Genomic DNA, 111342 nt, shown 5'->3' with positions numbered 1-111342 from the left:
CGCCATACCGGATTTGGGTGCTGGAGGCTGATCTTCGTGGGCTTGCTGGTAGCTGACCGGGTGGCCTGCCCGGTACCACTCGGTGATCCCGCCGGCCACGTTGACCGCGGTGTACCCGCGGTCGGTGAGGAACCGTGCGGCCTGGCTGCTGCGTTTCCCTGACCCGCACATCAGGTGGATCGTGCTGTTTGGCAGGTCGTTGAGCCGGGAGGCCAGCTCGTCCAGGGGAATGTTCAGGCTGTCCGGGACGTGCGCGGTGGCGTGCTCCTCCCGGCTCCGGACGTCCACCAGCGTGGCCCGGGGCCATACCGCGGCGAGTTCGTCCGCCGTGATGCTGCGGAACGTTCGCTGGTCCGGCATGGACTTAGGCGTGCTGGTGTCCGGCTTCGGCCCGGAGCTGGTCCATGTCCACGTTCTTGACGGCCTGGATGACTTCCTCGAGGCCGGTGGCGTTGAGGGCTCCGGGCTGGGAGAAGATGAGGGTCTTGTCCTTGAAGGCCATCAGTGTGGGGATCGAGGTGATGTTCGCCGCGGCGGCCAGTGCCTGTTCGGCCTCGGTGTCCACCTTGGCGAAGGTGATGTCCGGGTGCCGTTCTGCGGCGGCGCCGTAGGTGGGGGCGAACATGCGGCAGGGGCCGCACCAGGCCGCCCAGAAGTCGACGAAGACAATGTTGTTGTCCTCCAGGGTCTGGGCGAAGGATTGCTGGGTGATGTCGATCGTTGCCATGGTCTGTCGGTGTCCTTTCGGGCGAAGTTGGGTGGTTGCCCTGGGTTTGCTGGTGCCCCGCGAGGGGCGGGGCAGGGCTTAGGTGGTGGGGAGTCCGGCGCGGGTCCAGGCGGTCATGCCGCCGGCCATGGTGTCTGCCTTGTAGCCGACGCCGTTGAGGGCATCGGCCACGGCGGCGCTGCGGTTGCCGCTGCGGCAGACGGCGATCACGGGCACGGCCGGGTCGAGCTCGCCCAGGCGGGCCTGCAGCTGGCCCATCGGGATGTGCAGGGCACCGGGGATCATGCCCTCGGCGACTTCAAAGTCCTCGCGGACATCCAGGATGCGCGCCGTGGAGCGGCGCTGGTCGGTCTCGGTGATGGTGATTTCAGCCATGGGGGTTCTCCTTTGAAATGGGTTGCGGCTGGCGGGGTTGGGTTGGATCAGCGGACGGCTTCGCCGGCTTGGCGCCAGGCGGCCATGCCGCCGCGCACCGAGTAGGCGTCATATCCCTTGGCGGCCAGGAGCCTGGCTGCCGAGGCGGAGCGGACGCCGGAGGCGCAGACGGCAATCACCGGGCGGGCCTTCTGGATGCCGGCAGTGCTGGTCTGCAGCCGGTCCAGGGGAACGTGTTTGGCCTGGGGCGCGCGGCCAGTGCGCCACTCCTGGGCGGACCTCACATCGATCAGCGTGGCGCCGGAGCCCAGGAGTTCTTTGGCCTGCGCCACGGAGATCGTTTTGTAGGGCTTGCTGAAGGCCTTCTTGAATGAGTCGAGAAGTCCCATGGTGTTCTCCTGTTGGTAAGGGTCAGGCGGTGACCGTGCCGGCGGTGACCCACGCCGCGACGGCGAAGATGAGTACCGCGAATGAGATCCGGATGTGCTTGTCGTGCAGGCGGCGGGCCAGCCGGGCGGCGAATACGGAACCGAGGATGGCCGGTACCGCGAATGCCAGGGTGGTGGCCCAGTCGATGGTGTAGCCGGCCGCGTGGGCGCTGAACCCGGCGGCCGAGTTGATGACGATGATCGCCAGGGAGGTTCCCACGGCCTGCTTCATTCGCAGGCCCAGGAAGATGGTGAGCGCGGGGGTGATCAGGAAGCCGCCGCCCACGCCGAGCAGTCCGGTCAGGAACCCGACCAGCAGTCCGACGCCTACGGCCTTCGGGGCGCAGGATCGGAAGGCCCGGTTTGGTCCAACGCTGCAGGATCCCTCGGTTTCCCGGGGCTTCTTGAGCATCCGGATGCCCGCGACCACCATGATCACGGCGAATGCGAGCATCAGGATGTTGGGATCCAGCAGCTTGCCCACGGCCGCCCCGGCCCAGGCCGCCGGGATGCCGGCGGCACCCACCAGGGCGATCACGGGCCAGTTCAGGCCCTCCCGGAGGCGGGGGAGCAGGGCCGCCAGCGAGGAGATGCCCACCACCAGCAGCGAGGTGGGGATGGCCTGGGCGGGGCTCATGCCCACGCCGTACACCAGCGCCGGAACGGCGATGATTGACCCGCCGCCGCCCACTACGCCCAGTACGACGCCGACGACGAGCCCCAGTCCCAGGGCCGCGATCATGCCGCAGCGCCCTTTTCAGCCGTCTGCACGGGAAGCTGCAGGATGGCGCTTTCGCGGGTGGGTTCCTTGGCGGCCTTGTTCCACGGCATCGCGGACAGGGCCTTGCCCATGGCGCAGGTGTTGGTCGCGGCCGAGAAGGTCAGCCCGGTGCCGATGGCACCTGCCAGCATGCGGACCTTGGGGGAGACGAACTTGCCGCCGGCCAGGCCAAGCATCACCAGGGAGCCGGCGGCCAGGCGGACCTGCCGTTCCAGGTCCCAGCGGTCCTTGCCCTTGACCACGTCGCCGCCGGCAGCAGCGAAGCCGGGAACCCCGCCGGTGAGGACGTAGGCGGTGTCCAGGCCAACGCTGGCCATGCGCTGGCGGGCCTGCTCGGCGCGGACGCCGGACTGGCAGACCAGGACAACGCGGCTGCCCAGCCGGGCAGCGAGTTCATCGGTGTGCTCGGAGAGCAGGGGCAGCGGAACGTTGTAGGAGCCGCGGATGTGCATGGACTCGAACTCTGCGGCAGAGCGAACGTCGATCACCACGAGGTCCTGGTGCTCCTTGATCCAGGACTGGAGTGCTTCGGGGGCGAGTGCGGTGACGGCGGTGGCTTTGGAAGGGGAAGTCATAAGTGGCCTCTCGGAAGGGGTCGGGTGGATACCCCACCGAGTATTGCAGATACCCCCGGGGGTAGTCAAAAAACCCGCGGGGGTATACAGTTAAGGCCAAGCCCCTTATCAATGGAGACCCCTAATGGAACTGAACCCCACCGAACTCACGCCCGTGATCAACCGCCTCAAGCGTGCCCAGGGCCAGCTCGCCGCCGTCACCCGGATGCTCGAGGAAGGCCGCGACTGCAAGGATGTCGTCACCCAGCTGGCTGCCGTATCCAAGGCCCTCGACCGGGCCGGCTTCGCCATCATCGCCACCGGGCTGGAGCAGTGCATCGTCCAACAAGACGAAACCATGGACCGGAAGGACCTGGAGAAGCTTTTCCTCTCCCTGGCCTAAGCCCACCTCCCGTCAGTCCACCGGCAACAACCTCAAGGAGCATCATGACCTACACCCTGGCCACCACCGTTTCGCTTCCCTGGGCAGAAGCCGTGGAACGCACCCGCGAAGCCCTTGCCGCGCAGGGGTTCGGAATCCTGACGGAAATCAACGTCCGGTCCACTTTCGAAGCCAAGCTTGGCGCTGAGGCCGCGGACGCCGTCGGGGATTATGTCATCCTTGGTGCCTGCAATCCGGCCCTTGCCAGCCGTGCCCTCGCCGCCGAACCGGAAATGGGTGCCCTGCTGCCCTGCAATGTCGTGGTCCGCCGCAACAGCTCTGCCGAAGCGACCACGGTGGAGGCGATCGACCCGCAGACCATGGTGCAGCTCAGCAGCGCAGCTTCCGTCAAAGAAGTGGCGGATGACGCCGGAACACGCCTGCGCAAGGCCCTTGCCAGCCTGGGCGGGGAACAGTAGCTGATGGCGGTGATCGACGGCCAAGCCGGAAACGGCGGCGAACGCGGCCTGCTCATCCATGCTGCCGGCCCACTTGAGCAGGACGCCCTCGCCGGCATCCTGCGCAGCGCCGCCAACGCCCGCGCCGCCCTCGGCGCTGCCACCGCTATCGAAGTAGTGATCCAGGGCCCCGGCGTCAAGCTCCTCGCGGCAGGCGTCCTCTCCGCCGAAGCCATCAACGACGCGCTGAAGCTGGACCTGCAACTCCTCGCCTGCGGCAACAGCCTCCGGTCAGCAGGCCTGGAAGCTGGTGACCTCGCTGCGGGAGTGGCAACCGTGCCTGCGGCAATCGCCCACCTGGCCCAGCGCCAATGGGACGGCTGGGCCTATGCCCGGCTCTGACGCCATCCCGGCCCCACGTTAGGCTGTTGCGCGTTAATTGCCTTGGCTGCTGTGGATTCCCAACCGCCGGAATACCGGCACTTTGATCGCATCTGCGATGAGGGCTCCGGCCAAGCCGATGACCGCTACCCCGGCCAGCACGTTTGGCGGCACCGGGGGCATCAGGGTGCCGGTGAGTGCGAGGGTGGCGGCGGCCAGGACGCCCAGGGCTGTGGCCGCCAGCAGCCACTTCGACGGCGGATCTCGCCATGCCGGGGCCCCTGTCCGGACAATGTAGATCGTTAGTTGGCTGCTGAAGACGAGGGTCAGGAAAACAACAGTTCGCAGTTCCTCGATGCCCGCGTGCAGCCAGGGGCCGTGGGCCAGGACCAGGACGGCAGTTGACGCGGCGAGCATGGGGATGGCCACGGCAACGGCGCCGGCAATGATCCTTCCCGGCTGCCATTTGTCCGGTCGTGCGGAGGGTTGGGCCCGGTCGCTGGTGGCTGCCATGCTGACCACGTCGTTGGCCAGCAGGAGCAGGGCCATCAGCAGGGGTGTGAAGACGAACGTCTTCCATGCGAAGACTCCCAGCGCCAGCAGCAGCGGGACCTCGATTTTCTTGACGCTGACGTTCAGGGCGTACGTGAGCGACCGCTGGTGGATCCGGCGGCTTTCCTCAACGAGGGCGGCGATGTCGCCAAGACCTCCACGGGCCAGGACGGCCCCGGCGGCGGCCTTAGCCACGTCGGTGGCCCCCTCGACGGCGATGCCCACCTCAGCCTGTTTCAGCGCGGGAGCGTCGTTGACGCCGTCGCCCGTCATCCCGACAATTTTTCCTGCCTGCTGGAGGGCCTTTACGAGGTGGTGCTTGTGTTCGGGGAGGACCTGGGCGACGGCGGCGACCCCGGCGAGGCCGGCGGGAGAAAGTTTCAAATGCCCCGGGGTGATGACGGTGCCCTGCATGCCGATTTTCCGGGCCACAGCAGTGGCGGTTTGGGCGCTGTCGCCGGTGATCATGATGGTGCGGACACCCATGCCGGCGAGTTCCTTGAGGATCTGGGCAGCTTCGGGGCGGGGTGCGTCCGCCAATCCCACCAGCCCGCTATGGGTCCAGGGTCCACCTTCCTTCCGCACTGCCACGGCCAGGACCCGTGCACCTTCGGCAGCCATGCGGGAGATTGCTGCGGGGTCGTCAAACCCGGTCAGTGCGGTTATGACGGCGGGAGCGCCCTTGGTGACTTCAAAGAAGGAGCCTTGGCCATCTGTCCAGGTTGCCTGGGACCGTTTGGTTGCAGGGTCAAAGGGGGTAAACCCGGTCCGTTTCCAGCCCGGGTTTGTCGCCGACTCCGCCTTGGCCAGGATTGCCACATCGATCGGATCCTGGGTGGCGGCGTCGGAGGCAGCGGCGGCCAGCCTCAAGGTTTCGCCGGGATCCGTGCCTGCCGTCCCCGTAACGGATGCGACGGCGAGTTGGTTGAGGGTCAGTGTTCCTGTCTTGTCGACGCACAGCACTTCCATTGCGGCTGCATCCTGCAGTACGGAAAGGCGGGTGGTGAGGATGCCGTCCCGGGCAAGGCGCCGGGCACCAAGCGCGCCCGCCAAGGCAAAAGCGGCAGGCAGGGCCACCGGGACCGACGCCAGCAGCAGGACCACGGCGAGGGACAGTACGGTCTCCACGCCGGCGCCGGCCCACGCCAGGTAGACCGTGCCCGCTACGGCGATGACAAGGTCGACGGCGATAAAGACGCGCACCATGCGCAGCACCAGGCCTCCGAGGTGCTCTTTGGGCGCTGACGTACCTACAAGCTGCGCTGTTTTACCGAAGTAGGTGGCGGTTCCTGTTCTCAGGACCCGGGATGTTGCTTCGCCCCTGACGATGACCGTTCCCGAGTAGAGGGTTGAAGCCGCGGTCCGTTCGACCGGCGCGGACTCCCCAGTCAGGCTTGACTGGTCGGCCAGCACATCGCCGTCGATCACTTCCAGGTCCGCGGGGACGAAATCGCCCAACCGTACGTGGACAACGTCTCCCGGGACCAGGCCCGCCGCGGGAACCAGACGCCACACCCCGTCCCGGAGGACCCGGGCCGTAACCTGCAAACGCGAACGCAGCAGCGCCAGCGCCTCCTGCGCCCTGCCCTCCTGGACCAGTCCGATCATCGCATTCAGCACCAGGACCGCGGCAACCAGGGACGCATCAGCCCACCGTCCAAGGGAGAACTCAAGCAGTGCGGTGGCCTCCAGCATCCACGGCACCGGCGCCCAAAACTTCGCTGCCAGCCGCCTGGCCCATCCTTCCCGCTGCTCCGGGACCTCGTTCGGGCCCGTTTTGGCCAGCAGCCTCGCAGCATCCTCCGATGTCAGTCCCTCCGCCACGGCGGAAATTCTCCCTTCGTATGGGCCGGTCGGCCCTTCCGTCCCTTAACAGTCAACTGCCCTTGGTGCGGAGGGTAAGAGGCAAAAGGCCCGGCGGGCAGCAGGAAACCGCCCGCAAGGACAAGCACCGCGGGCCTTTGGGCAAGCTCGACCGTCCCGGCCCGGAAGCCCCTGCTGCTAGATGCCCAACAGCAACTTGTCGGCCCGGCCATCTCCATGCGGTCTGCGGCTCGGCTGAAACTGGATTAATGAACACCAAGTGGCAATGACGCCCGGAACGTCTGCTAGCGGGTTTCTTGGGCTGGCGATTTCCTGTGGGGCTGGTCCTGGTGGCTCCGGCGCCTGACCGCAATCCATTGGGCGGCAGTGATTGCTGCAGCCACGGCTCCTGTAGTGGCGACAGTGAGCGGGTCGGACTGGACCTTGACGAATACGAAGGCCAGCAGCACGGTGGCGTCGAGAACGATGGCCGTCCAGGGAACCCAGGTTTTGGCCCGGATGCCGTCCGCGAGGTGGAAGATGACACCGGCGTGGACGGCAATGTCCATCGCGAGGTAGAGAATTGCGCCAAGGGAGGCGATTTGGGAGAGGTCAAAGGATGCGGCCAGGATCATGGCCAGCCCGGCTGTGATGTAGAGGGATTGGTGTCCTTCCTTCCCCGGCAGTCCGGGAGCCTGCCCCATGTCCCGGAGCATGTCGTAGAGCTTTGAGACCGAGAACAGGCTGGCAATCAGCCCGGAGAGAGTGGCGACGACGGCGATCACGACGGTGAGGGTTACGCCCCAGGAGCCGAACGTTGGCACCGCGGCCTCGGCCAGCGCGTAGTCCCGGGCTTTTGTTATTTCGCTTACCGAGAGGCTTCCCGTTACCGCTGCGGTGATCAGCAGGTAGAGCAAAGTGCACAGGCCGATGGCGATGATGATGGAACGGCCGATGTTGCGCTTGGGATCGCGGAGGTCAGCGCCTTGGTTGGTGATGGTGGTGAAGCCTTTGTAGGCGAGGATGCACAAGGTAACTCCAGCCAGGAAGCCCACCCATCCCTGCTCGGGGGGAGTGCGTTCCCCGGCGGTGAGCAACCGGCCCAGGGAGCCGGCTCCGGCCGCGATGATGCCGGCCGCCGCCAGGATCGCGATGCCTGCAATCTTGATTCCGGCTGTCACTGTTGCGGAACCCTCCACCCATCGGTTGCCAACGAGGTTGACCAGGGCTGCGCCGGCGATCGCCGCCACGGCCAGCACCGCCACCCAGACTGGGGACCCCTGCAAGCCAAAGGGGCGCAACAGGTATGAAGCGAACGTCCTGCCCAGCAGGGATTCGGCCAGGATCATGGATACATACATGAAAAGCGAGAAGGTTCCCGCCACCACCCCGGGCCCGTAGGCGGCTTTGAGCAGCATGGCGATTCCGCCCGACGACGGGTTGGCGGCAGAGTAGCGAATGTATGAGTAGGAGCTGAAAGCCACCACGACGGCACCGGCAAAAAAGGCCCAGGGCACCCAACTGCCGGCAAGTTGCGCCACTTGGCCTACAAGGGCAAAAATGCCTGCCCCGATCATCACCCCTGTTCCGAGGGCCACTGATCCTGTCAGTGACAACTTCTTCTTGTTCGGAGATTCGGAGTCCGCGGTCATACGAAGGTCCCTTCCTTTGTGCCCAGTGCTTTCCCTTCGCACTCCACGCCGTCGACGGAGTCGGCTTCTTCCAGTTCAGTTACCACGCTGCGGGCGTCGCGAGTGTTTGCTGCGCGAAGTGCTTCAAGGGACTTCTCCTGGCATTCCTTTACATCGGAACGGACTTCGTCGTAGGCGGTCGCCATGCTGTTCTCATTTCTCTTGACCAGGGCTCATCCGCGCGCGTGGTCGCAGGTGAAGCCGCAGCTGCACCGGTAGGTGACAGCCCCTTCTTCCGTTTCTTCCGTGCCGGACCCGTCCCGCGGAGTGCCGTTGCTTTGCACAAGCGGCATCGGCTCACCGCAATGGATATGGCTAACCAGCATCTTCCGAACGGCGGGGTCGTCGACGGATGTATCCTGCGGCTCCCGCCTCGTTTGCCTCATGGCGTCCGGGCGCCTCAGCCCAATGACGCGAGGAGGTCGGCGCAGGCCTGCTCGCAGCGGCGGCAGGATTCGGCGCAGACTCGGCAGTGCTCATGCATGGAGGCGTGCCCGCCGCATTCGTCAGCACACGCCTTGCACGCGGCCCGGCAGGCTTCCAGGACTGCCCGGGTGACGTTGGCGTCGTAGCCGGTGTGGCGGGAAAGGACGTTGCCGGTGGTTGCGCAGATGTCCGCGCAGTCGAGGTTGGTGCGGATGCACTTGGCCAGTTCCGCCACCATGTCCTCACTCAGGCAGGCGTCGGCGCAGGCTGTGCAGGTTTGGGCGCATTCGAAGCAGGCCTGGATGCACGCGGCGAGCTTGTCCTTGTCCAGGTTGCCGAGGTCTTTGGGGTAGGTGTCCAGCATGGACTGTACGTGGGTCATTGGGGTCTCTCATTTCCGGTCGTGGTCAGTAATGTTGGGCAGGCTGGAAGGCCCGTTTACGTCCGGCTGATGGAGAGCTGGTCCAGCGTCAGCGCCTGCCGCCTGGGCGCCGGCTCCTGCGCCACCTGCAGGACGTGCTGCGGCCCGGCAGCCACGGAGGCGGTGGGCGCGTCCGGCGCGGCTGCCTTGGTCGGCGCGGGTTCGCTGCGTGAAGCGGGGTAGCGGTCGCAGCACGCGTGGTGCTGTGGGGAGTCCTCGGGGCAGGAGGCGTCGTGGCCTTCCTTGGCGTGAACGGACGACCCCGGGTGGCGGAGTTCAGTGCCGGCAATGGCGCCGAGGGGTGCAGGGGAGTGGGGAACGGCTTCCTGCTGGACTGCGGAAAGTGCCGGAGCAGACTCAGCAACCAGCGCGTACCGGGTGCCTTGCGAGTAGGAGGCTGCCGCCACCAGCAGCACGGCCAGGAGAAGCCAACCCAAAAGGATCCGCAGTGCTGCAGGCACACGGATCATTCCTTCGGGCATCGCCTTGGGCTTCGTGGAGGTCTCCTTGCTCGGCTCGCGGAAAGGGGTGGATCACGGCGGCCGGCCGTAGTGCGGACAGGCGTCGTGTGATCTACTACTAAGTAGACTGACTATTTTCATTGAATAAATCAAGGAGCTACCGCTGATGTCAACGTTGTCCGCTCTTGCCCTCATCTGTACCCTCACCCCCTCCCCGGCGCCGTCCAGCAGCGAACTCATGGCCCAGCACATCCTCGACGAACTGGAAGGCTATGGGGTGGCCACCGAGTCGCTGCGAATCGTGGACCATGACGTGAAGCGCGGCGTGCAGGTGGACATGGGCAACGGCGACGCGTGGCCCGCAATCCACGAAAAGATCCTGGCCGCGGACATCCTGGTCCTCTCCACCCCCATCTGGATGGGCCATCCCTGCAGCGTTGCCCAGCAGGTCATGGAACGGCTGGACGCCGACCTGTCGGAAACGGACGACGACGGCCGGCCGGTCATGTACGGCAAGGTCGCCACGGTTGCCGTGGTGGGAAACGAGGACGGGGCCCACAAAACCATCGCCGACATGATGCAGGGATTGAACGACGTCGGCTTCAGCCTTCCGGCCCAGGGCGGCACCTACTGGGTGGGGGAGGCGATGCAGACCGTGGACTTCATGGACCTTGAGAAGGTGCCGGACCCTGTGGCTTCCACCAACTCGGGGCTTGCCCGCAATGCCGTGCACCTGGCCAGGCTCCTGCGGTCCAACCAGTACCCGGCCAAGTAACAGGCAACCCAGCTCCGGGGCTGGCTGTCGGAACAGGAAAGGAACATCATGTCCGAACCATTGGTCATCGTTTTTGACGTCAACGAGACCCTCTCCGACATGGCCCCGCTGGGCGAAGCTTTCGCCCAGGTTGGGGCACCACGCGCGTTGGCCAAGCTCTGGTTCGCCACGCTCCTGCGTGACGGGTTCGCGCTCGCGGCCAGCGGGGACCAGGAATCCTTCGCCACCATCGGTGCCGATGCCCTCCGCATCCTGCTGGGCGCCGAAGGAATCTCCGGGAATTTGGACACCGCCGTCGAACGCGTCATGGCTGCCATGCAGAACCTTTCCCTTCACCCGGACGTTCCGGACGGCATCCGCGCCCTCGCCGCAGCCGGCCACCGGCTGGTCACCCTGACCAACGGCGCCGCGGCCAACACCGACAAACTGTTGGTGGCCGGCGGCGTCAGGGACAAATTCGAGCAGCTTCTCTCCGTGGAGGACGCCCCTGCCTGGAAGCCCGCCAGGGCCGCGTACGAGTACGCGGCAACAGCGGCCGGAGCGGCACCTTCAGGGATGCTGCTGGTCGCCGTGCATCCCTGGGACATCCACGGGGCAGCCAAAGCCGGGCTGCGGACCGCGTGGATCAACCGGACCGGTGCCCGCTACCCCTCCTATTTCCAGTCCCCGGACATCACCATCCCGGCCCTCACCGGGCTGCCCGCGGTGCTCGCCGCGTAGGCAGCCTTCTCGGCGCCGTTGAAAAGCCCCGTCCCAACCTCGAAACGGAAACCACCCATGGCCCAGCCCGTTGAACGCCGCACTGTTGACGTGGACGGCGTCCCGCTGTCCTACCTCGCTGCTGGAGATGAGTCCGCCCCGCCGCTGATCCTGCTGCACGGCACTTTCTGGAGCCGTGTGTGGCAGCCAGTCCTGCCGGCGCTGGGCGAACACAGCCGCTGCTACGCGCTGGACTTTCCGGGCTTTGGCCGGAGCGGGGGAGAGCTGGACGTTGAGCAGGCCACCGTCCCGGCCCTGGCGCAGACCGTGCTCAAGGCTGCGGATGCCCTGGGCATAGGCGAGTTCGACGTTGCGGCCCACGACATCGGCGGCGGCGTGGCCCAGCAGCTCGCCGCCACCAGCGGGAGGGTGCGGAAGATGGTGCTGATGAACGCGGTCATGTTCGACTCCTGGCCGGTTCCCGCCGTCGAGCGTTTCCGGGACCCCGACGTCCGGGCAAACACCACCGAAGAGGACCTCCTGGCCGCCCGCCGCAAGTCCACCCAGGGCTGCGCCGTCCGCACGTTGAGCGAGGAGGAACTGGCGGACTACCTTTCGCCGTGGCAGTCTCCGGCCCGGGGGCGTTCCTGGATGGCCATGGCAGCAGCGGCCGATCCGCGCTTCACCCTGGACCTGGTGCCGGCCCTCAAGGAAGCTGCCATCCCCACCCGGCTGGTGTGGGGCCGGGACGACGACTTCCAGAAGATCGGGTTTGCCCGCCGGTACGTGGAAGAGATCCCCAACGCGGACCTGGTGGAGGTGGACGGCAAGCACATCCCCACCGAGGATTCACCGGACGCCGTTGCCAAAGCGATGGCGGAGCACCTGGCAAAGGGACAGTAGACACCTCCGCGCCCGGGCTGCGCGACCCGGGCTGCGCGATGGCTGGCGGTCCCTGCCGGAGTGCCTGTAGTCTCTGTTCACGGTGATGGATCCCGCCGGAACACTTCGCGCTCACGGTGCGCAGTGTTCGAACCGCCTCGTGGCTGATGGTTCCTGCCTTTGCTGATACGAAGGTAGGTGAGCCATGCCCGCATCCCGGCCCGGTTTTCCTGCCCCACGCGACAGGAGCGCATATGAGTGACCCGGAGAAGCCGTCCACGCCTTCGAGCAGAAGCAATGCCTTCCATCCGGGGAAGATGGGCGGGCCGGTGCTGATGGGGGTGGTCCCGGGCCAGCCGCTGGCCGTGGCTCACCGTGCCGCGGAACTGGCGTACAGCCTGGGCGTGAAACTGATTTGCGCCTACGTCGACGTCACCACCTACCTCGCCGAGGAACCCGGTGGGCGGACCGAGGCGCTGCCAATCGACCCCGACGGCATTGACGACGACATCGAAGGCATCAGCGCCGGCATCTCCGGACACCTCGCGGACGCCCTTCACGAAGCAGGTATTGACTGGTCCTTCGTGACCCTGGCCGGGGACCCGGCCAGGGCACTGGGCCGGCTGGCGGAATCCACGGACGCTTCGGTCATTGTCGTCGGCACCCGGGAGCGCGGGTTCGGAGCCCGCTTCGAGGAACTCCTGGTGGGCTCCGTCGCCGTCCACCTCACGCACCGCCAGCACCGGCCCGTCCTGGTGGTCCCGCTCGCCCCCCACGCCAAGCACCACCCGAAGGAGGGCAGATGACGGAACCGCCCATTCCCGGGACCGCAGCATCGTCCCGCACCTCGGGGGCACCAGCAGGAGAGGACCACCTGCGTCCGGCAGGCAGCGACACGGGGGAACAAACCGCTGCAGATATCGACCCCGATGCGGGGACCCTGGGGGACGTCCGAGCCCACCGCCCGGTCCACCTCCACCCCGGATATGTCCTGGTGGTGATCGCCGGGGGCGTGTTTGGCGCCCTGGCCCGCTACGGGCTCAGCATGCTGTTGCCTGCACCGGGCGGATGGCCGCTGCCCACCCTCGTGATCAACCTGGCCGGGGCCCTCCTGCTCGGCGCCCTGCTGGAAGCGCTGGTGCGCCGCGGCCCGGATACCGGAACGCGCAGGATCATCCGCCTGCTCGCCGGGACCGGGTTCATGGGCGCGTTCACCACCTACAGCACGCTCGCCCTGGAAACCAACACCCTCCTGGACGCCGGACGGGTCGCGGACGGGCTGCTCTACCTCGCCGCGACCCTGATCGGCGGTGCCGGGGCAACAGTGGCGGGAATCTGGTTGGCTGCCAGCCACCACTCCCGGGCCAACACCGGGGCCACCAACCGGCAGGGGGCGGGCCGGTGAACCCGCTGGTTATCGTCCTGCTGGGGTTGGCCGGCGGCTTGGGCGCCGGAACCCGCTTCGTTGTGGACGGGCTGGTCCGCTCCAAACTCCGCACCGCCCTGCCGGTCGGCACCATCGCCATCAACATCACCGGATCCTTCCTGCTGGGCCTTGTCGCGGGTGCGGTCATCTTCCATGCCGCACCCGTGGAGCTGCAGGCCATCGCCGGGACCGGATTCCTGGGCGGCTACACCACCTTCAGCACGGCCAGTTTCGAAACCGTCCGGCTCATCCAGTCCGGCCGCACCGGCCTGGCCCTCCTCAACGGAATCGGGACCGCGGCAGCGGCTGTGGGCGCCGCTGCGGCCGGCCTCGCCCTGGCCACTCTGTTGTAGGCAACTGCGGCAGGTCACCCGGCAGCTTTACTGGGCGGCGTCCAACAGCACCGCCCGGTGGTGGCTTTCCAGCTGGACCACGTCCCGGGCAAAGGAAAAGGCGAGCAGGCCGAGGGCCAGGGCCGGCGCGGCAACTGCCGCAGCGGAAGGCATCCCGGGCAGCAGCGCCACCAGCAATGCAAACGGCTGGCACGCCCCGATCGCCTTGCGGGTCAAGCTCGGCGGCAGCGTGGCGCGGAGGTGCGGCCGGAAGAAGCCTGCCACCGTGAACGCGTAGTACATGGCTCCGATGGCCAGCGTCCACGGACCCACGACGGCGGCAGTTGCTACCGACAGGACCAGGACCAGGGCAGCGTCCGTGGCGCCGTCAAAGCGGGCCCCTTCCGCCGACGAGGTGCCGGTGCGCCGGGCCACCGCACCATCGACCCCATCCAGGAGGAACGCGGCACCACCCAGCATGGGCAGGAGCAGATCGGTGCTGGCCCCGGAAAAGAGCTGCGCCGCCGCCAGCGCGGCGCAGAGGGCAATGAGGACGGCGCGCAACAGGGTAACGCGGTCCGCCGGGGTTGAGAAGCGCGGGAGGCGCCGCAGGATGGAGCCGACGGCGGCCCCGACCACCACCGCGCCGGCGCACAACCCGGCCAGCTGGGCCACCAGCCCGGACGGGGTTAAAGCGAGCAGCCACAGTGCCGCCAACCCGTACGCGGTGAGGGTGGCCAGCGCGTCCGGCACTGCCCGTTCAGCTGCGCTCATCGGCACCTCCCCTCGCATGCTAACAACGGCTGCGGTGATCCTCATCGCCGGCGACGCCCGGCCGGAACCCTGGTGCCGTCGTCGTACCTTGCCTTGCGTCGGGTCCGGACCAGGCCGGCGAGCGCCAGCAGGGCCCCGGCGCCTTCGGCCACGGCGCTGAGGGCTTTGGAGAAGAACCAGACGGGGTCGTACATGGCGGGGATGGGCCCGAACGCCGGGATGTCCACATACCGGTAGAGCACGACGGCGGCGAATGCGCTGAGTGCCACCACCAGCGCCAGGGCGTAGGCGGCCCTGCTGCCGCGGATCAGGACGTACAGGCCCACCACCAGCGCAGCCGCCGCTTCGAGCAGGAAAAGGGTGCCTTGGCTGACGGTCCCGGGCTGGGCGTACGGGTAGCCCGGGGCAAGGAAGAAATGGACGCCGGCATCGATGAACAGCGCCAGTCCGGTCAAGAGTCGTAGAGCCACGCTTATGTATACGCCGGAAATTCGCGTCAGGTTCAACCGGCCCTGTTATGCCTGCGGGTTTTGTGGGGAATATTTAGGGGCGTCTGGAATATTGCGCCTTTAGCGGGCACTTGCGCCTGCGCCTACGAGTAAGGAGAACAGCGATGACCCTTCCCAAGGAACTAACGCCGGGAACGTGGACCCTGGACATGGCCCACAGCGAGATCGGCTTCAGCGTCCGCCATGCCGGGATCAGCAAGGTCCGGGGCCGCTTCACCGAGGCGTCGGCGGAGGCTCGCGTGGGTGAATCCCTGGCAGACTCGTCCGTGCACGCCACGGTCTCCACCGCCAGCTTCGACTCCGGCGACGCCAACCGTGACGGACATGTGCGCGGGGCAGACTTCTTCGATGTGGAGCAGTACCCGGAGATGACGTTCCGCGGCACCTCCATCGAAGGCGACGGCGAGGACTACACCCTGACCGGGGACCTCACCATCAAGGGCGTCACCCGGCCCGTCGAACTTGAGGTGGAGTTCACCGGCGTGGCTGTGGATCCCTTCGGTGCCACCCGCGCCGGCTTCTCCGCGGAAACCGAGATCAGCCGCAAGGAATTCGGGCTGACCTGGAACGCGGCCCTGGAGGCCGGCGGCGTGCTGGTCAGCGACAAGGTGAAGATCAACCTCGAGGCGGCGCTGGTCAAGCAGGGCTAGCAGCACCTCCCGACCCTCAACTACATTTTCGACGCGCGGCAGTACTTTCGACGCGTTGGAGTACTTTCGACGCGCAAAAACCATGGCGCTACCGGAATACCGGTAGCGCCATCGTTTTTGCGTCGCGGAAATGAACCTGCGCAGCGCCGAGGCCACTTCGATGGTGGCTCGGTCCGCCCGGATTGTGGGCAAATTCCCAGCCGGCTTTCCATCACTGCCAAGCGGCGATATGCGAGTGTGTAGCCACCCATCGGCGCTGAAGGCCTTGCGGCTGCGGATCTGCAGCTCGCGCCGTCCGGACCGCCCGAGCGACAGGAGGCGCCATGCGCATCAGCGGGGAAAACAGCATCCCGTGTGAGCCGTGCCAGTGATTAGGCTCAGCGGTCCCAAGTGGCGGCCGCTGGCCGCAGTGCTGGTTGGCTTCGGGGGACTTCCGGCGGCCGCGGCCTGGCTCGTGGTGGGGATGCTGCTGACCTACGTCCTGGCCGGGGGCGGTTCCCCGGCCAGCCCGGGCGGTGGCCCGGCGGCCGGAATCGGCAAAATCAAGCACGTGGTGATCATCAGCCAGGAAAACCGCTCCTTCGACACCTACTTCGGCACGTTCCCCGGCGCCGAGGGCATTCCCATGCAAAACGGGAAACCGGCGGTATGCCTTCCGGACCCGGCCAACGGCGGATGCGTCAAGCCCTTCTACAACCCGAAGGACAGCAATGCCGGCGGCCCGCACAGCCACAATGACGAAGTGGCCGACCTCAACAACGGGGCCATGGACGGGTTCGTGGCCCAGGCGGAGAAGGGCCTGGCCGGGTGCGCGGCCACCCAGGCCAACTGCCGCTACAAGACAACCGCAACGGACGTGATGGGCTACCACGACCAGCGGGACCTGCCCAACTACTGGGACTACGCCAAAAACTTCACCCTCCAGGACCACATGTTCGCCTCCGCCTCCGCCTGGAGCCTGCCCGCCCACCTCTACCTGGTCTCCGAATGGTCCGCCAAGTGCACCAAAGCCGGGGACCCGTCGTCGTGCTCCAACGCCCTCCAGAACCCTGACTCCGGCCCGGACCCGGAAATCATCAACAACACCCTGATCGGCAAATGCCAGCAGGCCGCGGACCTAGCCCCCTGCAGGCAGGCACTGGCGAGTGCGGGGGTCAGTGCCGGGCTGGCCGCGGAACTGGACCAGCTCATTAGCACCAGCTGCAAACCTACGGACACCTACCCTGCCTGCCAGGCCGCCGTCGACGCCGCCAACGTTCCGGACGGCCTGAAGCAGCAGCTGTCCGAGGCAGCGAAGCACCTGCAGCAGCCCGACTACGCGTGGACCGACCTGACGTACCTGCTCCACCAGCAGCACGTCCCCTGGGCCTACTACGTGTTCAACGGCACCGAACCGGACTGCCGCAACGACGCCGCCACCTGCGCGCCCGTGAAGCAGGACGCCAAGACCCCGGGCCTGTGGAACCCGCTGCTGTACTTCGACACCGTCAAACAGGACGGCGAACTGGGTAACATCCAGCCCCTGACGAACTTCTACGACGCTGCGCGGCAGGGCACCCTGCCCGCCGTCACGTGGATCGCCCCCACCGACAAGGTCAGTGAACATGCACCGGCAAAAATCAGTGCGGGACAGGCCTACGTGACGGGGCTGATCAACGCCATCATGAGCGGTCCAGACTGGGACAGCACCGCCATCTTCCTCAACTGGGACGACTGGGGCGGCTTTTACGACCACGTGGCACCACCGGCGGCCGATGCCAACGGCTACGGGTTCCGCGTTCCAAGCCTGATCATCAGTCCGTACGCCAAACAGGGCTACATCGACCACCAGACGCTGAGCCAGGACGCCTACCTCAAGTTCATCGAGGACGACTTCCTGCACGGCCAACGACTGGACCCCGCCACCGACGGCCGTCCCGACCCTCGCCCTGACGTGAGGGAAAACAGCCCGCTGCTGGGAGACCTGACGAGGGCTTTCGATTTCAACCAGGCGCCCCTGCCACCGCACATCCTGGCCAACGCCACGACGTACTAGCGCGGCAGCCGTCTCGATGTCTCAGCTGTTCCGCGTCTTAGCCGTCCCCGCGTTTTAGCTGTTCCCGCCCAGGTGGACGGTGACCATGGTGCCTTGGCCGGGCACGGGGCCGATCTCAAGCCACCCGCCGTTCGCGGAGGCGATGCGGGCAGCCGTGGCCAAGCCAAGTCCGGTGCCCGGCGGGTCGTCCTCCCGGTACAGGCGGACCAGCGGGTCCAGGACGCGTTTGCGGTCCCCTTCGCTGATGCCTTTGCCGTTGTCGATCACCCGCAGTGTTGCCCCGTCCTCCGACCGGTGGCCAGTCACACGGATGACCGGCGGGACTCCGGGCCGGCTGTAGGTGATGGCGTTGTGGACCAGATTCTGCAGCAGCACGCGCATCTGGACGGCATCCGCAGTGAAGGCCAGGTCATCGCACTCCACCGAAGCGCCGTAGGCTTCGATGCTGGCGGACAGGTCCTGGCTGATGTCCCGCACCAGGTCCGCCAGGGACACCTCGGCCGGCCGGACGTCCCCGCCGATCGTGGCGTAGGACAGCACGTCCTTCACCATGGACAGCATGCGCTGGCCGGAACTTGCCACCGTGTCCAGGTACCCGGCAATGGCCGGATCATCGAGTTCCCCGGCCTCGTCCCTGGCCAGTTCCACGTAGCCCAGGACGGAGGTGAGGGGGTTGCGGAGGTCATGGCTGATCCGGCCCGCGAACTCGGCCAGGAGTGCGTTGCTGCGGTGTGCCTCGGCCAGGGCATCGGCGAGCTGCCGGGCCCGGTGCTCGAGTTGCAGGGCGTCCACCACCTCGGCGGCCAGGATCTCCAGTCCCTTGAGCTGCCGGTCGCTCAGCTGTCCGGTTTCCCGGGCGCCGGCGCAGAGCGTGCCCAGGACAAAACCGTCCTCGGCCACCAGCGGGATGGACGCGTAGAACCTGATTTCGCCCCGCCTGCCGTCCACGTAGGGATTGGTGTTGTAGCGGGGATCCAGGGAGGCATCCTCCAGCACGGTGGGAGTGCCGCTGAGGAAACCGACGGCGCACATCGAATCCTCCCGCGTGCACAGGTACGGTTCCATGCCGGCAGTTGCCACCTGGTACTGCAAGTCCTCGGTGATGATGTTAATGGCCGTTACCGGCTGCCCGCAGACCGTCCTGGCCAGTTCCACCAGGTTCTGCAGGCGTTTGGAGGGGAGGGGGACTGTGATGTCCAGGTCCGCCCCCGGCACGGGGAGTCCTGCCCTGGCCAGGATCGCGTCCCTGGCCAGCTCGCTTACCATCACAGGCGGGAACCTTGCGCACACATCGCACTATCATGGCAGATCCCGGGAGCCGCTTGGCTGACCCGGGCCGAGGAGCTGTTACAGCGGTTCGGGCCGCAGCTTCACGTTGCCCAGCGAGCCGATCAGCGCCACGGCGGTGATGGACCCCGCAGCCATGATGGACGCCAGCACCACCACCTGGAACCGTCCCGCCTCCAGGGGGGAGGCGCCGCCGAAGATGGCGCCCACGAACGCGCCTGGGAGCGTGACCAGGCCGGTGGTCTTGGTCTGGTCCGTGGACGGGATCAAGGCCGAGTGCACCGCCTGCCGGGCCTGGATCAGGGTGGCCTGCCGGGGCGTTGCGCCCAGTGCCAGCCAGCCCTCCACCTGGTCCCACTGCTCCAGGACGGCTTCGAAGAACCGGCGGCCCGCAAGCGTGGCGATGGTCATGGAGTTGCCGATGACGATCCCGCCCACCGCCAGTGCATACCGGGGCGAGAACTCGATGGCACCTGTTCCAAACACGATGGCCACCGTCACCAGGATGCCTGCGGCCATCGTTGCGGCCACCACTGCAAAGCGCCGCCAGGACCAGGTGAGCCGGCGGGTCGCCGTCACGGACGCCACGCTGAACATGACCAGCAGGGCCGCGCCCACCCACAGCGGGTTGGTGATGACCCCGCCCAGCACCAGGCTGATCACCGCCAGCTGGGCAGCGCCCCGGAGGATGGCCAGGGCAGGGGAGAGGTACGACGGCGTCCGGGCGCCCCACAGGATGCCCACCGTAAGTGCCGCCAGGATGGCGATGGCCACCAGGGTGGGCAGCAGGGTGGCAAGGGCGGGCATGCCGCCAGCTTAGCGAAGCAAGGTGCCGGCCATGGACGGCCGGCCCCAGCAAACGGCCCTAGGAGTTGCTGTCCGAAATCGCGGAGCTGACCGTCGTCGGGCTGTCATACTCCCGGTCGGGGAGTGCCTGAAGGGCCTCCATCACGTTGTTGTCGGCGCCGGATTCCTTGGCGCGGGACAGCAGGTCTGCGCGCTTCGCCGGGTAGTCGATGCCGCTGAGGAACTTCTGGATCTGGATGGGGTTGGGAGTGTCTGCCATGGTGCCGGGTTTCCTTTCGGGGTTCGGCTTTACTTTCCGTGGCCCACCACGTTCAGGCCGCGGTGGGGCCATCCTAGTCCTGCAGCCTGCCATCGCGAACCCGGCGTCAAGGAATCATTAAGAAATCCCGATTTGGCCCTTCAGCCACTTTGGCCGGTGCTAGCTTCGCAGGTGGTCGCGGTGCAAAGGGCAGCGCGGAAAGGCAGACATGACCACGTTAAGCAGGCCCCCGGCGGATCCTTCCGCGCCCCACGTGCGCGGCAGGAAAGCGTTCCAGGGCTGGCTGCTGTTTGGGCTCCAGGACAGCAAGGGCGCCCACCCCGGCCCGGGCGGCGTGCCGACCCAGCACGAGAAGAAGCACTCATGGTGGCAGGTCATGTGCCTGACGGGCGTGGACTACTTCTCCACTTTGGGCTACCAGCCGGCCATCGCCGCGCTGGCTGCAGGGGTCATCTCCCCGCTGGCCACCCTGGTGCTGGTGGCGGTGACCCTGCTGGGTGCCCTGCCGGTGTACCGCAGGGTTGCCGGTGAAAGCCCCCGCGGTGAGGGCTCCATCGCCATGCTCGAGCGGCTGCTGCCGCGCTGGGGCGGCAAACTGCTGGTGCTGGTCCTCCTGGGGTTCGCGGCCACTGACTTCATGATCACCATGACCCTTTCGGCAGCCGATGCCACCGCGCACCTGCTGGGCAACCCGGTGGCTCCCGGGTGGCTCCAGGGCCAGAACGTTCCCGTCACGCTTTTCCTGCTGGCCTTGCTGGCAGCAGTGTTCCTGCGCGGGTTCAAGGAAGCCATCGGCATCGCCGTCGTCCTGGTGGTGTTCTACCTGGGCCTGAACGCCATCGTGGTGGCCGTGACGTTCGCGCAGGTACTCTCGCACCCGGCAGCCGCGGGGGACTGGTGGAGCAACCTGTGGGTGTCGCACGGAAATCCGGTGATGGCCGTCGCCATCGCCCTGCTCGTGTTCCCTAAGCTGGCACTGGGCCTGTCCGGCTTCGAAACCGGCGTCGCCGTGATGCCGCAGGTCCTGGGGTCAGCGGAGGACACGGAGGAAAACCCCGCCGGCCGCATCCGCGGTACCCGCCGCATGCTCACCACCGCCGCGGTGATCATGAGCGCTTTCCTGCTGACCTCCAGCTTCATCACGGTGGTCCTGATCCCGGAACAGGAATTCCAGCCCGGTGGCCAGGCGAACGGCCGGGCCCTGGCCTACCTGGCGCACGAATACCTCGGCGTGGGGTTCGGCAGCGTTTATGACATCAGCACCATCGCCATCCTGTGGTTTGCCGGCGCGTCGGCCATGGCCGGCCTGCTGAACCTGGTGCCCCGCTACCTGCCGCGGTACGGCATGGCCCCGGCCTGGGCCAAGGCCGTCCGGCCGTTGGTGCTCGTCTTCACCCTGGTTGGGTTCCTGATCACCTTTATTTTCAAGGCCGACGTCGACGCCCAGGGCGGTGCCTACGCCACCGGCGTCCTGGTGCTGATGACCTCCGCCGCGGTGGCCGTCACGTTGTCGGCGCGCCGGCGCAGGCAACGGAACCTCACCGTGGGCTTCGGCGCCATTTCCGTGGTGTTCGCCTACACCACGGTGGCCAACATCTTCGAACGGCCGGAGGGCATCCGGATCGCGGCCATCTTCATCCTGGGCATCATCGTCATCTCGCTGCTGTCCAGGGTCCGCCGCTCCTTTGAACTCCACGCCACCCGGGTGCACCTGGACCAGCAGGCACTGGAGTTCATGTCCAGCACCCTGGACGGCCCCATCGCCATCATCGCGCATGAGCCGCTGCGGATGACCGCGGAGGCCTACCGGGACAAGCTCGAGTCGGCCATCGAGGTCAGCCACCTGCCGCTGGCCGGTGACGCCCTGTTTCTCGAGGTTGTGGTGGATGATTCGTCGGACTTCGAAACCGAGCTGCACGTCCGCGGGGTGAACCGGCACGGGTACCACATCCTCGAAGTCCACGGGCCGGTGGTCCCCAACACCATCGCCTCCGTCCTGCTGCACATCCGGGACGTCACCGGGCTCATGCCGCATATCTACTTCCGCTGGACCGAGGGCAACCCGATCACCAACCTGGTGCGGTTCCTGTTCCTCGGTGAGGGTGAGATTGCGCCGGTGACCAGGGAAGTCCTGCGCGAGGCGGTCCCGGACGTTACCCAGCGCCCGTGGGTGCACGTCGGCTGACCGCGGCCGCAACCCGGGCGGCGTCCGCCAGCGTGGACGGGACATTCGCACGGAAGGCCGCCTCGGCGTCGTCCTCCCACACGCCCGTGGCGAGCACCACCACGTGCACCATGTCGCCGTAGGAATCGTTGCAGGCCAGGATGTCGCCGGGTACTTTGTGCCCGGGCGTGCCGGTTGAGGGCAGGGGCTGGAAGATGACCCACCACGGTTCGCCGTTTTGGTCGGGGAAGAGGTAGCCGGCCGGGTGGAGGGCGCGGCCGTTCACCCCGCGGCCGCCGTAGCCCTCCACGGACCCGGCCGCCGCCGCAAACTTGACCCTGCGGCGGTCCTCGGGGGTTTCATCCCACCGCATCTGCGCTCCCTGCCTTCACCAAACGCCTATGACTCCATCAAAGAACCGGGAAGCCGCAACCGGGACAGGCAGGCCGTTTTATTAACGAAACTTTGATGCCCGTCCGATGCGGTCGGGAGGGGCTCGGGCTGGCACCATAATGGGACGCATGGACACTCCCGTCACCATCCGCCCCATGTGCCCCGACGACTGGGACGCGGTCCACGCGATCTACGCCGCCGGCATCGCCACGGGGGAGGCGACCTTTGAGAGCGAGCCGCCCACGTGGGAAGCGTTCGACGGCGTGCGGTTGCCGGGGCACCGGATAGTCGCCGAGGATGCGGGGAGGGTTCTGGGCTGGGCCGCGGTCTCGCGCGTTTCGTCGCGGGAGGTGTACCGGGGCCTGGTGGAGCACTCGATCTATGTTGCGCCGCAGGCACAGGGCCGGGGCGTGGGCCGGCTGCTCCTGAACGCCCTGATTGAGCCGACGGAAGCCGCAGGCATCTGGACCATCCAGTCCAGCATCTTCCCGGAGAACGCGGCGAGCCTGGCCTTGCACCAAAAGCTGGGCTTCCGGGTGGTGGGGACCCGGGAGCGGATTGCCCGGATCAGCCACGGCCCCAAGGCGGGCCACTGGCAGGACACGCTGCTCCTGGAACGACGCAGCCACGTGGCCGGGACCGAGTAGAAGAACCGCCCGGCGCCGGGTCCGCGCCTGCGGCCGGTGCCTAGACTGGACGTATGCGGGTAGTGAAACCCCGGGGGCCCAGGATGAACCTGCAGGCGATGTTCGTGGTCCTGCTCCTGCTGGTGCGGGCGGGTTAGCCCGCTGCCGCAGTGGCCACGGCGGCAGCGGGCTAACCCGCCCGCACCTACCGTGACGGTAGCGTCAGGATCTCGGCGCCGTCGTCGGTAATGGCAATAGTGTGCTCCGTGTGGGCCGTCCGGCAGCCAGTGGCGCTCCGAAGCGTCCACCCGTCGTCGTCCGTCACCAGCTCCGCCGTGTCCGCCATGATCCACGGCTCCAGTGCCAGCAGCAGCCCGGGCCGGAGCTTGAAGCCGCGCCCGGGCCGGCCCATGTTGGGCACATGCGGGTCCTGGTGCATGGTGGAGCCGATGCCGTGGCCGCCGAACTGGGTGTTGATGGGGTACCCCGCATCAGTGAGGACGCGGCCGATGGCGTAGGAGATGTCGCCGATTTTGGCATTCGGCCCGGCGGCGGCTATCCCGGCGGCCAGGGCGCGCTCGGTGGTTTCGATCATCGCCACGCTTTCGGCCGGCTTGGAGTCACCCACGAGGAAGCTGATGGCGGCGTCGGCGGCAACCCCGTTGTTGACGACGGCGAGGTCCAGGGTGAGCAGGTCGCCGTCGGCCAGTTCATAGTTGTGGGGCAGCCCGTGCAGCACGGCATCGTTGACGCCCGTGCAGATGTAGTGGCCGAAGGGCCCGCGGCCGAACGACGGCGCGTAGTCCACGTAACAGGACTCGGCCCCGGCCTCGGTGATCATCTCCTTGGTCCACTGGTCGATGTCCAGCAGGTTGGTGCCCACGGTGGCGCGGTTCTTCATGGCCTGCAGGATGTCAGCCACCAGCGCACCGGTCTCCCGTGCGCGGGCCACTTCAGCGGGGTTCAGGATCTCGATCATTGCGGCGCCCTTCGTCTGCGGCCAAAAGCTCTAGGGGCCATCCTATTTGCCCTTCCTCCGGGCGTTGCAAGGGAGGGGAGGAAGGCGGCGGGATTTGTGTGGATTGCCAAATACATAGATGAATGTAAATATTTACCTGTGTCTATGTCGTTGGAACTGACCCCCGTCCAGGCCGTCGCCTGCTGCGCGCCCCTGGCAAGGGAGCCGTTGTCCGAGCAGGAAGCCGAGGGAATCGCCCCGCTGTTGAAGGCGCTGGCCGATCCGGTCCGGCTGCGGCTGATGTCCATGGTCGCCTCGCATGAAGGCGGCGAAGCGTGCGTCTGCGACCTCAACGACGCCTTTGAGCTGTCCCAGCCCACCATCAGCCACCACCTGAAGATCCTCCACGAGGTGGGTTTGCTGGACCGGGAAAAGCGGGGGGTATGGGTCTACTACCGTGCCCGGACCGAAGCGCTGCAGAACCTGGCCGCGCTGATCGGCGGGCAGGCCAAGTGACCGTCACGGCCCGCCGCGCCGCTGCAGAATTCATCGGCACCGCGTTCCTGGTCATGGCCGTGGTGGGCTCGGGCGTGATGGCGTCCAGGCTGTCCCCGGACGACGCCGGCCTGCAGCTTCTGCAAAACAGCCTCGCCACAGGTGCCGCACTGGTGGCGCTCATCGTGGCACTGCAGCCGGTATCGGCGTCGTTCAATCCCGTGGTGACCCTGGTGGAACGTGCGCTGGGGATGATCGACACCGGGACCTCCGCCGCGGCGTTAATTGCCGCGCAGGTCCTGGGCGGCCTGGCCGGCACCGTCGCCGCGAACCTGATGTTCGGGCTGGACGCGGTTTCCTGGTCCACGCACCAGCGCACCGGGCCCTCTCTCTGGCTGGCCGAAGTCATCGCCACGGTGGGGCTGCTGCTGGTCATCTTCGGTACGGTCCGGTCCGGCCGGGCGGACCGGGTGGCGTTCGCCGTGGGCGGCTACATCACGGCCGCGTACTGGTTCACCAGCTCCACCAGCTTCGCCAACCCCGCGGTGACCATCGCCCGGACCGTCACGGACACCTTCGCCGGCATCGCCCCGCCGTCGGCCCCTGCCTTCATCCTGGCCCAACTGCTCGGCGGTGCGCTGGGGTATTTCCTGGTCCGTTTCCTCTATCCAACCCTCGCAACTTCCGCCGTCACCACGGCCGACCGAAAGGTGCTCTCATGAGCCGCAAGCCCTCCGTCCTGTTCGTCTGTGTCCACAACGCGGGCCGCTCCCAGATGGCCGCCGCGTTCCTCACATCGCTCTCGGACGGCTCCATCGAGGTCCGCTCCGCGGGCTCGCAGCCTGCGGAGAAGGTGAACCCGGCCGCCGTGGAGGCCATGGCCGAGGTGGGGATCGACATGTCCGCCGAGATCCCCAAAGTCCTCACCACCGAGGCTGTCAAGGAATCCGACGTCGTCATCACCATGGGCTGCGGCGACGAGTGCCCCTACTTCCCGGGCAAGCGCTACGAGGACTGGGTGCTGGAGGACCCTGCCGGCAAGGGCGTGGAGTCCGTCCGGCCCATCCGCGACGAAATCAAGGGCCGGGTGGAAGCCCTGATCGCTTCCCTCATCCCCGCGCAGAGCTGAAAGGTTTGACGCCATGACATCACCGGAATCCCTGCCCGTTGCCGTAATCGGCGCCGGACCCGTGGGCCTGGCCGCGGCCGCGCACCTGCTGGAACGCGGGCTGGAGCCGCTGGTCCTCGAAGCCGGCCCCACCGTGGGTGCTGCCATCCGGCAATGGGGGCACGTCCGCGTGTTCTCCACCTGGAAGTACAACCTGGACCCCGCCTCCGTGCGGCTGCTGGAACGCAACGGCTGGGAAGCGCCACGGCCCACCGCACTGCCCTACGGCTCCCAGATCGTCTCCGAGTATCTGGAACCCCTGGCCGCCACGCCGGAGCTCAAGGACCGGATCCGGACCGGCTCCCGCGTTGTCGCCGTCACCCGGCAGGGCATGGACAAGGGCCGCAGCCAGGGCCGAGACCAGGCGCCGTTCCTCCTGCGCATAGAGCACGACGGCGGCCAGGTCACCGAGGTGCTGGCCCGCGCCGTGATCGATACGTCCGGTACCTGGAGCAGCCCGGCGCCGCTGGGATCCTCCGGCCTGGCTGTTCCGGGTGAGGTCGAGGCGCGTGCCGCCGGGCTGGTCACCGGGCCGCTGCCGGACGTTGCCGCTGGTGGTTTCGCCGGCGGCCGTACCCTCGTCATCGGTTCCGGACACTCGGCCGCCAACATGGTCCTCGACCTGGCCCGGGTGTCGCGCGCCAACCCCGGGACGGAAGTCCTGTGGGCCATCCGCGCCGCCACGCCTGCGCGTGCCTACGGCGGCGGCGACGCCGATCAGCTGCCCGCCCGCGGCCAGCTCGGGGCCAGGCTCCGCACCGCCGTCGAAAGCGGGTCAGTCCAGCTTCTGACCAACTTCCACACGGCGTTCCTCGAAGTGCATAGTGACTCCGTCACCGTGCACGCCGCCGACGGCCGCAGCGTTGAGGCGGACCGCGTCATTCCCGCCACTGGTTTCCGGCCGGACCTGGCCATGCTCTCGGAACTGCGCCTGGACCTGGACCCCGCGGTGGACGCCCCCAAAGCCCTCGGCCCGCTGATCGATCCGGACTTCCACAGCTGCGGTACGGTTCCGGCCCACGGTGCCCGGATCCTTGAGCAGCCGGAAAAGGACTTCTACCTGGCGGGGATGAAGTCCTACGGGCGTGCGCCCACGTTCCTGATGGCCACCGGGTATGAGCAGGTCCGCTCCATCGCCGCAGCCCTCGCCGGAGACACCGAGGCCGCGGACGCCGTGGAACTTGAACTGCCGGAGACCGGCGTTTGCTCCACCAGCGTTCCCAACGACTTAGACGATGCCGGGGATGGCTGCTGCACGGCTCCGGCGCCTGTGCCCGTAACCATCGGGTTCGCCACGGGCCTCCAGCACGGCCGCAGCAGCGAAACCATCCCAAGGTAGGGGCGGCCTGTGTCCTGAGGCAGTTCAAACGGAAAATCCCCGCCTCGCGGACTATTCCCCCACGCGTGGAGCGGGGATTTGTCCGGGAAACGGGGACAAGTGGCGTCACTTATGATGCCGAAGGGTCGCCCCAGTTGATGCCGATGGAACGGCCGCGGGTAAAATGAGCGTTCGCGATCTCGTTGACTTCGCGGAGGCTCTTCCCCGGATGGGCCAGGCGGATCCACTCGTAGTCCCATTCCTGCAGGTCCCGTTCGCGGCCGGCCCGTTTCTGGCTGCGCATGTGGGCTGTGAGGTCGTCGCCGCCCATAACCGGGCGGGGCGGGGCCACGATGGGCTGCGGCCGGGGCGGGGGGATCGGGGCCGGGCGTGCCGGGGCCTTCGCAGTGCGGACCAGCACCGCCGTCACTGCGACCAGGCCAAGGCTGATGAGAATGACCCACCAGAAATTGATGATGAGGGCTATGACGATCAGGACCAGGAAGGGTGCACACCCGATGGTGCCGCCACCCTTGCTGCCGGAGCGACGCCTCTTTGCTGCCATGGTGTTTCCTCTTGCGACGCGATGAAGCTGTAGAAACCACTTTCGCACCGGGCATGCGCCGTGTCATGAGTACTGACTACTCATTTTTGGCGCCCATTAGGGTCCCCCGGATGACTGCCCTGCGGTAGGCTGGCCAGAAACTGCCGCGTCATAGCGGGATCTGCGATGCCTCCTCCACCTGAGAGCTGCCCTTCGGATCCTGGACTCTGTCTTCGGCGACAGCCGTCGGCTGCCGTCGGGCATTCGCCAGGGACACCAGCAGAGTGATGGTGGTGCCCAGCCAGGCAAGCCCAGTGAGGATCACCAGGACGATCGCGACCAAGGGGTGCATGGCGACAGCCTACGACCGGGTTGCTGGAAGTTCCGGGAGCAACTCCGCAATGCAGGGACTGGAAAAACGCGAAAGGCGTGCCCCTGTTCGCTGGGCGCGCCTTTCGCGTGGTGCCTCTCAGGTGCTTGACTATGTCCTCGCCGGCCAAGGCGCGTTCCGGGTTAGGGCTTGCGGCCCGGAAGCACTAGGAGTGCGTCGCCCACCGGGCGCTCTCCGGTTGCGTCCGACGGCGAGTTCACAACCTGACCGCCCTGGACCATCGTGGTCGATCCGCCGCCGTCGAGATTGATGGCGTTGACCATTCCCAGCGAACGCGCGACGTCGGCGGCTTCCTTGATGCTCAGGCCCAGCGACGTGGTTTGGCGGCCGTCGGCGGTGACGATCAGGGTCCGGCCCTGCGCGTCGACGCCGGCAATGGTGCGGGGGTTGCGCTTGTGGACCCAGCCGTAGAAGAAGCTGTTGCTGTCGGTGGTGCGGACCATGCCGTCGCGCTTCGCGGTGACGTTCAGCTGGCCGTTTTCAACCAGCGTGGGTCCGCCGTTGACGACGTCCGTGGTGGCATGGGTCTTCAGGGTCTTGCCGCTCCCGTCGAGCAGGTCCGTGTTGACGTTCAGCTTGGTACCCGGGACAGCCAGGGCGGCGAGCTTATCCGCATCTGCTCCGATGGCCTGGAGGGTCTGGCCACCGGCCGGGACGGCGGTACCGCGGGTGTGGTTGACCGCAGTGACAGTGCCGTGGGCATCCAGGAGGACTTCGAGCCCCGGCCCGGACGGTGTGGTGGGGCCGAACTCCGGTGTGAAAGCAACGATCTCGTCCGCATCCGTGCAGGTGAAGTCGTGCAGCGGCAGGTTGGTGGGGGTGTCGTCGGTGCCGCCGCAGTTGCGGATGAGCCCGGGGACCCGATTGATTCCGTCCAAAGGAAGCTCTCCGGCCAGGCCCGTGCCGGTGACCGTGCCGTGCCAGTGCAGGCGCTGGACGGAGGCCTTGTTCTTGTCGATGACCAGGGAGGGCCGGTCGCCGACGGGTTCGCTGAGCACCTTGCCGTCGTGGACTGCGGCACCGGCAGGATCGCCCGGCGCGCCGGCGGCAGGGTCCATGACGAAGTAGCCGCCGTTCGTCGCGGCCAGGGCGCCTGCGGCGGCAGCGAGTGAGCTGGTGGTCTCGCGGTCCTCGAGGTTCGGGCCGAACGAGGAGGCCAGGTCGCCCCGGAATTCCTTTGGATCGATGGTGAGCACCTGCAGGTTCCAGGGGCCCCGGTCATCCTCGCTGGAGCCGGCGTCGCCGTCCCAGCCGGTGTAGATCACGGAGGATTTGTAGCCGGCCGCCTTGATCCGGTCCACAGTAGCGGTTCCGTCGGCCTTGGTGGTGAAGTTCCCGGCCCGTACCCGATAGCCGAGGTCGCCGCCGGCGTCGGCCAGCTGGGGTGACTGGACGTGCTCCACCCGTGCAGGAACGCCGGCCGCGTTGAGCTTGTCGGCAACCAGTTGGGCCTGTGCCTGGGTGGAGAGGGCGGATGCGGGAGCGTCCGGGTCCGGTGACGTGGACGGGACGGCCACTTCGGCGGTCCAGAAGAAGTCCTGGTTGGGGGTGCCGCGGGTGATGGCGGTACGGGTCAAGCCAGGGGCGAGGGTGGTCACGGTCCGGGTCTCGGGCTGATCCGCTGCGCCGAGGTCAAGGTGGGCGGACGGTGATGGTGCGGCAGTCTGCTGGTCCGGGGCCGGAGCGGTGGGCGCCGCGGTGGAGGCGCCTGCCGGGGCCAGGAAGGCGAAGGGGAGAGACACGGCCAGCGCGGTGATAACCGCGCGATGGTGACGATGACTGGGGTTGATCATGGTTACCCACGCTAGGGCGGTCCGGGGCTGGCGAGGGCACCCACACGCCGCTGTTCAGCCCGCCTTCGGGAACTGTTCACCCCACGTTGTCGGGGTCATCCCCGCAGGTTCCGAAAGCAGAAATGCAGGATAGGTCTGACAGCAGGTGGTTGCCTGGAATAACCAAATGGTTGCCTGAAATAACCAAATCCGTCACGTGCATTTAAGCTCGGGTCCCTAAGTTTTTCAGTGTGAAAAGACCCCCAAAAATCGTCCGTACATCAGCCGCCGAACACACAGGAAGCCCCTCGCGGCTGGGAAACGTCTCCGCCTTTGTGCGTCGCCAGAAGCCGCTGGCAATAGTTGCCGCTAGCTGCACTCTTGTCGTTTTGGGCGGTGCCGGCATCGCGGCCGCCTCAACTATCCCCTTCGGCCAGCAGCAGGTGGGCTCCCAGACCGACAAGGGCGAGCAGGTCGCCTCGAACCAGATGATCAAACCCATCGGGGACCGCCTGATGACCCCATTCGGCAAAATCATGGGCTCGACCGTTAGCCCGGATGGCCGATACCTGGTTGGCACCAGTGCTGACCGCTCGGTCGATCTGCAGGTCTTCGACTTGACGATGTACAAGCCGGTTGCCGCGGCAGGTACCCAGGCGGCCACGGCTTTTGCAACAGCGGCAGGCAATGCCGGCTTCGCGAACATGGCGTACCAGCACATCACGGACGGATCGGTGGGCCAGGACGGCCCCGTCTTCTCGCCCGACGGCAAGTTCCTGTTTGAGCCGGTCGCAACCGGCATCGTCCGCTACCCCTTCAACCCGGACGGCTCCCTGGGGGCGGGCACAAAAATCAGCATCCCGACCGCGGGCGACAAGCAGGCCCTGACCGCCGGCATGGCGTTCTCTCCCGACGGCTCCACGCTGTACGCGGCCGTGAACGGCCAGAACAGCGTGGTCGCGATCGACCCGGCCGCCGGGACCATCAAGCAGACGTTCGGCACCGGTATCGCCCCGCGCCAGCTGAAGTTCGTCGGCACCCGGCTGTACGTCTCCAACGAGGGAGGCCGGCCGGCGCTCTCGGGCGAGCCGACCATGAACTCCTACGGCACCGACGTCCCGGCCGACACCAACCTCGGCACCTCCACCACCGGCACCCTCAGCATCATCGACACCGCCAACGCCGCCGCGCCGGTTTCTTCCCTCGACGTCCAGCTGCACCCGACTGCGATGTTCCTGGACGGGCCCACGCTGTACGTGGCCAATACCAACAGCGACACCGTCTCCGTCGTGGACACCGCCAGCAACAAGGTTCTCCAAACCATCGCCACCCAGCCCTGGGCCTCGTCCCGGGTGGGCTACGAACCCACCGCCATCACCATGCAGGGCGACCACCTCCTGGTCTCGCTCGGCCGCGCCAACGCGATCGCGGTCTACAAGGTCAACAAGCAGGACCCGAAGGACCCGGCCAGCTACATCGGCCTGCTCCCGACCGACTACTACCCGGGCAACGTCACAGCCGTGAACGGCCAGATCGTGGTCACCAACATCCGCGGCATCGATGCGCGCGGACCGGAAGTGACCATCAACGAGGGCCCGAACACTACGGCTGCAACCGGCCACGGCACGCACTCCACCACAGCCTCGCTCACCAAATTCACGCTGCCCAGCGACGAGCAGATCCAGCAGTCCACCGAGACTGTGTTCGAGCAGAACGGCTGGGATGGCAGCTCGGTCAAGGAGGCAACGGAAGCCCAGGCAGGCAACGTTCCCGCCGTCGCGGTCCCCAAGCGGATCGGGGAGCCGTCGACCATCAAGCACGTATTCCTGATCGTGAAGGAAAACCGCACGTACGACCAGGTGTACGGGGACATGAAGCAGGGCAACGGCGACGCATCCCTTGCCCAGTTCGGCGCGAAAGTCACGCCCAACCAGCACGCCCTGGCCAGCAAGTTCGGCCTGTATGACAACACCTATGACATCGGCACCAACTCGGCCGAGGGCCACAACTGGATGATGCAGGGCGATGACCCGGCATACACGGAGACCAGCGCCGGTGAATACAAACGCTCGTACGACACCGAGGACGATGTCCTTGGCCATCAGCGTTCCGGCTTCCTTTGGACTGCGATCAAGGACGCGGGCAAGACCGCCAGGAACTATGGCGAATTCGACTCCGAGGAGGGCAAGCCCGCAGGGGCCACCTGGCAGCAGTACTACTGTGCCGCCACGGGCACCATGGCCGGCGGCGACCCGGCCCAGCTCTTCACCCCGGCCCTTCAAATGCACGCCAGCTCAGCCATCCCGTCACTCAATGACATCACGGATCCGAACGCGGCCCCGTTCGACACTGCGGTACCGGACATCTACCGCTATGAGACCTGGAAGCAGGACTTTGAGAAGAACGGCCCGAAAAATTTTCAGATGACATGGCTCTCAAGCGACCACACCGGGGGCACCGCCGACCCCGAGGCCCAGGTTGCCGACAACGACCTCGCCGTGGGCAAGATCGTTGATGAGATCTCGCACTCCGACTACTGGAAGGACTCTGCGATCTTCATCGCCGAGGACGACAGCCAGAACGGCACCGACCACATCGACGGTCACCGCGCCCCCGTCCAGGTCCTCAGCCCATACGCGGTGCATGGTAAAACCGTCAGCACCTACTACTCCCAGATCAATATGGTCCGTACCATCGAGCAGATCCTCGGTGCACAGCCGCTGAACCAGAAGGTGGCGGCGGCCACCCCCATGTTCGACGCCTTCACCAACAAGGCCGACTTCGCACCGTACTCCGCGGTCCCGAACCAGGTCCCGCTCACCGAGGGCGTCAAGACCGCCCCCGCCTGCGGCACGGACACCCTGGGCCAGACCGGAGCGGCGGCCGCGGCAGTCAATGACGCAGCAGCCAAGGCCACCGCCGTCCCTGCCCCAATGAAGGAAACCGCCGAAAAGTGGGACGACTGGTCCGAGAAGCAGCACCTGGCAGGCAACGGTGCGAAGGAAGACTATGCGGACCCCAACCTGTTCAACCGCTGGACCTGGTACCAGACGCACAAATGGGAGAGCCCCTACCCGGGCGACGAGAAGATCTACGGCCCCGACGAGGTGCCCGGTATCCCCGCCGGTTCAACGAACCACGAGGACGACTGATATTTCGTTGACCGGGACGTCGGGCGCCAGCCGCTGACATCCACAAGAGCGGGCTGGGCGGAAATCGCCCAGCCCGCTCTTGTGTCGCACAAGCGCTCAGTCCGTGATGTCGGTGCCGGTGCTCAGCTCCTGCCACTGGTCCAGTTCCGCCCGCTGGGCCTCCGCCACCTTGCCGAAGGCGCCGAACGCGTCAGTGCCCAGGACCAGGAGTCCCGGCGGGTTGGGGGATTCGACGACGGCGATGATCGCCCTGGCTGCCTTGTCCGGGTCGCCGGGCTGCTTGCCGTGGGCCGTGTCGTGTTCCTTGCGGCGCTTGCCGGCCGTATCCGCGTAGTCGTCGATCGCCGAAGCGGACTGCGTGAGCGAGCGGCCGGCGAAGTCGGTGCGGAAGCCGCCGGGCTCGATGGCGGTGACGTTGATGCCCAGCGGCTGCAACTCCTGGCGCAGCGATCCGGACATGCCCTCCAGGGCGGCCTTGGTGGCGGCGTAGTAGCCGGAGCCGGGCGGTGTGATCCGCGCGCCGATGGAGGAGATATTGAGGATGGAGCCGGCCTTGTTGGTGCGCATGCCCGGCAAAACCGCCTTGACCATGTCCACCGCGCCGAAAAAGTTCGTGTCGAACAAACGCCGGATGTCGCCGTCGTCCGCTTCCTCCACGGCGGCCCGGTAGCCGTAGCCGGCGTTGTTCACCAGCACGTTGATCGCCCCGAACTTCTCCTCGGCCTGCTTCACCGCTGCGGCGATCTGCGCCTTGTCCGTGACGTCCAGGGCCAGGGGGAGCGCGGTGTCCGGGAAGCCGGCGGTGATGTCCTGCACCGCGTCAACGTTCCGGGCGGTGACGACGGCGTTGTGTCCGGATGCGAGCACGGCTTCGGCGAGTGCCCGGCCAAGTCCGGTGGAGCAGCCTGTGATGAGCCATGTTGCCATTGGTGTTTCCTTTCGTAGGGTGACGTCCGGGCGCTTAAGCCCGGTGCCGCCATCGTGCGTTTGCAGTCAGTTCGTGGGCGCCGTAGCTGTTGTCGTCGGGGTTGACGGTGACGCCGGGGGCGACGAGCTGGTCGATGCGGTCCAGCACCTCGGGGGCCAGGACGGTATCCGCGGCCGGGAGGTAGGACTCCAGCTGCTCCATGGTCCGCGGGCCCACGATGGCCGAGGTGACGCCGGGGTGGTTGATCACGAACGCGATGGCCATCTCAATGAGCGTGACCCCGGCCCACTCGGCCACCTGCGCCAGCTCCTCCACGATGTCCAGCTTGCGCTGGTTGGCGGGCTGGCTCATGTCGAAGCGGGCACTCGGCCGAGCCGAGGAGGTGGGCCGGGACGCGGAGTCCTTCCGCCACCGGCCGGAGAGCCAGCCGCCGGCAAGCGGGCTGTACGTGAGGGTGCCCATCCCATGCCGCTGCACCGTGGGAAGGACGTCCTCCTCGATGCCGCGGACCAGGATGGAGTAGGGCGGCTGCTCGGTGACGAACCGCTCCAGGTTGCGCTCGCGGGATGCCCACTGGGCCTCCACGATCTGCGAGCCGGAGTAGGACGAGGAGCCGATGTAGCGCACCTTGCCCTGGCGGACCAGGTCGGTGAGCGCGCCCAGGGTCTCCTCCACGTCCGTGTCCGGGCTGGGCCGGTGCACCTGGTAGAGGTCGATGTGATCGGTGTTGAGCCGGCGCAGCGAGTTCTCCACCTCCCGCATGATCCAGCGCCGCGAACCGCCGCGCTGGTTGGGGTCCTTCTCATCCATGGGCATGAAGAACTTGGTGGCGAGGAAGACGTCGTCGCGCCTGCCTGCGAGGGCTTCACCGACGATCTCCTCGGAGGCTCCGCCGGAGTACACGTCCGCGGTGTCGATGAAGTTGATGCCGGCGTCCAGGGCGCGGTGGATGATGCGGGTGGCATCGGCACGATCGTTGTTGCCCCAGGGGCCGAACATCATCGCGCCGAGGCAGAGGGGGCTGACCTGCACGCCGGTGCGGCCAAGCGGGCGGTATTCCATTGCTTCTCCTTAGGCTTCCGGGATGACCATGGCGAACCGCTCCGGGCGGGCCACGTCCGGGTCCGGGCCGCTGCGGACGCCGGAGTCCAGGGCATTGATGGCTTCGATCTCCGCCGTGGAAAGCTCGAAGTCGAACACGTCGAAGTTCTCGGCAATCCGGCTCGGGTTGGTGGACTTGGGGATGGCGGACCGGCCCTGCTGCAGGTGCCAGCGCAGCATCACCTGGGCGGGGGTCTTGCCGTGGGCCTGCGCGACGCCGGCAATCGCCGGGTCCCGCATGACGTTCTTCCGGTTTTCGCCCCAGCCGGGGTAGAAGGTGATGCCGCCAATGGGCGACCAGGCCTGGGTGAGGATGCGGTGGTCCTCGTCGATCGTCTGGACGGCCGGCTGCTGGAAGTACGGGTGGAGCTCGATCTGGTTGACGGCGGGGACCACGTCGGTTTCCGCCAGCAGCTGCTGCAGGTGGTGCGGCATGAAGTTGCTGACGCCGATGGCCCGCACCCGTCCGTCCTTGAGCAGGGTTTCCAGGGCTTTGTAGGCGGCGATGGTTTTGTCGAACCGGTCCGGGGCTGGCTGGTGCAGGATGAGCAGGTCCAGCTGTTCCACGCCCAGCTTGCCCACGGCCTTGTCCCAGGCGTGCAGTGCCTGCTCGTAGCCGTAGTCGCTGACCCACACCTTCGTTTCGATGAAGACGTCTCCGCGCGGCAGGGCGGAGCGGCGGATCCCTTCGCCCACCTCCCGCTCGTTGCCGTACGCCGCGGCGGTGTCGATGTGCCGGTAGCCCACCTCGAGCGCGGTCTGGACGGCCGCCGTCGTCTCTTCCGGGGGACTCTGGAAGACGCCCAGGCCGAGCGCTGGCATGGTGACGCCGTTGTTGAGTTTGAGTTCCATGCCTTCACGCTATGTGGGTGGCCGCGATTGTGGGAGGGCTTGTCAGTCCCTCCTTCAGAGGTTGGGGCACGCGTACCGTGGAGGCATGACCAACAGCGATGACGTGCGGAAATTCCTGACCTCCCGCCGCACCCGGCTCACCCCGGAGGAGGCCGGGCTGCCCGCGTACGGCGGTACCCGTCGCGTGGCTGGGCTCCGCCGCGAGGAAGTGGCCATGCTGGCCGGGTTGAGCGTCGACTACTACATCCGGCTGGAGCGCGGGAACCTGTCCGGTGCCTCGGACAGCGTGCTGGAGGCCCTGGCACGCGCCCTGCAGCTGGACGACGCCGAGACGGCCCACCTTTTCGACCTTGCCCGCGCTGCCACTTCGGTGCCGCGGGTACGGCGTAGGCGGAGCCCTTTGACGGTGCGTCCCAGCGTGCAGCGGGTCATCGATGCGATTACGACGGCGCCCGCCTGGGTTAGGAACGACCGCGGCGATGTGCTGGCCTCCAATGAGCTGGGCCGGGCCCTGTATATGGAGATGATGGCGGAGCCGGTGACGCCGCCGAACAGTGCGCGGTTCACGTTCCTGAATCCGAAGGCGCGGGAGTTCTTCCGGGACTGGGAGCGCAGCGCGGACGACATCGTTGCGGTACTGCGGTCCACCGCCGGCAGGAACCCGTACGACCAGGACCTTTCGGACCTGATCGGCGAGCTTTCCACCCGCAGCGAGGAGTTCCGCGTCCGCTGGGCCCGGCACGACGTGAAGTACCACCGCACCGGGCGGAAACGGCTGCATCACCCGGTGGTGGGGGACCTGGATCTGACCTACGAGGCGATGGAACTCCCTGCGGACCCGGGGCTGCGGATCAACATCTACACCGCCGAACCGGGCACGCCGTCCGAGGATGCGCTGAAGGTCCTGGCCAGCTGGGCCGCCACGCAGCGGACCGATGCCGGGGTGCCGGTGCAGGAGGGCACCTAGGCCGCGCTGCGGGCCGTCGCCGCGGCGTTCGTTTTCGAGGCGCATATTCCGTTTCGCTACGCATATTCCTTTGCGCAGCGTAAATGCGGGCCGCGAAAAGGAATTTGCGCGTCACGGGCGGCTTTGCGAGTCGAACATATGCGCACGCCCTACGGCTGCGCCGGGTCCTCCGCCAGCCACGCCATCGCCTCATCCATGGACGTGAAGTAACGGGTGGGGTGCACCGGTTTGTGCCGGCCAGTGTAAAAGCCGGCGAGAGTCTGGTCCACGGGGGAGGTGCCCACCACTGCCGCGCGCGTCAGGGGCCAGGTCCCGGCAAAGGCCTTCAGGGCACCCTGATCAATCCACTCCACACCCGTTATTTCCACCAGCATCGGAAGAGCGCGGCCGCCGCTGAGTTCCCTGGCACGCTTCATGAGCGCCACAGCGTCGCGTTCCGTGACCACATCCCCGTGCCCCCACTTCAGGTGCAGCAGGTCCCCGGAGAGCTCGATGGTCCCGGTGATGTCTTTCATGCCTACTACTTTGCTGCTCATCCACGGCGTACAGCAACACAGCAGCGCAAACCGCACGGCCGGAAGCGGATGGGGAAGGGACGGCCTTGGCCCCTCCCCATCCACTCGGCACTAGGAACCCCCCAATATCGGGGAGCGTTGCTCCGGGCTTCCTGGTGCCTTCCCCCGGCCGGTTGGTCGGATGATGAATTGACAGATAGACGTTTTCGTCAACTCTGCTAGAAGTGTGGCCCGTGCTCCGTAGAAAGGTCAAGGGACGTTGGTACGGGTGGGCCAGGTTGCCTTGACTGAATCAGGCTCGCGGCCCGTGCTGCTGGTCCTGCAGCTCGCGTGCGGCAGCGGCCCGAAGGGTGAGATTGGACTTGTGTGCCGTCATGATGAGCAGCTTTGCAGCCTCGTCCAGGGTGCATCCGCATCGCGCAGCTATTGATTCGCACGCGTCGGCAATCACCGCGCGCGAGGCCAGGGTGTGTTCCAGCTCGGCAAACTGCTCGTCGGAAAAGGTTGCCGGGCCCGTAACAGCGGCAGCGCGCGGGGCAGCTTGCGGCGCGACTGTTCCATAAGTCCGACGCGGCGTGTAACGCGTCCGCGCCACAGCAGCCTCCACCTGCGCCTGCAGCACGGATCGCGCGGCCGCAAGCAGGTTCGCCACCTCGGGGCAGGCCAGCCGGTACATCAGCCTCCCCTCGGAACGCTGGCATTCGATCAGCCGCTGGCTCCGCATTTGGGTCAGGTGGCGGGACAGGTGCGAGGCCTTCTGCCCGGTACCCTCACACAGTTCCGGTATGGACGACTCGCCGCCGGACAGCAGGTCCAGGACCTGCGCCCTGACCGGATGCGCCGCGGCCTTGAAAACCTCCGCGAGAGCCAGCATCGACGGCCGCGCCCGGTCTGCATCAGGCACTTGATTCGTCACGGTTTCCCACCCCTGCCTTGTCCGGCCTCACCAGGGAGACACGCCAATGTGTTGACGCCTAAGATCGTCCCCCGCAACCGGCCGTTAGTGCAACGGCTCCGATCGTTCAAAACGGCGAAGCGCACGACGGCGGCCCGCACCTAAAGGAGCAGGCCGCCGGTCAGGAGGATGAGGCTAAGCGGTGGTCAGCACCGTCTTCAGCCAGCCTTCCTCGCGCCGGTCGAAGTTCAGGTAGGCGTCCACCACGTCGCTGATCGGTTCGTGCTGGGTGATGAACGTGGTGGGGTCGAAGACGCCGGACGCCACCAGGTCCACCAGCGGCGGCGTGACCGAGCGGTGGTCGCAGTTGCCCATCCGGATGGTCAGGTTCTTGTTCATCGCCTGGCCAATGGGATAGGTCATCATCGCCGGGCTGTACACACCGATAATCCCGATCCGGCCGTACTTCCGCACCGTCTCGATGCTCCACTGCGAAACCTGCGAGGGCGCATTCCCTGGTACCCAGTTATCGCCCTGCACATTGGTGGACGGGGCAACTTCAGCCACTTCCTGCGCGAACTGCTCCGCCTGCTCCTCGCCCTTGGCAGCTGCCGGCCCGGCCCAGGGCCGCTGCGCATCGATGCCCACGGCGTCGATCACCGCGTCCACGCCGATTCCCTGCGTTGCCTCCTGCAGGGCCTCAACGGGGTCTTCGCTGTTGAAGTTGATGACGTCTGCGTTCTGGTCGAGCGCCTGGACCAGCCGGGTCTCTATCCCGTCCACCGCGAACACGCGCGACGCACCCTGCCGGAACGCCGATGCAATCGCCAGCTGCCCAACGATGCCGGCGCCGTACACGGCCACCGTGTCGCCCCGCTGGATGCCCGCCAGCTGCGCACCGAACCAGGCCGTGGGGAAGATGTCCGAGAGCAGGATGGCCTGCTCGTCGCTGACGTTGTCCGGCAGCCTGGTAAGGGTGTTGGAGGCCCAGGGAATCCGCGCGTACTCCGCCTGCAGCCCGTTGATCGGTCCCGTGGTCTCGGGGCCGCCGAAGAAGCAGGTGCCCGCTTGCGGGCCGTTCGGGTTGGCAACGTCGCACTGCGCCGTGTGCCCGGCGCGGCACTGCCAGCACACGCCACAGGACATCGTGGAGGACACAATGACGCGGTCCCCGGGCGCGAACCGCCGCACCGCCTTGCCTACGGCCGTCACCTCGCCCACGGCTTCATGGCCCAGGATGGTGCCTTCCTTCATGCCGGACATGGTGCCGCGGATGAAGTGCAGGTCCGTGCCGCAGATCGCGCTGCGGGTGATGCGCACAATAGCGTCGTTCGGGTCGAGGATGGTGGGATCGTCCACGTTGTCCAGGCGGATATCGCCTTCGCCGTGCCATACAAGAGCTTTCATGATGGGACTCCTTTTACGCGCTCAAACCGTCGAATAGGGTTCTGGTCATCAGGCACTGCATGCGCCCAGCTGCAAGATAGTAAGCCTACTGCCTATTTTCCTGTAGGGCGAGGCCGCCCGTCCAACCCAGCGCCGCGCATCCCCGTTTCCGCTGCGCAGGTTCCGGCCGGACGCGCGGGTTCCTGAGCGCCACCCACATAAGTGCCGCGCCGTGGAGCGGGTGTGTCACAGGCGGTCCTGCGCGTCGAAAACAGCGGAACGCGTACGACGGCGGCCCACGCCTGCCGCCGCCAGCTTCCGTTCCAGCGTTCCGGCCACGGTGAGGTCTGCCCAGTCCCACCGCTCCACCCGGAATCCCAAGGAACGGAGCCGGTTTTCGCGCTTCTTCTCGTCCACAACTGACTCGGATGTAGTCCGGCCCTTGAGGAACCCGGGCTTGACGTACTTCTCCTCGCCGTCGAACTCGCCAACGATCCCCGACTCCTTCCAGTAGAAATCCGAGTACCCCACCAGCCCGCCCGCGTCCGTAAAGCGATGCTGGAGGACCGGGGGTTCGAAGCCGGCCACGTGGATCAGGGCGCGGCTCCAGGACTCGCCCGCTGAAGCAGATGCGGGATCGGCAAAGGCGATAGCGGTGCGGATCCGCCGCGCCGCCGCCGCGGAGTAGATCTGACCGATGCCCGCCTCCAGTTCGGCCTTGGTCAGGGCAGGCAATTGGCGGGCCGGGTCCGGCCGCAGCACGTGGTCCAGCGGTGCGATGGCTTCGGTGAAGGGGCTGAATGCCGCCAGGTCCAGGACAGTCCGGACGCGGTCGGTGACCAGGAGCCCCTCCAGCTTCACCGCCCTCAGGCCCGCGCGTGATGCGAAGTGGCGGCTGACTCCGGCACGTGACCTCCCGCCGTCGTTCTTCAGCGTGAGGGCCTGTACCGGGTGGTTCTGTCCGATGAACGGAATGTCCCACACACTGGCCGAGGAGTGCCGGGCGAAAATTGTGGGCTTTTCAAACGTTTCCCCTGCGGCCTGGACCCGGACGCGGTACTGCTGCCACGGCTTCATGGCCCGCCACCTGGGTCCGTCGACATACACGCCGTGCCGGACCCGCACCAACGCGCCGGAGCGTACACGCTTGGCCAGGTCGTTGGCGCTGAGCCCGTGCAGAATGCGGTCCCGGGAGAGCAGGAACGGCGGGAGATCGGTCATGTACCCACGATGCCGGGCGGCCGCCGTTGCCCGGAAGCGACGTCCGCGGCTATGTGGAAAAGCGCCGGCGCGGGACGTTCCGGGAGCCTCAGCCGCCTGGCGACACGCATCCTCATTTTCGCTGCGCACGTTTCTTTTCGCACCCCGGATGTGGGCCGCGTTAAGGAGCCTCCGCGTCGAAATTACACACGCGCGTCGAGAAAGGCAGCCAAGCGCCGGCGCGGGTTCAGGCAGAAAAGTACGACGCCGGCGCGCACCAAAGCGGCCCGCCACCTTCTGCAGGCGGGCAGGCCGCTTTGGCCGGGTCGGGGGCTACCGCTCCGCACGTGCGTCCGGTGTATCACCCGGCTTGCGCGTGGGCTCCACGCTGCCGCCCTTCCCGTAGTCACCTTTGGGGTACCGGCCGGTTTCGGATGCCGCGGACCTGCCGGGTACTGGTCCGGCCTCGCCGTAGTCGGCCTTCACGTAGCGGCCGGCCCCCACGGTCCTGTCGCCCAGGGGTTCGGGCAGTCCGCCTTCAGCGCCTGCGCCGCCGTAGTCCCCTTCGACGTACTGGCCCTCTTCGTCCTCCGCATGGCGGCCCCGCTGTGCTCCGGCCTTGCCAAAGTCGCCCTTGACGTAGCGTCCGCGCAGCTCCCGTTCCTCCGGTGCCAAGTCCGCGGTTGGGGTGTTTTCGATGTTGCTGCTGTCGTTCATGGTCTTGCCTTTCCGAACGAACTCCACGTCCCTGTGTCGGCAACCTGGTCCTGTCCGGTGTCTCTTCGCTGGCGGAATCCGGCTCCCGGCCAGCTCAAACGCGGTGGCAGGTGCCGGTTGTCAGAAGTGCCGTCCGGTGGGGCCGGCTGTCGGTCTGTTGCCTAGGGACACTTTCGGCGTAGCATAAAAGAACCCAGATTGTCAATTGGTCCTGAGGTGAGGCCAAAAACCAAGAAAATCGCAAAGAAGGTACTGCGATGAGTGATGTCACTCCACTGAGAAATGCGGTCCGCAATGGCAGCGGGCTCAAGCGATTGGGTGGAACCTGGGGCGAACTGCTTGCGGAGTTCCTGGGCACGTTCGTGCTGATCGCGTTCGGCGACGGCGTGGTGGCCATGGCTGTGGCCGCGTTGCCAGGATCGGGCCGTGCCCAAACATCAACCACCATCTTCATGGCCGCGGGCGACTGGTTGCTCATTGCCTGGGGATGGGCCCTGGCCGTGGCGTTGGCTGTGTATGTGGCCGGCGGCGTCAGCGGCGCCCACATCAACCCGGCCGTGACGATTGCTTTCGCGGTCCGCCGCAAGTTCCCGTGGCGCAAAGTGGGCCCGTACATCGTGGCCCAGGTGGTGGGGGCTTTCGCCGGGGCGGCGCTGGTGTACCTGCTGTACTACAACGCCATCGACGCCTACAACAAGGCCGTAGGCACCGGCCGTGGCGACGCGAAGGGGCTGGCCACCTACTCCATCTTCGCCACGTTCCCGGCGCCCTACTTCAACGGAAACGCCGTCGGCCCGCTGGTTGACCAGATCGTGGGCACGGCATTCCTGGTGATGTTCGTCGTGGCCATCATCGACATGCGCAACACTGCCGTCCAGGCGAACCTGGGCCCGTTCATGATCGGGCTCGCGGTGGCCGCCATCGGCATCTCCCTCGGTGCCAACGCAGGCTACGCCATCAACCCGGCCCGTGATTTCGGCCCCCGGCTCTTCGCATGGATGGCCGGATGGGGCCAAACGGCGCTGCCTGGCACAGTGGACGGCGCCTTCAGTTGGTACTTCTGGGTGCCCATCGTCGGCCCGGTCGTCGGCGGCGTAATCGGCGTGCTGATCTACGACTGGTTCATCGGCGACGTCCTCGACGCCCGCGCACGGACGCAGGAATCCACGCCTCCGGGCCGCGCCGGCGGCGAAACTCCTCCCGCCACCGAGGCTGCGACGTCAGTTCCGGAGACCCGGACCACCCCGAAGCGCAGGGCCGCCTGAAGCGCAGCCAGCCACAGGCAGGGAAAGCACGACGGCGGCGCCTCCTGAGTGCCCGCGCTGGGGACGCGCATGTTCCCCGCCGAGGCGCACGTTCCCTTTCGCGGCCCAAATGTGGGCCGCGAAAGGGAACATCCGCGTCGATAGCGCGTTTCCGCGTCGAAAACAAAATCGCGGGTCAAGGCAACGGCGATCAGCCAGAAGCCAGGGGCAGCGCCAGTTCCATCGTGGTCCCGTCCGGGCCGGTGCGGGCCACCTTCACGGTGCCGCCGGCCGCGGAGGCGATCTCGCGGACCAGGGCCAGCCCGATCCCGAAGCTGCGCCGCCCCGTAGAAGCGCCAGTCCCACCGGCTCGGACAAAGCGGTCGAAGATCCGGTCCGGGTCCACCCCGCTGATCCCGGATCCCGTATCCGCCACCCGGACCAGCGCCCAGGAACCCTCCACCGAGGCGGAGATGGTGATGCTCCCACCCGTCGGGGTATGCGCCAGCGCGTTGTCCGCCAGGGCCAGCACCGCCCGCCGGAACGAACTGGGATCGATCCGCACCAAAGCCGGCCCGCCGCCGTCGAACGTTAACTGGACGCCCTGTTGCCGCGCAAGGTCCTGAAGGCTGCCCGCAACGGACTCGGCAGCCGAAGCCACGTCCACCGGCGCCACCTCCGGCCCGGAAGCGGAACCGGTCGCGGCCAGGAGCAGCTCGTTCACGATCCCAGTCAAAGTGGACGCGTCCTCCCGGATCTTGGCCAGGGCGAGCGCAGGCTCGGACCCGGGTTCGGCTTTCCGCTGGGCCAGTTGGATGCGGGTGTCCAGGATGGCCAGCGGGGTGCGAAGTTCGTGGCTTGCGTCCTGGACGAACCGCCGTTGCCGGGCCAGCGCCTCGCCCAGCGGCCGGATGGCGCTGCGCGCGCTGAGCCAGCCCACAAAGCCCGCCAACACCACGCCGGCCAGGCCCGCCAGGATCATGCCCTCGATCAGGTCCCCGGAGTCGAGGTAGGTGTACGGCCTTCCAGGTTCGGAAGCAGGCTGCACCGGATGCGCGAGCTTGTACATCAGAAAGGCGGTGGCGGCGGCCAGGAGGATCAGCACCAGCGCGGCAACACCGGCGCTGATGCGCAGTGCCACCTTCAGGGACGCGCGGCGCAGGATCTCCCGGTCCGGGTCGCCGGCTGCAGCAGGGGTGGAGCGTGAAACGGAACCAGTCATGACGGCTCGCCAATCTGGTAGCCCACGCCGTGGACGGTCCGGATCACGGTCCTGTCGATCTTGCGGCGCAGGTGGTGGACATAGGTGTCGATCACGCCGGGCTGGTCCGTCTCCTGGAAGTGCGCGGCAAGCAGTTCGTCCCGGGTAAACACCCGCTCCGGCTCCGCGGCCAGCGCGGCCAGCACCTCGGCCTCCTTTGCCGTCAGCGTCACCAGGTCGCCGTACAGGGAACGGACAGCGCGCGACGCCGGGTGGAATTCCCAGCTGCCAATGCTCACTGGACCCGCGGCCGGACCCACCGGCGGACCGTACGTGCGCGTCAGTGCGCGCAGGCGCGCAGCCAGCTCGCCGCCGTCGAACGGTTTTGTCAGGTAGTCGTTGGCACCGGCGTCCAGGCCGCGGACTTTCTCGTCGGTGTCGCCCAGCGCGGTGAGGATCAGGATGGGGGTGCCGATGCCCTTGGCCCGCAGGGCGGCGATGAGGCTGAGGCCGTCCATGACGGGCAGGCCGCGGTCGATCACCATCGCGTCCCACGGCTGCGTCAGCCCCAGGTGCAGGCCCTCCTGCCCGTTCGCGGCCAACCGCACCGTGAAGTCCGGCTCCAGCAGCTCGGCAATCAGCGGACCCAGGACGGGATCGTCCTCCACCAGCAGCAGGGCCGGCCCCTCACCTGTCGTCATGCCGCCTATTCTTCCGCAGCCGCCTCAACACCGCCGTCAACAGGGTCCGCAGCCGCCAGCTTTGCCTTCCGCCGGCGCTTCACGTACTCCACGATCCACGGCACCACGGAGACCAGGACCATCACCACGGCAATGACGTCGATGTTGTTGGCGATGATCGCGTAGTGTCCCAGCCACGTGCCCAGGAGGGTCACCGACGTCGCCCACGCCAGGGCGCCCGCCATGTTCCAGAGCGTGAACGCCTTGTACTCGTAGCGGGCAATTCCGGCGGTGACCGGCGCGAAGGTGCGCACCATGGGCACAAAACGGGCCAGTACGACGGCGGCGCCTCCATGGCGGCGGAAGAACTCTTCCGTGACGGTCAGGTGGGAGGTTTTGAGGATGCGGGCATCGTCCTTGAACCAGCGGCGGCCGAACTTGCGCCCCAGCAGGTACCCCACCTGGTCGCCGCCGATCGCGGCCGCGGTAATCACGCCGATCAGCAGAGGCAGTGCCAGGTTCAGCTGCTGGTGCAGGAGGCCCGCGGTGAAGAGGAGGGAATCGCCGGGCAGGAAGGGGAACAGCACGCCGGATTCGATGAACACCATTGCGGCGATGACGCCCAGTGCGGCCGGGCCAAAGCCCTCAAGCAGCCCGGCGGGGTCCAGCAGCGACGGCGAGCCCGTGGCCGCCGCCAGCGGTATCAGGAGGGTGTGCATGATTCTTACGCCCGGCCGAAGGGGCGGACGATCGTGGCGGGAAGCCGTTCCACCAGGGCGGGGGCATAGCGGTTCCAGAGCCCGGCGAGCAGGATGGCTGCGGCGCTGGCGGCAAAGAAGGAGGCCGCGACGTCGGTGGGGTAGTGGACCCCCACGTACAGCCGGGACCAGGCGACGATCAGCGCCATCGCGGCTCCCGCCACCGCGACCGGCTTTGCCCAGCGGGTCCGGCGGGCCAGGAAGTACAGCGCGAAGGCCAGGGCCACGGCGAAGCTGACGTGGCCGCTGGGGAAGCTGTTGGATCCGGTCTCCGGCGCCAGGGGGTCGAACAGCAGCGCGGGGTTGGGCCGCTGCCGGGCGAGCAGGAGCTTGAAGGCCTCGCTCGCCACCCAGCCCGAGCACGCGGTGAGCCCGAAGGCCACGGCAGTCACCAGGTCGCGCCGGAACAGCCAGATGCCCAGGGCAGCGACCGCGATGAGGGCCAGGCCCGCCACCGGGCCGAACAGCAGGTTGATCCCCATCGCCACGGCGGTCAGCACGGCAACGTGGTGCAGGCTGAGATTTTGGTCAACGCCCAGTTCTGCGATTGTGTCGCCTGGAACCAACTGCACGGTAAGGCGCAGCACCACGACGGCGGCGCACAGCAGGATGCCCAACGGCAGCCAGTACCGGGGCTGGGGGAGTGCCCTGAACTGGGTGCCGACGGCCGGGGGTGCCGTGGGCGTGCTGTGCTGTTGCGGTCGGTCGTCGCGGGCTGATCCGTGCATTTCTTCCTTGGGGCGGGGCGTGGGGGCCGCTGTTCGGCCCGTCATCCCACTCTCCCCCCTGGGCTTTAAGAAAGGCTTAAGAAGTGCTGGTTCCCGGCTGTGGGCAGGGGTGTACGACGGCGGCGCGCGCCTTTCGCCCGCTCGGTTTAGGGGTGTACGACGGCGGTCCGCGGCTTTCGCGCGCGGCGTGCCGGGTGGCGGGGTGCCGGGGTGGCGGCATGCCGGCGACGAGCAAACCCGCGACGAGCAAACCCGTTTCCGCTGCGCAGATTCCTTTTCGCGCCGCATATTTGGGCCGCGCAGGGGAGCATCCGCCCCGGCACTGAGTATCCGCGTCCTAAGCGCATCGGGAGCTGATCCGATTCAGGGCTTTCAGCCCTAAGCTGCCGTGGCTGCCCGCCGCACACTGTTTCCAGGGGCCCGATCAGTAAGGATCGGACCAGGTGCGGGAGGAAATCTCATGGACGTTCGGGTCGTGGAGTCGCTGGTCATGGCGGAGATCGGGGACGGCGTACTCACCGCCCTGTACCCGGTGGAGCATTGCGCACGGTGGGAGTTCGGGCCCTGGGCTCCGCTCATGGCCTGGTTCAAGCAACGCCCGGGCCTGACCCGGATCCTTGGGGTGGCGCAGGTGGCCGGTGCCCTGGCTGTGGCCGCCACCTTGTCCAAGACCCCGGGGCGGGCCTGGAAGAAATAACCCCGGCGCATGGCTTTCGCGCAGTCCCGCGGTTGAGGGCCTGACGCGTCCACCCCGGAAACGGGATTACGTTGAAGTGCGGGGTCCGGTGCGGGATTCACCTGTCCCGGCCGTGCACCGGCCTGGCGTTCGCCGGAGGTTCTCCCACCTCGTCGATGGTGTGGCCGCTGCAAGGCGTCTTGGTCACGCTGGCCCGCTCGATGCGCGACACCGTGAACCAGCGTATGTCTCTGCGCAGCTGGCACCACCCAACCAGGTACCACTGGCCGTTCGTGGAGGCGAACAGCACTGGCTCCACGTCGCGGGTGGTGGTGGCAGCCGCTCCCGATGTGTAGCGGATGCGGACTACCCGCTGTTCGGCCATCGCCTCCTCCAGCGCGGAGCGGATGGCGCGCGAGGAGGAGGCAGGCGTGTTGACCCAGACGCGATGGGCCAGTTCGTCGGCTCGTGCACGGGTCTTGGGATCGAGGACGTCCAGGATCTTCCTAATCCCTGCTGCAGCCAGATCGGCGTAGGGGGCATCGGGGGCAGCGGAGACGGCCGCCATTAGCGCCACTGCCTGCGCCGGGGACAAGGTCACCGGCGGCAAGGACGAGCCGACAGCCAATCCGTAGCCCCCGCCGGGACCCGGGCGGGACCAAATTGGCGCGCCGCTGTTCTCCAGCGCATCGAGGTCCCGCTTGACGGTGCGCACGGATACCTCAAACTCTCCCGCCAACCGTTCGGCCGAAACGCCACGCGTGCCGCTGCGGCGCAACATATCGGACAGGGCATGGAGCCGTTCCACCCGTTTCACTGTTCGTACCCCGAGGAATTCATGACATAAACAGTGACATACCCTTGTCCACGGCGCCTGCGAGGGTAGGGGCATGACAACCACTGCAAGCAGTCCGATTATTCTTATCGCCGGCCACTGGCTGGGCGCGTGGGCGTGGGATGAGGTGCTTGAACACCTGCCAACCGACTACTCCCGTGCCATCGCCATGACGCTGCCCGGCCTCGACGGGGCCGATCCCCTGCGTGCGGTGAAAACTCTCGACGATCAAGCCGCTGCGGTCCTCGACCGAATGGCTCAACTCGGAGTCTCCGAGCACCAGCCCGCAACCCTCGTCGCCCACAGCGGGGCGAACGCCCCCGTCAGCCTCGTCCTCGACCGGCACCCTGGGCTTGTCCGCCGGGTGGTGTGGATCGACTCCGGCCCTGTCGCGGCCGGAAGCGCCTTCGCCCCCGACTTTCCGGAGGAGTTGAAGGAGTTTCCACTGCCGCCCCTCGAAGCCCTTGCAGAGCAGGCGAGCCTCGAAGGGCTGAGCACAGAGGTCCTTGAGCGTTTCCAGGCCCGGGCCGTCCCTGAGCCGGGACCCGTGCTTCGTCAGCCCGTCGAGCTCACGAACGAGGCCCGCCGCAAGGTCCCCACCACCCTGGTCTGCTGCTCCATCCCGAGCGCGCAGGTGCTGGAGCTGACCCGCGCCGGCCATCCAATGTTTGCCGAAGTGGCGAACATTGAGCACCTTGACGTTGTCGATCTCCCCACGGGGCATTGGCCCATGTGGAGCCGTCCCCGCGACCTCGCCCAGGTCATACAGTCAGCGGCTTCCCGAGCCAACTGAAGGGTATGTGCCACGGCAAGGGGTCAGTCGGGTCCGACTGGCCCCTTTCCGTCTTCCCGGGTGCAGGTCCGTTTACAGGCCTGGCGATGCGCGAACCAGTTTTCGCTGCGCAGATTCCTTTTCACGGCCCGCATTCGGGGTGCGCAGGGGAGCATCCGCCGCGGCAATGAACATCCGCGTCGAAAGTGCCAGGGCTGCAGCTGGGTCAGGAAACGTACGACGGCGGCCCGCGCCTCGGTGCCAAACGTGAGCGCGCGTTGGGGGAAAGGCTGCCAAACGTGAGCGCGCGTTGGGGGAAAGACTGCCAAACGTGAGCGCGCGTTGGGGGAAAGGTTGCCAAACGTGAGCGGGCGTTGGAGGAAAAGGTGCAGGACGTGAGCGGGCGTGGAAAGGAGAGCGCGCACGCTTGACGAGTTCCCGCGCGCCAACATATCCTGAACGAACGGTCGGTAAATAATTCCGAGCCGCCCATCAGGTCTTTGCATAGGAGCAACCATGGCAGCGCAGAACTTGCAGTCAGTGCCGGTCGAGCTAACGGCTGGAACCAGCGAAACAGCAGATGCGGCAGGCCAGGCCCACTTCGACCGGATCATCGCCGAGGACTCGCGCATCGAGCCCCGCGACTGGATGCCCGCCGCCTACCGCAAGACCCTGCTGCGCCAGGTGAGCCAGCACGCGCACTCGGAGATCATCGGCATGCAGCCGGAGGCCAACTGGATCTCCCGCGCACCGAGCCTGAAGCGCAAGGCCATCCTCATGGCCAAGGTCCAGGACGAGGCCGGCCACGGGCTCTACCTCTACAGCGCCGCCGAAACCCTGGGCCAGTCCCGCGACAAGATGATGGACGACCTCATCGCCGGCAAGGCCCGCTACTCCAGCATCTTCAACTACCCGGCCCTCACCTGGGCGGACATGGGTGCCATCGGCTGGCTGGTAGACGGCGCAGCCATCTGCAACCAGGTCCCGCTGTGCCGCGCATCCTACGGTCCCTACGGCCGCGCCATGGTCCGCATCTGCAAGGAGGAGTCCTTCCACCAGCGCCAGGGCTTCGAGATCCTCCTCGAGCTCTCCAATGGCACCCCGGAGCAGAAGCAGATGGCCCAGGACGCCGTGAACCGCTGGTACGCCCCGGCCCTGATGATGTTCGGCCCGCCGGATGACGATTCACCCAACTCCAAGCAGTCCATGGCCTGGAACATCAAGCGGTTCAGCAATGACGAGCTCCGCAGCCGGTTCGTCGGCATGATGGTGGAGCAGGTCCGGGTCCTGGGCCTCACCCTCCCCGATGACCAGGTCCGCTTCAACGAGGACACCAAAAAGTGGGAGCACGGCCCCCTGGACTGGCACGAGTTCCAGGAAGTCCTGGCCGGCCGCGGTCCCTGCAACGCCCAGCGCCTTGAGCGCCGGAGGGCAGCGCACGACGACGGCGCCTGGGTCAGGGAAGCAGCCGCGGCTTACGCAGCAAAACAGTCAGCAAAGATGCAGAAGGAACACGCAGCATGAGCCCGCACGGCAACCCCGAAACCCCGGCCAGCTCGGCCACCCAGATCAACCGCGAAGCCCCGAAGGCCAGCCCCAAGGTTGAGGCAGCCCCGGCGGCGGACCACCACGACCGCTCCACCTGGGGTCTCTGGGAGGTCTTCGTCCGGTCCAGCCGCGGCCTGAGCCACGTCCACGCTGGCTCCCTGCACGCCCCGGACGCCGCCATGGCCCTCCGCAACGCCCGCGACCTCTACACCCGCCGCAACGAGGGCGTCTCCATCTGGGTGGTCCCGGCCGACGCCATCGCCGCCAGTGACCCCGACTCCAAGGGCTCCTTCTTCGAGTCCCCGCAGGGCAAGGACTACCGGCACGCCACGTACTACACCAAGAGCGAGGGAGTGAAGCACCTGTGAGCCCCCAAGCACCCGAAGCAACAGAGACCACTGGCCACGGCGACATCTCGACCGGTGTGGCCGGCGGCGACTCGAACGCGTCCGCAACCCGCATCACCCCCGGCAACGCCCTCCGCCCGGAGGACATTGCCCTGGAGGTCAAGACCGGCCTCGCAAAGCCATCCGCGGACGCAGCCGAGTACGCGCTGCGGCTCGGCGATGACGCCCTGATCCTCGCGCAGCGCCTGGGCCACTGGATCTCCCGCGCCCCGGAGCTGGAGGAGGACATCGCCCTGGGCAACATCGCCCTGGACCAGCTGGGCCACGCCCGCAGTTTCCTCACCTACGCCGGCGCCGGCATGCCCAAGGAGGACGGCACCCCCAAGTCCGAGGATGACCTGGCCTACTTCCGCCGCGAGCACGAGTTCCGCAGTGTCCAGCTGTTCGAGCAGCCCAACGGCGACTTCGCGGCCACCATCGCCCGCCAGTTCGCGGTGAGCTACTACCAGTACGAGCTGTACCGCCGCCTCACCGAATCCACTGACGCCACCCTGGCCGCCATCGCCGCCAAGGCCGTGAAGGAAGTGGACTACCACCGCGACCACAGCACCCAGTGGGTCCTGCGCCTCGCCGGCGGCACCGAGGAGTCCCGCACCAGGATGATCCACGGCCTGCGGACCATGTGGCCGTACGTCAATGAACTGTTCCAGGACGACGAACTGACCGAAAGGCTCGCCCAGGCGGGCGCCGCCGTCGCGCCTTCCAGCCTGAGGGAGGACTTTGACCGCCTGGTCGCCGACGTCCTCAAAGAGGCCGAGCTGGAAGTCCCGGACGTGCCGCCAGCCCCGGGCGGCGGCCGGCAGGGCAAGCACTCGGAGTACCTGGGCTACATCCTCGCGGAGATGCAGGTGCTGGCCCGCGAGCATCCCGGAGCGAGCTGGTGACCGTGTACATCTCGGACTTCGAATCCCGGACCCGCACTCCGCAGCAGGATGCGTGGGACATCGCGGCCACCGTGGTGGACCCGGAGATTCCGGTGCTCACCATCGCGGACCTGGGCATCCTGCGGGACGTGCAGGTCACGGACAACAAAGTCACCGTCACCATCACGCCCACGTACTCGGGCTGCCCGGCCATGGACGCCATCCGGGACGACCTCTACAAAGCCTTCGAGAAAGAGGGCTACGGGGACGTGCACGTGGACCTGGTCCTGGCCCCGGCGTGGACCACGGACTGGATGACCGAGGCCGGCAAGGCCAAGCTGCAGGAGTACGGCATCGCCCCGCCCAGCGGCAACTCCCGGGCAGGCGGCCACAGCGGCCCCATCCGGCTGAGCCTGGCCGTCAAGTGCCCGCAGTGCAACAGCCTCAACACCAGGGAACTCACCCGCTTTGGTTCCACGTCCTGCAAGGCGCTGTACGTCTGCCAGGACTGCAAGGAACCGTTCGACTACTTCAAAGTCCTGTAAGGAACCACCATGACTGTTGTCCGCCAGACCGCCGCCGAAGAGGCTGAGGCGACCGGCCGCCGTCGTCCGTCCTTCCACACCCTTGAGGTGAAGGAGGTGCGCCGGCTCACCGACGATGCCATCGAGGTCAGCTTCCATGTGCCGGCCGAGCTCGCCGGCAAGTTCGACTACCTGCCCGGCCAGTACGTGGCCCTGCGCACCACGCTGCCGGACGAGACCGGCGAGCGGAAGGAAATCCGCCGCAGCTACTCCATCTGCGCCGAGCCGCGCAGCTTCGCGGACGGCACCAGCGAGATCCGCGTGGCCATCAAGAAAGACCTGGGCGGGCTGTTCTCCACGTGGGCCAACGCCGAGCTGAAGGCGGGGGACACCCTGGACGTGATGAGCCCCATGGGCGCGTTCGTGTCCAAGCACGGCCGGGACGGGCAGGCCGTGGAGCAGAACGTCATGAACTCCATGAACCATCCTGAAGAACTCGCGGGGGAGCCGGGGAACTTCGTGGCCATCGCCGCCGGCTCCGGCATCACCCCGGTGATCGCCATCGCCCGGACGCTGCTGGCCGCCAACCCGGACACCCGGTTCGACCTGATCTATGCCAACAAGGCGGCCATGGACGTGATGTTCCTGGAGGAGCTGGCGGACCTGAAGGACAAGTACCCGCAGCGGCTGGCCATCCACCACGTGCTGAGCCGTGAGCAGCGGATTGCGCCGCTGCTGTCCGGCCGGATCGATGCGGAGAAGCTGCAGCAGCTGCTGGGCACCGCCCTGCACGCGGACGATGTGGACGAGTGGTTCCTGTGCGGGCCGTTCGAGCTGGTGCAGCTGTGCCGGGACATCCTGGCCGAGCGCGGGGTGAAGCCGGAGAACGTCCGGTTCGAGCTGTTCACGTCCGGCAAGCCGGACCGCCCGGAGGGTCAGGCCGGCCGTCCCGTGATCGTTGACGAGTCCAAGGAGACGTACAAAATCACGTTCAAGCTGGACGGCCTGCAGGGCGAGGTGGCCAGCCCTACCCATGCCCGCGAGTCGATCCTGAACGCGGCGCTGCGGGTGCGCCCGGACGTGCCGTTCGCGTGCGCCGGGGGAGTGTGCGGCACCTGCCGGGCCAAGGTGGTCACCGGCAGCGTGACCATGGACGAGAACTACGCGCTGGAGCAGGATGAGCTGGACAAGGGCTACGTCCTGACCTGCCAGAGCCACCCCACCAGCAAGGAAGTCACGGTCGACTTCGACGTCTAAGTCTTTTTCGTTTTGAACAGAGGAGTTCCATGATTTCCCTTTCCATCAGCAATGGCATCGCCGAGGTAGTGCTGGATGCGCCGCAGAAGCTGAACTCGCTGGATGAGCAGGCGCTGCGGGATTTGGCACAGGCGTACGACGACGCTGCTGCCGCCGCCTCACGTGGTGAGGTGCGGGCGCTGCTGCTGAGGGGAGAGGGCCGGGCCTTCTGCGCGGGCCGGGACATTGCGGGGGTCACCCCAGAGAACGACGACGCGGCGGCGTACCTGGGCGGGCTGGTGGAGCCGCTGCTGAAGAAGATGGCGCCTTTCCCGGCCCCGACCTTTGCCGCGGCCCAGGGCGCCTGCCTGGGCGTAGGGCTGGGGCTGCTGCTGGCCACGGACGTGGTGTACGTGGCGGAGAACGCGAAGTTCGGGTCGCCGTTCGCCAAGCTGGGGGCCACGCTGGATTCGGGCGGGCACTGGTACTTCACCGAGCGGCTGGGAATGCACCGGACGCTGGACCTGATCTACACGGCGGACCTGATCTCGGGCGCCGAGGCGGTGGCGCAGGGCATGTTCAGCCGGGCGATGCCTGCTGATTCGTTGCTGGAGTCCACTCGGGCCATTGTTGGGCGCGTTGCTGCCGGTGCTACCGGCGCTTTTGTTGCCTCGAAGGAGCTGGTGGCGCACATCCGCGACCAGCGCCTGGGCCTGTGGCAGGCCATGCAGGAGGAAAACGAGGAGCAGGCGCGCCTCTGCAAGACCGATGACTACGCGGAGGGCTTCCGGGCTTTCCAGGAGAAGCGCGAGCCGAAATTCACGGGAATTACGATCGTGTAATTACCCTTTGGCAACCCTTGCAGAATTCTTGAGTGAACCTTGCAAGGCCTTTTCAAAAATCTTTATTTGCGTTCGTAAGAGTAGGCGAAGCCGGGCAAACCGGCCGATGCGCCCTGCCGGTCTCAACGGGCAGCCGCATCCGGAACCTACTCTGGGGGCACAGTTGTCTGAGGTTTTGAACGAGGAAATCGGTCAGGAAGAAAAGGGCGGCATAAGCCGGCGCCGGGTTGCTGCTGGTGTCGCGTGGTCCCTTCCGGTCATTGCGACTGCCATCGCGGCCCCTGCGGCTGCAGCGTCCGGGCCAACGCCCACGCCTACCGCAACTCCGGCAACTGGCTCGTTTACTTCCGGTACCCAGAACATGACGTCGACGGTAAGTACTGCCCATGACCGGACAGGAATGGTAGTACCGGCTCTTCTGAGCCTCAAGAACCTCAGCGGCGTCACCGGCCAGGTCAGGGTCGTACTTACCATCACACCGCCATCGTCAGCTGCACCTGCAATTTCTTTCTCGACAGTCAGCGTGGGGACTTCCACTCTGGCCATCACGCGGCCGCAGAGCAACGCAGCGGAGTTCAGCGCTACGCTGCCCGCGGGTGCCACCACTCTCGATTTTGCTTTCAGCGGTTACAGCTACACGGGCAAGAAACAAGATTCAGGCACTTACACGGTCACCACCGTAATTACCTACGTCCAAAACGGAATTTCCACCCAAATGCCATCGGCCCCGAGCACTACGATCGTTCTGCCGAAGGCTGGGTGACCACAAGCATGGTCTGGAAACGTGGCGGCTTGGTCGCAGAAGTATGCACCAAGCCCCGATCCCGTGTTGCCCTGCTGCACCTCGACGCGACCCAGCCTGTGGTCCTGGAGGGTACCGCTGCGGTCATCTGGGACCTGATCGATGGACAGCGCAGCGAGAAGGAGATCTTCTCCGAGCTTGAGGCCACCTTCGAGGATCAGTCAGGACAGATGCAGGCCCAGGTGGAAGGCTTCCTGGCAGGCCTCCAAGAGCAGCGCCTGATCGAGTCTGCCAACGACGTCTCCCACTAACGGCATGACGGTAGCGGAAAGCGCAGGGCTGGCCTGGAAGCAGCGCCTACTCGAGGAGTTGGCAAGGGGCAGCGATCTACTGTGCCTCGACGTCTTAGGGCAGCAGTTTGTGGTCCGTTGGGGTAGTACGGTCACGCGGCAGCAGAGGGTCAGCATGAGCTCGGCGTGGGCTCGATGCGCCAGCAGCCACGAGCCTTTGCTGCCCCCCGTGCCAGTGGAACCGCTGCCCGGCAGGCCGTTCACGGCATCGGTCACCTGCACGTCCACGAAACACAGGGACGGCACGTTCCAGCTCGCAGCAGCCTCCTTCGAGGAACTGGCTGAGAACCTCACGTCCCGGCTAACGGTTGCCGCCATCCTGGCCAACGCTGGTGAGCTGACCATGCTCCACGCGTCTGGGGTGGCGGATCCAACTACCGGGGCAGTGGTCGCCCTGGTGGCAAAGTCCGGAACGGGAAAGACTACCGCCGCCTCCGTGCTTGCCAGGACCTATGGCTATGTCACTGATGAGACGGTGGCGATCGCGTGGGACGGCTCTGTGGTTCCTTATCCCAAGCCGCTGTCCGTGAAACAAGGGGCCGGGGCTCCGAAACGGCAGGCCTCCCCGGACGAGTTTGGTCTGCAGGTAGCGCCGGCGTCGCCCTTCATCCAGTCGATCGTGCTCCTAAACCGCATTGAGGGAGCGCGGCACACAGCTCCGGTGCTGGAGCGGGTATCGCTGGCGGATGCTGTGCTGGCGCTGGTCCCCGAGTCGTCCTCGCAGGCAGAAGTCGTGGATCCGCTGCAGTCACTCTGCCGCCTCATCGAGAGCGTTGGGGGAGTGTGGCAGGTGACCTATTCCGAAGCCGCAGACCTCCCGTCCGCGGTGGAACCTCTGTTCCGTTTGCAGCCGACTACCCAGACAGAGTGGGCGCCTGCAGCAGAAAAAAGTGTCCGACAAGCGCAGATCCCGGCCGGCTGCATCCAGCGCACCTCCATAAAGGATGCAGTCTCAATCGCCGGGGACCTTCTGATCATGTTGGACAACCATATTGTGCGCCTCAGCGGCATCGGCCCCGCAGTCTGGGCAGCCTGCGCTAATCCCGTGAGCCTGGAAGGCATAACGACATATATCGGTACCGTGCATGGCAAACCCGAGGGTTATCGGGAGGCCGTCGCCGGAGCCGCAGAGCAGCTCGTCGCCAAGTCGATTTTGGAACGCGCCAGCAACTGAACTTGCCCGAATGCGGGCATACAAGAACTTGAGCTTAAGGAACCATCGTGAGTACAGCAGCAGCCCCGGCGGAGGCACCCGCTGGCTTGGACCTGGCAGACTACCTGAACGTCCTCAGGACATATTGGAAGGCAATCGTCGCCCTCACTTTGCTGGCCACCATGGCCGCCGCCGGTTGGACCGTTCTGCAGCCAAAGATCTATTCCTCCGATTCCCGCGGCATCATGGTCACGCCGGGATCGGACAATGTGAGCCTTGCACTGGCCGGCGACAGCCTGGCCAAGGCGAAGGTCAAGAACTACGAGTCCGTGGCTAAGTCGCGGCTTGTCGCGGACCGGGTCATCCAAGCGCTGGACCTGAAAACTACCGCGGACGCCCTGCTTGGCAGCATCAGCGTTACCGTCCCGTTGAATACGGCCGAAATCAGGGTAACCGCCCAATCCACAGATCCCGCAACTGCCCAGCGAGTGGCCGATGCCTGGGTCAACGGCCTTGCTGCCCAGGTGGAAGCCATCGAGACGGCACCCTCCAACGGCACGGCGTCCAGCCCGGTAACTACCGACGCCGGCTCATCGGCGAACGCAGCCACGGCGGTACGTGTTCTCCCGCTGGGTAAGGCTGTCCTTCCCAGCAGCCCCACCTCACCCAATACGAAGCTCAACCTCGCCTTGGGTGCTCTCGTCGGGCTGGCTCTCGGCGTGGCCTACGCCCTCATCCGCCGTCACCTGGACCGCCGCGTCCGCCGGGCTGCAGATATCGAACGGCTGTTCGGCGTGCCCGTCATCGGTACACTCCCAGTAGACCACCGGCTGGATGGGAAGAGCACCATTGTGGATGCCGGCACCGCCGAACAGCTCCACGATGCCGACGGCGCCATGGCCGAAGCTCTTCGCGAGCTGCGCACCAACCTAAGCTTCCTGGACGTGGACCAGCCACCCCGGGTCATCGTGGTCACCAGTTCGCTTCAGGCAGAGGGCAAGTCGACCGTCACAGCCAATCTTGCGGTCACTATGGCGGCGGCAGGTGAAAATGTGGTGGTGGTCGACGGCGACCTCCGCCGGCCTACGCTCGTGGACGTCTTCAATCTTGTTCCGGGTGTCGGGGTCACCGATGTGCTCACCGGCACGGCGGATTTGGCTGATGTCCTTCAGCCTTGGGGTGCCCTGCCAAACCTTTCAGTCCTGGGCTCGGGGCGTATCCCGCCCAACCCCAGTGAGCTGCTCGGGTCCCAGGCCATGAAGAACATGCTGGCAGCCTTGGCGAAGGATGCAGTGGTCCTCATCGACGCGCCACCGCTTCTCCCTGTCACGGACGCTGCTGTCCTCTCCCGGGCGGCGGATGGCGCGATCATCGTCATCCGGACCGGCAAGACCACCCAGGAGCAGCTGGACCAGTCCTTGGGAAACCTCGAGAAGGTCAAGGGGCGGGTTCTGGGCGCCGTCCTTAACTATGTTCCCAGTAAGGGACGGGATGCCTATTCCTACTACGGAACGTACACAGCCGCGTCCGCCCCGCCCGCGGAGACGGCTTCCGCTCACGGCCGGGATGAGAAGGACCCTCTGGGAGCGCTGGAAGCAGCGGCGGGTGGCCGCCGATCCAGGGTCTAGAGTGCTGTGACCCGCACTTCCCGTACAACGCAGCTCGAGATACCGGAGGGTGTGCTCCTCGGGCACGCCCTCGTGGCGCGTCTGGCAAATAACTTGGGCATCAGAGTCTTCTTCGTCAAGGGGCCAGCCAGCGTCCTTCAGGGACTCCGCGGACCCAAGGTGTCGGCAGACGTTGACGTCTTTGTTGAACCCGCAATGCTTGGGGACTTGCTGGGGGGACTCCGTGAACGGGGTTGGCAGGAACGGCCGGTGGACCCGGACAGCAGGACTTTCCCGAAGCACTCAGTTACCGTTCACCATCCTGAATGGCCTTGCTGCATTGACGTTCACTACAGGTTCCCCGGAATGGAAAAAGCTGCCGACGACTGCTTCGAGAGCCTATGGGCAAACACCGAAACAATTGCGCTTGCAGGTCAGCAACTGACTGTTCCTGCCAAGGAGCTGGGGGTCCTGTTCTTGGCCTTGCACGCTTTGCGCTCTCCCGCGATGCCTGCCTGCGTGCAAGACCTTGGGTATCTTGCTGACCTTACAGTCAGGGAGGCCCTGTCGGAGGAACTTCTGGAGCTCGCCGGGGCCACAGACTCCCTTGCGGCTGTTCGACCCTTCTTGGAAGGGCTCCTTCCCCGGACGATCAAAGTTGTATGGCCGGAGCCCTCCAGGGAGTGGCGAAACAGGATCTCAGCGCAACACCCTGGTAGCGCGCATCTCATCGCCATCTTACAAGCCCCTTGGATGAACAAACCAAGGATGTTGTGGAGTGCACTCTTTCCGCCACCGGAGGCCTTCATCGGTCGGAACGTCTATGCAGACATGTCGCTGTTCGGACAACTCAGCCAGCATCGTGCCCGGTGGACCCGGGTTCTATCTGCCCTGCCTAGCCTGCTTCGGGGCCTCCGCAAGCACATAGGCAGCGACGACTGAGCCCGTTTATATCCGTATCCGATTGCCGCTTATCCCATCAAATTTGTTAAGGTTCAGCTATGACTAAGGGGAAAGCTATTACCAAAGCCGTCATTCCTGCTGCCGGATTGGGAACACGCTTCCTGCCCGCCACCAAGGCAATGCCGAAGGAAATGCTGCCGGTGGTTGACCGCCCGGCCATTCAGTATGTTGTGGAGGAAGCCATCGACGCGGGTCTCTCCGACCTGCTGATGATCACGGGCCGTAACAAGCGAGCTTTGGAGGACCACTTCGACCGCGAGCCGGGCTTGGAAGCTGCCCTAGAGGCCAAGGGGGATAAGGACAAGCTGGGCCTGGTGGAGTATGCCTCCAACCTTGGCCCCATTCACTATGTCCGCCAAGGCGAGGCCAAGGGCCTAGGCCACGCAGTGCTTTGTGCGCAGCAGCACGTGGGTGACGAGCCGTTCGCCGTGCTCCTGGGGGACGACCTCATCGACGAGGCAGAGAACCTGCTGGGCACCATGATGGAGGTGCAGCAAAAGACCGGCGGTTCCGTGATCGCACTGATCGAGGTTGACCCGTCACAGATCAGCGCCTACGGCTGCGCGGACGTAACCGCCGTGGAAGGCGAGGACTACGTCCGCGTCAACAGCCTCGTGGAGAAGCCCGCTGCTGCTGACGCACCGTCCAACCTGGCGGTCATAGGCCGCTACGTGCTGCACCACAACGTGTTCAGCGTCTTGGAGAACACCGAGCCGGGTCGTGGAAACGAGATCCAGCTTACCGACGCTCTGCAGACCCTTGCCGCCGCCGAGGGCGAAGGCTCCGGCGTGTACGGCGTGGTTTTCAAGGGCCGCCGCTACGACACAGGCGACAAGCTGAGCTACCTCAAGGCCGTCATTACCCTCGCGTCCGAGCGAGTGGAGTTCGGTGAGGACCTGAAGACTTGGATGAAGAGCTTCGTAGGCTGAATCAGTTTCTAGCGCTTCTGGGAGGCCTGCTGCCGTAAGGTGGTAGGCCTCCCTTTTTTCGTGGCCCAGGCGGCCAGCAGCGCTCCGATGACAGCACCTGATGTGTTGGTCATGATATCTGACGGGCTTGCAAAGCGATCGTGGAGAAACATGAGCTGGCCCAGCTCGATACAGCCGGAAACCAGCATGCCGAATCCGCCAATCTGCCACCAGCGTTTCGACGAAAATGCCAGTGCGGCCACAAATCCGACGGGCATAAAAAGGACGACGTTGGCGGATGCTTCGACGAAACTGTAGTTGAACCAGCGGGGAATCCCGTGGCGGTGGAGGAAGGAGAGGACCGCTGCGAGCTGCTTGGAAAGCGGTTTGTCTACCGGCGATGGCCAGAAAGCGATTAAGGCCAGGGGAATCGCTAAGGCCGCAAGGACCAGTTGCCAGAGCCGCTGATGGTGAAGGAATCTCACGCCAGCCTCAGGCGGTACATAGGAGGGCGAATGCTGCGGTTCCGAATGCATATAGGGCCAGGAGAGCAAGGAGTGTGTAGCGCATCACCTGTGGCCGGGGGAGCAGGGCCGAAAGGTCGTACTCCCGTGGTCGTTTGCGCCAATGTCTCCCCATAAATCAAATTGATACCACATAAAGCCAAAGGTGGGTGCTTCTCCGTTTCCGGAGAAGCACCCACCTTCGTTGGTGCTTGGAGCGTTGATGCTATGCAGCAGCTTCCGTCTTGGCGCGGCGGCGAACCACTACAACGGAGGTTGCGCCGGCGGCCAGTGCGCCTGCGCCAACCAGGGTCCAGAGGACGAGGCCGGAGTCAGCACCGGTGTTGGCCAGGCCGCCGGTGTTGGCCAGTGGAGCGCCACCCGTGGTGCCGGCGACCGAGCCGCCGGTGTTGGCCAGAGTAGCGGCAACCGTGACTGTGACGGGACCAACGGTAACACCGGACTGGGTGCCAGTAGCGGTGATGGAGTAGGTCCCGGCTTCGTTGATAGCAATCGGGAGTGCGACAGCGCCTTGGGCGTCTGCGGTAGCGGACAGGGTCTGAGCCTCAGTGACAACGGCAATACGGGCGGCGACCGCACGGTTTCCAACACCAGCGCCATTGGAGGCCGGAGCCTGGCCCGGCGTAACGCGAATGATCAGCGGTTCCCCCGCGCGGAAGCCCTGGCCGCGGAAGACGAAAGTTTCACCCGGACCAACCGTGCCGTCGGAGACAGCCGCCTGCGGCGGAAGCGCCGGGTACGTTGCGGCCATGGCGGGCGCGGAACCGATAAGTGCGATGGAACCTGCAAGTGCGAGTGCAGCGAAAGTCTTCTTCATGTGTGTCCCCCCGGAGACGTTTAAGTTGTGATACCCGATTTTTGGGGAAATGTCCCCTCTGCACGAGACCGTGTGCAGAACTCCGGATAAATATCCCAGATAGAAAATACCATCCTGAGTCCGTTGGGACCAAGTTCTATCCAGACGGTTTACATAGTGTTAACGCCAGCGCCACTGTCTCTAACCACATGATGCGTTCTCGGTAGGGAGGATAACGTCCTTTACAGGCTGGACAGTGGGTGTGACAACCACGTTAGGTTCGTTGTGTTGAACGATCTTCCCGAAGGTGAAGTCGACCGTTTTGCTTTCACCCGGAGCAAGTTGTTGGGCCACAACACCAACGGGCCTAGTGGCGTGGAGGTAAGGGGCGAAGGCAGTCTTCTGGCCATCAACGGCCGCAGACTCCACGTTTGCTTGCGCGGGTCCGTAGGCGACGATATTCGTTTGTACTGTGCCTGGAGCGACTCCAAAGGTGCCGCCTCCGGTGACGTACTTAGGCAGTGAAATGGCAGCATCCGCGGGCGCAGTGTTTGTACTGGTGATACGTACTATGGTCTGCTCGTATCCCTCAGCGGGACACTCTTTGACCAGCTGCACCGTGCGCTTCACGTAGTAGTCCATCTTTGCGCCCGTTCCGTCGTTGAAGTAGACCCCAAATTGCGCCGGTGAGACGCTCGGTCCGGAGATGGACCCGCTAAGGCGGTACTTTGCGATTACCGATTGATATTCGGTAGTCCCCGACCAGATAAGAACCCGTCCTTCTTCTGTTCCCCTGGTTAGGCCGCTGATGATCGCCTTACCTTCGCCTTTGCCAGAAGAAAGGGCGGTGAAGACTTCCTTGGCAACGCCAGCAAAGTAGGCATCTTGTAGTTTGGGCTGGGGTATTTTCCCGTACACGTCGGAAAGAAGAGTTGGTACAACGTTGCTACCAGTCAATTCCGTGGGTAGGCCTGCCGCCTTCACGGCTGCCAGTTCCGGACCATTGATTGCGACCGGACCCGTCGCCTTGAGAATATAGCTCAACACGACAGGATCAATAGAGACCACGCCATCAACCTTTTGCCCAGTCTTTTTTTCCCACATCGCTTGCGCGAGACTCGCTGCGGTCGGAAAAGCAGGCGTGAGATTGATGTCCTGCATGTACTTCCCGAGACGAGTCGAGTAGATCTGCTGCTGTTCGTTATCAACGGCCAAGGTTGGTGACATCACCCCAACATCCACCGCGCTGCTCTGAGCACCTAACGACAGTTTTCCCTGGTCGAGGGTGAGCACAGCAAGAGCGCCAGGGATCCCTCCTGATGCACGGGCCTCAGCATTATTTTGAATTATCAGTAAGTAGGTCTTAGGTGTGTCGGAACCCAACATGGCCGGTGCGATTCTGGCCGCATCCGCTGCTGAGTCAAGGGCCCCAACTGTCTCTTGGAGTTCCCGGGAAGCCTCACGTAGGGGCCCAGCCACTTCGGGCAACAACTGCGTTTGGTCGATTGCAGCGAGCCGTTCCATAGATGAACGAACAATGTAAGAGGACGAAATGACGCTCGGCGCTGCAGCTTTGATCGTTTCAAGGTTGCTGCCAGAATTACTCGGCACCAGAGTGTCCCAGTTGAGCGACTGGTAGACGTCCACTAGGGGGCTCAAAGCAAGGGTCGCAACGTCGTCCGCTGACCTTGCGACCTCGGAGACCGCACTGAGATTCGGTCCAAGCCAGGGCAAGTTTGAAGATAAAGCCCAAATAGGATCTCCAGCAGCATCGCGGGCGGCTGAGGTGTACTTGCGGATATCACCAAGAGTACTCTTGGCTGCCCCCTGATCAGAGGTCACGATCTCCTGCTTCAGCGTTGCTACTGAGCTAGCGGCCGCCTCTAGTTGGCCTTTAATCTTGGTTGCCGTCATACCTAACCAAAGAGCCGAACACCCGAGGATCGCGATAAGCAAAAAGACTGGAATGCCTATTCTCAGAAATCCGTAGTGACTCTTTCGAGGTCTCGGAGCCTGTGACTGAAATCGAGCCGCAGAAGGTGCACGGAATCTACGCGACATCTTCAGGGACGGCCCAGTCCACGGTACGTCCAGCCGGCAGTACGCCACTTACCTGCATCCAAGACGTTCCGGCCGTCCAAGATTCGGGGTGCGGCGACGGATTCAGCCAGCTCATAGGGGTCAAGCTCCCTAAATTCTTGCCACTCTGTGAGCAGTAACAGACCGTCGGCCTTGGCAATAGCCCTGTTCAATTCTGGTTCGTACTGCAATTCAGGGAATCGCAGTGCAGCGTTCGGAAGGGCCTTCGGATCAGTGACGGTCACAACCGCGCCTTGCAGTTGCAGCTGGGCGGCGATGCTGAGGGCAGGAGAATCACGCACGTCGTCACTCTCTGGTTTGAACGCGGCGCCTAAAACGGTGATTCGCTTGCCGAGCAGCATACCGCCCATAAGCTCTCTTGTGAGTTCCACAACTCGTGTCCGCCGACGCATGTTGATAGCGTCAACTTCTCGCAAGAAGGTTAGAGCTTGGTCAGCACCCAGTTCACCTGCGCGGGCCATGAAGGCCCGGATGTCCTTCGGCAAGCAACCTCCTCCGAAACCGATGCCTGCATGGAGAAACTTTCGTCCAATTCGGTCGTCGAGACCTATGGCGTCGGCCAGTTGTGTAACATCGGCACCCGAAGCCTCGCAGACTTCTGCCATTGCATTGATGAAGGAAATCTTCGTGGCGAGAAATGAATTGGCTGCAGCCTTGACCAGTTCGGCCGTTGCATGGTCAGTGACGAGGCGAGGGGTACCATCGGCGATCGGCCCCTGGTAAACGGCATCCAACAGAGCCACAGCACCGTGGTCTTCGGAGCCGCCGCTAACTCCGTAGACGAGGCGGTCTGGATGAAGAGTGTCCTGGACTGCGTGTCCTTCACGAAGAAATTCAGGATTCCAGACTAGGTGAGCATCTGGTTCGTGATTCTTGAGCAGTCGCTCGAGCCGAGCAGCAGTTCCTACAGGAACAGTAGACTTGCCGACGACGAGATCCCCAGCTGTAACATGCGGCAAAAGGGCCGTTACTGCCGCATCAACGAAGCTCATGTCGGCGGCGTTTTCACCTTTTTTCTGAGGGGTACCAACGCAGATGAAGTGGACGTCGCTACCCGCTGCGGCCGACATGTCTGTCGTAAATGAAAGCCTGCCAGTGTCCTGCACATCTCTGAGCAACGCTTCCAAGCCGGGCTCGTAGAAGGGAGCTGCAGCTTTTGCAAGTTCCGCGATCTTGCGCTCATCTACATCGATACCCACGACTTGATGGCCAAGCTTCGCCATGCATGCTGCATGTACTGCACCTAAGTATCCGCAACCTATAACGGAAATACGCATTTCAACTACCTTCCCCAAATGAAAAATTCATACGCAACGGATCAAGAAAAAAATTCACCACTAAACAGCGCCGTCGCTAGCAAAAACTGCTCGAAACGTTTTGAACAGGATGACAATGTCACCCATGAGAGACCAGTTCTCCACGTAATAAAGGTCAAGCCGAATGCTTTCCTCCCAGGAAAGATTCGACCTACCGCTGACCTGCCACAGTCCGCTCATGCCTGGACTGACATACAGGCGGCGGTGCGCCGCGTCATCGTATAGGGCGACCTCTCCAGCTCGCTGCGGTCTCGGTCCTACAAGGCTCATGCTGCCACCCAAAACGTTCAGGAGTTGGGGAAGCTCATCTAGCGAATATTTCCGTAGCACGCGACCAAGAGGCGTTATTCTTGGGTCATTTTCAACCTTAAATAGGGGCTTGTCCGCTGTACCCTGAGCATCAAGCAAGCTTTGGAGTTGTACATCAGCATCGACCTTCATCGATCGAAACTTGAGCATGTGGAAAGTTGTACCGCGCAAGCCAATTCTTTCTTGGCGGTAAAAGACTGGGCCGGAATCGGTCATCCGAACGAGAATTGCAAGGGTAAGGAATATTGGCGACAGGGCAGCCACTAAAAGTCCCGCGACAGCAATATCGAATGTCCGTTTGGCTACTTTTTTGCCTCCGGTTAGCTTGGGCGTGGAAACGTGAATTAGAGGGAGACCTGCAACGGGCTGCGTATGGATCCGCGGGCCGGCAATGTCTGTTAGCGCAGGAGCGAGGATCATTCCGATATCCCGTGCTGCTAGCTCCCACCCCAATCGCCTCAGATCCTTTGGATGCATATTTACGCCAGCCGATACAGCCACTGCATCCACGTCACTTTTAAGGATCACATCCAGAATGCAGTCGAAGTCTGCTTCAGTCCCAGTGACGGGAATCGAGAGCTCGGCCTCCGTGTCGTGGCCGGTTTCGGCTCCGGGAAGATGTGCGGCGACCGGTAAGTAGCCAGCCGAAGGCGCACTCTTTAGCGACCGGGCTAAATGCGCGGCAGAGTGTGGCCCACCAATGATCAGGACGCGCGAAATGCTTCTGCCACGATTTCTCTCAAGACTGAGGTGTTGACGAACCAGCCATCGGCCGGCCAACAATCCAAGCACACCTGCGGGAAAAGCGAGTCCAACGAAGCCTCTGGCAGTATCAATCCGAAGTGCATAGGAAATAATCGCAACAAAACCGAACAGCCACATGGAGGCGGCTAAAACCCGTTTATATTCTTCCGTACCCGAGCCGAGGACCTTCGCTTCTCTAGAGCCCCATATCTTCAACATGACCCACCACGCAAGCGCCAATGCTGCCGCGAGGACTAGGTAATCTGCGTCCCGAACGCCTCCGCCGTTGATGTCAGAGAAACCAAATCGAACGCCGAATGCCCCCGCGACGGCCCAAAGGACAACAAGGGCGTCCACAATTCGGAGCCTAAGAGTGTACTTCGTTCGCCAGTTCTGCTCGGACTTAGGCTCGGTTACGTCCGACGCACTCGTACCGAGTCGTTGAGTGCCCCTCACAACATGTCCCCCCCCATGGAATTGCAAACCAACCTAAATTTTTTAGTCTTTGACAAAGGATGTTCCCGCCCCATCGACTGGGCATTACCACGCATGCTGCCTACTTTGCCTAGGCCGGAGTGGGATGCTGTCAAACTCTTAGAAACACCATTGGTTCAGGTATGGCGGACTTGATTATAGCCGTCCCGGAGACCAGTCGGAAGCGCACGCGGTGGCTCTGACCGATGGAAGCGTACCGCGCCACAGTCGAGTAACTAAAGTTGACCAAATGTTGCAACACAGGAGAACGGCAGTATCGTTCGTTCCGTTGCAGCTGAGGCAGAAAACGGCACTGGGCGCCGTTTCTGATCCAGCGCGATGGCTGGAGAACACGCCGGGACGATTTGTTCTTACCCTGGAAAAATTTGTGCTGCTACCAGAAGCCTGTTTACGTGTGTGACGTCGAAGCCATACGAGGCCGAGTACTTGTGCGGGGTATGCCTAGTGCACGTCTCGGATACCCATGTCGTAAGACGCGACGTAGTCACTCCATGGCGGTGGGTACACTTATTGGGCAGCATGAGCGTTCACTGGGGGACGTATATCTGTCGTTGTAGCTGCTGACGACCAGACCCCAAACTTAGTAGCGATCCTCGTCGCCACGATCAAGAAGGTATAGGGGTTATCAGGTTGGTCAAAGATCAGGACCAGGACATTCGTTGGTCTGTTATAACTGTCTCGTATAACAGTGCCGAAGTTCTAAAAGAACACTGGACGGGAGGCGTTCCCGCGGGCGTTGAATGGATTGTTGTTGATAACTCCTCTACGGATTCAAGCGTGGCGACTGCCAGGGCGCTAGGTGCTCGCGTCATAGGGCTGGAAACGAATGTCGGCTTCTCGGCAGCGAATAATCGAGGTCTGCAAGAATCAGTGGGGAACTATGTAGCGTTCGTCAACCCTGATGTCGTCGTAGCTTGGGCAGATCTGCGCCAGCTCGAGCTCTTGATCGATGAATCGGGCGGCCTGGTTTCCCCGCAGCTGCTCAACCCAGATGGCACTAAACAGCCTAATGGACGTGGAGCGCCCAGCCTGCTGAGCAAGGTACGAAATCGTCTGAAGTCAGGCCGCGGTTCTACTTACCAAATCTATGCAGAGGAGGGTGAGGTCAAATACGTTGCCTGGCTCATTGGGGCTGTGGTTGCTGGTTCTTCGGCTTCCTTCAAAAAACTTGGGGGTTGGGATGAAAGCTACTTCCTCTACTACGAAGATAAGGATCTCTCGCTAAGAGCTTGGCGTGAGGATATACCAGTCTTGCTTTGCGGAAACGTCAAGTGGACGCACTCATGGGCGCGGGCGACCAAGCACCTTTCAATTGGCCCCTGGAAACGCGAATTTGCCGCCGCTTCGACTTTTTATAAGAGAGAACCTCGACTGCTTTACACGACAACTCCCGGGAAGCGAAATTTCAACAGCTTCACTTTGAGCGGTACGCCCTACGTGCATAGCTCAGCGACGGCGAGTACGGAGGCGTCGAAGTGAGAGTTGTATTCGCTCTTCGAGCTGATGCGCACACCAAGCCTGGGGGCGACAGCAAGAAGGTCGCCCGATATGAACAGGGCCTTCGTGAAGAGGGTTGGGAAACAGAAATCGTGACGTCGCCACGTGAACTCGCGGCGACGCAGTCTGACCTAGTACATCTGATGAATCTCGATACGCCGAGAGAGAATGTCCGCTATGCCCAGGTGGCCAAGAGAAGCGGGCGCCCTTATGTGATCTCAACTATCAGACATCCTTTCGGCGGCATGGAGTCGATGTACAACCTGGGCGATGACCGGTTTTACAGTCGGTTGCGAAGCCTAGGAATTGAAGCTGAGACAGGAATTGGCATCAGGGAGCAAGTCAAGCTTTTGAAGCAACGCAACTTCCGTGCCGCTGGAATCTCAGGAAGGTACCTGTCTCTTCAACGGGACCTAGTAGATGGAGCAGCCGCCATCTACCCGATGGCTGCAGGAGAATCGGATGCCATTGCCAGAGATTTCCCAACCCAGACTCCCCACAAAATAGTTCGAAATGGATTCTCTTTTTCGCCTTCCGTTGTGACTAAACCGACGGCATCTGCCGACTATGACCTAGTTAGTGTTGGAAGAATTGAACCTCGAAAAAACTCGCTGCTTTTAGCTAAAGTAGCTAGTCAGACCGAGCTGAAGACCGTATTTGTCGGCGCCCTCAATGATAACCATCCGGGCTACGCGCAGGAATTCTTAAGCGTCGTAGAACAGCACCAGAATCTGGAGTATCTGGGTCAACTGGACCATGGTTCCATTCTGACGACCCTGCAGAGGTCCGATGCGTATATCAACCCGGCTTGGTTTGAGGTCGTATCCCAAGCGGACGTTGAGGCGGCATGTGCTGGGCTTCGGATCATTTCCACCCAACACAGCTATCTTGAGGACGCGTTGGGTGATAACGTCAAGCGTTTCGACCCAGCCGACCTTCTAGGGGACAACGCTCCGGGCAGGCTAGTCGAACTCTACAAGTCTGCCGACTCGGTGGACGGGGCGAAAAATCGGTCGTGGCGTGCATGCTCAGTTGAGCTCGCAGCGTCTTACAGGGAAGTCCTCGGTGCTACCCGATGAATTTCTTCTCATCTCTCATTGAGTATTGGGTCAAAGATAGGGACTTGCACTATGCGAACTCGGGCCGGAGGAGACCTGGAGCCTTGCGAAGCGCCTCCGCGCTGCTTAATCCATCGCTAATTGCGGCAACGCTGTTTCGTCTTAGCGCCGGCACCTCAGGTCTTACGCATCTACTTTTGCGCTGGATGACTTTATCGCTTTTTGCAAGTGATGTTTCTTCAGGGGCTCGGTTTCTCGGCGCAATGGAGCTTCCTCATCCCACGGGCATTGTTATAGGGCGAGGTGCCGTCGTTGGGGACGGGTCAAGAATCTTCCAGAACGTTACAATTGGGTCTTCGCGTAGGGGAAGCTATCCAATTATTGGCAAAAATGTAACTATTTATAGTGGAGCAGTTGTTGCCGGCGGCCTGACCATTGGTGATCATGCCACTATCGGTGCAAACTGCGTTGTGACACAATCGGTGGCAAGTTCTGATGTTGTTCGGTCTGGGTAAACTTGCAGGAAGAATGAAGGGACTTGTATTCGCTGGCATCACATTTGCCGGAATGTCCCTCGTGCTAGTGGCGCCGGCAGTGTTGGGGGCGGGCCCGCAACTTCTTCTACACGTCGCTGCTCTTGTCGTGGGGATGCAGGCAGCCCAGTCTAGCGTGGTGCAGGTCGGACGCAGCCTGGCAACGTCCTACTTGGGCAAAGTTTGGCTACTGACATCATCGGCTGCTTTCGTCACGCTAATTGAACAGGTGACGGAGTTCGGTACAGTCTTCGATGCTGTTCTAGCGACGATTTCCGGATCACTGTTAGGTCTTGCTTTGGGTCAGTCGTCCCTTGTTGTCTTGACTGGTAAAGGTGGGGCTGCTTTTCAGCTGTTCCAGGCTCTTCGATCCTTGGGCCTAGTGCTGGCAGCAGTTTTGGCTGCACAGTGGGAGAAGGCGTTTGTTGTCTCGTCTCCCTTGGTGATGACTCTTCTGGTTGCCGGGATGGCTTATTACACACCAAGGGTCGGACGGCGTCGCGTTGGCTACGAGCAGCCTAACTTGCTGAGCAAAGGCACCACAGCATCTATCGCTCTCGGTTTAGTTGCGTCGCTTTATTACAGAAACGACGTTAACTGGATCCGTACTGCTGTGTCGACCACTTCGGATTTTTTGATCTGGCACTATGCTCTTGTGATATATGGCGCTGTTCAAGGGTTTGTGGGTTTTCTGCTGATTCAGGTAGTGTTTGCGCACCGCGAGAAGTGGAGATTGAGAACGGCGCTTCTTGTGCAGCGATTCTCCTTTGTAACTGTATTCGGTTGGGTGGTCATCGTAGCCGCTGCCCTTTTGACGCTCCCGGCACTTCCTATCTTGCCTTCTGTCCTAGGATGTTCTTTCCTGGCTGCCTTGGTTGGCACCATTTCTGGCTTTGCCCACGTCTTGAGTTTGAGTTGGGCGCCGTACATAGCCGGTGTGCTTGGTGCTACAACTTTATCGACTCTTCTAATCACAGGCTCTGACCCAAGGCTCGCGATGGTTCTTGAAAGTACTGCAATAGGTTCAATCACGATCTTCCTGATTTTCATGCAACGGAGACGCGGATGCAATTCCTTCAAATAGTTCTTGGGATCGTCATTATCCTAGCTCTGGTACAGTGTGTCAGCTGGCTCAGGAAGTCTATGTATGCCACTGCCTTGTTTGGCATGGCCTACATACTTATATATATGGTAGACGTTTTGAACGTCTCCATTTCTGGCTCGACATATATCGCCGCTTCAATTGGTCAAAGGGCCGCCAGTGATAGTTCCGTGGCAACGACTGTAGGTTTGGTCGTTGGAACCTGGATACTGTTTGCAATGGGAGCTGAACTCGCTTCTCAAAGTTATGTTCAAAATAGGCAGATATTAGAACCTTCGCCTAGACGGCAGCTCAAGTTGTTGCCCTACATAATTTTGGCTGCCACTTTTGGCGGAGTCGTTTTCTCAAAGATCCTCAGTGTGGGCATTGCCGCCACACTAGAACTTCGTCAATCAGTTTTTTCCGACAACTTCTTGATCTTGTTGGGCTACTTCGTTTTGCCTGTCCTCGTCGCGCTCGGCGTGGCGAGTGCCTCTTCGATGCGCCGTTTACGCGCGTACGTAGTATGGCTGATCGCCGCCGGCCTGCTAGTCATTACTGCGCTCATGGGAAGTCGTTCAGGGCTTTTCCTCGGTGCCGTGATACCTGTGCTGGCCTTCTTTTGGAAGAAGGTTGTAGCCTCGCGAAGATCTATCAAGCGAGACTTGCAGCGGTTCGCAGTGATAGTTACCGTGATCGCCATTCCAGTACTTGGAGGAAGCGCGTATTTGGCGAGTACTAGGGGTCTCGTTGAGACGAGTTCTGTGCTTGACGGTACTGATGTTAGCCAAGCAGATGTCCTCATTGATCTCGTGGAGTCCCAGGCCGCGGGAGTGGCGACGGGTTCAACTTACCTGGCGTCGGTAACATCCTTCGTGCCGAGAAATTTATGGCCAGCAAAGCCACTGCCAGGGAACGTTGTAAGCAGCGAAGTGTTGACACCAGAGCGTTATAACCTCACTGGTGCTGAGACGACTGCTGGCCTGCTGGGTGAGGCGTATCTAAACGTCGGTCTGGCCGCTCCCTTTGTTGCGGCTGCACTGATGCTGCTCTTACTCCGCTTATGTTCCATGTTCCTTCGATCGGGAGATGACATTGTCTGGATGGTCGGAGTCATACTGGTCATTCGTGGACTCAACCTCCTACGCGGTGACCTAACAAATGTGGTTGTGCCAGCTGTATCCGCGGTGGTGGTTTGGTGGATTGCATGTAGGCGAGTCAGACAAAGCCCAACTAACGCGGGCTTTACTGTCAACGGAAATGCCGATCGAGCAAAGTTTCCCACGGTCTCCATGAGGAAGACATTCCCTCAACCCCGTAAATTGTAAGTGAACAGCACGATTCCGTACGAATGAAAGTCCGACAGGAATCATCCTCAATGCTCTGAAGGCTTTACTGCGTCAGATGCCAATGTAAAGGATTGAAGCGGGAAACAAATTGTCTCAGGGCTTTTTGGCAGCAGGGCGAGTGCAGGCTTTGGGGGTTGGCTGGTAAGTCTCCGTCCTACTACGCCATCTAATCTTGAGGGGCCCGCAATCCTTCCGGGGTTACTTTCCCGCTCGCTGATATGCAAATATCGGGCTACACTTCATGCGGGCGCCCGGTGGGCGGTGGAGGAGCGTGGAGACAAACCACAAAAAAGTGGCTTTGAGGACGCTTTCGGTCCTCAAAGCCACTGGCGTTTTGTCGGCGCATTTGATGCACTTGGACGACCAAATCCTCTCGAAGCAGATAGTCAAGCGACTGCTCCTCATTTGGCCTGTCGAAGGTAAGGGCTGGCTGGCCTAACGAAGGGTTTCCTGCACCCACGCCAACTGCGCGGCTATTCCGTCTGAAATACCAATTTTAGGTGCCCATGAAAGTTCCGAAGCGATCTTTTCTGTTGAACCTCCCGTCCGCCATACGTCACCAGCTACAGCCGCCGAGCGCTTGACCTGGAGCGGCTGATCGATGAGCGAATCGATAATGTCTAGGACGTCATTCATGGAGACATTGCTTCCCCCAGCGACGTTATAGACGCTCCCAGCGGGAGACGCGGTTTTTGCAGCGCGTACGTTGGCCTCCACAACGTCGTCAATGAAGGTGAAATCACGAATTTGCTCACCCGTGCCGTATAACGGCAGCTCCTGTCCTTGGACTGCAGCCCTCAAGAACCGTGTGAAGGCCATATCGGGCCGCTGGCCCGGGCCATACACCGTGAAGTACCGAAGAGAGGTCGTCGGGACCCCGAAGTTGCTGGCATAGAGGGAGCACAGGTGCTCCGCGGCGAGCTTGGTTACGCCGTAGGGACTGACAGGCTGGGGACGATCAGTCTCTTCTGTTGGGTATCGCTCGGCATTCCCGTAGACGGACGATGAAGAGGCATAGACCAAACGCTGGAGCGAAGTGGAGTTCTTTGCGGCTTCCAGCAGTCTTTGAGTCGCTTGTATGTTTTCACGAGTGTATATGTCGAAGTCGGATCCCCATGACTTACGGACCCCTGGCTGCCCCGCTTCGTGAAAGACGTAATCCACACCCTGAAGAAGTGCGGGAAGGTCAACGTTGTTTAGATCGTTCTCCATGAAATCGAAGCTCGAGTTTTGGTTGCGCTTTACATTAAGGACCTTCAGATCTCGGTCGTAATAGTCGGTTATGGAGTCAATACCAACAACTGAATGGCCCTCGGCCAAAAGCCGCTTAACAATGGAGCTGCCGATGAAGCCGGCAGCTCCGGTAACGAGACTCTTCATTAGTGTCCTTTTGAGGTGGTGTCTTTGAGTGGGTTTTGCTGCTTGACCCTAGTCCAGGTCCAAGCGGGATGAAGGAAACGACCTTGCGGGCCGACCAAGAGAATCAGACTGATCGTGCGGAGAACCATCCCTCGGATCATGTTCGTAGGCGCGCTCTACTTGCGTTCCGAGATCACTCGTGCGGCGAGGAGTCCTTTGTGAAATCGACGGTTCGACTTGCCCCTCGTGGCTGTAATAGCTGTAGGAATATGCGTCGGGACCTTTGGTGGGCAATCGGTTGAGAACAATGCCCAGAATGTTTGAACCAACCAGCGCGAGAGCACTTATGGATTTTTCCAGATCGTGTTGTCGTAGCTTGCTCGAGCCCACGACCAAGACAACGCCTCCGACATGCTGCGAAAGTACGGCGGCATCGGTCACCGGGAGCAGCGGTGGGGCATCTATAACTAGGGTGTCGAAGGTTTGCTCCAAGCGTGATATCAAACGGCCCATTTCTTGGGAGCCTAGAAGTTCACTGGGGTTCGGCGGAATCTGGCCGGACGTTAGCACGAAGAGGTTGTCCTCACCCCAGGGCTGCAATAGGTCCGTAACGTCGGCGGCACCCACCAGGGCGGTTGTTAGGCCGGCATTGCGTTCGAGTCCCAGGTACTCATTCACCATCGGCCGCCTGAGATCAGCATCGATTAGGCAAACACTTTGTCCCGCCTGCGCCAATGCTATAGCCAAGTTAGTGGCCGAAGTGCTCTTGCCTTCCCCGGGGAGGGAAGAGGTTACAAGCACTGTCTTCGCTTGCCCAGAAATGTTGGCGAATTGCAGGTTTGTCCTAAGCTGTCGGAAGGATTCCGCTCGCGGACTTTGCGGAGCAGCCTGGGTCAGGAGAGGTTTCTTCACCGCATCAGGGTCAAAGGCGATTCCACCTAGGAGGGGAGCGTCGGTGACGTGACGTAGATCTGCTTCGCCCCTAATCCGGCTGTCAAGGGTAGACCTCAGTATGCTCGCGGAAACGCCCACGCCCATACCCAGCAGCAGGCCCAACAGTAGATACAGTTTGGTATTTGGGGCGGAGGGTTCGGACGGAGCAACTGCGGGGGTTATTACCGAAAGGGCGACAGGACTGCTTCCTCCATTTTTCGGTTTTTCGAGTGTATCGACTGCTTTAATTAGGCTGTTCGCCGTGGCTTGTGCTATCGCTGCCGCCTGCACTGCGGACTGGTCCGACACTGAAATATTTATCAGGACGGTATTCAAGTCAGTGGAAGCCTTGATTCGTTGTGCTAACTCCTCAGGAGTGGTAGCTAAACCAAGCGCGTCAATGGCAGGTTGGAGCACAACTGGGGACCCCACGGTCTTTACGTACGACTGCACTCGGGCTTGGCTGAAAGTGTTGCCTTGCTGGAGCTCCTGAACGGAGCCTGAGCTCTGTATTGCAACAAACAGCTGGGTGTTGGCCGTGTATGTAGGTTTCGTGAAGACGGCAGCGGCACCAGCGATTAGAAGGCCAACTAGTGTGGTCGTAGTGATAAGAATCCAGCTACGGCGCAGGATGCGCAAGTAGTCGCGTAAATCCAAACTGGGGTCCCCCTGGTCGAATACTGGAGCCACCCGCGAAGGATGCCACCCAGAACGGCATTAATTCGTGCGGTCGAACCAATAGTACCCGTCGGAAGATTTCGAGCGTTCCTCGGATTACTCCGTCTGCACTCCTCGAATCTGTCTCTTCGGAGCCGGAGAGTCGTAATGACGGGCCCTCTATCCCTGATTGCTGATTGGGCCTGCGCTGGCCCATAAGTCCTCGTGCTTCTTCCGCGGGCCCATCAATAGCCCGGGCTAAGAACTAAGCTGCGTGGGTACAATCGGGGGACCAAAGGGAAACACGATTGCTTGGCCTGGCCGGAGGTACGGAAAACTATGTCGGAATGGCTCGAAGTCGGCAAGGACAACTTTGTACTTGCCACTCAAGGATCCCTGCTGAACACGGGCCTGATAGTCGGCTCAAACCGCGCCATGGTCATAGATACTGGGTGCGGCCCCCGACAGGGGCGCGAGATCCTAGATTCTGTCCGGCAGAAGACACGCCTTCCCCTCGTAGTCGTTAATACGCATGCCCACTACGACCATTTCTTCGGGAACGCAGTTTTCGCTGACGCGGGCGTGAGCGAGTTCTGGGCGCACCAGAACTGTGCCAACGAGATTGACCAGCGCGGTGATGTTCAGCGCAGGTACGTCGGAACCTTGGAACCTGAGATGGCAGCCGGTGAAGGTGAATGCGTAGAACTCGTGGTGCCCAACGCCATCGTCAAGGACCAGCCCGTCCTGGTGGACCTTGGCGGCCTCACAGCCGCCCTGTTCTACCTTGGCCGCGGCCACACTGACGGTGATCTCCTGGTGGGAACGTCCACCACTTTGTACGTGGGAGACCTTGTGGAACAGGGCGCCCACCCCTCGTTCGAGGACTCGTATCCGGAAGAGTGGGCCGACGTGCTCCGGCACATCTCGGCGCTGCGGCACCGCTACGAGTTTCTGATCCCGGGGCATGGGACGCCATGCAGCGACCCGTTCGTCAAAACCATGGCCAACACCATGAGCACGGCAGTCAGACAGGCGCGACAATCCATCCGCGACACGCCCAACGACGCCACGAAAGCCATCCCTGTCCTCCCCTACGGCCCGGAGCAGTCCCGCTGGTTCATCAAGCGTCTCCAGGAGAACTGGCGCGGCAGCCTAAGTTCGTCGTAGTCCACCCCCCGTTGACGAAAGGTTTGGGATTTCTTCCTCAGTCCTCACCCGCGGCAAACAGGGGAAACTTTCGACGTGCGTAGACGCCGCAGAAATACGCAGACGGAGGCGCAGGGTTCTATCGTACGTGGCCCTGGCCGTGCTTGCCGCAGACACCGCCATCGTGGTTCGGACGGCGCTACAAGGGCTGAATTAAGGTTCCGCAGCGGCCAGGCAAGGGCATGACCAGAACGAACGCGAGTTTGAGCCAAGCTGAGGCGACTCCCTTCCATCTCACCTAAAACCCATTTACTAAAGCTTTAGGATTCAAGCTTCTTGACGTGACTTGTCAATCGTTCTGTCACATGCTTAGGTCATAAGCAGTAAGGATGCTTATGACCGATGGAGATTGTTGTGGCCTTGACTGACTATGCCCTTGCGCTGAGCGCCCTGTTGGGCACCCTGCTGATCCCCTTCGCCGTTCTGTATCAGATGCTGCGGCTCAAGCGCCGCACAGTCCGGATACCTGTGCAGCCGGCGTCGGAACCCATCCACAGAGGTAACCGACGCTGATCATGCCGTACGTCGACATCAACCCCCACAAGGCCCGTCCCAAGTGGGTGGGCTACAGCGTCCTTGCTGTCCTCCTGCTACTCACAGCAGCCGTTGTTTCCGCCGCGCTAATCCACCACTGAACTGCGCCTTTGGTCTGATGGCCGCTGGGCAGGGCCTCCTGCCGGACCCCCTAGACTTACTGATTGAACCAGTGCCGCAGAACCGTTTGCCGAAACGTCCGGGGGGACAGACATGCCAGATCCGGCCGATCAGACTGCAGGCGCCCCAGCAGAAGATGCAGGGCAGCCGCAGCTGCGCCGACGCCGCGACCTTCGTCGTGCCGACGGCTCAGTTCAGGATGCCTGGACAGGAACCATGCCCGCTGTAACGCCCCCTTCCAACCCGAACGACGCCGGAAAGCCGGTCACGCGCCGCAGCTCCTGGGCGGAGGCAGCCGCGGCAGCGGACGCCACCAAGCCGTCACGCGCACCTTCGGCTGCAGCTGTGCCGGTGTCTCCTTCCTCTTCTGCAACCTCTGCTCCGGTAATGCCTCCTGCCGCGCCAATCACCTCGGTTCTTCCTGCTGGTTCCGCCTCGGGTGACGTGACTTCTGAAGCTGCCGTGCTGCCGTCGGACGCTCCTGCCGAAACGCCCTCCTTCCGCCGTAGCCGGCCCACCGTGGCCGACACGATCGCGGACGCACCCATGCCGGACTTCATCAGCTCGCCCGGCCTGTTCGTTAAGGAACAGAAGCCACGGCCGGTTGGAGGTTTCCGCGGGGCTCTCTACAACCTGACCGGTGGCGCCTGGAATTTGGGCCCCGGGCCCAAACAGCGCCAGGAAGACGAACTGGCCCGCCGCATATCCCGCCAGCTCCAAGGCAGCTACAACACAGCGGTCTTGAGCCTCAAGGGCGGTATTGGCAAGACCTCCACCACCGTTGGTGTGGGACTGACTTTGGCTGAATACCGCGGCGACGCACCGTGTGCCATCGACGCCAACCCGGACTCCGGGGATCTGGTGGAACGCGCGCTGGGTGAAGGCATTTACCAGCAGTCCACGCCGCGGACCATTTCTGACCTTTTGGAGAACATCGACTCCATTGATTCCTTGACCTCGCTGGCCCGGTATATGCATCACGCCGGCCGGTTGCACCTGATCGCGGGGGAGCAGGACCCGGAGGTCTCGGACTCGCTGACGGCCGAGGAGTACCGCCGCATCCGCAAACTTATCTCCAGCTATTACTCAGTGGTGCTGACCGACTGCGGCACCGGGGTGACCCACAATGCGATGAGTGGGATCCTGCAGTCGGCCGACAACCTGGTGATAGCTGCGGGCTACGCGGTGTCCGGCGCCAAGCGGGCGCGGAGTACCCTGCACTGGCTGGCTAGCCACGGGTACGAGGACCTGGCGCGCAACGCCATTGTGGTTATCACAGATAAGGACGAGGTGTCCTCCCGCGTGGACAAGGACGCCATCGAGGAACACCTTTCGGGGATCTGCCGCGAGCTTATCGCGGTGCCACACGATCGTGGGGTTGCCGACGGCGATCTGGTGACGCTGGACGTTCTGAAGCCGGAGACGCGGCGAGCCTACAAGGAGATCGCCGCAGCGATTGTGGACGGGTACCGCTAAGCGTTCGACCTCCACGTACGGTGCATAACCGGATTTTTCTACCGGGTAGAATTTGCGCAGGTCTCAAACATCAAACGGGGGAATCGTGGGTCTATCCGCGCTTGGCGTTCGCCATGCCAGTCAGCCGAAAGTAAGCCAGAAGAAGAAATCTTCTTCTTTCCGTCCCGATATTCAGGGTCTTCGAGCTGTTGCCGTCCTGGCAGTGATTGCCGATCACTTCTTCAGCTGGCCATCCGGCGGGTTTGTTGGTGTAGATATCTTCTTCGTCATATCCGGCTTCCTTATCACCGGGCTCCTGCTAAAGGAGCATGCCAGACAGGGAAGGATCTCGTTCGCCGACTTCTACCGCCGTCGGGTTCGGCGCATCATGCCCTTGGCGGTGCTTGTTCTGCTAGTGACGGTAGGTGCGGCTTGGGCCCTCTATAACGCTGGTCGCGCCCGCGTCATAACTGACGATGCAGTCTGGGCGGCCCTGTTCTCCGCCAACTGGCACTTTGCTTTGATCGGCACCGACTACATGAATGCCGGCGCGGCAATTTCCCCGCTACAGCACTTCTGGTCGTTGGCGGTGGAGGAACAGTTCTACGTTCTCTGGCCGTGGCTCATCGTTTTGGTTCTAGGCGGATGGGCTGCCCGGGCGAACTGGTCAGAGGTCCGAGCCAAGCGAGTTCTTGGGCTAGCCATGATCGTCCTCATCCTGGCCTCCTTTGCTTGGGCAATGTGGGAAACCTCGTCCAGTCCGACCGTTGCCTACTTTTCAACCTTCTCCCGTGCTTGGGAGCTTGGTATTGGTGCCCTTATTGCCGTCGCGGCCGGTGCTCTCGAAAAGATTCCAGCATGGTCCCGGCCGTTGCTTGCTTACGTTGGGCTTGCTGGAATTGGCTTCTCGCTGTTCGCCATTACCCCTCAAAGCGCGTTTCCTGGCCCGTGGGCTTTCTTGCCTGTGCTTTCGTCGGCCCTAGTGATCGCGGCCGGGTGCGGCGGAGACCAGAAGTTCCTCTACCCGCTGACCAACCGAATGTCGCGGTACCTTGGTGACATCTCGTACTCGCTCTACCTATGGCACTTCCCCTTCGCCATTCTTGTTGCCGAACTACTCCCGAATGGACCGTTGACCAGCGTGGCGCTCCTGGTCGCGGTGTTCGCGTTCTCGGCAGTTTCGTTCCATCTCGTTGAAGATCCCATTCGCAGGTCAGCGTGGCTGGAACCGAAGTCGGTGAAGAAGAATAAGCAACCGCTGAAATTGAACCCATTGCCATACCTTGGAGTCCTGGCCGCTGTGACTCTCGCGGTAGTCGGCGGAGCGCTCTGGAATGACGCATCTGTGGCCAACCGCCCTGCCTCCGCTGCACCCGTCCCAGCACCCGCAGTCCCTGGGAGTGGAACGGCAGCGACGGCGATCAGCGCACACTCAGCAAAGCTTCAGGCCGCGGCAGCGGCATCCGAATGGCCAGAGTTGAATCCGAAGCCGGAAGACCTCGGTCCTTCTGCTAAGGCTCCAGAGTGGGTGCAGGATGGTTGCCTAGCTATGGAGCGCAACTCCCAGTCGGATCCAGTTTCGAACGCACAGCGCTGCTCTTTCGGCCAGCCGGGGGCATCTAAGACAGCGATAATCCTCGGCGACTCGATGGCCATCAGTTACGCTCCAGGCATTCGGGCCGCGCTCGAACCTTTGGGTTATAAAGTCCTCATCTACACCATGCAACAGTGCCCCGCAGCAACGTTGACCATGCTTCAGGACGACGGATCAGCGCATCCATCCTGCAACCCCTTCCGCAGTTGGGCCATCGGGAAAGTGAAGGAGATTCATCCGGACATTGTGTTCCTGACCAGTTCTCGCGGAGCCAGTGGGACACTCGCGAGCAAAGCAACGGGCCGTGCGGCGATTGACGAATGGCAAAAAGGTACGGAGGCCACTTTCACCGCACTCGAAGGTGCTGCCGGACGCATTGTGGTGCTGGATTCGCCTCCAGGTGGCAAGAACCTCCAGGAGTGCGTAACGCGTATCAGCAGGCCTGCCGACTGCTCCGGTTCGGCCGATTCACGCTACGACGATCTTGCAAAAGCCACTCAAAGCGCCGGCATGGCCGTCAATGTAAAACCTGCGCCAGAAATCATTCCCACAAAGAGCTGGTTCTGCACTACGGCCAATGTCTGCCCGTCATTCATCGGGACGACACCCGTGTATGCAGATACTGGGCACCTCACCGCGATCATGTCCAAGGCTCTCGGCCCGGTCATCGCGGAGTCCCTGAAGCTGGGCCCAGCGAGAAGCTAGGCCCAGCGTCCGTCAGTAGCTATCCAAGGTTCCCGGCGCCGCTGTCGGGGTGCTGCGATGGCCAGGAGTTGCGCTTTTGGATCGCAGACCCGACCACCGACGCCACGTAGGAGAACCCCTGGCGGGCATCGTGACCTTCGTTCGATCGCACCAATAGACCGCGGTGTCATCCACTCGGGAGGCGGTTGGAGGCGCGATGCCGCCGAAGGCAACGTCCCCTAGGTCGTTCTCCACCCACGTTCCTAGCAGCCAGGACTTCGAACTGTTGATGCATCCGACGCTGCCGCCGGGGTTACCGGAGTAGTGCCCTGCCACGTCCACGGCAACGACGGACGCGCAGCAACATCGCCCCCCAGGAACGGCGCCTTGGAGGCAGCCGTCGTCGGCAGCGTGAGCCACTTTCTGCTTCACTGGATTCGGCGATCGAGGAGAAAAGAAAGCTGGTGGAAGCTCGATGGTGTCCTACGTTCCTAACGACCTGCTGTCGCGGCTCGTAGACCAGCGGTTGTACTCCGTGGAGTTTGTCCTCAATGACTACGTGCAGTTCCGGTTCGACGGCGAGCAAAATCCCGGTCATGTGAAGCTCAACAGCTACGTGTGGCCCGTTGTCCGGCAGGATGGCCGCCAGTGGCGCGAGCGGGAGCTGGGGTATGCCGATGCACTGCGCCGGCTGGCTCCCGGTGCGGTGGTCTCGACGAGTGAAGAGACGGGTTCCGGCATCCGCATCGAGCTCGACAAGGGCACCATCGTGATCCACCCTGCCAAGGAAGAGGTCTTCGTGGAGATTGCCGAACTCAGCGGCTTCCCGGACGGACGGTGGATGGCCTGGCGCCCGGGCGAGGACAGCTTCGAAGATCTGGCGTAGTGCAGCATTCCCCGATACCGCAAAAGGCAGGGCCCAGCGCGGGCCCTGCCTTCAAGGTTTTGGTCTACCCCCCGTGCACCGGAACCTGGACAAACCGCGACAGGTATTCCATCAGGTCGCGGATCCCAAAGCTCCACGCCGGGAGGTCCTCGGCGGTGCCCGTGGTGTTGATCAGCGACCCCAGCTGGGCGCTGTGGATCGTTACCCGGTCTCCCTCCTTGTGCGTGAACCCCAGGCCCGGCGCATCCCGGTCCTGGCTGGGGGCAAAGAGCGTCCCCGTGAACAGGGCAAAGCCGTCCGGGTACTGGTGGTGCCTGCCGTAGGCGGCCCCCACCAGCTCTTCGAAGGGCCGGCTGATCCGGGACAGGCTGTTTTTCCCGTCAAGACGGTAACCGTCGGTCCCCTCCACGGTCATGGTGATGTCCTCGCTCCGCAGCGACTCCAGGCTGAACCGGTCGTCGAAGAGACGGATGAACGGGCCGATGGCGCAGGACGCGTTGTTGTCCTTGGCCATGCCCAGCAGGAGTGCGCTGCGGCCCTCCACATCGCGCAGGTTCACGTCGTTGCCCACGGTTGCCCCACGTACCCGGCCGCTGGAGTCCACGATCAGGACCAGTTCCGGTTCCGGGTTGTTCCAGCTCGAGAACGACGGGATGCCGATTCGAGCCCCAAACCCCACGCTTGAGAGCACCGGGGCCTTGGTGAAGACTTCCGGGTCCGCACCGAGCCCCACCTCCAGGTACTGGGACCACATCCCCTTGGCCGTCAACACCTCCTTGACCTGCCGGGCCTCCTCGGAACCGGGACGCACACTGGCAAGGTCGGAGCCAAGAACAGCCAGGACGGACTCACGGACGGCCGCGGCCTGGTGGAAATCCCCGCCGCACCGCTCCTCAATGACCCGCTCGATCATGCTGTCCACGAACGTCACGCCGCAGGCTTTGACCACCTGCAGGTCCACCGGGGCCAGGAGGTACGGGCGTTCCGTGTCCTGCGCCAGGGAAGCATCGATCAGCGCCGCCAGGTTCCAGCTGGGCGACTCACGGGTGGCAGCGATGAGACCCGCCGGGTCGTCCAGGTCCATAAGTTCCGCAACGGTGCGGACGTGCGGGGTGTGGTCGAAGACGTCCTGTCCGCTGATGGAGACCACGCGCGGCCCGCCCGTCTCCGGGTCCCAGACGCGCCCCACCAAAAGGGCCCTGTCCGCATCCGCGGGCAGGACCTGGCCTGCAGTAACAGTTGTCATCGTGCTTCAGCTTTCTGTCCGGCAGGCTGGTGGATTCCGTCCACCCGCCGCGTGATGTTCCAGGGGTTGTCATCCCGGAGGGCAGGCGGAAGCTGCTCCGGGGCGAAGGAGTCGTAGGCAACCGGGCGCATGAACCGCCCGATGGCGCCGGTGCCCACGGAGGTGGTGGAGGCTGCGGTGGTGGCAGGATAGGGCCCGCCGTGCTGCTGCGCGTAGGTGACACTGACTCCCGTCGGCCAGGCGTTCCACACCAGCCGGCCGCTCCGTTCCCGCAGCACCGTCAGCAGGTCATCGAGCTTTTCCTCCGGCTCACCCTGGACAGTGGCGGTCAGCTGGCCCTCCAGCAGGCCGGCCAGCTCGGTGAGGTCGGTTCCGGGACGGTACCGGATGATCAGGGTGGCGGGGCCGAACATCTCCTGCTCCAGCAGCTCCGGCTGTGCCAGCACTGCCTCGGCGGTGGTGGCCAGCACAGTGGGCCGGGGAGCTTCGGCGTCGTCGCCCTTCACCAGGACGTCCACGCCCTCGGCAGACCGCACCTTGTCCAGGGCAGCGTCGAAGCCCTCACGGAGCTTCGGGCTCAGGAGCGGTGCCAGGCTCTTGGACTCAAGCTCCTGCTGCAGCAGGGCGGCTACCTCGTCGGTATCCTCCACCGGCGCGAAGAGCAGCCCCGGCTTGGTGCAGAACTGCCCCATCCCGGCGGTGAACGATGCGGCGTAGCCGGAAAGGATCGCGTCCCGGCGCTCGGACCAGGCCTGCTCCGTGACGAACACGGGGTTGATGCTGCCCAGCTCGCCGTAGAAGGGGATGGGCGTGGGGCGGCGGCAGGCCCGGTCAAAAAGTGCCCGGCCGCCCGCGGTGGAGCCGGTGAAGCCAATCGCCTTGGTCAGCGGATGGTCAACGAGGGCTTCGGCCGCCTGGCGGCCCACCACGGCAGAAAACAGTCCCTGGGGCGCACCTGCCGAAGCAAGCGCCTCCTCGACGAGGGCCGCCGTGCGCAGCGCCAGCTGCAGGTGCCCTTCATGAATCTTGTGCACCACGGCGCAGCCGGCCGCCAGGGCGGAGGCGGTGTCCCCGCCCATCACGCTGAAGGCAAAGGGGAAGTTGGAGGCACCGAAGACGCCCACGACCCCGAGGGGCACGTTGACCCTGCGCAGGTCCGGACGGGGGCCCATTCCCCAGCTCTGGTCGGCGTGGTCAATGATGGCGCCCAGGTGCTCACCGGCAAGGATTTCGCTGCGGAAGAGGCGCAGCTGGAAGACCGAGCGCTTCAGTTCGAAACGCAGCCGGCCCTGGTCCAGGTGGGTTTCCTGCTCTCCGAGGCCCACGAGTTCGTCCGCGTTGGCTTCGAGGGCGGCGGCGATGGCCTCCAGCCAGGACCCGCGGACCTGCGGTTCCACGTCCCGGGCCTGCTCGTAGGCCGCGTGCGCGGCCACTATTTGGTTCTCGACCTGCTCTGGTTTGGTGTGCATGTTGTTTCCTCCTGGAATCATCTTTAGTTCCAAATTCTTCCCTTGTCGAACAATGTGCGATATTTCGAACGGTGCGCGTAGACTGGAAGCCGCGCTAAGCCAACGCGCCCCCAACGAAAGGACTCCACGTGCCCCGCTTGACCCCCGCCGTCGTCAGGAGCCTCGATGTCCTGGAGCTTTTCATGGACGCCCGCCACGGTCTCTCCGCACCCGAGGTGGTGCAACGGACCGGCCTTCCGCGGACCACTGTCCACGAACTGCTCACCACCCTTACGGAGCGCAAATACCTCCGCCGGGACGATGCCACCGCCACCTACCACCTGGGGCTGAGCGTCTTCCGGCTGGGCAACGCGTTCGCCGAACGGCTGGACCTGCACGCCGTCGGGCTGCGCATCGCCCAGTCCGTGGGCAGGGAGTGCGACGAGACCGTGAATGTGGGAATCCTGGACGGCGCGGACGTGGTGTACATCTGCAAGGTGGACAGCACCCAGTCCGTGCGCATGGTCTCGCGCATGGGCGGCCGGCTTCCGGCGAGCTGCACCGCCGTGGGCAAGGCCCTCCTGGCGTACCTGCCGGACGCCGAACGCAAGCGCATCTTCACCAAGGGCCTTGCCAAACTGACCCCCAAAAGCATCACTGAACCCCACACGCTCGCCAATGTCCTGGACGAGATCCGTGCCTCCGGGCTGGCCTTCGAGTCCGGGGAGTCCACCCCGGACGTTTCCTGTGTGGCTGCGCCGGTCCGGGACCACACCGGCGCAGTGGTGGCGGCCCTGAGCATCTCCGTTCCGGACATGCGCTGGAACCAGCGCCCGGTGGAGGAATGGTCGGCGATGGCGGCCGACGGCGCTGCCCGCTTGAGTGCCGAGCTCGGCTACCGCTGACGGCTGGGGGAGCGGGACGCACCCTTGGCGGTCAGCCGGCCAGCGCCACATGGTCGCCCGAAATGCCGACCGTGGACTTGACGCCCAGCAGCTGCATGGATCGTACGTACTGGGAGCGCAGGATCTTTACGGCATGGGCGGCGCCGCGCTCGCCGCCGGCCATCAGGCCGTAGAGGTAGGCCCGGCCCACCATCGCCGCATCGGCACCCAAGCCGACGGCGGCCAGGATGTCACTGCCGGACATGATGCCGCTGTCGATCAGCACCGTAGCGTCCGGGCCCAGGGCCTCGCGGACCTTCGGGAGGATCTTCAGGATGGTGGGGGAGCGGTCCAGCTGCCGGCCGCCGTGGTTGGACAGCACAACACCGTCACAGCCCAGCCCCACAACCCGTTCGGCATCCTTGACGGTCTGGATGCCCTTGACCAGCAGCTTGTGCGGCCACACTTTACGCAGCCACGCGATGTCCTCGAACGTCAGGGCGGGATCGAACACCTGGTCCGCCACCTCCGCCGAATTTCCGCCGAAGCCCCGGAGGGACGCGAACTCGATGGGTGGGGTGGTGAGTTTGTCGAACCACCAGGACGGGTGCAACGCCATGTCGGCAAAGGTCTTCGGCGACAACGTGGGCGGGATGGTCAGCCCGTCACGCAGCTCCCTGACGCGGGCGCCGCCCACCTGGGTGTCCACGGTGACCATCAGGACGTCGTAGCCGCTGGTCAGCACCCGCTCCAGCAGGCCCTCCGTCTTGCTCCGGTCCTTGGCGATGTAGAGCTGGAACCAGTTGTTCCCTTCAGGCACCGCCTTGGCGAGGTCCTCCACGGTGGTGGTGCCCACCGTGGAGAGGGTGTACGGGATGTTGTTCCGGGCCGCGACCCGCGCCACCGCCTTCTCGCCGTCGTTGTGCATCATCCGCGTGTAGCCGGTGGGAGCCAGGACCAGGGGGAAGTCGATGGTGCGGCCAAAAAGCTTCGTGGACGGATCGGGATCCGAGACATCGCGGAGGACCGCCGGGGAGAACTCCACGTCACGGTAGGCCTGCCGGCACCGCGCGATGGTGATCTCTTCTTCGGCGGCGCCGTCCGTGTAGTTGAAGACAGCTTTCGGCGTGGTCTTCCGGGCCATTGCGCGAAGGTCCGCGATGGTGAACGCCCGGGCAAGCCTTCGCTGCACGGGATCCAGCTCGAAGCTCCGGAACTGGACAAGTTCGCGGATCTCGGACCACTTGGGCAGTTGACGGTCCTCCATAGGGAGCAACCCCTTTCACGTTCGAAATTTAGTACAAAGGTCGGCAAGCTGGCGCTGGTGAGTCTGGCAGTTTGGTGGTTGGGCCCCGCGGCCGCTGGCGGCTGCATTGCCGCTGGCGCAGGCATTTCCGTCCAAATTCCGCTTCATCGCTTGACGGTCCGGGGTGGTATCCCTAGACTCCTTTGTGTTCCCGATCACCCTACCCCAGCGAATGCTTGATCGCCACATCGACCAACGTTCGAAATATCGAACAATGAACTTGCCAAGTTGCGAGACCCACAAAGCTGTGGGCTTTCGAAAGGACCCCCAATGTCAGCAGTCCCCAACGCCGCTGCCTCCAGCGGCGGACGGATCGTCCTGCGCTCCGCCCAGGACGTCACCGACCTCATCAACAGCGGTACCCTCAGGACGGGTAAATCCTTCGCCATTACCCTCATCGCCCTGGGCGGCATCTTCTTGGACGCCTACGACTTCACCTCGGTGGCGTTTGGCCTGCCCTACATCTCCAAGGACTTCCACTTGACTCCCGAGATGCTGTCCGTGGTGTCCGCCTCGATCATGGTGGGCGCCCTGGTGGGATCGGTCTTCGGCGGGTACTTCGTGGACAAGCTGGGCCGGTTCAAGGTGTTCATGGCGGACATGGTCTTCTTCGTTGTCGCAGCGATCGCCTGCGCCGTCGCCCCGGACGTCTGGACCCTCATCATTGCCCGCTTCATCATGGGCGTGGGCATCGGCGTCGACTTCCCCGTCGCCTTCAGCTTCCTGGCCGAATACGCCTCACGGAAGAAGAAAGGCGGCACCGTCTCGCTCTGGCAGCCCATGTGGTACGCCGCCGTCGCCTCCACTTTCGCGCTGCTGATCCCCGTGTACTTCCTCTTCCAGGGCATGCAGTGGCCGGAAAACCAGATGTGGCGCATCGTTGTGGGCTTCGGTGCCGTCCCTGCCATCCTGATCATGATCTTCCGCCAGAAGTACATGGCTGAGTCCCCGTCCTGGGCGGCACAGAACCTGGGCCTGCATGAAGCCGCCAAGATCCTCAAGCGGACCTACAACGTGGACGCCGAAGTTGCGGAAGACGCCGTGGACCCCCGCGCCGAGCGCAAGCAGTTCCAGATGACCCTGACCCAGGCCTGGGGCAAGCTCGTGGGCAAGAAGTACCGCGGCCGTACCGGCCTGGCCCTCGTCATCAACGCCAGCCAGTCCATGGAGTACTACGCCGTGGGCTTCTTCGTCGGGCAGATAGTGCTCGCCATGCTGCACACCCAGAACGTCATGACCAACATCGTGTCCTCGCTGATCCTCAACCTGGCCTTCGGCGTCACCGGCGGCTTCATCGGTGCCCGCCTCTCCGGCAAGATCGGCCCGCGCAAGCTGTCACTCCTCGGGTTCTGCGGCACCTTCACCTGCATGGTCATCGCCGGCAGCCTCAGCAACGTCGAAGGTGCCTGGTCCTTCATCGGCGCCCTGGTGATCGGCCTCCTGATCTTCTGCCACGCAGCAGGTCCCGGCGCCCAGGGCATGACCATGGCCACCATGTCCTACCCCACGTCCCTGCGCGGCGCCGGCACCGGCTTCACCCAGATCGGCATCCGCCTCGGCGCGATCGCCGGCCTGGTGTTCTGGCCCCTGGCCACGGCAGCCTGGGGAACCAGGGCGCTGCTGGTACTCGCCGTTGTGCCCGCCATCGCCATCGTGGTGATCCTGGTCAACAAGTGGGACCCGCACGGCCGCGACATCGACGCCGAAGACTACGAGGACGCGTCAGTGGCCGCCGTCAGCGCAAACCGCTGATCCAAGCGCCCGCAACCCCTACAACCCCTGAAGGACAACCATGAGTGCCATCACTGGCGTAATGCCGGTAGCGCCCACCATTTTCGCCGACAACGAGGAACTGGACCTTGACGGCCAGCGCAGGGTCCTGGATTACCTGGTGGACGGACAGTCCGACGCCGTCTGCATCCTGGCCAACTACTCGGAGCAGTTTTCGCTGACCGACGGGGAACGCGAGCAGGTGCTCCGGACCACCATGGAGCACCTGGACGGACGGCTGCCGGTCTGCGTTACCACCAGCCACTTCAGCACGCGGATCGCCCGGGAACGCAGCCTGCGGGCCCAGGAGCTCGGCGCGGAAATGGTGATGCTCATGCCGCCGTTCTTCGGGGCCACCATGAAGGTGGACGACGACGCCGTGGTGGAGTACTTCAAGCGCGTGGCTGATGGCCTGGACATCGACATCATGATCCAGGACGCGCCGATGAGTACCACACCACTGTCCGTCGGCCTCCTGGCCCGGATCGCCAGGGAGGTGCCCCAGGTGAACTACGCCAAGATCGAAATGCCCCAGGCGGCGGACAAGCTGCGCGCCCTCGGCGCCGCGGCCGGGCCGTCGCTGCCCGGGCTTTTCGACGGCGAGGAAGCCATCACGCTCATCCCGGACCTGGAAGCCGGGGCCCTGGGCACGATGAGCAGCTGCATGGTTCCGGACCAGCTGGGCCAGATCGTGCGGGATTTCCACGCGGGCGAACGGGACAAGGCGATCCACGCCTGGGAAGACCTGCTTCCGTTCATCCACTTCGAGAACCGGCAGTGCGGCCTGCGCGCCACTAAAGTCCTGATGAAGGAAGGCAACATCATTGCCAGCGACAGGACGCGCCATCCGGTAGGGGAGCTGAACCCGCACACCCGTGCGCAGCTGGTGGAGATGGCCAAGCGCAAGGACCCCCTGGTCCTCCGCTGGGCGTGAGGATCAGGGGATGCAGGAAGAGGAAGGGACGGGCATGCCGCGCATACTAATCACCGACTACGAATTCGAGTCGATCAGCCAGGAGCAGGCCGTGGCGGACGCCAACGGTGTTGAACTGGTACGGGCCAACTGCAGGACCGAGGATGACGTCCTGGCCGCTGCGGCCGATGTGGACGGACTTATCGTCCAGTACGCGCCCATTACCGAACGCGTCCTCAAGGGCCTGCCGCGCCTGAAAGCCGTCAGCCGGTACGGGGTAGGCGTGGACACCGTTGATGTCCCAGCCGCAACGGAATTCGGTGTGGTGGTGTCCAACGTGCCCGACTACGGTGTGGAGGACGTCAGCGACCACGCCATTGCGCTGACCCTGACGCTGGCGCGCGGCATCCCGGACCTGGACAGGGGAGTGCGGGCCGGGGAAACCCGGCTCGACTCGGTCAAGCCGATCCGCCGCTTCTCCTCGCAGACCTTCGGCGTGATCGGACTGGGCCTGATCGGGGCGGCCACCGCAGCCAAGGCCAAGGCTCTGGGCTACCGTGCCCTGGGCTACGATCCCCTCCACACCCCGGGGACCACCACCAAGGAGGGCATCGAGGTGGTGACCTTGGAGGAACTGCTGGCCGCGTCCGACGTCGTATCTTTGCACGTGCCGTTGAACAAGCACACGCACCATCTGATCAACGCACGCACGCTGGGGCAGTTCAAGAAGGGGGCCACCATCATCAACACCTGCCGCGGCGGGGTAGTTGACACCGCGGCCCTTGTTGACGCGCTGAAGAACGGAAAGCTCCACGCGGCAGGCCTGGACGTCTTTGAGGAAGAGCCCCTTCCCCTTAACAGTGCGTTGCTGGACCTTGAGCGCGTTGTGCTGACACCGCACACCGCCTGGTACACGGAGGAGTCCAGTGACGAGTTGAAACGGCGCACCGCGGAGAACGTGGTGGATGCCGTCCTGGGCCGCCGGCCGCGCAACATCGTCAACCCTGAGGTCCTCAACTAGCCATCCCCGGTGCCCGCCGGTGCGGGGGCCAACAGCAAAGGCAGAAACATGAATACACCGATTGAACTGATCGCCAACCCGCGGCTTGCCGCGGACATGGGACTGCTGGTCCTGCATCCGGAGGACAACGTTGGCACCGCGCTGGGGACGGTTACCGCCGGCACTTCCCTTTCCGTTACCGGCGGTGAGTTGCTGTGCGCGGATGAGATTCCCGGCGGACACAAGGTGGCTTTGCGGACCATCGAGGCCGATGAACCGGTCCGGAAATACGGCCAGATCATTGGCTTCGCGGGGCTCCTGATCAGCAAGGGCGAACATGTGCACGTCCACAACGTGGCATACCGGGAGTTCGACCGGGCCGGCCAGGCGGGCACCGCGCTGCGGGAAACCGAGTTCGTGCCCGAGGATCAGCGGGCAACTTTCCAGGGGTACCGGCGGAGCAACGGCTCCGTCGGTACCCGGAACTACATCGGCATCCTGACGTCGGTCAACTGTTCCGCGACGGCGGCAAAACTCATCGCCTCCCGGATCGAAAACAGCGGTGTCCTGGACCAGTACCCCAACGTGGACGGCGTGGTGGCGCTGACCCATTCCTCCGGATGCGGCACCGGAGGGGACGGCAACTACGGCTTCGAGGTGCTGCGCCGGACCCTCCACGGGTACGCGAACCACCCCAACTTCGCCAGCATCCTGGTGCTGGGGCTGGGCTGCGAAGTCAACCAGATTGCCGGCCTCACCACCGGGTGGTCGCTGAGCCCTGACAAGTCGATTTCCAGCATGACTATCCAGGCGCAGGGCGGCACCAAGGCCACGGTGGCCGAAGGCGTGCGGCGCATCGAGGAACTCCTGCCCGAGATCAACAAGTCCCAGAGGACCACCGTGCCCGCCTCGGAACTCGTCCTCGCCATGGAGTGTGGCGGCTCGGACGCCTTCTCCGGCGTGACTGCGAATCCGGCCCTGGGCGCAGCCGCGGACCTGCTCATCAGGCACGGCGGCACCGCAGTGTTCGGTGAAACCACCGAAATCTACGGCGCCGAGCACCTGCTCACGTCCCGTGCCGAGTCCCAGCGCACGGCGGACAAGCTGATGGAACGCATCCGCTGGTGGGAACAGCACGTTACCCAGGACGGATCGTCGATCAACAACAACCCGTCCCCCGGGAACAAGGCCGGCGGACTCACCACCATCCTGGAAAAGTCCCTGGGAGCCGTGGCGAAGGGCGGCACCACCAACCTGGTGGATGTGGTGGAGTATGCCGAACCCGTCACCGCCCACGGCCTGGTCTTCATGGATACCCCGGGCTACGACCCCGTCAACGCCACCGGCATGGTTGCCGGCGGCGCCCAGGTCCTGGCATTCACCACCGGCCGGGGCTCCGCCTTCGGCTGCAAGCCCACGCCCAGCATCAAGCTGGCCACCAACACCGCGCTGTATGAACGCATGCGGGACGACATGGACGTGAACTGCGGGGCGGTGGCGGACGGACAGCTGACTATCGAGGAGATGGGACAGCAGATCTTCGACCTCATCCTGGCGGTGGCTTCGGGCCAGGAAACCAAGAGCGAGGAACTGGGCTACGGGGACAACGAGTTTGTCCCGTGGCAGCTGTCCACCGTTCTCTAGGTTTCCCTACCGGCCCCTGTCTGTCATCGGACCGCGGCGTACCAGATCAGCAGCATGGTCACGAAGAATCCGGTGACGTAGTTCAGCCACAGGAACCGCTCCCAGCCGCGGTGGGCCCGCTCCGAATCCGCGTCCGTCACGGACGCGAAGGGGAGGATGCTCACCGCGTAGGGGAGTGCCAGCAGGGCCGCCAGCGGTCCCGGCCATGGCGTGAACAGCAGCAGCGCGCCGGCCAGCAGGTAGGCGGCAATCGCAAAGCGCACCGTGGCCTTGGCGCCGATCACGGTTGCAACCGACCCGATGCCGCCGGCCCGGTCCGCCACCACATCCTGCACCGCGCCGAACGCGTGGCTGGCCACGCCCCACAGGAAGAACGCCCCCAGCAGCGCCCACAGCGCCGGGGTGAACTGCGCCTGTGCCAGGACCAGCCCGTAAATGGCCGGGCTCACGAAGTGCGTGCTGGACGTGGCCGAATCCAGGAACGGCCGCTCCTTGAACCGCAGCCCGGGCGCGCTGTACGCCACCACCGCGAAGATGCTGACCGCCAGGACCAGCCAGGACAGCGGATTGCCCAGCAGGACCAGCACCGCCAGGAACGGCGCGTTGGTGCCGATCGCCGCCCGCAGCGTGACGGCGTGCATGGTGCGGTCCAGCACCGCGCCCTCCACCCCGCCTTTGCGCGGGTTCCGGAGGTCCGATTCGTAGTCGAACACGTCATTGATGCCGTACATCGCCAGGTTGTACGGGATGAGGAAGTACAGGGTCCCCACCACCCAGGCCAGGTCGATCTCGCGCGCCGTGAGCAGGTACGCCGCGGCAAACGGGTAGGCCGTGTTCACCCAGGACAGCGGCCGGGAGGACAGCAGGAGCATCCGCAGGGTCTTCATGGCCGCCTCCCCGCCTTAGGTGTGACGGACCGGCGGTCCAGCAGGATCCACAGCCCCGGCAGCAGGAGCACCGCGGCCACCGGATACGCGAAATCCTCCAGCGGGGCCAGCCCCACCTTCGCCCCGGAGATCATCTCCGGCGCGTACGTGAACAGCCCGAAGGCGATCATCAGGTTGTCGAACACGGCTGTCAGGACCAGGACGACGGCGGCCGCACCAGCGGCCGCTGCCAGCGCGACCTTGCGTGAGCGGTGCTTGAGCCGGATGGCGGCGGCGGTCCCTACGGCCAGGGCGGCGATGAGGAATACCGCGTTCAGTGCCCAGTAGCTCATGACCGTTCCTCCGCTTTCTCGGTGTGCGGCAGCCGGGTCGCGAGGAACCGCCGGAACAGCTGGAACAAGTTCATCACCAGGTAGCACAGGAACACCAGGAAGATCGGCTCCTCCAGCGGCAGCTCCGGGGCCAGCTCGATCCCGATCGTCTCGTTGTGTCCGCGGAAGAAGATGCCCAGCCCGATCCCGGACAGGTCCCACGCCAGGAAGAACACCAGCCCCGCCGCCAGCACCACGGCCGCGCGCCGCGCGTCCTGCCAGAAGAAAAGCCGCAGCCGCTGGTCCAGCAGCACCATGCAGCCCAGCGACACCAAAAGAAACGCCAGGTACGCAACGGCCGTCACGCCGTCGTACCCTTTGAAACTGTTCCTTCCGCAACGCCTGCCTGGCGCAGCGGCGCCGGCAGCGGACCGGTGCTGGTGTCGCCGCGCAGCCGCTTGACCACCAGCTCGGCGCTGATCAAACACATGGGAATGCCGATCCCCGGAATGGTGGACGCCCCCGCGTAGTACAGCCCCTCCACCTTGCGGCTGACGTTGCCGGCCCGGAAGAACGCGCTCTGCTTCAGCGTGTGCGCCGGCCCCAGCGACGTGCCCTTCCACGAGTGGTAGTCCCGCTCGAAATCGGCGGGCCCGTACATCCGCCGCACCACGATGCGCTCGGCCAGGTCCGGGATGCCGGCCCACTCACTGAGCTGCCCGATCACGGCGTCGGCCGCGCGTTCCAGCCGTTCGTCGCCGCTGCCGCCCAGCCCCGGGTCCGGGGGGATGGGCACCAGCACGAATACGTTCTCGTGCCCGTCCGGCGCCACGTCCGGATCGGTGGCGCTGGGCTTGCATACATACATCGACGCCGGCGACGGGATGAACGTGTCCTTGCCAAAGATCGCCTTGAAGTTCTCCTCCCAGTCCTTGGTGAAGAGGAGGGTGTGGTGCTCCAGCTGCGGCAGCCCGCCGCGGACGCCCAGGTACAGCAGCAGGGCGCTGGGCCCGGCGGTGTGCCGCTGCCAGTACCGTTCGGGGTAGGTCTGCAGGTTCCGGGGGAGCAGCGCGGTTTCGGAGTGGTGCAGGTCGGCCGCGGAGATGACGACGTCGGCCGGCAGGGTTTCCTGCGTTCCGTCGCCATTGCGGAAGCGCACCCCGCGCACGGCCGCCGGGCGGCGCCGGGAGATGATGGGCGCGGTCTCGATTTCCAGGACCTCGGCGTTGGTTCTTATCTCCACGCCGGCGTCGCGGGCCTGCTTTTCGAGCGCCTCCACCAGCCGGGCGAAGCCGCCCATCGGGTAGTAGACGCCCACGTCCAGATCCAGGTGGCTCATCAGGTGGTACATGCTGGGCGCGGTGAACGGCGAGGCGCCCAGAAACACCGCGGGGTACTCCAGGATCTGCTGCAGGCTGGGGTTGCTGACGTACCGGCGGGCGTAGCTGTGCAGCGGCTCCAGCAGCAGGCGGGCCAGCCGGGGGAGCCGGGTGAGGATGTCCGGCACCAGCAGCGGGGCAAACGACTGGAAGGTGGGGTACAGGAAGCTCCGCTTGGCCATGGTGTACGTCTCGGCAGCGGAGTCCAGGTACTTCTCCAGCCGAGCGCCGGCGCCGGGCTCCAGCCGGTCAAACAGCTCCACCACCCGCTGCCTGCCCGCCGGGACGTCCACGGGTTCGGCTGCTCCTTCGGAGATGAGCCGGTAGCCGGGGTCCAGCTTCACCAGGTCCAGCTGCTCGGCGGCGGAGGTGCCCAGGAGCTGGAAGTAGTGGTCGATGACCTCGGGCATCAGGTACCAGGAGGGCCCGGCGTCGAACCTGAAACCCTCTTCACTGAACGCGTACGCCCTGCCGCCCAGGACCTCCTGCTTCTCCAGGATGGTGACGCGGTGCCCCTCGGTGGCGAGCAGGGCCGCCGTCGCCAGTCCGCTGATGCCGCCGCCGATCACCACCACCCTCTGCCCGGACGGCACCGGTTTCCTGCCGGTGCCGCTCACTGCGCCGCCACCCGGGCCGGGCGTGCGGCAGCTGGTTCCAGTCCCCGCCTGCCAGTGAGCACGGCGGCGGCGATCTTCAGCTTCACGGGGGTGGGCACGCTGATCCGTGCCCTGATCAGGTCCGGCGCCGGGGTGACGCGGATCCGTTCGGCGAGCTCGGCGAAGAGCTCCTGGGCCAGGGTTACCGCCAGGCGGCAGGACGTGGGCAGGCTGCGCAGGACCGCGCGGGATTCCTGCAGGTCGTGGTCGATGTCCGCCAGCAGCCGGATCTTCTGCGCCTCATCGAAGTTGGCGGGGCTGACGCCGGGGAAGTAGCTGCGGCCCAGGGAGGTGAAGTCCTCGGCCAGGTCGCGCAGGAAGTTGATCTTCTGGAAGGCCGCGCCCAGGTGCCGGGCGCCGCGCTCCAGCCGGGCCCGTTCCTCTTCGCTGACCGGGTGCCGGTGCAGGAAGCACTTCAGGCACATCAGGCCCACCACTTCCGCGGACCCGTAGACGTACTCCTCGAAGGACTCTTGCGTGTGCTCCGACTGCTCCAGATCGGCACGCATGGAGGCGAAGAAGGGGCGGGTGAGGTCGGTGCCGATGCCGGTCCGGCGGGCTGTGTCCGCGAACGCGTGGATCACCAGGTTGGTGCTGTAGCCGGTGGCCATGGCCTGTTCGGTTTCCTGCTCGAACGCGTCCAGCTGCCGCCGGCTCTCCTCCGGTGACAGGCCCGCAGCGGAGGTGACGCCGTCGACAATTTCATCCGCCACCCGCACCAGCGCGTACACGGAATCCACCTGGCGGCGCACGGCGTCGTCGAACAACCGGCACGCCAGCCCGAAGGAACTCGAATAGGAGCGGAGCACCACGCCGGAGGACTTGAGGGCGGTGGCGGTGTAATCGGCCAGCGCGTCGCGGTCCCGCTTCATGCGCCCATCCGATCGGTGACCAGGCGGGACAGGGGGGAGAGTCCGTCCCGCAGCGCCTGCGGCACGAACGGCTGGACCAGGACGTCCAGGGCCCGCTCCGTGAGGTCCGCGGCGAGCTTCAGGGTCTTGTCCCGTGCCCCGGACGCCACCAGGAGTTCACGGATCTCGGCGGCATCGGTGGCCGTGAGGTCATTGGACAGCAGCTCTTTGATCCGGGCCCATTGGGGCTGCTCTGCCGCGTAGGAGATCAGCGCGGTGCGCTTGCCCTCGCGCAGGTCGCCCCAGCCTGTCTTGCCGGTCCGTGATTCGTCACCGAACGCGCCCACCAGGTCGTCCGCCACCTGGTACGCGGTGCCGATGATGCGGCCGAACTCGCCGAGTGCCTCCACCAGCTCCTGGTCAGCGCCGGCCAGGACGGCTCCGGCGCGCAGCGGGGTGTCGAACGAGTAGACGGCGGTTTTCAGTTTGGACATCTCCAGGACCTGGTCCACGGTCTGCGGCATGGGGTCCAGGGGCGCCAGCACGTCCAGGAGTTCCCCGGCCGCGGAGGCCACGACGGCTTCGTCCAGCAGGTCGTGAAGCCGGTGCCGCGTTGCCGGGTCCGCGTCGGCTTCCGCCAGGAACCGGTAGGCGTTGGCCAAGGCCAGGTCCCCGGCGATCACGGCGGCGGACGCGCCGGTGTGCTCCGCGCGCTCCGGGCTGCTGCCCCGGTCCGCCGCAAGGCTGCGGTAGGCACCGGCGAGGTTGGGAACCCCGCGGCGGGTGAAATCCTGGTCCACCACGTCGTCGTGGATGATCAGGGCGGTGTGCAGCAGCTCGTAGGACGCGGCCACCGTGGCTGCGGCAGGCATGTCGGTGCCGCCCAGCAGGGAGTAGGTGGTCATCACCAGCCGGGGACGGAACCGCTTGCCGCCTACGGTGCAGGCCTCCAGGTGTTCCCACAGCTCGAGGTACTGCGGGTGCATGGCACCGGCCCTCGCCTTGGCGCGGGCGAAGAACCCATCCAGAACTTCATTGACCAGTTGGCCGTCATCTGTCTGCGCCAGCGTGGTCCCCATATCCATATGTAAAGTAAACACGGGCACCCATGGGAGGGCAATTGAAGGCGAATGCAGAGCAGGTGGTCCTGGCCGCCGACGACGGAACACCGGTCGGCGTCGAGGACAAGGCCACCGTCCACTCTTCCTCCACACCCCTGCACCTGGCCTTCTCGGCCCACGTGTACGACTCCGACGGCCGCATCCTCCTCACCCGCCGCGCCCTGTCCAAGCTGACCTGGCCCGGCGTCTGGACCAATTCCTTCTGCGGTCATCCTGCGCCCGGCGAGGAGCTTGAGGACGCCGTGCGGCGCCGCGGGGAGTACGAACTTGGGCTGACGCTTACGGACATCGAACTGCGGGTTCCGGACTTCCGGTACCGGGCGGTGGATGCCTCCGGCGTGGTGGAAAACGAGATCTGCCCGGTGTTCACGGCACGCGCTGCGTCACCGCTTTCTCCCCGGGCCGACGAGGTCATGGAGTGGCAGTGGACCGATCCCGCGCTGATCACCGCCGCCGTGGCCGCGACCCCCTGGGCCTTCAGCCCGTGGGTAACCCTTCAGCTTCCGCTGCTGTACCCGGAGCGGTTCGGCGCCTAGGTTCCTTTTGTCACCGGGTGGATGACGGACGACGGCGGCGCTCCCGCCGGGCCTTCAACGTCACCTTCCAGCGTTCCCACGGCGGCACGGGAGTGGTTCTGTCAATGCAGCTAGGGCGGCTGCCCTCACGCTAACACCGACCCATCCCCGTCAATCTATCCCTGTCGAACACGGAAGGGTTGTCCGCACCACGGAGCCCGGACGCTTTAGTTCGGCGTGTGATCCGAAGGGGCTGCAAATCTTTTAGGTTCCTCTGCCGGGGGCTCTAATGTTGCTGTGTCCTCGGCAGCTTCAGAACGTCTGCGCCTTCTGCCAGCCAGGATCAGCGCGGCGGCCCCGATCAGCATGGCTGCGGCCACTGTGCCGACAATGACCGGAAGGTTGAACATGACGCCGGACCCCGTCTTGTCCGAGGTGGCCTGACCCGAGGGATCTGTTGCTTTTGTCTGAGCCTGCACTGCTTGTGCTTTGACGGCCGCTACTGCCGGAATGTTCAGGTCTTGGGCCGGAAAGATCGACACCGATTTATCGGCGGTGTTGGTCACCAGGACGGACCCGTTTGGCGCCAGCGCGAGATGCCCGGGGTTCCGGAGCGTGGGCTGGCCGCGGCGGACGCTTGTTTCACCTGGTGCGATGACGGAGAGGCTGCTCGCTTCGGAAAGAACATAGACAGTGCTGTCCGGGCCGACGGCGATTTCCTTTGGCCCGCCTGGAACCGGCACCCGGTAGGAGACAACTGACTCTCCAGGCTTGATTACCGCGACGTCGTTTGAGGTGATGTTGGTGACGTAGACCGCGTCGTCCGGGCCTACCGCGATCCCGTGCGGAGCACCGGCGCTGTCAGGGGCCTTCCGGACGTCGATGGTGCGTGAAACCGTCTCGGCACCCGGGGCGATGACCGAGACAGTCCCGCTGTCCTGGTTGGTCACGTAGGCGGTGCCGTCCTGAGCTACGGCTACTTCCTTGGGAGTCGCGCCGACGGCGACCTCCCGGGCCGGGGCATCCGCTCCCGGCGGGATGACCGAGACTGTGCCCAGGAACGGGTTGGGAACAAAGACAGTCCCGTCAGCTCCTGCGGCTATGAGGTGGGCGGCGAAACTGAGCGGAACCCTGCGTACCACCACAGAGGAGCCCTTCGGCATCACCGCGAGCTCTTCCTGCTGATTGTCGAGGGCCGACCCCTCGACAAACAGGGTGCCGTCCGCAGATAATGCCATACCCCACGGGTTGAGACCTGTCATGAGCGTCTTGGTTGGTTTGCTCGCCCCTGTGGGAAGAACAGATACACCGCCACCTCCGCCAGCGCCTATGTAGGCCGTGCCCTCGGCATCGATGACGACGCCGAGGGGTCCTTGGCCAACATCAACGACATCCCCCGACGCCACCGACGGGCCAGCACCAACCAACAAGATGCTGCCAGCGACAGCAACAGCTATGCCCGCGGTAAACCGCATGCACCTACCCCCAAACCTTGCAACAAGAAGCCCTTCGATGAGCGTACAGATGGCAAACCATGCCCGAAGCCCAAAGATTGGCGCTCTGTACTCCCCCCAAACAAACAGAGCCTATATTGCATCGTGCCAGCTTGGTTCACCAGAGACATGCGGCCGCCTAAACACTGGCGTGGGCGGAAGCCAGAGGGCGGATTGTTACGGAAAATCTGGGGCTTTACTGAAACAGCCCCGGGAAAAGCCGTTGGGCGTCATTCCTGCGGTGAGGTACGACGGCGGCGCTCTCGCCGGGCGTTCAGCGTGACCTTCCAGCGTTCCCACGGCGGCAGCTGCCGCCAGTGGATGGCCAGGGTGTGGAAGGCGCGCTGGAACCGCAGTCTTGCGTCGGCCCCGCCCACCAAAGCGCGGGCCGAAATGCCCACCTTCAACGAGCTGTCGTAGGCCGTGCGGCGGGTGGGGTCGAGCGCAAAGCCGAGGTCGACGTCGTCGTGCACTCCTGTGTCCAGCCGGTTCACTCTGGTGCGGGCCTGCTCCCAGTCCTGGCGGCGGAAGGCGCAGTTGGAGCCGAAGGGCGGCCAGTGCCCCATGGCCGCGCCCATGAGGACGAAGTAGGCCTGGATGTACGTAATGTCGGCGAGGCGGCTGCGGATGCGGCCGGTGCCGTAGAAGACGCCCGGCCCCGTGAGAAGGGCCAAGTCCGGGTCCTGCTCGAAGCGCCGGCTTATGCGTTCCAGCCAGTCGGCCGGGGGAATGCTGTCCGCATCGCAGCGTACGATGACGTCTCCGCGGGCGGCGTCGTATCCAGCGGACGCGGCAGCGGCAATCCCCGGCACATGTTCGGGCAGAACCCGGGCGCCGTGCTTTGTTGCGATCTTGGCAGTGTCGTCGCTGGAGCCGTTGTCCACCACGATGATTTCCAGCGGAGCCACGGTCTGGGATTGCAGGGCCTGGAGGCAGTGTTCCAGGAACGGGCCGTCATCCTTGCACGGGATGACCACGGAGAGGGACGGCATCCCCCGATGCTAGCCGGTTTGCCGCTTACCGCGTTGTACGGCCGGACGTAAGCTGATGTGGTCAGGAGCCAGGCGAAGCCGCAGAGGAGTTCCGGCATGCTGAATGGGTCAAATTTCGGGGTCAACATCGGGGCCTTGGTGGCAGTGGGCGTTGCCCTGTACATCGTGCTGGTGGTTCGCCGCCGGAAGTGACAGCCCCGTGCGAGGGTCTCCCGGTTCCGCCACCTAGGATTGTCCCCATGAAGGCTGCCCGAGACGCGGACTCCGTTGCCCTGGTGATCAATGCCGGTGCCCGCCTCGCCGCGGCGGGGCCGGAGCCGGTGGTCGGCAAGCTGCAGAAAGCCGGCCTGCCGATCTCCGCCGTGCACCTTGTCCGCTCGGGCGCCGACCTGGCTTCCACACTCGACAGTGTTGCCGCCGACGGCCATGACCTGGTGGTTGTCGGTGGCGGCGACGGCACCGTGTCCTTCGCCGCCGGCTTTTTCGCTGGGACCGGCACCGTGCTCGGCGTCCTTCCGCTGGGGACGGCCAACGATCTTGCCCGCACGCTGGAGATTCCCGCCAACCTTGACGCGGCGTGCGTCGCGCTCGCGGACGGGAAGGTGGTAGACATCGATCTTGGCCGGGCCAACGGCGAGCCCTTCCTTAATGTGGCCTCCGTCGGCCTGTCCGTGGGGGTGACCGAGAGCCTGAGCCCGCGGCTGAAGCGGCGGCTGGGTCCCTTGGCGTACGGCGTTGCCGCGATCCGCGCGTATGCACGGCACAAACCCTTCCGCGCCCGGCTCGAATTCCCGGAAGGTGACCATGAACCGCTGGAGCTGGAGAACATGTTGCAGGTGGCGGTGGGCAACGGCCGGCATTACGGCGGCGGCAACGCGGTCTCGCCCACCGCGGGAATCGACGACCACACCCTGGACATCTACGCCATCCCGGGTGCGCCGCTCCGGGAGCATGTGCGGATCGCCCGCCTGCTCAAGGACGGCAGCTTCGTCGAACGCGAGGGTGTGTACCACCTGACCACGCAACGCGTCCGGCTGGTGACAGAGCCGCCAATGCCGGTGAACCTCGACGGCGAGATCGCCACGGCCACGCCCGTGGACTTCACCATCGACCGCAACGCCGTGCACGTCGTGGTGCCGCAGTACAGCACCGCCGCGCGCCTCGACGGGTAGCTGGAGCCTCCGCGGCCGATGCGTGCCGCCGTCGTACTTCTTCGATGGATGTGGGGGCCGACGGCTTTTTTCGGATCGACGCTGACCCGTTGCCTCCGCCGTCGGCCCCTGGCCTGTGTGGAATGGGGATTGGTTGCCTGGCGGCGCCGCTTCTTAGCGCCGCCAGGCTCTGAGGCCATCGGTGTTATCCGATGCAGGCGCGGGTTGACTGGGCCCCAGTACCCAGGTGCATCAAGGTTGCTTCCCCGTCCTTCACGCATCACTTTGGAGGGAGGACCTCAAGGACCTGCAGAGATTCGGTCAAGATTGCATCAAGGTCGGCGCAAATTTCACAGGGGACTGTACGGGTCCCGAATGCAGGACTGCCCGCCTCCGGTTCAGGAGGCGGGCAGTTTGTGGTTTTGTCCGCGAGGCCTTCCGGACCTAGACCAGCAGGCTCTCCGGCACGGGCGCGGCGGTGGTTCCCGCGAAGATGGTCTTGTCGATGCCGGAAACCGACGACTTCCCGACAAACCCCATAGCGCCCTTGAACTCCTCCTGCAGGATGCCGAACACGCGGTCCACGGCAGGCTCCCCGCCGGCAGCAAGGGCGTAGGCGAAGGGACGCCCGGCGAGGGCGGCCTTGGCGCCCAGGGCCACTGCCTTGACGATGTCGTGGCCGCGGCGGATGCCGCCGTCGAGGTAGATCTCCGCCCGTCCACCCACGGCGTCGACGATGGACGGCAGGACGTCGATGGTGGCGGGCTGGGCGTCGAACTGCCGGCCGCCGTGGTTGGAAACGAAGATGCCGTCCGCCCCTTCGTCCACTGCCCGGGCTGCGTCTTCGGCGTCCATGATGCCCTTGATCACTAGGTTTCCCTTCCATTCGGAACGGAGCCTGGCGAAGTCCTCCCAGTTGGCACCGGGGTTCTTGTTGGACGCCATCCAGTTGTTCATCTCATTCATGCGCAGTGGGCGGCCGTTGATCTGGTAGTTGCCGTAGGTCATCTTCCGGCCCGTGAGCCACCGCCACACCCAGGCGGGGCGGGTGGCGGCGTTGAAGTAATCCGCCACCGGAGGGCGCGGCGGCATGGACAGCCCGTGGTGCAGGTCCCGCTCACGTTTGCTGGACGATCCGACGTCGCCCGCCACCACCAGCGTCTCGACACCGACAGCCCGGGCCCGCCTGATGTAGCTGGCCGTCTCTTCCGGGTCCTTCCAGAACGCGATCTGCGCCCACAGGTTGTTGGGGGCCACCTTGGCCACCTCCTCGAGGGAGCAGCCGGCCCAGGCGCTGTGGATGAAGATCGACCCCGCCCGGACCGCGGCCCGTGCAACGGCAGGATCCGAGCCGGGGTGGAAGATGGTGAGCATGCCCATCGGGGCCACCATCAGCGGCATCGCCAGGGAATGGCCCAGCACGGTTGTGGATGTGTTGAGTCCCCGGAGGTCCACCATTGACCGTTGGCGAAGCATGAGGGCATCAAAGCGGTCCTCGTTGGCGCGCATGGTGGTTTCGTCCAGGGCGCCGCCTTCCAGGTAGTCCGAAATCATCTTCGGCAGCTGCTTCCGGGACGCTTTCCGGTAGTCCTCGATGCTGACAATCCATTTGTTTCTCAAGGTCCTGCTCCAATGTGAAGGTCTAAATTACTTTCGCCAAGAACTGTTTGGTGCGCTCATGCTTTGGCTCGCGCAGGACGGTGTGCGGATCACCCTGCTCCACGATGCCACCGCCGTCCATGAAGATCAGGTGATCGCCCACTTCCCGGGCGAAGCCGATCTCGTGTGTGACCACGATCATGGTCATTCCGCCGTCCGCCAGGTTGCGCATCACGTCGAGGACCTCGCCCACGAGTTCCGGGTCCAGGGCAGACGTGGGCTCGTCGAAGAGCATCAGGCGCGGTTCCATGGCCAAGGCCCTGGCGATGGCCACGCGCTGCTGCTGGCCACCGGAAAGGGAAGCAGGGTATGAGTGGGCTTTTTCGGCCAGCCCGACCCGCTCCAGAAGGACCCGCGCCCTGTCCTGGACGGCCTTACGGTTCTCCTTTTTCACCCGCACCGGCGCTTCGCAGATGTTCTCGAGGACCGTCATGTGCGGGAAGAGGTTGAAGCTCTGGAAGACCATCCCGATGTTCTCGCGCATCTTTGCCGCCTCCGCGTTGTTCTGCGCGTGCAGCCGGCCTTTTCTGATCTTCACGCCAACCGGCTGTCCCTCCACGAGGATGTACCCGCCGTCGAGCGTTTCCAATTGGTTGATGCACCGGAGGAACGTCGACTTTCCGGAACCGGACGGCCCGATGATGCAGGTGACGCTGCCCCTGGGGATGGTGAGGTCGATGCCCTTGAGGACTTCAAGGTCGCCGAAGCTCTTGGTGACTGCCTGTGCCTCGATCATCACGTCAGTCACGGCTGGACCTCCTGTGCTGTGGTGCGGGGGTTCGGTGCTTTGGGCTTGCGGGGCCGCTGGTTCCGGCGCCCCGTTCTGATGCCGCCCCGGTTGAAGTGCCGCTCAATGAAGTACTGGCCCAGGCTCAGGATGCTGGTGACCAGCAGGTACCACATGCTGGCGGCGATGAGCAGCGGAATCGTCTTGAAGTTGGCGCTGTAGACCAGCTGGGCAGAGTACAGGAGTTCGGGGAACGCCAGGACACTGACCAGCGAGGTGGTTTTCAGCATGGAAATGGTCTGGTTACCGGTGGGCGGGATGATGATCTTCATCGCCTGCGGCAACACAACCCGGGAAAGAATCGCAAACCTGCGCATGCCAAGAGCCGTGGCAGCCTCCGTCTGGCCGCGGTTGACGCTCAACAGCCCGGCCCGCACGATCTCCGACATGTAGGCGCCCTCGTTCAGGCCCAACCCCAGGATCGCCGCCATGAACGGGGTGATCAGCACGTTGGCATCCACCGAGAAGAACTCCGGACCGAAGGGCACCCCCACCGCAATCCGCGGATAGATGGCCGCGATAAAGCCCCAGAAGAGGAGCTGAACGAACACCGGTACACCGCGGAACAGCCAGACCAGGAACGCGGCGGTTCCGGCAACAATGGCGTTCGGGGCAAGCCTGGCCAGCGCCAGCAGGACACCGACGACGATGCCGACCACCATGGAGATGGCGGTCAGTCCCAGCGTGCGCAGGAGTCCCGTGAACAGCCGCTCCGAGGTGAACCAGCCGAAGACCACGTTCCACTCGAAGCGCGGATTGGTGACCAGGGAGTACGCGACGAGGAAGACGGCGAACAGGACGATTGCCGCCGTGAGCCACAATCCTCCGTGGCGCTGGTGGGGGCGTCCCAGGAGAAGCTGCCGGTCCAGCCCGTCATGGACCGTGGCGCTCCGCTCCGTGGCTGTGTTGGCCATGTGGCTACTGCGCTTTGTTGAAGGCGAAGTCAGAGATTGCACCGCTGCCTACCCCCCACTTGTCGAGGATCTCCTTGTACTTGCCGCTCTTGGCAAGGGACTCCATGCCGAGCTGGATGGCCTTCTCCAAACCGGCGCCCTTCTTGAATCCGATGCTGACGGGGGAGACGTCCTTCTCGCCCAGCAGTTCAATCTGCCCGCCCTGCTTGATGGCGTATCCCAGGGTGGGGCCGTCGATGTAGACGGCGTCGATGCGGCCTGCCGTCAATGCGAGGTTCGGGGCCTGCATATCCGGGTAGGTCATGGCTTCAATGGCTGGATTGCCGGCGGCCGTACACGCCTGGGACAGGGCGGGAAGCCGTTTGAGGTCCTGGAATGAACCCTTCAGCACACCCACCTTCTTGCCGCAGAGCGTGTCCACCGTGAGGTGCTGGGGGTTGCCCGGAGCCACCCCGATGCCGCTACCGGACTGGTAGTAGTCGACAAAATCAAGCACCTTCATGCGTTCGGTGGAGGGCGACATCTGGGAGACAGCCATGTCGAACTTGCCGGCGGCAATGCCGGGGATGATGCCGTCAAAGGGGCCGCTCTTGATCTCTGTTTTCAGGCCCAGTGTCTGACCGAGGGCCATGGCAATTTCCGGGTCCACGCCCTGGATGGTTGTCCCGTCCGGGGCCATGAAGTGCAGCGGCGGAGAGCTCTGGCTCATGGTCACCGTGAGGGTGCCCTTGTCCCGTGCTTCTTGGGGGAGGGCTGCCGCGGCTGCGTCGTCGACTTTGACGGCCTCCGCTGAGCTTGAGGATTTTGGAGCGACGGACTGCGCTGAAGAGGCCATGTCCGGGTTGGAACATCCGGAGAGGAGCGCGCTTGCCATTGAAACTGCGGCGACGGTTACCAACATCGATCGGAACTGAATCATTTAGACGCCTTCGGAGTTTGGGGGAGGAGTTGAAGTGGGGAAAGGATCCAACCTTCGCGGTCAGCACCGTGTGTGTTCTGGATCACGGGCTATCCGGTATCATGTACCGTACATCATGCACGATTTCCTGCAAACCCTTTTTGGGCCCCACTGCTTTATGACGCGGGAGAGAACAAACTGATGTGCACGCCAGCATCCCCGGCCGCCCAATTCACATAGGATTCCGAAATGAACGCCGCTTCGCCCGAAGAAGAAGTACTCATCCCCGGCCGGCCAATGTTGGTGGATCAGGTTTTCGAGGCCATCCTGTCCCTGTTGCTGGATGACAAGATTTCCACCGGATCGCCGTTGAGTATCGACGGACTCGCCAAGCGCTTCAAGGTTTCCTCTACTCCCGTCAGGGAAGCGCTGGCCCGACTGGAGGCAACGGGAATGGTCCGCAGGGAAGCGCTCCGCGGGTACAAGGTGGCCCCTGAGCCCACCGCCAGCGACGTGGCGGCACTCCTCACCTCGCGCCAGATCCTGGAGCCCGCCTGCACCGGGATCGCGTCCGCCAATACCTCCGAGGCGTTAGTGGCAGACCTGGAACGGTTCCATCACGACCTTGAGGCGTCCCGGCAGGGCGGCGACACCTTCGCTGGATACCGTGCCTACTGGAAGGCTGACGAGGGTTTCCACCGGCGCATTGTTGAAGCAACGGACAATGAATTCCTGCTCCGGGCATACACCTCCATTGAGGGCAGCATCCAGCGGTTCAGGCTCATGGTGCACAACGACATGAGCGGAGACCACACCGTCCAGGAGCACGAAGCAATTATTGACGCCATCAAGGCCGGTAACCCCGAAGCGGCCACTGCTGCTATGGCCCGGCATATCGAAGGCATCAGGTCGCGCTCGGAAACTTTGACGAAGTTCGGGCACCAGTAGCAACCTCCGCGACTCGCTTCCCCATCTTCGCGGTGCGCCTTCCTTTTCGCACCCCAGATTCGGGCCGCGAAAAGGAACCTGCGCAGCGGAACCGCATCGGCGCGTCGAAAACAAGGTGCGGGCCGGCACCTTGCCGCGTTCCGCCGTCGTACTTCCGCTCGGCACATGCCCGAGAAATCTGGTGCCGTTTGCGCCGGGGACATGAATAATACGGAGTGCTGGGAACAGCGGAAGTACAGCGGCGTGCGCGTGGCTGCAACGACGGCGGCCGAAGGAACTGGACATGACGAGGTCACACCGGAGCGTACGGCACCAGCCCGAAACGAGCGTGGAGCTGAACCCGCTGTTCAGCCGACCCGGGGAAGCCACCATCTTTCCGCGGTTCACTATCCCGGACGGGGAATCCCTGCCCGCCACCGCCTACCAGGTGGTTCACGACGAGGTGATGCTGGACGGCAACTCGCGCCTGAACCTGGCCACGTTCGTGGGCACGTGGATGGAGAAGGAAGCCTCGCAGCTGTACGCCGAAACGTTCGACAAGAACATGATCGACAAGGACGAATACCCGCAGACGGCGCTGATCGAGACCCGGTGCTGGCGGATGCTCGCGGACCTGTGGAATGCACCGGATCCTGCCGCGGCCATCGGCACCTCCACTGTTGGGTCCTCCGAAGCATGCATGCTGGGCGGACTGGCGCTCAAACGCCGGTGGCAGCACCGCCGTCGCGCCGAGAAGAAGCCCACGGAGGCGCCCAACATTGTCCTCAGCTCCGCCGTGCAGGTGTGCTGGGAGAAGTTCTGCAACTACTGGGACGTGGAAGCCCGCTACGTGCCCGTCTCCGCCGAACATCCCACGCTGGACGGTCACGACCTGGAACGGTACGTGGACGAAAACACCATCGGCGTGGTGGCCATCATGGGCGTCACCTACACCGGCGCCTACGAACCCGTGGAGCAGATCAGCGCCGCACTTGACCGCATCCAGGCTGACACCGGCCTGGACATCCCCATCCACGTGGACGGCGCATCCGGGGCCATGGTGGCGCCCTTCCTGAACCCGGAGCTGGTGTGGGACTTCCGGCTCCCCAGGGTGGCCTCCATCAACACGTCCGGGCACAAGTACGGGCTGGTCTATCCGGGCCTGGGCTGGGTGGTGTGGCGGGACGAACAGTCCCTGCCCGAAGACCTGGTGTTCCACGTCAGCTACCTGGGCGGCGACATGCCCACCTTCGCCCTGAACTTCTCCCGGCCCGGCGCGCAGGTTCTGCTGCAGTACTACCTCTTCCTCCGGCTGGGCTTCGCCGGCTACAAGTCCGTCCAGGCAAGCTCCCGCGACGTTGCGCTGTACCTCTCGCACGAGATCGGGGCCATGGACGCCTTCACCCTGTGGAGCGACGGGTCCGACATCCCGGTCTTCGCCTGGCAGCTCACCGACGGCCACACCAAGAACTGGAACCTGCACCACCTCTCCGAACGCCTGCGCATGAACGGCTGGCTGGTCCCGGCCTACCCGCTGCCGGAAGGGCTCGCCGACATCACGGTGCAGCGGATCGTGGTCCGCAACGGCTTCACCCGCGACCTGGCGGCAAGCTTCCTGACCGACTTCAAGAAGGAAGTGGCTTACCTGGATTCCCTGACGGCGCCCATGCCCGACGGGCAACAGAAGGAAGCGTTCCACCACTAGCCCTTATTCAAAGGAGTGCCACGTGTGCCGACTGTTCGGGCTGCACGCCGGGTCCCGGCCCGTCCGCGCCACCTTCTGGCTGCTGGACGCCCCGGACAGCCTGTCCGAGCAGAGCAGGAGGGAGCCCGACGGCGCGGGGATCGGAAGCTTTGATCCCGACGGCGGCGCGCGGGTCAGCAAACGGCCGCTCGCCGCGTGGGAGGACCACGCCTTTGCCCGCGAAGCGCGGCAGCTGCTGAGCACCACCTTCCTGGCCCACGTCCGGTACGCCAGCACGGGCGCGCACACCATGGTGAACACGCACCCGTTCGAGCAGGACGGCCGGCTGTTCGCCCACAACGGCGCTTTCCACGGCCTGGACCGGCTGGATGCGCGTCTTGGTGGGCTTGGCGTGGCGGGTCTGGTGCAGGGCCAGACCGACAGTGAACGCCTCTTCGCCCTGATTACGGCCGAGACCCGCAGGGCCGGCGGGGATGTGGCGGAAGGCATTGCCAGGGCGGTGGGTTGGATTGCCGCCGAGCTGCCCGTCCTGGCCCTGAACATCATTATCACGACGGCGACGGACCTTTGGGCGCTCCGCTACCCGGCAACCCACCCGTTGTACATCCTGGAAAGGGACCCGGCAGCCGAGCCCGCTCCGGCGGCACCGCTGGACGCGCGAAGCCACCGGATCCGTTCACGAAGCACGGAGCTCTCGGCGGTGCGCTCGGTTCTCTTTGCCACCGAACCGATGAACCACAACCCCGGCTGGCGTCCCCTGTCTCCGGGGGAGCTGGTGCACGTTGGCCCGGACCTGGCGGTGGCCTGCACCTTTCCGTTCCCGGACCAACCTGCGTACCCGCTCACGCTCGCCGACCTGGAACCGTCCGCGGCCGCGTCGCAAATGTCCTGACGGGGTTGGTTTCCCGTCGGTGTTTAGGTGTTGGGGGTTGCAGCCTTCTTCGCCAGCGCTTCCGCCATCTTCTGGACCTTGGTGCCGTAACCGCCGTTGACAGCGGTGTCCTTGATCTTGTTCGCCTGGGCGTCGAGGTCAGCCGGGGCGGCGTTCTTGAGCGTCGTCAGGTCCGCCTGCAGGTTTGCGGGGAGCTTGGCGAACAGCTTCGGGTGGCTGATGAGCTGGCTGGCCACCTGCTGGAGCCCGGCGCCGGGGTTGCCCGAGCTGAACGCGGTGCGCAGCTCCTGGCGCAGGCCGGCCAGGCTGGTGGCAGCCTTCTCCGCTGCGTCGGCACGCTTCTGGATCTCGGCGCCGTACCCGCCGGACAGGGCCGTGGTCTTGATCTTGTAGGCGTCCTTCACCCGATCGGCCGCGGAGGCGTCCTTGAGGGTGGTCACATCCGCCTGCAGCGCAGCGGGGAGCTTTGCGAAAAGCTGGGGGTGGTTCACAAGGGCGGCAGCTGCCTTTGCCGCGCGGTCCCCGGCTGCCTGCGGGCTGTCCGCCTTCAGGCTCAGGAACGCCTCCAGGCCTCCCGAGCCCTTTGGCGTGTGGGCCTTGGCGCCCGCAGCGGGGGAAGCTGTTGAAGCGGGGGTTGACGTGGGGGATGCGGACGCGGCACCGACGCCCGCCACGGCCATGGCACCGGCAGCCAGGACGGCTGCCGCTCCAACTCCGATGCGGGTTTTGATTGACGGAATTGACGGCTTCACCACGTTGTGTCCTTCCAAACTTGCGCGTGCACGCCGGACCCAGTGACCGGCACGGGTTCACTGTAGGAGCGAAGACTGGGGAAAAGCTGAAAAACGCCTTGGTCTTTGTCCGGTTCCTTACCTCTGTCCGGGGTGCGGATTATGCTCGGACCATGGCGCATGTTTTTCTGACGAAGCCCCTTACCGGTGGCAAGCAAGGGGTTTGGCAGCGGCGCGTGTGGATGTGGATCGCTGCTGCCGGACTGGACGTGTACATTCTTGGTTTCGTCATCGGGCTGCAGCCGTCCGGTCCGCTCTGCGGCAGCCCCCTGGTTCCCAACAGCCGGGCAGCTGAACTGATGGACCAGCAGCGGGGCGGCGGCGGGGCGGCGGCCGCCTGCTACCGCAGCATTGATGCCGATTCTGTCCCTGTGTGGGCCCTGCTTGCGCTGGGAATCGCTCTTGTCATCGCCGGGGTGGCGGCGCGAATAGTCACCATCCGGCGGTCCGCCGCCTGAACCGGCGCTGAATGGGGCAGGGGCGGGACCTGCTGCAGTGCCCGGGCATCTGTAAGGATGGGTTGGTGGCTCACCCGGGCGCGCTGATCCTGCCGAAAGGTCCATCATGGACATCGTTGAAGTGATTTTGAATGACCACCACGAGCAGCGGCGGCGGTTCGCCCTGCTCGACGAAATGCATGGGTGCGAACCCTCCGACCTGGAACCTGTGTGGAAACAGCTCCGCATCCTGCTGGAAGTACATGCCAAAGCAGAAGAGGAACTGTTCTATCCCGAACTGATGGAATTGGGGACCGGAGCAGGCGGAAAGGATTCCGCCGGTGATGAAACCGAGGACGCGATCCACGACCACAATGAGATCCGGGACGCCATCGGTGAAGTTTCCCGCCACCCGGCCGGCGCACCGCAGTGGTGGGACGCGATGGCAAAGCTCAATGAAGCCAACGGCGACCACATGGCAGAGGAGGAGCGTGAAGGCCTGACCGATTTCCGGCAGCACGCGTCCCTGGAACTGCGCCACCGGCTTGGACTGTCCTTCAGCATCTTCGAGTCCGCCCACGCCGACGGCATCGAATCCCACGACATCGACCCCGATGAGTATGTCCACGAGCACGAGTAGGGGCGGCTGCATCCAGTCGCACTGCGGTTAAAGCCGGCCACCCTGCAGCTGAACAGCTGCAGGGTGACCGGCTTTGTCCGTCCGGGCGTCGAACCAGCCTTGGTTCGGCTTACTGTTCGGCGTCGGAACTTTGGAGCCGGCGCCTGACGAAGATGGCCGTCACCACCAGCGCGAGGACCAGGACCGCGGCAATGCCGCCCACCAGGGCCCACGGCACCTGGCCGGGTTGTGTGGATGCCTGGGCGGGCGCCGCCGTCGTGGGCGCCGCACTGCTTGCGCCGGCACCGACTGCACTGCCCCCGGCGTTCGCACTGTTCGCGGTGAAGGTGAAGGTTCCCTCGATGGGGTGCCCGTCCGAGGAGACCACCCGCCACACCACGGTGTACTTGCCGGCCGGCGCTCCTGCCTTGACCGCCTGGGAGACGTGGTTGTCCACGATCTCCACCGCACCGTCCGCCTGGTCAGTGCCTGCGGAGTCTTCCACCCGCACGATCGAATTGATGGCAATCGGGGTGCGGTCGAAGGTCAGGCCGATCTTGGCCGGAACGCTTTGGACCGTGGCGCCGTCGGCAGGATCACTGGATTCGAGGGCATCGTGGGCCTGGGCCGCAGCCGCCGGAAGCACCAGGAACGCTGCCGTGGCGAGCGTGAGCAGGAGCCGTGCGGGCCAGCTCCGCCGGTTGTTATTTTCCGTTGTCACGGCCAGCTCCTTTCACGCGCCGCCCGGCGAGGACAAGCCCCAGGGCAGTGGCACCGAGGACCAGTCCGGCTGCACCCAGCACGATTCCCCAGACGGAAGCGGCGTTGCTGGACGCAGGGGAGACCTGCGCCGCTGGTTCCGCAGCCGGCGCTCCCGGTGCGGCAGCCGCCGTCGTACTGTCCTCGGCGGTGGTGGTGAAGGACGGGGCCGGATGTTTAGGCTCGGGCTGTCCCTCGCTCTTTTCCTGGTCCCAGTTCACTACGGAGCCGTCCGAGTAGGACTGCGCCGCCTTCAACGTCACGGTGGTCCCCTCCGCCGGGAGCCTACCCACGGACAGGGAGAACGACTGGTACTGGTTCTGGCCCAACTGGTGCGCCTCATCGGCAGTCCACACCACGGAACTCGGCGCCTTGGTCACCGTGGCACCGGCCACTGTTACGGGCTTGGGCAGCTCGCTGGTGATCACCTGGGCGCTCCAGCCCTCCACCGGCTTGACGGAAACGGAGGTGAAGGGGGTGTCCGCCGGCAACTTCACCTCGAGCTTGGTGGTCTTCGCGGTGGGGGATTCGTTGGGCACATTGAACGTCAGGTGCGAGTAGCCGTTGGCGCCGGTATCGTCCGGGTCCACGCTGACGTGGGCGGACGCGGCGGTGGCCCCCGCGGCGATGATTCCCGCGGCTGCGGTGGCGGCGCCAAGGGATTTCAGGGTACGGCGAAGTGTTGTTTTCATTGCATGCTTTC

114 protein-coding genes, 1 pseudogene and 1 riboswitch (1 of these 116 cut by a window edge) are annotated in these 111342 nt (G+C 64.6%); of the genes and pseudogenes, 56 read left to right on the top strand and 59 right to left on the bottom strand.

Going from position 1 to position 111342, the window contains the following annotated elements; translation table 11 throughout:
- The 6 genes from ACIGJD_RS15925 to ACIGJD_RS15900 all read right to left on the bottom strand — a co-directional run.
- Positions 1-360: the 5' portion of a rhodanese-like domain-containing protein gene (locus ACIGJD_RS15925; RefSeq protein ID WP_483687009.1), read on the bottom strand. Its footprint begins 51 nt before the window's first position; the window shows 360 of its 411 coding nt (coding positions 1-360); it begins with the start codon at positions 358-360; its stop codon lies beyond the left edge, outside the window.
- 4 nt (positions 361-364) lie between these two features.
- Positions 365-727 carry a thioredoxin gene (gene trxA / locus ACIGJD_RS15920; RefSeq protein ID WP_483687008.1) on the bottom strand — a complete coding sequence of 121 codons (363 nt, stop codon included), beginning with the start codon at positions 725-727 and terminating at the stop codon, positions 365-367.
- Positions 728-805: 78 nt separating this feature from the next.
- Positions 806-1102: a rhodanese-like domain-containing protein gene (locus ACIGJD_RS15915; RefSeq protein WP_286398729.1), complete on the bottom strand. Its 297-nt coding sequence runs from the start codon at positions 1100-1102 to the stop codon at positions 806-808.
- A gap of 47 nt (positions 1103-1149) precedes the next feature.
- Positions 1150-1491, bottom strand: a complete 342-nt coding sequence (locus ACIGJD_RS15910; protein WP_286398726.1) for a rhodanese-like domain-containing protein — start codon at positions 1489-1491, stop codon at positions 1150-1152.
- A 22-nt stretch (positions 1492-1513) separates the two neighbouring features.
- Entirely contained in the window at positions 1514-2272 is a 759-nt protein-coding gene (locus tag ACIGJD_RS15905; RefSeq protein WP_286398723.1) for a sulfite exporter TauE/SafE family protein, read from the bottom strand.
- Positions 2269-2886, bottom strand: coding sequence for a rhodanese-like domain-containing protein (locus tag ACIGJD_RS15900; protein ID WP_483687007.1), 618 nt, complete (start codon positions 2884-2886; stop codon positions 2269-2271). Before ACIGJD_RS15900 ends, ACIGJD_RS15905 begins: the two co-directional genes overlap by 4 nt.
- Before the next feature lie 124 nt (positions 2887-3010).
- Here ACIGJD_RS15900 and ACIGJD_RS15895 point away from each other — a divergent pair, with 124 nt between their 5' ends.
- From ACIGJD_RS15895 to ACIGJD_RS15885, 3 genes are read left to right on the top strand one after another with little or no spacing between them, the layout of a single operon-like run.
- Positions 3011-3268, top strand: coding sequence for a metal-sensitive transcriptional regulator (locus ACIGJD_RS15895; protein WP_483687006.1), 258 nt, complete (start codon positions 3011-3013; stop codon positions 3266-3268).
- 44 nt (positions 3269-3312) lie between these two features.
- Complete coding sequence (locus ACIGJD_RS15890) at positions 3313-3726, top strand: DUF302 domain-containing protein (RefSeq protein ID WP_483687005.1); 414 nt, start codon at positions 3313-3315, stop codon at positions 3724-3726.
- Between the two features lie 3 nt (positions 3727-3729).
- Complete coding sequence (locus ACIGJD_RS15885; RefSeq protein WP_483687004.1) at positions 3730-4107, top strand: DsrE family protein; 378 nt, start codon at positions 3730-3732, stop codon at positions 4105-4107.
- Between the two features lie 33 nt (positions 4108-4140).
- Here ACIGJD_RS15885 and ACIGJD_RS15880 read toward each other — a convergent pair whose 3' ends face one another.
- From ACIGJD_RS15880 to ACIGJD_RS15860, 5 genes and pseudogenes are all read right to left on the bottom strand, one after another.
- Complete coding sequence (locus ACIGJD_RS15880; RefSeq protein ID WP_483687003.1) at positions 4141-6462, bottom strand: HAD-IC family P-type ATPase; 2322 nt, start codon at positions 6460-6462, stop codon at positions 4141-4143.
- Positions 6463-6746: 284 nt separating this feature from the next.
- Positions 6747-8093, bottom strand: a complete 1347-nt coding sequence (locus ACIGJD_RS15875) for an APC family permease (protein ID WP_483687002.1) — start codon at positions 8091-8093, stop codon at positions 6747-6749.
- A 50-nt stretch (positions 8094-8143) separates the two neighbouring features.
- A pseudogene (locus ACIGJD_RS15870) lies at positions 8144-8278 on the bottom strand (DUF4193 family protein); the annotation flags it as partial.
- 254 nt (positions 8279-8532) lie between these two features.
- The gene (locus ACIGJD_RS15865; protein ID WP_483687001.1) at positions 8533-8940 is read right to left on the bottom strand and encodes a four-helix bundle copper-binding protein; all 408 of its coding nucleotides are present in this window, start codon (positions 8938-8940) and stop codon (positions 8533-8535) included.
- Between the two features lie 56 nt (positions 8941-8996).
- Positions 8997-9440 (bottom strand): hypothetical protein, encoded by a 444-nt coding sequence (locus tag ACIGJD_RS15860; protein ID WP_483687000.1) that lies wholly within the window; start codon positions 9438-9440, stop codon positions 8997-8999.
- A 166-nt stretch (positions 9441-9606) separates the two neighbouring features.
- Between ACIGJD_RS15860 and ACIGJD_RS15855 the strand changes: the two genes are divergently transcribed.
- The 6 genes from ACIGJD_RS15855 to ACIGJD_RS15830 all read left to right on the top strand — a co-directional run bounded on the left by ACIGJD_RS15855 (position 9607) and on the right by ACIGJD_RS15830 (position 13575).
- Complete coding sequence (locus ACIGJD_RS15855; RefSeq protein WP_483686999.1) at positions 9607-10215, top strand: flavodoxin family protein; 609 nt, start codon at positions 9607-9609, stop codon at positions 10213-10215.
- Between the two features lie 48 nt (positions 10216-10263).
- Complete coding sequence (locus tag ACIGJD_RS15850) at positions 10264-10935, top strand: haloacid dehalogenase type II (RefSeq protein ID WP_483686998.1); 672 nt, start codon at positions 10264-10266, stop codon at positions 10933-10935.
- A 57-nt stretch (positions 10936-10992) separates the two neighbouring features.
- The gene (locus ACIGJD_RS15845; RefSeq protein ID WP_483686997.1) at positions 10993-11817 is read left to right on the top strand and encodes an alpha/beta fold hydrolase; all 825 of its coding nucleotides are present in this window, start codon (positions 10993-10995) and stop codon (positions 11815-11817) included.
- Between the two features lie 72 nt (positions 11818-11889).
- Positions 11890-11980, top strand: a riboswitch (Fluoride riboswitch).
- A gap of 70 nt (positions 11981-12050) precedes the next feature.
- Complete coding sequence (locus tag ACIGJD_RS15840; RefSeq protein WP_483686996.1) at positions 12051-12602, top strand: universal stress protein; 552 nt, start codon at positions 12051-12053, stop codon at positions 12600-12602.
- The gene (locus ACIGJD_RS15835) at positions 12599-13201 is read left to right on the top strand and encodes a fluoride efflux transporter FluC (protein WP_483686995.1); all 603 of its coding nucleotides are present in this window, start codon (positions 12599-12601) and stop codon (positions 13199-13201) included. Before ACIGJD_RS15840 ends, ACIGJD_RS15835 begins: the two co-directional genes overlap by 4 nt.
- Before the next feature lie 5 nt (positions 13202-13206).
- On the top strand, positions 13207-13575 hold the full coding sequence (locus ACIGJD_RS15830; protein ID WP_376976665.1) for a fluoride efflux transporter FluC: 369 nt from the start codon (positions 13207-13209) through the stop codon (positions 13573-13575).
- Positions 13576-13602: 27 nt separating this feature from the next.
- Here ACIGJD_RS15830 and ACIGJD_RS15825 read toward each other — a convergent pair whose 3' ends face one another.
- Both ACIGJD_RS15825 and ACIGJD_RS15820 read right to left on the bottom strand, forming a co-directional pair.
- Positions 13603-14328 (bottom strand): CDP-alcohol phosphatidyltransferase family protein, encoded by a 726-nt coding sequence (locus tag ACIGJD_RS15825; protein WP_483686994.1) that lies wholly within the window; start codon positions 14326-14328, stop codon positions 13603-13605.
- Between the two features lie 41 nt (positions 14329-14369).
- Positions 14370-14798, bottom strand: coding sequence for a hypothetical protein (locus ACIGJD_RS15820; protein ID WP_483686993.1), 429 nt, complete (start codon positions 14796-14798; stop codon positions 14370-14372).
- A 143-nt stretch (positions 14799-14941) separates the two neighbouring features.
- On the opposite strand from ACIGJD_RS15820, the gene ACIGJD_RS15815 reads away from it, so the two are divergent.
- Both ACIGJD_RS15815 and ACIGJD_RS15810 read left to right on the top strand, forming a co-directional pair.
- Positions 14942-15487, top strand: a complete 546-nt coding sequence (locus tag ACIGJD_RS15815) for a YceI family protein (RefSeq protein WP_286398699.1) — start codon at positions 14942-14944, stop codon at positions 15485-15487.
- A 361-nt stretch (positions 15488-15848) separates the two neighbouring features.
- A complete protein-coding gene (locus tag ACIGJD_RS15810) occupies positions 15849-17522 on the top strand; it encodes an alkaline phosphatase family protein (protein ID WP_483686992.1) in 1674 nt (557 codons plus the stop codon).
- A 54-nt stretch (positions 17523-17576) separates the two neighbouring features.
- Here ACIGJD_RS15810 and ACIGJD_RS15805 read toward each other — a convergent pair whose 3' ends face one another.
- From ACIGJD_RS15805 to ACIGJD_RS15795, 3 genes are all read right to left on the bottom strand, one after another.
- Positions 17577-18788: a sensor histidine kinase gene (locus tag ACIGJD_RS15805; protein ID WP_483689519.1), complete on the bottom strand. Its 1212-nt coding sequence runs from the start codon at positions 18786-18788 to the stop codon at positions 17577-17579.
- A gap of 81 nt (positions 18789-18869) precedes the next feature.
- The gene (locus tag ACIGJD_RS15800) at positions 18870-19616 is read right to left on the bottom strand and encodes an ABC transporter permease (RefSeq protein ID WP_483686991.1); all 747 of its coding nucleotides are present in this window, start codon (positions 19614-19616) and stop codon (positions 18870-18872) included.
- A gap of 58 nt (positions 19617-19674) precedes the next feature.
- Positions 19675-19875 (bottom strand): DUF2795 domain-containing protein, encoded by a 201-nt coding sequence (locus tag ACIGJD_RS15795; RefSeq protein ID WP_483686990.1) that lies wholly within the window; start codon positions 19873-19875, stop codon positions 19675-19677.
- Between the two features lie 208 nt (positions 19876-20083).
- On the opposite strand from ACIGJD_RS15795, the gene ACIGJD_RS15790 reads away from it, so the two are divergent.
- Positions 20084-22060 (top strand): APC family permease, encoded by a 1977-nt coding sequence (locus ACIGJD_RS15790; RefSeq protein WP_483686989.1) that lies wholly within the window; start codon positions 20084-20086, stop codon positions 22058-22060.
- Here ACIGJD_RS15790 and ACIGJD_RS15785 read toward each other — a convergent pair.
- A complete protein-coding gene (locus ACIGJD_RS15785; protein WP_483686988.1) occupies positions 22029-22412 on the bottom strand; it encodes a hypothetical protein in 384 nt (127 codons plus the stop codon). The genes ACIGJD_RS15790 and ACIGJD_RS15785 overlap by 32 nt on opposite strands.
- Positions 22413-22560: 148 nt before the next feature.
- Here ACIGJD_RS15785 and ACIGJD_RS15780 point away from each other — a divergent pair, with 148 nt between their 5' ends.
- Positions 22561-23079, top strand: a complete 519-nt coding sequence (locus ACIGJD_RS15780) for an N-acetyltransferase family protein (protein ID WP_483686987.1) — start codon at positions 22561-22563, stop codon at positions 23077-23079.
- A 184-nt stretch (positions 23080-23263) separates the two neighbouring features.
- On the opposite strand, the gene map is transcribed toward ACIGJD_RS15780, so the two are convergent.
- Entirely contained in the window at positions 23264-24037 is a 774-nt protein-coding gene (map, locus tag ACIGJD_RS15775) for a type I methionyl aminopeptidase (protein ID WP_483686986.1), read from the bottom strand.
- A 144-nt stretch (positions 24038-24181) separates the two neighbouring features.
- Between map and ACIGJD_RS15770 the strand changes: the two genes are divergently transcribed.
- From ACIGJD_RS15770 to ACIGJD_RS15755, 4 genes are read left to right on the top strand one after another with little or no spacing between them, the layout of a single operon-like run.
- Positions 24182-24532, top strand: a complete 351-nt coding sequence (locus ACIGJD_RS15770; RefSeq protein ID WP_142135147.1) for an ArsR/SmtB family transcription factor — start codon at positions 24182-24184, stop codon at positions 24530-24532.
- A complete protein-coding gene (locus ACIGJD_RS15765; RefSeq protein ID WP_483686985.1) occupies positions 24529-25233 on the top strand; it encodes an aquaporin in 705 nt (234 codons plus the stop codon). The genes ACIGJD_RS15770 and ACIGJD_RS15765 overlap by 4 nt, the downstream gene beginning before the upstream one ends.
- Positions 25230-25640, top strand: coding sequence for an arsenate reductase ArsC (locus ACIGJD_RS15760; protein WP_483686984.1), 411 nt, complete (start codon positions 25230-25232; stop codon positions 25638-25640). Before ACIGJD_RS15765 ends, ACIGJD_RS15760 begins: the two co-directional genes overlap by 4 nt.
- Positions 25641-25653: 13 nt before the next feature.
- The gene (locus ACIGJD_RS15755) at positions 25654-27018 is read left to right on the top strand and encodes an FAD-dependent oxidoreductase (RefSeq protein ID WP_483686983.1); all 1365 of its coding nucleotides are present in this window, start codon (positions 25654-25656) and stop codon (positions 27016-27018) included.
- 109 nt (positions 27019-27127) lie between these two features.
- On the opposite strand, the gene ACIGJD_RS15750 is transcribed toward ACIGJD_RS15755, so the two are convergent.
- The 3 genes from ACIGJD_RS15750 to ACIGJD_RS15740 form a co-directional block, all read right to left on the bottom strand.
- Positions 27128-27562, bottom strand: a complete 435-nt coding sequence (locus ACIGJD_RS15750; RefSeq protein ID WP_483686982.1) for a hypothetical protein — start codon at positions 27560-27562, stop codon at positions 27128-27130.
- Positions 27563-27710: 148 nt separating this feature from the next.
- The gene (locus ACIGJD_RS15745; RefSeq protein WP_483686981.1) at positions 27711-27893 is read right to left on the bottom strand and encodes a hypothetical protein; all 183 of its coding nucleotides are present in this window, start codon (positions 27891-27893) and stop codon (positions 27711-27713) included.
- A gap of 161 nt (positions 27894-28054) precedes the next feature.
- Positions 28055-29725, bottom strand: coding sequence for a phosphodiester glycosidase family protein (locus tag ACIGJD_RS15740; protein WP_483686980.1), 1671 nt, complete (start codon positions 29723-29725; stop codon positions 28055-28057).
- A gap of 368 nt (positions 29726-30093) precedes the next feature.
- Between ACIGJD_RS15740 and ACIGJD_RS15735 the strand changes: the two genes are divergently transcribed.
- Positions 30094-32856 carry an alkaline phosphatase family protein gene (locus ACIGJD_RS15735; protein ID WP_483686979.1) on the top strand — a complete coding sequence of 921 codons (2763 nt, stop codon included), beginning with the start codon at positions 30094-30096 and terminating at the stop codon, positions 32854-32856.
- Positions 32857-32952: 96 nt separating this feature from the next.
- Here the strand turns inward: ACIGJD_RS15735 and ACIGJD_RS15730 are convergent, their stop codons facing one another.
- From ACIGJD_RS15730 to ACIGJD_RS15720, 3 genes are read right to left on the bottom strand one after another with little or no spacing between them, the layout of a single operon-like run.
- Positions 32953-33783, bottom strand: coding sequence for an oxidoreductase (locus tag ACIGJD_RS15730; RefSeq protein WP_483686978.1), 831 nt, complete (start codon positions 33781-33783; stop codon positions 32953-32955).
- A 34-nt stretch (positions 33784-33817) separates the two neighbouring features.
- Complete coding sequence (locus ACIGJD_RS15725; protein ID WP_483686977.1) at positions 33818-34846, bottom strand: aldo/keto reductase; 1029 nt, start codon at positions 34844-34846, stop codon at positions 33818-33820.
- Between the two features lie 9 nt (positions 34847-34855).
- Entirely contained in the window at positions 34856-35737 is an 882-nt protein-coding gene (locus tag ACIGJD_RS15720; protein WP_483686976.1) for an aldo/keto reductase, read from the bottom strand.
- A gap of 85 nt (positions 35738-35822) precedes the next feature.
- Between ACIGJD_RS15720 and ACIGJD_RS15715 the strand changes: the two genes are divergently transcribed.
- Complete coding sequence (locus tag ACIGJD_RS15715) at positions 35823-36704, top strand: helix-turn-helix transcriptional regulator (protein ID WP_483686975.1); 882 nt, start codon at positions 35823-35825, stop codon at positions 36702-36704.
- Positions 36705-36853: 149 nt separating this feature from the next.
- Here the strand turns inward: ACIGJD_RS15715 and ACIGJD_RS15710 are convergent, their stop codons facing one another.
- The 5 genes from ACIGJD_RS15710 to ACIGJD_RS15690 form a co-directional block, all read right to left on the bottom strand.
- The gene (locus ACIGJD_RS15710; RefSeq protein WP_483686974.1) at positions 36854-37219 is read right to left on the bottom strand and encodes a DUF7793 family protein; all 366 of its coding nucleotides are present in this window, start codon (positions 37217-37219) and stop codon (positions 36854-36856) included.
- Positions 37220-37511: 292 nt separating this feature from the next.
- Positions 37512-38135 carry a metalloregulator ArsR/SmtB family transcription factor gene (locus ACIGJD_RS15705; RefSeq protein ID WP_483686973.1) on the bottom strand — a complete coding sequence of 208 codons (624 nt, stop codon included), beginning with the start codon at positions 38133-38135 and terminating at the stop codon, positions 37512-37514.
- 174 nt (positions 38136-38309) lie between these two features.
- The gene (locus ACIGJD_RS15700) at positions 38310-39521 is read right to left on the bottom strand and encodes an alcohol dehydrogenase catalytic domain-containing protein (protein ID WP_483686972.1); all 1212 of its coding nucleotides are present in this window, start codon (positions 39519-39521) and stop codon (positions 38310-38312) included.
- Between the two features lie 225 nt (positions 39522-39746).
- The gene (locus ACIGJD_RS15695) at positions 39747-40721 is read right to left on the bottom strand and encodes a hypothetical protein (protein ID WP_483686971.1); all 975 of its coding nucleotides are present in this window, start codon (positions 40719-40721) and stop codon (positions 39747-39749) included.
- Between the two features lie 312 nt (positions 40722-41033).
- Positions 41034-41417 (bottom strand): hypothetical protein, encoded by a 384-nt coding sequence (locus tag ACIGJD_RS15690; protein WP_483686970.1) that lies wholly within the window; start codon positions 41415-41417, stop codon positions 41034-41036.
- Between the two features lie 257 nt (positions 41418-41674).
- Here ACIGJD_RS15690 and ACIGJD_RS15685 point away from each other — a divergent pair, with 257 nt between their 5' ends.
- Positions 41675-42682 (top strand): MIP/aquaporin family protein, encoded by a 1008-nt coding sequence (locus ACIGJD_RS15685; protein ID WP_376976528.1) that lies wholly within the window; start codon positions 41675-41677, stop codon positions 42680-42682.
- A 190-nt stretch (positions 42683-42872) separates the two neighbouring features.
- Here ACIGJD_RS15685 and ACIGJD_RS15680 read toward each other — a convergent pair whose 3' ends face one another.
- From ACIGJD_RS15680 to ACIGJD_RS15665, 4 genes are read right to left on the bottom strand one after another with little or no spacing between them, the layout of a single operon-like run.
- Complete coding sequence (locus ACIGJD_RS15680; protein WP_483686969.1) at positions 42873-43883, bottom strand: sensor histidine kinase; 1011 nt, start codon at positions 43881-43883, stop codon at positions 42873-42875.
- Positions 43880-44563: a response regulator transcription factor gene (locus ACIGJD_RS15675; protein ID WP_483686968.1), complete on the bottom strand. Its 684-nt coding sequence runs from the start codon at positions 44561-44563 to the stop codon at positions 43880-43882. The genes ACIGJD_RS15680 and ACIGJD_RS15675 overlap by 4 nt, the downstream gene beginning before the upstream one ends.
- Before the next feature lie 5 nt (positions 44564-44568).
- Complete coding sequence (locus ACIGJD_RS15670; RefSeq protein ID WP_483686967.1) at positions 44569-45261, bottom strand: DedA family protein; 693 nt, start codon at positions 45259-45261, stop codon at positions 44569-44571.
- A 5-nt stretch (positions 45262-45266) separates the two neighbouring features.
- Positions 45267-46073: a phosphatase PAP2 family protein gene (locus ACIGJD_RS15665; protein WP_483686966.1), complete on the bottom strand. Its 807-nt coding sequence runs from the start codon at positions 46071-46073 to the stop codon at positions 45267-45269.
- A gap of 415 nt (positions 46074-46488) precedes the next feature.
- On the opposite strand from ACIGJD_RS15665, the gene ACIGJD_RS15660 reads away from it, so the two are divergent.
- Entirely contained in the window at positions 46489-46725 is a 237-nt protein-coding gene (locus ACIGJD_RS15660) for a hypothetical protein (protein WP_286398642.1), read from the top strand.
- A gap of 97 nt (positions 46726-46822) precedes the next feature.
- Here ACIGJD_RS15660 and ACIGJD_RS15655 read toward each other — a convergent pair whose 3' ends face one another.
- On the bottom strand, positions 46823-47485 hold the full coding sequence (locus ACIGJD_RS15655; protein ID WP_483689518.1) for a helix-turn-helix transcriptional regulator: 663 nt from the start codon (positions 47483-47485) through the stop codon (positions 46823-46825).
- 109 nt (positions 47486-47594) lie between these two features.
- Between ACIGJD_RS15655 and ACIGJD_RS15650 the strand changes: the two genes are divergently transcribed.
- From ACIGJD_RS15650 to galU, 13 genes are all read left to right on the top strand, one after another.
- Positions 47595-48332 carry an alpha/beta fold hydrolase gene (locus ACIGJD_RS15650; protein WP_483686965.1) on the top strand — a complete coding sequence of 246 codons (738 nt, stop codon included), beginning with the start codon at positions 47595-47597 and terminating at the stop codon, positions 48330-48332.
- A gap of 495 nt (positions 48333-48827) precedes the next feature.
- On the top strand, positions 48828-49835 hold the full coding sequence (gene paaA / locus ACIGJD_RS15645) for a 1,2-phenylacetyl-CoA epoxidase subunit PaaA (protein WP_483686964.1): 1008 nt from the start codon (positions 48828-48830) through the stop codon (positions 49833-49835).
- Positions 49832-50227 carry a 1,2-phenylacetyl-CoA epoxidase subunit PaaB gene (paaB, locus tag ACIGJD_RS15640; RefSeq protein WP_483686963.1) on the top strand — a complete coding sequence of 132 codons (396 nt, stop codon included), beginning with the start codon at positions 49832-49834 and terminating at the stop codon, positions 50225-50227. The genes paaA and paaB overlap by 4 nt, the downstream gene beginning before the upstream one ends.
- Entirely contained in the window at positions 50224-51150 is a 927-nt protein-coding gene (gene paaC, locus ACIGJD_RS15635) for a 1,2-phenylacetyl-CoA epoxidase subunit PaaC (protein ID WP_483686962.1), read from the top strand. The genes paaB and paaC overlap by 4 nt, the downstream gene beginning before the upstream one ends.
- A 2-nt stretch (positions 51151-51152) precedes the next feature.
- The gene (paaD, locus tag ACIGJD_RS15630) at positions 51153-51674 is read left to right on the top strand and encodes a 1,2-phenylacetyl-CoA epoxidase subunit PaaD (protein WP_483689517.1); all 522 of its coding nucleotides are present in this window, start codon (positions 51153-51155) and stop codon (positions 51672-51674) included.
- A 9-nt stretch (positions 51675-51683) separates the two neighbouring features.
- Complete coding sequence (gene paaE / locus ACIGJD_RS15625; RefSeq protein WP_483686961.1) at positions 51684-52910, top strand: 1,2-phenylacetyl-CoA epoxidase subunit PaaE; 1227 nt, start codon at positions 51684-51686, stop codon at positions 52908-52910.
- A gap of 29 nt (positions 52911-52939) precedes the next feature.
- Entirely contained in the window at positions 52940-53731 is a 792-nt protein-coding gene (locus ACIGJD_RS15620; RefSeq protein ID WP_483686960.1) for an enoyl-CoA hydratase/isomerase family protein, read from the top strand.
- A gap of 7 nt (positions 53732-53738) precedes the next feature.
- Positions 53739-54494, top strand: a complete 756-nt coding sequence (locus tag ACIGJD_RS15615) for a hypothetical protein (protein ID WP_483686959.1) — start codon at positions 53739-53741, stop codon at positions 54492-54494.
- A 29-nt stretch (positions 54495-54523) separates the two neighbouring features.
- Positions 54524-54784 (top strand): PqqD family protein, encoded by a 261-nt coding sequence (locus ACIGJD_RS15610; RefSeq protein WP_483686958.1) that lies wholly within the window; start codon positions 54524-54526, stop codon positions 54782-54784.
- A 208-nt stretch (positions 54785-54992) separates the two neighbouring features.
- Positions 54993-55997, top strand: coding sequence for a hypothetical protein (locus ACIGJD_RS15605; RefSeq protein ID WP_483686957.1), 1005 nt, complete (start codon positions 54993-54995; stop codon positions 55995-55997).
- A 47-nt stretch (positions 55998-56044) separates the two neighbouring features.
- A complete protein-coding gene (locus ACIGJD_RS15600) occupies positions 56045-57604 on the top strand; it encodes a tyrosine-protein kinase domain-containing protein (protein WP_483686956.1) in 1560 nt (519 codons plus the stop codon).
- Between the two features lie 6 nt (positions 57605-57610).
- The gene (locus tag ACIGJD_RS15595) at positions 57611-58525 is read left to right on the top strand and encodes a nucleotidyltransferase family protein (protein ID WP_483686955.1); all 915 of its coding nucleotides are present in this window, start codon (positions 57611-57613) and stop codon (positions 58523-58525) included.
- Positions 58526-58584: 59 nt separating this feature from the next.
- Entirely contained in the window at positions 58585-59475 is an 891-nt protein-coding gene (gene galU, locus ACIGJD_RS15590; RefSeq protein ID WP_483686954.1) for a UTP--glucose-1-phosphate uridylyltransferase GalU, read from the top strand.
- A gap of 8 nt (positions 59476-59483) precedes the next feature.
- On the opposite strand, the gene ACIGJD_RS15585 is transcribed toward galU, so the two are convergent.
- The 5 genes from ACIGJD_RS15585 to ACIGJD_RS15565 all read right to left on the bottom strand — a co-directional run bounded on the left by ACIGJD_RS15585 (position 59484) and on the right by ACIGJD_RS15565 (position 65600).
- Entirely contained in the window at positions 59484-59939 is a 456-nt protein-coding gene (locus ACIGJD_RS15585) for a VanZ family protein (protein WP_483686953.1), read from the bottom strand.
- A gap of 244 nt (positions 59940-60183) precedes the next feature.
- Positions 60184-60795, bottom strand: a complete 612-nt coding sequence (locus ACIGJD_RS15580) for an LPXTG cell wall anchor domain-containing protein (RefSeq protein ID WP_483686952.1) — start codon at positions 60793-60795, stop codon at positions 60184-60186.
- Positions 60796-60975: 180 nt separating this feature from the next.
- The gene (locus ACIGJD_RS15575) at positions 60976-62688 is read right to left on the bottom strand and encodes a DUF4012 domain-containing protein (RefSeq protein ID WP_483686951.1); all 1713 of its coding nucleotides are present in this window, start codon (positions 62686-62688) and stop codon (positions 60976-60978) included.
- Between the two features lie 149 nt (positions 62689-62837).
- On the bottom strand, positions 62838-64151 hold the full coding sequence (locus ACIGJD_RS15570) for a UDP-glucose dehydrogenase family protein (RefSeq protein ID WP_483686950.1): 1314 nt from the start codon (positions 64149-64151) through the stop codon (positions 62838-62840).
- A 60-nt stretch (positions 64152-64211) separates the two neighbouring features.
- Positions 64212-65600 (bottom strand): sugar transferase, encoded by a 1389-nt coding sequence (locus tag ACIGJD_RS15565; protein WP_483686949.1) that lies wholly within the window; start codon positions 65598-65600, stop codon positions 64212-64214.
- Positions 65601-66368: 768 nt separating this feature from the next.
- Here ACIGJD_RS15565 and ACIGJD_RS15560 point away from each other — a divergent pair.
- Genes ACIGJD_RS15560 through ACIGJD_RS15540 form a run of 5 tightly spaced genes read left to right on the top strand, consistent with a single transcriptional unit; the run spans position 66369 to position 71235 of the window.
- Positions 66369-67217, top strand: a complete 849-nt coding sequence (locus ACIGJD_RS15560; protein WP_483686948.1) for a glycosyltransferase family 2 protein — start codon at positions 66369-66371, stop codon at positions 67215-67217.
- Entirely contained in the window at positions 67214-68314 is a 1101-nt protein-coding gene (locus ACIGJD_RS15555) for a glycosyltransferase (protein WP_483686947.1), read from the top strand. The genes ACIGJD_RS15560 and ACIGJD_RS15555 overlap by 4 nt, the downstream gene beginning before the upstream one ends.
- Complete coding sequence (locus ACIGJD_RS15550; RefSeq protein WP_483686946.1) at positions 68311-68808, top strand: serine acetyltransferase; 498 nt, start codon at positions 68311-68313, stop codon at positions 68806-68808. The genes ACIGJD_RS15555 and ACIGJD_RS15550 overlap by 4 nt, the downstream gene beginning before the upstream one ends.
- A 13-nt stretch (positions 68809-68821) precedes the next feature.
- Complete coding sequence (locus tag ACIGJD_RS15545; protein WP_483686945.1) at positions 68822-69910, top strand: hypothetical protein; 1089 nt, start codon at positions 68822-68824, stop codon at positions 69908-69910.
- A gap of 59 nt (positions 69911-69969) precedes the next feature.
- Positions 69970-71235 carry a hypothetical protein gene (locus ACIGJD_RS15540; protein WP_483686944.1) on the top strand — a complete coding sequence of 422 codons (1266 nt, stop codon included), beginning with the start codon at positions 69970-69972 and terminating at the stop codon, positions 71233-71235.
- Positions 71236-71691: 456 nt separating this feature from the next.
- Here ACIGJD_RS15540 and ACIGJD_RS15535 read toward each other — a convergent pair whose 3' ends face one another.
- Positions 71692-72636: an NAD-dependent epimerase/dehydratase family protein gene (locus tag ACIGJD_RS15535; RefSeq protein ID WP_483686943.1), complete on the bottom strand. Its 945-nt coding sequence runs from the start codon at positions 72634-72636 to the stop codon at positions 71692-71694.
- A gap of 48 nt (positions 72637-72684) precedes the next feature.
- Positions 72685-74205 carry a tyrosine-protein kinase domain-containing protein gene (locus tag ACIGJD_RS15530; protein WP_483689516.1) on the bottom strand — a complete coding sequence of 507 codons (1521 nt, stop codon included), beginning with the start codon at positions 74203-74205 and terminating at the stop codon, positions 72685-72687.
- A gap of 339 nt (positions 74206-74544) precedes the next feature.
- Between ACIGJD_RS15530 and ACIGJD_RS15525 the strand changes: the two genes are divergently transcribed.
- The 5 genes from ACIGJD_RS15525 (at position 74545) to ACIGJD_RS15505 (ending at position 80684) form a co-directional block, all read left to right on the top strand.
- Positions 74545-75372 carry an MBL fold metallo-hydrolase gene (locus tag ACIGJD_RS15525; protein WP_483686942.1) on the top strand — a complete coding sequence of 276 codons (828 nt, stop codon included), beginning with the start codon at positions 74545-74547 and terminating at the stop codon, positions 75370-75372.
- A gap of 381 nt (positions 75373-75753) precedes the next feature.
- Positions 75754-75924: a hypothetical protein gene (locus ACIGJD_RS15520; RefSeq protein WP_483686941.1), complete on the top strand. Its 171-nt coding sequence runs from the start codon at positions 75754-75756 to the stop codon at positions 75922-75924.
- Positions 75925-76281: 357 nt separating this feature from the next.
- Positions 76282-77541: a MinD/ParA family ATP-binding protein gene (locus ACIGJD_RS15515; protein ID WP_483686940.1), complete on the top strand. Its 1260-nt coding sequence runs from the start codon at positions 76282-76284 to the stop codon at positions 77539-77541.
- 85 nt (positions 77542-77626) lie between these two features.
- Positions 77627-79819, top strand: coding sequence for an acyltransferase family protein (locus tag ACIGJD_RS15510; protein WP_483686939.1), 2193 nt, complete (start codon positions 77627-77629; stop codon positions 79817-79819).
- 454 nt (positions 79820-80273) lie between these two features.
- On the top strand, positions 80274-80684 hold the full coding sequence (locus tag ACIGJD_RS15505) for a hypothetical protein (RefSeq protein ID WP_483686938.1): 411 nt from the start codon (positions 80274-80276) through the stop codon (positions 80682-80684).
- Between the two features lie 64 nt (positions 80685-80748).
- Here the strand turns inward: ACIGJD_RS15505 and ACIGJD_RS15500 are convergent, their stop codons facing one another.
- Both ACIGJD_RS15500 and ACIGJD_RS15495 read right to left on the bottom strand, forming a co-directional pair.
- Positions 80749-81930: a fumarylacetoacetate hydrolase family protein gene (locus ACIGJD_RS15500; protein WP_483686937.1), complete on the bottom strand. Its 1182-nt coding sequence runs from the start codon at positions 81928-81930 to the stop codon at positions 80749-80751.
- Positions 81927-83399: an aldehyde dehydrogenase (NADP(+)) gene (locus ACIGJD_RS15495; RefSeq protein WP_483686936.1), complete on the bottom strand. Its 1473-nt coding sequence runs from the start codon at positions 83397-83399 to the stop codon at positions 81927-81929. Before ACIGJD_RS15495 ends, ACIGJD_RS15500 begins: the two co-directional genes overlap by 4 nt.
- A 128-nt stretch (positions 83400-83527) precedes the next feature.
- Here ACIGJD_RS15495 and ACIGJD_RS15490 point away from each other — a divergent pair, with 128 nt between their 5' ends.
- Entirely contained in the window at positions 83528-84283 is a 756-nt protein-coding gene (locus ACIGJD_RS15490) for an IclR family transcriptional regulator (RefSeq protein WP_483686935.1), read from the top strand.
- A gap of 31 nt (positions 84284-84314) precedes the next feature.
- On the opposite strand, the gene ACIGJD_RS15485 is transcribed toward ACIGJD_RS15490, so the two are convergent.
- A complete protein-coding gene (locus tag ACIGJD_RS15485; RefSeq protein WP_483686934.1) occupies positions 84315-85529 on the bottom strand; it encodes an alpha-hydroxy acid oxidase in 1215 nt (404 codons plus the stop codon).
- 309 nt (positions 85530-85838) lie between these two features.
- Between ACIGJD_RS15485 and ACIGJD_RS15480 the strand changes: the two genes are divergently transcribed.
- Genes ACIGJD_RS15480 through ACIGJD_RS15465 form a run of 4 tightly spaced genes read left to right on the top strand, consistent with a single transcriptional unit; the run spans position 85839 to position 90895 of the window.
- A complete protein-coding gene (locus tag ACIGJD_RS15480) occupies positions 85839-87320 on the top strand; it encodes an MFS transporter (RefSeq protein ID WP_483686933.1) in 1482 nt (493 codons plus the stop codon).
- A gap of 40 nt (positions 87321-87360) precedes the next feature.
- On the top strand, positions 87361-88272 hold the full coding sequence (locus ACIGJD_RS15475) for a dihydrodipicolinate synthase family protein (protein WP_483686932.1): 912 nt from the start codon (positions 87361-87363) through the stop codon (positions 88270-88272).
- A 34-nt stretch (positions 88273-88306) separates the two neighbouring features.
- The gene (locus tag ACIGJD_RS15470) at positions 88307-89272 is read left to right on the top strand and encodes a C-terminal binding protein (protein ID WP_483686931.1); all 966 of its coding nucleotides are present in this window, start codon (positions 88307-88309) and stop codon (positions 89270-89272) included.
- Between the two features lie 48 nt (positions 89273-89320).
- Entirely contained in the window at positions 89321-90895 is a 1575-nt protein-coding gene (locus tag ACIGJD_RS15465) for a UxaA family hydrolase (protein WP_483686930.1), read from the top strand.
- A 23-nt stretch (positions 90896-90918) separates the two neighbouring features.
- Here the strand turns inward: ACIGJD_RS15465 and ACIGJD_RS15460 are convergent, their stop codons facing one another.
- From ACIGJD_RS15460 to ACIGJD_RS15435, 6 genes are read right to left on the bottom strand one after another with little or no spacing between them, the layout of a single operon-like run.
- A complete protein-coding gene (locus tag ACIGJD_RS15460) occupies positions 90919-91782 on the bottom strand; it encodes a prenyltransferase (protein WP_483686929.1) in 864 nt (287 codons plus the stop codon).
- Positions 91779-92114 carry a lycopene cyclase domain-containing protein gene (locus ACIGJD_RS15455; RefSeq protein ID WP_483686928.1) on the bottom strand — a complete coding sequence of 112 codons (336 nt, stop codon included), beginning with the start codon at positions 92112-92114 and terminating at the stop codon, positions 91779-91781. Before ACIGJD_RS15455 ends, ACIGJD_RS15460 begins: the two co-directional genes overlap by 4 nt.
- The gene (locus ACIGJD_RS15450) at positions 92111-92410 is read right to left on the bottom strand and encodes a lycopene cyclase domain-containing protein (protein ID WP_483689515.1); all 300 of its coding nucleotides are present in this window, start codon (positions 92408-92410) and stop codon (positions 92111-92113) included. Before ACIGJD_RS15450 ends, ACIGJD_RS15455 begins: the two co-directional genes overlap by 4 nt.
- A 44-nt stretch (positions 92411-92454) precedes the next feature.
- Positions 92455-94065 (bottom strand): phytoene desaturase family protein, encoded by a 1611-nt coding sequence (crtI, locus tag ACIGJD_RS15445; protein WP_483686927.1) that lies wholly within the window; start codon positions 94063-94065, stop codon positions 92455-92457.
- Positions 94066-94085: 20 nt separating this feature from the next.
- A complete protein-coding gene (locus ACIGJD_RS15440; protein WP_483686926.1) occupies positions 94086-95000 on the bottom strand; it encodes a phytoene/squalene synthase family protein in 915 nt (304 codons plus the stop codon).
- Complete coding sequence (locus ACIGJD_RS15435) at positions 94997-96064, bottom strand: polyprenyl synthetase family protein (RefSeq protein WP_483686925.1); 1068 nt, start codon at positions 96062-96064, stop codon at positions 94997-94999. The genes ACIGJD_RS15440 and ACIGJD_RS15435 overlap by 4 nt, the downstream gene beginning before the upstream one ends.
- Positions 96065-96087: 23 nt before the next feature.
- Here ACIGJD_RS15435 and idi point away from each other — a divergent pair, with 23 nt between their 5' ends.
- Positions 96088-96636: an isopentenyl-diphosphate Delta-isomerase gene (gene idi / locus ACIGJD_RS15430; protein WP_373462156.1), complete on the top strand. Its 549-nt coding sequence runs from the start codon at positions 96088-96090 to the stop codon at positions 96634-96636.
- Between the two features lie 206 nt (positions 96637-96842).
- Here the strand turns inward: idi and ACIGJD_RS15425 are convergent, their stop codons facing one another.
- Positions 96843-97853 carry a Vgb family protein gene (locus tag ACIGJD_RS15425; protein WP_483686924.1) on the bottom strand — a complete coding sequence of 337 codons (1011 nt, stop codon included), beginning with the start codon at positions 97851-97853 and terminating at the stop codon, positions 96843-96845.
- Positions 97854-98338: 485 nt separating this feature from the next.
- Positions 98339-99100 (bottom strand): glycosyltransferase family 2 protein, encoded by a 762-nt coding sequence (locus ACIGJD_RS15420; protein WP_483686923.1) that lies wholly within the window; start codon positions 99098-99100, stop codon positions 98339-98341.
- 239 nt (positions 99101-99339) lie between these two features.
- On the opposite strand from ACIGJD_RS15420, the gene ACIGJD_RS15415 reads away from it, so the two are divergent.
- Positions 99340-100272, top strand: a complete 933-nt coding sequence (locus tag ACIGJD_RS15415; protein WP_483686922.1) for a lipid kinase — start codon at positions 99340-99342, stop codon at positions 100270-100272.
- A gap of 423 nt (positions 100273-100695) precedes the next feature.
- Here ACIGJD_RS15415 and ACIGJD_RS15410 read toward each other — a convergent pair whose 3' ends face one another.
- The 4 genes from ACIGJD_RS15410 to ACIGJD_RS15395 are packed head-to-tail and all read right to left on the bottom strand — an operon-like array spanning position 100696 to position 104485.
- The gene (locus ACIGJD_RS15410) at positions 100696-101871 is read right to left on the bottom strand and encodes an alpha-hydroxy acid oxidase (protein WP_483686921.1); all 1176 of its coding nucleotides are present in this window, start codon (positions 101869-101871) and stop codon (positions 100696-100698) included.
- A gap of 22 nt (positions 101872-101893) precedes the next feature.
- Positions 101894-102658, bottom strand: coding sequence for an amino acid ABC transporter ATP-binding protein (locus ACIGJD_RS15405; protein ID WP_483686920.1), 765 nt, complete (start codon positions 102656-102658; stop codon positions 101894-101896).
- The gene (locus ACIGJD_RS15400; RefSeq protein ID WP_483686919.1) at positions 102655-103611 is read right to left on the bottom strand and encodes an amino acid ABC transporter permease; all 957 of its coding nucleotides are present in this window, start codon (positions 103609-103611) and stop codon (positions 102655-102657) included. Before ACIGJD_RS15400 ends, ACIGJD_RS15405 begins: the two co-directional genes overlap by 4 nt.
- 4 nt (positions 103612-103615) lie before the next feature.
- Entirely contained in the window at positions 103616-104485 is an 870-nt protein-coding gene (locus tag ACIGJD_RS15395) for an ABC transporter substrate-binding protein (RefSeq protein ID WP_483686918.1), read from the bottom strand.
- A gap of 273 nt (positions 104486-104758) precedes the next feature.
- Between ACIGJD_RS15395 and ACIGJD_RS15390 the strand changes: the two genes are divergently transcribed.
- The 3 genes from ACIGJD_RS15390 (at position 104759) to ACIGJD_RS15380 (ending at position 108033) form a co-directional block, all read left to right on the top strand.
- Entirely contained in the window at positions 104759-105457 is a 699-nt protein-coding gene (locus ACIGJD_RS15390; RefSeq protein ID WP_483686917.1) for a GntR family transcriptional regulator, read from the top strand.
- A 283-nt stretch (positions 105458-105740) separates the two neighbouring features.
- Entirely contained in the window at positions 105741-107141 is a 1401-nt protein-coding gene (gad, locus tag ACIGJD_RS15385; RefSeq protein WP_483686916.1) for a glutamate decarboxylase, read from the top strand.
- A 22-nt stretch (positions 107142-107163) separates the two neighbouring features.
- Positions 107164-108033 carry a class II glutamine amidotransferase gene (locus ACIGJD_RS15380; protein ID WP_483686915.1) on the top strand — a complete coding sequence of 290 codons (870 nt, stop codon included), beginning with the start codon at positions 107164-107166 and terminating at the stop codon, positions 108031-108033.
- A gap of 23 nt (positions 108034-108056) precedes the next feature.
- Here the strand turns inward: ACIGJD_RS15380 and ACIGJD_RS15375 are convergent, their stop codons facing one another.
- Positions 108057-108788, bottom strand: coding sequence for a hypothetical protein (locus ACIGJD_RS15375; RefSeq protein ID WP_483686914.1), 732 nt, complete (start codon positions 108786-108788; stop codon positions 108057-108059).
- 149 nt (positions 108789-108937) lie between these two features.
- Between ACIGJD_RS15375 and ACIGJD_RS15370 the strand changes: the two genes are divergently transcribed.
- Positions 108938-109282 (top strand): hypothetical protein, encoded by a 345-nt coding sequence (locus ACIGJD_RS15370; RefSeq protein ID WP_483686913.1) that lies wholly within the window; start codon positions 108938-108940, stop codon positions 109280-109282.
- 106 nt (positions 109283-109388) lie between these two features.
- Positions 109389-109901: a hemerythrin domain-containing protein gene (locus ACIGJD_RS15365; RefSeq protein WP_483686912.1), complete on the top strand. Its 513-nt coding sequence runs from the start codon at positions 109389-109391 to the stop codon at positions 109899-109901.
- Between the two features lie 109 nt (positions 109902-110010).
- On the opposite strand, the gene ACIGJD_RS15360 is transcribed toward ACIGJD_RS15365, so the two are convergent.
- Together ACIGJD_RS15360 and ACIGJD_RS15355 are read right to left on the bottom strand one after the other, a co-directional pair.
- Positions 110011-110601, bottom strand: a complete 591-nt coding sequence (locus ACIGJD_RS15360) for a copper resistance CopC family protein (RefSeq protein ID WP_483686911.1) — start codon at positions 110599-110601, stop codon at positions 110011-110013.
- Positions 110585-111331, bottom strand: coding sequence for a YcnI family copper-binding membrane protein (locus ACIGJD_RS15355; RefSeq protein WP_483686910.1), 747 nt, complete (start codon positions 111329-111331; stop codon positions 110585-110587). The genes ACIGJD_RS15360 and ACIGJD_RS15355 overlap by 17 nt, the downstream gene beginning before the upstream one ends.
- Positions 111332-111342: the final 11 nt, after the last annotated feature.

This window comes from Arthrobacter sp. E1SS-5, from assembly GCF_057073715.1.
This window is presented reverse-complemented; position numbering and strand designations above follow the sequence as displayed.

Bases quoted from the DNA above. Each gene is read 5' to 3' on its own strand.
- ACIGJD_RS15665 (WP_483686966.1), bottom strand. From the start codon at position 46,073: ATGACGGGCCGAACAGCGGCCCCCACGCCCCGCCCCAAGGAAGAAATG.
- ACIGJD_RS15675 (WP_483686968.1), bottom strand. From the start codon at position 44,563: ATGACGACAGGTGAGGGGCCGGCCCTGCTGCTGGTGGAGGACGATCCC.
- ACIGJD_RS15795 (WP_483686990.1), bottom strand. From the start codon at position 19,875: ATGGCAGACACTCCCAACCCCATCCAGATCCAGAAGTTCCTCAGCGGC.
- ACIGJD_RS15400 (WP_483686919.1), bottom strand. From the start codon at position 103,611: ATGGCCAACACAGCCACGGAGCGGAGCGCCACGGTCCATGACGGGCTG.
- ACIGJD_RS15355 (WP_483686910.1), bottom strand. From the start codon at position 111,331: ATGAAAACAACACTTCGCCGTACCCTGAAATCCCTTGGCGCCGCCACC.
- ACIGJD_RS15720 (WP_483686976.1), bottom strand. From the start codon at position 35,737: ATGGAACTCAAACTCAACAACGGCGTCACCATGCCAGCGCTCGGCCTG.
- ACIGJD_RS15845 (WP_483686997.1), top strand. From the start codon at position 10,993: ATGGCCCAGCCCGTTGAACGCCGCACTGTTGACGTGGACGGCGTCCCG.
- ACIGJD_RS15750 (WP_483686982.1), bottom strand. From the start codon at position 27,562: ATGGCAGCAAAGAGGCGTCGCTCCGGCAGCAAGGGTGGCGGCACCATC.
- ACIGJD_RS15865 (WP_483687001.1), bottom strand. From the start codon at position 8,940: ATGACCCACGTACAGTCCATGCTGGACACCTACCCCAAAGACCTCGGC.
- ACIGJD_RS15785 (WP_483686988.1), bottom strand. From the start codon at position 22,412: ATGCGGTGGGATGAAACCCCCGAGGACCGCCGCAGGGTCAAGTTTGCG.
- ACIGJD_RS15580 (WP_483686952.1), bottom strand. From the start codon at position 60,795: ATGAAGAAGACTTTCGCTGCACTCGCACTTGCAGGTTCCATCGCACTT.
- ACIGJD_RS15760 (WP_483686984.1), top strand. From the start codon at position 25,230: ATGAGCCGCAAGCCCTCCGTCCTGTTCGTCTGTGTCCACAACGCGGGC.
- paaA (WP_483686964.1), top strand. From the start codon at position 48,828: ATGGCAGCGCAGAACTTGCAGTCAGTGCCGGTCGAGCTAACGGCTGGA.
- ACIGJD_RS15800 (WP_483686991.1), bottom strand. From the start codon at position 19,616: ATGCCCGCCCTTGCCACCCTGCTGCCCACCCTGGTGGCCATCGCCATC.
- ACIGJD_RS15575 (WP_483686951.1), bottom strand. From the start codon at position 62,688: ATGACGGCAACCAAGATTAAAGGCCAACTAGAGGCGGCCGCTAGCTCA.
- ACIGJD_RS15730 (WP_483686978.1), bottom strand. From the start codon at position 33,783: ATGGCAACATGGCTCATCACAGGCTGCTCCACCGGACTTGGCCGGGCA.
- ACIGJD_RS15365 (WP_483686912.1), top strand. From the start codon at position 109,389: ATGGACATCGTTGAAGTGATTTTGAATGACCACCACGAGCAGCGGCGG.
- ACIGJD_RS15650 (WP_483686965.1), top strand. From the start codon at position 47,595: ATGACAACCACTGCAAGCAGTCCGATTATTCTTATCGCCGGCCACTGG.
- ACIGJD_RS15475 (WP_483686932.1), top strand. From the start codon at position 87,361: ATGAGTGCCATCACTGGCGTAATGCCGGTAGCGCCCACCATTTTCGCC.
- ACIGJD_RS15670 (WP_483686967.1), bottom strand. From the start codon at position 45,261: ATGCACACCCTCCTGATACCGCTGGCGGCGGCCACGGGCTCGCCGTCG.
- ACIGJD_RS15695 (WP_483686971.1), bottom strand. From the start codon at position 40,721: ATGACCGATCTCCCGCCGTTCCTGCTCTCCCGGGACCGCATTCTGCAC.
- ACIGJD_RS15690 (WP_483686970.1), bottom strand. From the start codon at position 41,417: ATGAACGACAGCAGCAACATCGAAAACACCCCAACCGCGGACTTGGCA.
- paaE (WP_483686961.1), top strand. From the start codon at position 51,684: ATGACTGTTGTCCGCCAGACCGCCGCCGAAGAGGCTGAGGCGACCGGC.
- ACIGJD_RS15465 (WP_483686930.1), top strand. From the start codon at position 89,321: ATGAATACACCGATTGAACTGATCGCCAACCCGCGGCTTGCCGCGGAC.
- ACIGJD_RS15500 (WP_483686937.1), bottom strand. From the start codon at position 81,930: ATGACAACTGTTACTGCAGGCCAGGTCCTGCCCGCGGATGCGGACAGG.
- ACIGJD_RS15700 (WP_483686972.1), bottom strand. From the start codon at position 39,521: ATGAAAGCTCTTGTATGGCACGGCGAAGGCGATATCCGCCTGGACAAC.
- ACIGJD_RS15850 (WP_483686998.1), top strand. From the start codon at position 10,264: ATGTCCGAACCATTGGTCATCGTTTTTGACGTCAACGAGACCCTCTCC.
- ACIGJD_RS15395 (WP_483686918.1), bottom strand. From the start codon at position 104,485: ATGGCAAGCGCGCTCCTCTCCGGATGTTCCAACCCGGACATGGCCTCT.
- ACIGJD_RS15415 (WP_483686922.1), top strand. From the start codon at position 99,340: ATGAAGGCTGCCCGAGACGCGGACTCCGTTGCCCTGGTGATCAATGCC.
- paaB (WP_483686963.1), top strand. From the start codon at position 49,832: ATGAGCCCGCACGGCAACCCCGAAACCCCGGCCAGCTCGGCCACCCAG.
- ACIGJD_RS15570 (WP_483686950.1), bottom strand. From the start codon at position 64,151: ATGCGTATTTCCGTTATAGGTTGCGGATACTTAGGTGCAGTACATGCA.
- ACIGJD_RS15390 (WP_483686917.1), top strand. From the start codon at position 104,759: ATGAACGCCGCTTCGCCCGAAGAAGAAGTACTCATCCCCGGCCGGCCA.
- ACIGJD_RS15440 (WP_483686926.1), bottom strand. From the start codon at position 95,000: ATGAAGCGGGACCGCGACGCGCTGGCCGATTACACCGCCACCGCCCTC.
- ACIGJD_RS15660 (WP_286398642.1), top strand. From the start codon at position 46,489: ATGGACGTTCGGGTCGTGGAGTCGCTGGTCATGGCGGAGATCGGGGAC.
- ACIGJD_RS15790 (WP_483686989.1), top strand. From the start codon at position 20,084: ATGACCACGTTAAGCAGGCCCCCGGCGGATCCTTCCGCGCCCCACGTG.
- ACIGJD_RS15525 (WP_483686942.1), top strand. From the start codon at position 74,545: ATGTCGGAATGGCTCGAAGTCGGCAAGGACAACTTTGTACTTGCCACT.
- ACIGJD_RS15515 (WP_483686940.1), top strand. From the start codon at position 76,282: ATGCCCGCTGTAACGCCCCCTTCCAACCCGAACGACGCCGGAAAGCCG.
- ACIGJD_RS15495 (WP_483686936.1), bottom strand. From the start codon at position 83,399: ATGCACACCAAACCAGAGCAGGTCGAGAACCAAATAGTGGCCGCGCAC.
- ACIGJD_RS15550 (WP_483686946.1), top strand. From the start codon at position 68,311: ATGAATTTCTTCTCATCTCTCATTGAGTATTGGGTCAAAGATAGGGAC.
- ACIGJD_RS15535 (WP_483686943.1), bottom strand. From the start codon at position 72,636: ATGAAGAGTCTCGTTACCGGAGCTGCCGGCTTCATCGGCAGCTCCATT.
- ACIGJD_RS15480 (WP_483686933.1), top strand. From the start codon at position 85,839: ATGTCAGCAGTCCCCAACGCCGCTGCCTCCAGCGGCGGACGGATCGTC.
- ACIGJD_RS15835 (WP_483686995.1), top strand. From the start codon at position 12,599: ATGACGGAACCGCCCATTCCCGGGACCGCAGCATCGTCCCGCACCTCG.
- ACIGJD_RS15545 (WP_483686945.1), top strand. From the start codon at position 68,822: ATGAAGGGACTTGTATTCGCTGGCATCACATTTGCCGGAATGTCCCTC.
- ACIGJD_RS15855 (WP_483686999.1), top strand. From the start codon at position 9,607: ATGTCAACGTTGTCCGCTCTTGCCCTCATCTGTACCCTCACCCCCTCC.
- ACIGJD_RS15460 (WP_483686929.1), bottom strand. From the start codon at position 91,782: ATGAAGACCCTGCGGATGCTCCTGCTGTCCTCCCGGCCGCTGTCCTGG.
- ACIGJD_RS15540 (WP_483686944.1), top strand. From the start codon at position 69,970: ATGTATGCCACTGCCTTGTTTGGCATGGCCTACATACTTATATATATG.
- ACIGJD_RS15875 (WP_483687002.1), bottom strand. From the start codon at position 8,093: ATGACCGCGGACTCCGAATCTCCGAACAAGAAGAAGTTGTCACTGACA.
- ACIGJD_RS15505 (WP_483686938.1), top strand. From the start codon at position 80,274: ATGGTGTCCTACGTTCCTAACGACCTGCTGTCGCGGCTCGTAGACCAG.
- ACIGJD_RS15905 (WP_286398723.1), bottom strand. From the start codon at position 2,272: ATGATCGCGGCCCTGGGACTGGGGCTCGTCGTCGGCGTCGTACTGGGC.
- ACIGJD_RS15780 (WP_483686987.1), top strand. From the start codon at position 22,561: ATGGACACTCCCGTCACCATCCGCCCCATGTGCCCCGACGACTGGGAC.
- ACIGJD_RS15895 (WP_483687006.1), top strand. From the start codon at position 3,011: ATGGAACTGAACCCCACCGAACTCACGCCCGTGATCAACCGCCTCAAG.
- ACIGJD_RS15520 (WP_483686941.1), top strand. From the start codon at position 75,754: ATGGAGATTGTTGTGGCCTTGACTGACTATGCCCTTGCGCTGAGCGCC.
- ACIGJD_RS15435 (WP_483686925.1), bottom strand. From the start codon at position 96,064: ATGGATATGGGGACCACGCTGGCGCAGACAGATGACGGCCAACTGGTC.
- ACIGJD_RS15815 (WP_286398699.1), top strand. From the start codon at position 14,942: ATGACCCTTCCCAAGGAACTAACGCCGGGAACGTGGACCCTGGACATG.
- ACIGJD_RS15915 (WP_286398729.1), bottom strand. From the start codon at position 1,102: ATGGCTGAAATCACCATCACCGAGACCGACCAGCGCCGCTCCACGGCG.
- ACIGJD_RS15725 (WP_483686977.1), bottom strand. From the start codon at position 34,846: ATGGAATACCGCCCGCTTGGCCGCACCGGCGTGCAGGTCAGCCCCCTC.
- ACIGJD_RS15655 (WP_483689518.1), bottom strand. From the start codon at position 47,485: ATGTTGCGCCGCAGCGGCACGCGTGGCGTTTCGGCCGAACGGTTGGCG.
- ACIGJD_RS15910 (WP_286398726.1), bottom strand. From the start codon at position 1,491: ATGGGACTTCTCGACTCATTCAAGAAGGCCTTCAGCAAGCCCTACAAA.
- ACIGJD_RS15455 (WP_483686928.1), bottom strand. From the start codon at position 92,114: ATGAGCTACTGGGCACTGAACGCGGTATTCCTCATCGCCGCCCTGGCC.
- map (WP_483686986.1), bottom strand. From the start codon at position 24,037: ATGATCGAGATCCTGAACCCCGCTGAAGTGGCCCGCGCACGGGAGACC.
- gad (WP_483686916.1), top strand. From the start codon at position 105,741: ATGACGAGGTCACACCGGAGCGTACGGCACCAGCCCGAAACGAGCGTG.
- ACIGJD_RS15740 (WP_483686980.1), bottom strand. From the start codon at position 29,725: ATGATCAACCCCAGTCATCGTCACCATCGCGCGGTTATCACCGCGCTG.
- ACIGJD_RS15685 (WP_376976528.1), top strand. From the start codon at position 41,675: ATGAGTGATGTCACTCCACTGAGAAATGCGGTCCGCAATGGCAGCGGG.
- ACIGJD_RS15770 (WP_142135147.1), top strand. From the start codon at position 24,182: ATGTCGTTGGAACTGACCCCCGTCCAGGCCGTCGCCTGCTGCGCGCCC.
- ACIGJD_RS15745 (WP_483686981.1), bottom strand. From the start codon at position 27,893: ATGCACCCCTTGGTCGCGATCGTCCTGGTGATCCTCACTGGGCTTGCC.
- ACIGJD_RS15620 (WP_483686960.1), top strand. From the start codon at position 52,940: ATGATTTCCCTTTCCATCAGCAATGGCATCGCCGAGGTAGTGCTGGAT.
- ACIGJD_RS15425 (WP_483686924.1), bottom strand. From the start codon at position 97,853: ATGGCATTATCTGCGGACGGCACCCTGTTTGTCGAGGGGTCGGCCCTC.
- galU (WP_483686954.1), top strand. From the start codon at position 58,585: ATGACTAAGGGGAAAGCTATTACCAAAGCCGTCATTCCTGCTGCCGGA.
- ACIGJD_RS15900 (WP_483687007.1), bottom strand. From the start codon at position 2,886: ATGACTTCCCCTTCCAAAGCCACCGCCGTCACCGCACTCGCCCCCGAA.
- ACIGJD_RS15805 (WP_483689519.1), bottom strand. From the start codon at position 18,788: ATGGTAAGCGAGCTGGCCAGGGACGCGATCCTGGCCAGGGCAGGACTC.
- idi (WP_373462156.1), top strand. From the start codon at position 96,088: ATGGGAGGGCAATTGAAGGCGAATGCAGAGCAGGTGGTCCTGGCCGCC.
- ACIGJD_RS15680 (WP_483686969.1), bottom strand. From the start codon at position 43,883: ATGACTGGTTCCGTTTCACGCTCCACCCCTGCTGCAGCCGGCGACCCG.
- ACIGJD_RS15885 (WP_483687004.1), top strand. From the start codon at position 3,730: ATGGCGGTGATCGACGGCCAAGCCGGAAACGGCGGCGAACGCGGCCTG.
- ACIGJD_RS15710 (WP_483686974.1), bottom strand. From the start codon at position 37,219: ATGAAAGACATCACCGGGACCATCGAGCTCTCCGGGGACCTGCTGCAC.
- ACIGJD_RS15755 (WP_483686983.1), top strand. From the start codon at position 25,654: ATGACATCACCGGAATCCCTGCCCGTTGCCGTAATCGGCGCCGGACCC.
- ACIGJD_RS15470 (WP_483686931.1), top strand. From the start codon at position 88,307: ATGCCGCGCATACTAATCACCGACTACGAATTCGAGTCGATCAGCCAG.
- ACIGJD_RS15420 (WP_483686923.1), bottom strand. From the start codon at position 99,100: ATGCCGTCCCTCTCCGTGGTCATCCCGTGCAAGGATGACGGCCCGTTC.
- ACIGJD_RS15840 (WP_483686996.1), top strand. From the start codon at position 12,051: ATGAGTGACCCGGAGAAGCCGTCCACGCCTTCGAGCAGAAGCAATGCC.
- ACIGJD_RS15715 (WP_483686975.1), top strand. From the start codon at position 35,823: ATGACCAACAGCGATGACGTGCGGAAATTCCTGACCTCCCGCCGCACC.
- trxA (WP_483687008.1), bottom strand. From the start codon at position 727: ATGGCAACGATCGACATCACCCAGCAATCCTTCGCCCAGACCCTGGAG.
- ACIGJD_RS15890 (WP_483687005.1), top strand. From the start codon at position 3,313: ATGACCTACACCCTGGCCACCACCGTTTCGCTTCCCTGGGCAGAAGCC.
- ACIGJD_RS15485 (WP_483686934.1), bottom strand. From the start codon at position 85,529: ATGGAGGACCGTCAACTGCCCAAGTGGTCCGAGATCCGCGAACTTGTC.
- ACIGJD_RS15450 (WP_483689515.1), bottom strand. From the start codon at position 92,410: ATGGTGCTGCTGGACCAGCGGCTGCGGCTTTTCTTCTGGCAGGACGCG.
- ACIGJD_RS15825 (WP_483686994.1), bottom strand. From the start codon at position 14,328: ATGAGCGCAGCTGAACGGGCAGTGCCGGACGCGCTGGCCACCCTCACC.
- ACIGJD_RS15370 (WP_483686913.1), top strand. From the start codon at position 108,938: ATGGCGCATGTTTTTCTGACGAAGCCCCTTACCGGTGGCAAGCAAGGG.